Origin of the sequence: Extensimonas soli, assembly GCF_029211265.1 — a bacterium.
GTDB lineage: Bacteria > Pseudomonadota > Gammaproteobacteria > Burkholderiales > Burkholderiaceae_C > Extensimonas > Extensimonas soli.
In genome coordinates this window covers 57,672-140,759 of sequence record NZ_JARGEL010000021.1, presented here as the reverse complement: position 1 = coordinate 140,759, position 83,088 = coordinate 57,672, and the positions used below count along the sequence as shown (strand labels likewise).

The window sequence follows — 83,088 nt, the reverse complement described above, 5'->3', positions numbered from 1 at the left end:
CAACGAATGCCCCAAGCCTTTCATTTGGACCAAGAGCGCCAAGGACATCCTGCAGAAGGTCATCCGGGCAAACTCGCGGTTAAGTTCTAAACAGAATGAAACACTGCACTAGGTCCTGCTTGAGATCCTGGTAGTCACGCTCGATGCGCCAGCGCATCTTGGTCTCCAAGACCATGCGCTGCAGCGGCATATCCAGGGGCAATGTGCTCAGCCAGTATTTCATCGGCTCCTAGTGCCCCTCGGGCCATTCGATCAGCAGCCACTCCTCTGGGCGTTGCGCCGATGCTCATGGTGGGCCGCACGCACGCGCACACGGGCAAAGCGCGAGCACAGCGTGAAGTTCGTGCCCTCTCGCCATTCGATGGTGTGCCATTCGGTGGCGTGTCCCTGGGCGGGCTCCAACCCCAATGCCACCTCCTTGAGCGACCGGGGCCGCTCGTGGCGGGCATCGCCCAGCCGCAACCGGCTAGTGTAGTGTTTTATGCTTGATGCGACAAATAAAACCGATGGATTTTTGGTCTGGGCAAGGCGCAAACCGCAGCGATACCAAGTGGTATCGCGAGGATTTGCAACGCGGCCCGGGCCGAAAAGACGCGGTTATATGTCGCAGATAGCGTCGAACACTACACTAGGGGCTTTGCCGCGGCCGCTGTAGGCCTGGGGCGGCAGCAGCGCATGTCCCGGCGGCCAGACTGTCACTGCAGCCGTCACGCCCACCACGTAGGGCAGGCCCAGCGCGAGCAAGCCTTCGCGAAACGCCGTCTCTGTGCCGTAGCCTGCGTCGGCCAGCACGCAGTGCCGCGCAGCGCCTTGCGCCATCAGGTTTGTGAACTGTGCGAGTGCGATCTGGCCTTTGGTGGCGAACTGCACAGCGTCAGGGATGCCTGCCGCTTCGCGCCGCAGCGGGTCTTGGGCCCACTCTTTGGGTAGGTACAGCTGCCAGGCCACCGGCAGACTGCCTGTCTGGCAGGCGAGGCTGACGCTGACGGCGACTTGGCAGTTGTCTTGCTTGCCCAGCTGGCCGCAAAGAAGTAAGACTGATTGGCAGTCTGGGTTCAAGCATCAAAAATGGCTTTTGCTTAGAAGCGACAAGCGCAAGAAGCTATAAAAATAAAAGCGCCGGAGCAAAGCCACTGCCCTGCTCCGGCGCCCTCTGGCCTTAGCTGCGCGAAGTTCAGAGCACTTCGAACACACCCGCCGCGCCCATGCCGCCGCCTATGCACATGGTGATGCACACACGCTTGGCGCCGCGGCGCTTGCCTTCGATGAGCGCATGGCCGGTCAGGCGCTGGCCGCTCATGCCGTAGGGGTGGCCGACCGCGATGGCGCCGCCGTTGACGTTGAGGCGCTCGTTCGGAATGCCGAGCTTGTCGCGGCAGTAGAGCACCTGCACGGCAAAGGCTTCGTTGAGCTCCCACAGGTCGATGTCAGCGACCTTGAGGCCCAGCTGCTTGAGCACCTTGGGCACGGCGAACACCGGGCCTATGCCCATCTCGTCGGGCTCGCAACCCGCCACGGCAAATCCGAGGAAGCGGCCGAGCGGCTGCAGGCCCTTTTTGCTCGCGTAGTCCTCGCTCACGACCACGCAGGCGCCCGCGCCGTCGGAAAACTGGCTCGCATTGCCCGCCGCAACCACGCCGCCCGGCAGCGCGGGTTTGATGGTGCTGATGGCCTCTTTGGTCGTGCCTTCGCGCGTGCCTTCGTCGCGGCTCACGGTGACTTCGCGCGTGATGATGCCGCGCACCTTGTCCACCACGCCCGCGGTCACGGTGATGGGTGCGATTTCGGCATCGAACCTGCCTGCGGCCTGCGCGGCGCAGGCTTTTTGCTGGCTCGCGGCGCCGTACTCGTCCATGACGTCGCGGCCGATGCCGTAGCGCTTGGCCACCTGCTCGGCCGTTTGCAGCATGCTCCAGTAAATCTCTGGCTTTTGCTTGGCCAGCGCAGGGTCCGCGATCATGTGCAGGTTCATTTCCTGCTGCACGCAGGAAATGCTCTCCACGCCACCCGCGACGAAGACCTGCGCCTCGCCCGCGATGATGCGCTGCGCGGCCAGCGCGATGGTCTGCAGGCCCGAGGAACAAAAGCGGTTCACGGTCATGCCCGAGACCGACACCGGCAGGCCCGCACGCAGCGCGCACTGGCGCGCGATGTTGTTGCCCGTCGCGCCCTCGGGGTTGGCGCAGCCCATGAGCACGTCCTCGACCTCGGCCGGGTCAATGCCCGCACGCGCAACGGCGTGCTGCACCACGTGGCCGCCCAGCGTGGCGCCGTGCGTCATGTTGAAGGAACCCTTCCAGCTCTTGGCGAGCGGGGTGCGGGCGGTGGATACGATGAGTGCGGAAGTCATGAGGAATCCTTTGCGTCGAAACGGGCTTTTCAGTTGAACGTCTTGCCTTCGTCGGCCAGGCGCGCGAGCAAGGGCGCGGGCTGCCAGAAAGCAGCGTCGTCATTCGGGTTCTGGCGGAAACGCCGCATCGCCTGCACGAGGTTGCACAAACCCACTTCATCGGCGTAGAGCATGGGGCCGCCGCGGTGCAGCGGAAAGCCGTAGCCTGTGAGATAGACCAGGTCGATGTCGCTCGCGCGGCTTGCAATGCCGTCTTCGAGGATGTGCGCGCCTTCATTGACGAGCGCGAACACCAGACGCTGGACGATTTCTTCGTCGGAAATCTTGCGCGGCGCAATGCCCAGGCTCTTGCGGTGCTCTTCGAGCATCTTTTCGACCACCGGGCTGGGGATGGCGTCGCGCTTGCCCGGTTGGTAGTCGTACCAGCCGGCGCCGGTCTTCTGGCCGAAGCGCCCCAGCTCGCACAGCAGGTCCGCCGTCTTGCTGTATTTCATGCCCGGTTTTTCGACGTAGCGGCGCTTGCGGATCGCCCAGCTGATGTCGTTGCCCGCAAGGTCGTTCATGCGAAACGGCCCCATGGCAAAGCCGAATTTTTCGATGGCCCTGTCCACCTGCGCGGGCGTGCAGCCCTCGTCGAGCAAAAAGCCCGCCTGGCGCCCGTATTGCTCGACCATGCGGTTGCCAATGAAGCCGTCGCACACGCCGGCGACCACCGCGGTCTTCTTGATCTTCTTGGCCACGGCCATGACAGTGGCAAGCACGTCCTTGGCGGTCTTTTCACCGCGCACGACTTCGAGCAGCTTCATGACGTTCGCAGGGCTGAAAAAGTGCATGCCCAGCACATCCTGCGGGCGCTTCGTCACCGCGGCGATCTTGTTGACGTCGAGCGTGGAGGTGTTGCTGGCCAGAATGGCACCGGGCTTCATGACGGCGTCGAGCTGCTTGAACACAACCTCCTTGACGCCCATTTCTTCGAACACGGCCTCGATCACGAGGTCGGCCTGGGCGATGTCGGCGTAGGCGAGCGTGGTGCTCAGAAGCCCCATGCGCTGCTCGTATTTGTCCTGCGTGAGCTTGCCCTTCTTGACCTGGGCCTCGTAATTTTTGCGGATCGTGGCGACGCCGCGGTCGAGCGCCTCCTGCTTCATCTCGAGCAGCTTCACGGGAATGCCCGCGTTGAGGAAGTTCATCGTGATGCCGCCGCCCATGGTGCCGGCACCGATCACGGCCACCATGGCGATGGTGCGCTTGGGTGTGTCGGCGGGCACGTCCGGGATCTTGGACGCGGCGCGCTCGGCCAGGAACAGGTGGCGCAGCGCGCGCGACTCGGGCGTGAGCATGAGCTGTGCGAACAGCTCACCCTCGCGCCGCAGGCCGTCGTCGAACTTGCCTTTCGTGGCCGCTTCGACGGCATCCACGCACTTGAGCGGCGCGGGAAGGTTCTTGGCCATGCCGCGCACCATGTTGCGCGCAAAGCCAAAGTAGCCGTCGCCCTGCGGGTGCTTGCACGGCAGGCTGCGCACGAGCGGCAGCGGTGCGCCCCCTTGGTGCTTGGCCGCGACTTCGCGCGCGAAGGCCATGGCCTCGGTCAGCAGCGCCTCTGGCGAAGTGGCGAGCTTGTCGAACAGTTTCTGGCCGGGCAGCGCGGCGAGCATCTCGCTCTTCACGGCCTCGCCACTCACGATCATGTTGAGTGCCATCTCCACGCCTAGCACGCGCGGCAGGCGCTGCGTGCCGCCCGCACCCGGCAGCAGGCCGAGCTTGACCTCGGGCAGCGCCACGCTGCAACCCGGCGCCACCACGCGGTAGTGGCAGCCCAGCGCCAGTTCGAGCCCGCCCCCCATGCACACCGAATGGACAGCCGCCACGACAGGCTTGCGCACCTGTTCGAGGATGGCGACCACCGAAGGCAGGTGCGGCTGCTGCATGGCCTGCGGCGCACCGAATTCCTTGATGTCGGCGCCCCCCGAAAAGGCCGCGCCCGCGCCGGTGAGCACGATGACCTGCACTGCGGCATCGTCTTCAGCGCGGTTGAGGCCATCGACGATGGCCTTGCGGGTCGATATGCCCAGCCCGTTGACGGGCGGGTTGTTCAGCGTGATCACGGCAACGTCGCCGTGGACTTGGTATTCAGCGGTCATGCTGCGCTTCCTTCGTGAGTAAAAAAGAACGGTCGTGCGTTTTTATTGTAGGGACTTCGTGTGACCCTGTGCTGGCCATGTCAGCAAAGCACTGTCGCGGCAGGGACAAAGCCGACGCCTGCACCCCCGCGGGCCGCAGGATGGCAGCGTCACACTTCCAGCCATGGATTTCAGGGTTACGGCGGCATACGCGGTACCACTGGGGCAATATTTGCGACAGATGGCGATCCATACGACAATGCCCCATCGAAACCAACCAGCGAGGCTCCCATGTCTGAACGCATCAATGCTCGTCTGTCCCTGCCTTTGGCTGAGTTCGTGGGTCGCATGGTCGGCGAAACCGGCCTGTACGAAACCCCCAGCGAATACGTCCGCGACCTGATCCGCCGCGACATGGAGCGGCGCGAAAGCCAGTTCGTGCAAGACGCCATCCTCACCGGCTACCGCGACCTGGCCGCAGGCCGCGTGTTCGAATCGAACGGCGACTTCAAGACCGACATGGCGCTGCTCGATCAGAAGGAGGCCGGCGGTTGGCAATGACGGAGCCTGCTGCTCGCTTCTTCCTGACGCGCCGGGCTGCCCTCGACCTGCGTTCGATCCATGCACGCTCGCGTCGCGCATGGGGCGACGATGTCGCTGATCGATACGTTGCCGATCTATATACGGCGATGAAGAACGCAGCAGCAAACCCGGAAGCGGGCCGCTTGCGCCAGTATCGTTCGGCACCTTTCCTGATGGTTCCAGCTCAGCGCCATTTCGTCATCTACGACATCATCCCGCAAGGCATTGCAGTGCTGACCCTACAGCACCAAGTGCGCGACATCGAGACCCTGATCGCAGAGCTGACACCTGCGGGCCTCGCCGAAGTCGCAAGCTTGAAGCGCAAGTCCTGACAGGCTGCAGCTGGTTGTGCTGCTTTGGCCTCGCACACCCGCTGCAGTACCACTCGTCGAGAAAGACGGAAGCACACAGGCGTCCGTCCGCCACCACTGTTCAACCGTTCCCCCTAGCAGCCTGTCGGACTTTGGACGTCGAAAGCGAGAATGTGCCCCAGCGAGGCCAGTTTTTGCCGGATTCGCCGCCCCATAGCGGGACTATGGGGCAAGAAGACGGTAAAAAATGGGCCGCTGCGGCGCATTCGCAGCCGACGATTCCAAAGTCCGACAGGCTGCTAGTGTAGTGTTCGACGCTATCTGCGACATAAAACCGCGTCTTTTCGGCCCGGGCCGCGTTGCAAATCCTCGCGATACCACCCGGTATCGCTGCGGTTTGCGCCTTGCCCAGACCAAAAATCCATCGGTTTTATTTGTCGCATCAAGTATCAAACACTACACTAGACCGCACCAGGCAGCTTGTAATCCCTGAGCTGCTCGCGCAGCTTGGTCTTGAGCATCTTGCCCGTCGCGCCCAGCGGGATCGCATCGACGAACACCACGTCGTCGGGGATCTGCCATTTCGCGATCTTGCCTTCATAAAAGGCCAGCAACTCCTCGCGCGTGACTTCGGCGCCAGGGCGCTTGACCACGACCACGATGGGGCGCTCGTCCCACTTGGGGTGCGGCATGCCCACGCAGGCCGCCATGGCGACGGAGGGATGCGCCATGGCGATGTTTTCGATGTCGATCGAGCTGATCCACTCGCCGCCCGACTTGATCAAGTCCTTGCTGCGGTCGGTGATCTGCATGAAGCCGTCGGGGTCTATGGTGGCCACGTCACCCGTGGGGAACCAGCCGTGCCCTTCGGCGTCAAGCACCAGCGGTGATTTTTCGCCCTTGAAGTAGCTGTCAACGATCCAGGGGCCGCGGATGAGCAGGTCGCCGTAGGTCTTGCCGTCCCAGGGCTGATCCTGGCCTGCGCTGTCGATGATGCGCAAGTCCACGCCGAAAATCGGGCGGCCCTGCTTTTGCAGCAGCTTCATCTGCTCTGCGCGCGACAGACCCAGGTGCTTGCTTTTCAGCGTGGAGAGCGTGCCGAGCGGGCTCGTTTCGGTCATGCCCCAGGCGTGCAGCACCGTCACGCCGAATTCGTCACGGTAGGCGTCGATCAGGGCCGGCGGACAGGCCGAGCCACCGATCACCGTGCGCCGCAGGCTGCTGAACTTGAGGCTGCCGGCGCGCACATGATTGAGCAGCATTTGCCAGATGGTGGGCACGCCCGCGGCGAAGGTCACGCCCTCGGCCTCCATCAGTTCGTACAGCGACTTGCCGTCTAGCGCGGGCCCGGGCAAAACGAGCTTGCAGCCCGTGAGCGGCGCCGAATACGGCAGCCCCCAGGCGTTCACGTGGAACATGGGCACCACGGGCATGGTGGTGTCTCGTGCGGACAGCCCCATCACGTCGGGCAGCGCCGCGCCGTAGGCATGCAGCACGTTCGAGCGGTGGCTGTAGAGCACGCCCTTGGGGTGCCCCGTGGTGCCGCTGGTGTAGCACAGGCCCGAGGCGGTGTTTTCGTCGAACTCGGGCCAGGTGTAGGTGCTGCTCGCGCCGCCGATCCAGGACTCGTAGCTCACGAGGCCGGGGATGCCGGTGTCGGCCGGCAGCTTGTCGGCGTCGCACAGGGCGACCCATTTCTTCACCGTTGGGCACTGCGCGTGCACGGCCTGCACCAGCGGCAAAAAGGTAGTGTCAAAGCACAACACCTGGTCTTCGGCATGGTTCACGATCCAGGCCACCTGCTCGGGGTGCAGGCGCGGGTTGATGGTGTGCAGCACGCGGCCCGAGCCGCTCACGCCGAAATACATCTCCATGTGGCGGTAGCCATTCCAGGCCAGGCTGGCCACGCGGTCGCCAAACTGCAAACCCTCGCGCTCGAGCGTGTTCGCGAGCTGCCGCGCACGCGCCGCAAGCTCGCGGTAGGTGTAGCGGTGGATGTCGCCCTCGACCCGGCGCGACACGACCTCGGTGTCGCCATGGTAGCGCTCGGCGAACTGGATCAACGAAGAAATCAGCAACGGTTGTTTTTGCATGAGCCCCAGCATCTGGATTCCTCTTTGGTTGGGCGGTTGGTGAAAAAACGAAGGCGCGGATGTTAGCGCGTGCGGCAGCGGGACGAGGGCGATATGAAAGCTCTTAACCGTGAGACGCACGCAGCGATTCGATAGGATGCTGCATGATCTGTAGCGTGGCGTGCTGGATGCCGAAGCGGCTGCGCAGGTCTGCGGCGGCCTGGTGCAGTGCAGCATCGCCGAGCGGCCCGCCGGGCGCGATCAAATGCGCCGAGAGCGCGATCTGCGTGGTGCCCATGGCCCAGATGTGCAGGTCGTCCACGCGCTCCACGCCGGGCAGCTGCTCGAGGTAAGCGCGCACGGCGAGTGGGTCCACGCGCTCGGGTACGCCGTCGAACAGCAGGCGCGTGGATTCGCGCAGCAGCCCCCAGCTGCCGAGCACGATCACGACGGCCACCGTGAGGCTCATCACCGGGTCCAACCAGCCCCAGCCGCGCCACAGGTACAGCGCGCCCGCAATCACCACGCCCAGCGACACCAGCGCGTCGGCCGCCATGTGCAAAAAGGCGCCGCGCACGTTCAGGTCGCCGTGCTGGCCGCGCAAAAACAGCAGCGCCGTGGCACTGTTGACCACGATGCCCGCAGCGGCCACGCCCACCACCGTCCAGCCCTGCACGGCCTGCGGCTGCGCGAGGCGCTGCACGGCCTCCCAGGCCAGCCAGCCCATGGCCGCAAACAGCAGCACCGCGTTGGCAAAAGCCGCGAGGATGGAGGCGCGCTGCCAGCCATAGGTGTGGCGTGCGTCGGGTTTGAGGCGCAGTGCCCAGGCACCTGCCCAGGCGAGCGCCAAACCTGCCACGTCGCTCAGGTTGTGCGCCGCGTCGGCAAGCAAGGCGAGCGAGCCGGCCCACCAGCCGCTTGCCGCTTCGAGCACGACGAAGCCAAGGTTGAGCGCGATGCCGAGCGCGAACGCGTGGCCGAAGTCCTGCGGGGCCTGGCCGTGGTGGTGCTCGGGGTGAAAGTGTGCATGGTGCCCGTGGTGCGCATGCGGGCCGCAGGCAGGGGGACTGGCGTCGGCGGGTTCGTGATCGGTATGGCAGGCATGCCCTTGCTCGGCCCCGCCCTGCCCTACAGCCGGTGTTGGTGCGGGCGGCGCCGCGTCCGGTGCCGGCCCATGCGCTTCGGGCACCCCGCCCTGGCCCTGCCCCTTGGCCTGGCTCATTTGCGCAGCAGCACCTTGAGCACGTTTTGCAGGCGGCGCGCCTGCGCGGCGTCGTAGGGCGCAGCGAGCAGCTTGGCCATGTCCTGCGCCCATGTCTGCGCCGGCGCGGGATCGTGGCGGCGCGTGAGCAGTTGCAGCTGCAGCAGCCGGCGCGCGCTCAACTGCTCTGCGGGCGTGGGCACTTCGGCGGCGATCTCCAGGCGCAGCAGCGTTTGCTCAGCGTCTGCCGCAGACGCCGTGGGCGCCGCAGACAGGGCCTGCACCCAGGCATTGCGCTGCGCCGCGCTTACGCGCGCGCCCAGCTCCTGCGCAGCGGGCACGAGCGCAGGGTCGCGCTTTTCCCAGGCTGTGAGCAGGTGCGTGAGCACTTCGCCGTGCGCCTGCGCCGCGAGCTTTTTGAGCGCCAGCTGGGCGCGCTCCAGGGCTTCGCGCTGCGCGCGGAAGGCCGCGTCGCCCAGGCGCGGGGCGCGCTCTGCGCGTTCTTCGCGCCCTTCATACCCAGCTCGTCCCTCGTACCCGCCTCGCCCTGCGCGCTCGCCCGCTCGGCCGGCATCACGCCCGAACGCAGCGCGCCCGCCTTCGTGGCGCACATCGCGTCGGCCTGCGGGCCGCGCGCCGTGCGGGTGGGTGGCGGGCAGATTCTTCTGCACGCCGGGGCGGTCGTCGCCGCGCACGGCGATCACGGGGCGCGGTGCGGGCTTTGCGGGCGTCGTTGCGGGAGCCGCGTGTTGGGGCTCGGTGCCTTCGGCCGCGGCTTCAGCAGCTGCGGCGGGCGTCGCTTCTGCGACCGATTTCGCTTCGCCTTCAGGAGCTGCTTGTGCAGATTCAGCGGGCGCCAAGGGCTGATTTGGTTCGGATTCTGCAGCGCCCGGTGTGGGCTGCGCTGCTGCAGCGGGCGCGGCGGGGGCAGCGCCAGGTTCGGGCGCGGCGGGCGCGTGCAACGCGGCGTCGAGCGCGGCCATGGCGGCGCGGATTTGCTGCGCATCGGCGCTCGCGCTTGCCGCTTCGAGGGCGCGCGCGGCGTCGATCACGGCGCGGTCGCGCGCAGAGAGCGCGGCCTCAGCCTTGCTGCGCTCGGCCGACTTGCGCTGAAAGGCCTCGTCGAGCGGCTGGCGAAACGACTCCCAGAGCTTTTGCTCGAGCTTGCGCTCGAGCGGCACTGCCTGCGCCTCAGCCTGCCAGCGCTGCTGCAAGGCCTTTACGGCGTCTATGCGCAAGCTCGGCGCGGCGGCCAGGGCCTGCGCCTCTTCGATCAGCGCGTGGCGGCGGGCGAGGCTTTCTTTTTGTGCGGCTTCGAGCGGTGCGCTGGCTTCGGCCAGGGCCTGCTTCCACAGCGGTTGCAACTCGGCAAAAACCTTTTCGGCCAGGTGCCCGGCGTCGCGCCAGCGTTCGGCAAACTGGTGCAGCGCGCGCTGCAGCCCCTTCCAGTCGCCCGCGGCTGCAAGGGCTTGCGCCTGCGTCTGCGCCCAGGTTTTGAGCTCCTCGATCAGCGCCTCGCGCTGGGCGCGGTGCTGCGCGGCTTCGGCGCGCACTTTGTCTAGCCATTCCTCGACGACTTTGTGCGCGGCATTGCAGGCCTCGTCGAAGCGCTTCCACAGCGCATGGTTGGGCGCGCCGCCCTGGTCGGCCTGCTTCCATTGCTCGCGCAGCTGGCGCAAGGTTTCCTGCATCTTGCGCCCGCCGAGCGCCTGGCCCTCGGGGCGCTGCAGCAGAGCCTCGGCCTTGGCGACGAGTTCTTCGCGCAGCTGGTCGGCGCTCCAGCGCTGCCAGCCTTCGAGCTCACCCGCGGCCACCAGCGCCTGGTGCACCTGCTGCTCCAGGGCCGCGCCGATGTGTTTGCCGTGCTCCTTGAGCGTGGCACGCAGCGCGGCGGCGGCGGCGGAGGTGGCCTTGCCCTGGCCTTCGGCGGTGGCCTGTTCGAGCGCAGCGAGGGCGCTGCGCACGGCCTGCTCGGCTTTTTCGCGCAATTCGGGCGCGATCTGCGCAGTCTGGGGCTTGGCGGCGCGCTCGGGCCGCGCGGCGGCCTCGCTCGGCAGGCCGCGTGCGGCGCGCAGTTCTTCGGCCCACACGGGCACGGGCGGCAGCGGCGCCTGCGCATCTTCGGCTGCGGCCACGGCCTGCGCGAGCGCAGCCTGGAAGGCATCCCACACCGCGAGCAGCTGCGTGCGCGAGGTTTCGAGCAGCGGCGGAAAGCGCGCTTCCACGCTCGCCCAGCTCGCGTCGCCCGTGAGCTCCTCGGCCTGCGCCTGCCAGCGTGCGACGTCGGCGCGCAGCTGCTCGAGCGCGGCCTGCGCATCGCGCCAGGGCTTGGTCGAGAGCACTTCGATGCGCTGCGCGAGCAGCACCGCGGCCTCGCGCTGCACCTGCACGCGGTGCTGCAGGTCTTCGATCACCTTGACGCGCTCGGCCAGCTGCGCCTTGAGCGTGGCAAGCGGCTCGCGCGACAGCGGCGCGCCCGCCTTGGCAGCGTCGCGCTGCCAGGCCAGGGCGTCGGCGATGTTGAGCTTGGGTGCGGCCAGCAGCGCCTGGGCTTTTTCGGCCCATTCGGCGGCAATGGCCTCCTGCGCCTTGGCACGGCGGATTTCATCGAGCCGCTCGCGCACCGCACGCGCCGCCCCTTTGTCGCGCGCGCTGAGCTCTTTGAACACTTCCTGCAGCTGCTCGGGCGTGGGCTGGGTGGCCAGCCACTCGCGGATGCGCGCAGCGCGTTCGCCGGATGTGGCGGCCGAGAAGGCTCCGCCGGTCAGTGCATCGAGCGGATGCGGCTCATGGGTCTTGGCCGGGGCCGGGGTCACTTCGGGTGCGTCGGACATTTTGCTGCGGGAAAAAAGAGAAAACATGAATCCAATCGATCGGGAAAACACCGAAGGCCCAGCGCAGCCGGCAAATGCCGGCAAGGGCGATAAATCGCCGACAGCCCTTCGGGTCTGGCAAAGGCGCTATTTTGACCGGCTTCGCGCCTTCGCCCCACAGATTTATACGTTGATGGCCGTGGCCGAGCCGGCCTGCTTGCGCAGTTCGAACTTCTGGATCTTGCCCGTGCTGGTCTTGGGCAACTCGCCAAACACCACGGCGCGCGGCACTTTGAAGCCTGCGAGATGTGCGCGGCAATGGGCGATGATGTCCTGCGCCGTGACCTGCGCGCCGGGCTTGAGCTCGATGAAGGCACAGGGCGTCTCGCCCCATTTCGGGTCGGGTCTGGCGACCACGGCGGCGGCGAGCACGGCAGGGTGGCGGTAGAGCACGTCTTCGACTTCGATCGAGGAAATGTTCTCGCCGCCCGAGATGATGATGTCCTTGCTGCGGTCCTTGATCTTGATGTAGCCGTCCGGGTATTGCACGCCGAGGTCACCACTATGGAACCAGCCGCCGCGGAAAGCCTCTGCCGTGGCCTCGGGGTTCTTGAGGTAGCCCTTCATCGCGATGTTGCCGCGGAACATGATCTCGCCCATGGTTTCGCCGTCCTGCGGCACGGGCTGCATGGTTTCGGGGTCGAGCACGCGCACGTCGCGCTCGAGGTGGTAGCGCACGCCCTGGCGCGCATTCAGGCGCGCGCGCTCGCCGATGTCGAGCTGGCTCCAGGCATCTTGCTTGGCGCACACGGTGGCCGGGCCATAGACCTCGGTCAGGCCATACACATGCGTGAGGTCGAAGCCCAGGGTTTCCATGCCTTCGATCATCGAGGCCGGCGGCGCGGCGCCTGCCACCATAGCCTTGATGCCTTGGGGCACGCCCTCTTTGAGCGCGGCCGGCGCATTCACGAGCAGGCTGTGCACGATGGGTGCGCCGCAGTAGTGCGTCACGCCGTGCTGGCGCATGGCGTCGAAAATGGCCTGCGCCTCGACGCGGCGCAGGCACACGTTCACGCCTGCGCGCGCCGCCACCGTCCACGGGAAACACCAGCCGTTGCAGTGGAACATGGGCAGCGTCCACAGATACACCGCGTGCTTGGGCATGTCCCATTCGAGCACGTTGGAGACGGCGTTGAGCGCCGCGCCGCGGTGGTGATAGACCACGCCCTTGGGGTTGCCCGTGGTGCCGCTGGTGTAGTTGAGGGCGATCGCGTCCCACTCGTCGGCGGGCAGCTCCCAGGCGAACTGCGGGTCGCCCTCGGCGAGCAAGTCCTCGTAGCTCAGGCTGCCCAGGCGCTGCGCCGCGGGGCCATAGACGGCGTCTTCCACGTCGATCAGCAGCAGCGGCTGCGGGTTCTGGCGCAGGGCCAGGGCCTTGGCCATGACGGGGGCGAATTCCGGGTCGACGATGACCGCGCGCGCCTCGCCGTGGTCGAGCATGAAGGCGATGGCTTCAGGGTCGAGCCGGGTGTTGAGCGCATTGAGCACCGCGCCGGCCATGGGCACGCCGAAGTGCGCCTCGACCATGGGCGGCGTGTTGGGCAGCATCACGGCCACGGTGTCGTTCTTGCCTATGCCGCGCTGACGCAGGGCGCTGGCCAGGCGCCGGCAGCGCGCGTAGGTGTCGCGCCAGTTCTGGCGCAGGTCGCCGTGCACGATGGCCAGGCGCTCGGGGTACACCTCGGCCGTGCGCTCGATGAAGGACAGGGGCGAAAGCGGTGCGTGGTTGGCTGGGTTGCGTTCGAGGTGCTGGTCGAAGATGCTGCTCATGAAGGGCTCCTTGCGTTTTTCGGACAAACACCCGATTACATCAAAAGCGGCGGACGCGGGGCTGATCCATGTAAAGAGCCGGCGAGACAGTGCCGGGGCGGTGCTCGCGTCCTCGCGTCCTCGCGTGGGCGCCACCATCGAACCTTGGGCGACAATCGCGCCGTGTCCATCCCCCAGTCTTTCATCGAAGAACTGCTCGCGCGCGTCGATGTGGTCGACGTCGTGGGCCGCTACGTGCCGCTCAAGAAAAGCGGCGCCAATTTCATGGGTCTGTGCCCGTTTCACGCGGAAAAATCGCCCTCGTTCAGCGTGAGCCCGTCCAAGCAGTTCTTCCACTGCTTCGGCTGCGGCAAGAGCGGCGACGCGATCGGCTTTTTGATGGAGCACGCGGGGCTGGACTTTGTCGAGGCCGTGCACGAGCTGGCGCAGCAAGTCGGCCTGCAGGTGCCCGAGGAACACGCCTCGGCGCAGGACAAGGCACGCGCCGCGGCCCAGCGGCAACAGCGCGCCACCCTGACCGAAGTGCTCGCGCGTGTCGCCGCCGCCTATGGCGACGAGCTGCGCAAGTCGCCACGCGCCATCGCCTACCTCAAAAAGCGCGGCGTTTCGGGCGTCGTGGCCAAGCGCTACGGCCTGGGGTACGCGCCCGAAGGCTGGCACAAGCTCGCGGGCGTCTTTGCCCATTACGACGACCCGCTGCTCGAAGAGGCGGGCCTGGTCATCGTGCAGCCCGAAGACCACAAGCGCTACGACCGCTTTCGCGACCGCGTGATGTTCCCGATCCGCAACGTCAAGGGCGAGTGCATAGGCTTTGGCGGGCGCGTGCTCGGCGACGAAAAGCCCAAATACCTCAACTCGCCCGAAACGCCGGTGTTTCACAAGGGGCGCGAGCTGTACGGCCTGTTCGAGGCGCGCAGCGCGATCCGCGAGCATGGCTACGCGCTCGTGACCGAGGGCTACATGGACGTGGTGGCGCTCGCGCAGCTCGGCTTTCCGAACGCGGTGGCCACGCTGGGCACCGCCTGCACGCCCGAGCATGTGCAAAAGCTGCTGCGCTTTACCGACGCCGTGGTGTTCAGCTTCGACGGCGATGCCGCGGGCCGGCGTGCCGCGCGCAAGGCGCTCGACGCCGCCCTGCCCCACGCGCAGGACACGCGCAGCTTCAAGTTTTTGTTCCTGCCGCCCGAGCACGACCCCGACAGCTTCATCCGCGCCTGGGGCCGCGATGCGTTTGCGCGCCACATCGGCGACGCGGTGCCGCTGAGCCGTTTTTTGCTCGACGCCGCAAGCGAAGGCTGCGACCTGGGCACGCCCGAAGGCCGCGCGCAGATGACGCACCACGCCCGGCCTCTGTGGAGCGCTTTGCCCGAAGGGCTGCTCAAACGCCAGCTGCTCGGCGAAATCGCGGGCCTCGCGCAAATCGACACTGCAGAGCTCAGTGAATTTTGGGCCCAGGCCCAGCCCCCTGCGCCCGGCGCGGGCGCCCAGCCGCCAGGCGCGGCACAGCGCGGCGGGCCGCGCACCAGCCGCAGCGGCGGCCTGCACCCCGCTCAGCGCGGCGGGGGCGCGGGTACTGCCCCCAGCCCTTACGCCGCGACGGCGTGGCGCGCCCGCCTGCCGCGCTCCGCACCCACGAGCCGCGCCGACCACGCCGTGCGGCTGCTGCTGTCGCACATGGCCTTCCTCGAAGAGCTTGCGCCCGAAGACCATGCCGCCCTCTGCGCCCTGCCGCCGCCGCACGGCCCCTTGTTCGTCTGGCTCGAAGAGCAGCTGCACGAGCACGGTGCGCAGACCTGGGCGCTGCTGCGCGAGCGCCTGCGCGGCCACGCCTGCGCACCGCTGGCCGAAAAGCTCATGACCGGCTCGCACGCCCAGACCGAAGGCGACCTGCACGAGCTGCGTGCCGAACTGCGCGACCTGCTCAACCGCGTGCTGATCGAACAGATCAAGGCCGAAGAGAGCGCCCTCATCGCCACGGCCAGCCAGGACCCGGCAGCGCTGCAGCGCTACCGCGAGCTGCAGGCCCGGCGCAAGGCGCTCGAGACGGCGCACAGCTTGCGCATCCCTTCGTGAAAAGTGCCGCGGCTGCCAGCCTGACAGGATGCCAGCGCCTAAAATGCCCGTTTGCCTTGTTGCTGGCACCCTGACCGTCGCTTTTTATGAACCCGTTTGCCAAAGAAACCCTGCCGATCAGCCTCGAAGAAGAAATGCGGCGCAGCTACCTCGACTACGCGATGAGCGTGATCGTGGGGCGCGCCCTGCCGGATGCGCGCGACGGCCTCAAGCCCGTGCACCGGCGCGTGCTCTTCGCCATGCACGAGCTCAGCAACGACTGGAACCGGCCTTACAAAAAATCGGCGCGCATCGTCGGCGACGTGATCGGTAAATACCACCCGCACGGCGACTCTGCGGTGTACGACACCATCGTGCGCATGGCGCAGGACTTTTCACTGCGCCACATGCTCGTCGATGGCCAGGGCAACTTCGGCTCGGTCGATGGCGACAACGCGGCCGCGATGCGTTACACCGAAATCCGCCTGGCAAAAATCGCACACGAAATGCTCGCCGACATCGACAAGGAAACGGTGGATTTCGGCCCCAACTACGACGGCAGCGAAAAAGAACCGCTGGTGCTGCCGAGCAAGCTGCCCAATCTGCTCGTCAACGGCTCGGCCGGCATTGCCGTGGGCATGGCAACCAACATCCCGCCGCACAACCTGAATGAAGTGGTCGATGCCTGTCTGCACCTGCTGCAGCACCCCGAGGCCACGATCGACGAGCTGATGGAGATCATCCCCGCGCCGGACTTCCCCACCGCGGGCATCATCTACGGCATCAACGGCGTCAAAGAGGGCTACCGCACCGGGCGCGGCAGAGTGGTGATGCGCGCCAAGTGCCACTTCGAGGACATAGACCGCGGCCAGCGCCAGGCCATCGTGGTCGATGAGCTGCCCTACCAGGTCAACAAAAAGACGCTGCAAGAGCGCATGGCCGAGCTCGTGCACGAGAAAAAGCTCGAGGGCATCAGCCACATCCAGGACGAATCCGACAAATCCGGCATGCGCCTGGTGATCGAGCTCAAGCGCGGCGAAGTGCCCGAGGTGGTGCTCAACAACCTCTACAAGCAGACGCAGCTGCAGGACACCTTCGGCATCAACATGGTGGCGCTGGTCGACGGCCAGCCGCGGTTGTGCAACCTCAAGGACCTGGTGCAGGTCTTTTTGCAGCACCGCCGCGAAGTGGTCACGCGCCGCACGGTGTTCGAGCTGCGCAAGGCGCGCGAGCGCGGCCACGTGCTCGAAGGGCTGGCCGTGGCGCTCGCAAACATCGACGAGTTCATCCGCATCATCCGCGAGTCGCCCACGCCGCCCGTGGCCAAGAGCGAACTCATGGCGCGCAGCTGGGACAGCCAGCTCGTGCGCCAGATGCTCACGCGCGCCCGCGAAGACGGCAGCGTGGTGAACGCCGACGACTACCGCCCCGAAGGGCTGGAGCGCGCCTTCGGCATGCAGGCCGACGGCCTGTACCGCCTGTCGGAGACGCAGGCGCAGGAAATCCTGCAAATGCGCCTGCAGCGCCTCACGGGCCTCGAGCAAGACAAGATCGTGGCCGAATACAAGGAAGTGATGGCGGCGATCGAAGACCTGCTCGACATCCTCGCCCGGCCCGAGCGCGTCTCGGCCATCATGGCCGAAGAACTCACGGCGCTCAAGCAGGAGTTCGGCCAGACCAAGCTCGGCGCGCGCCGCAGCGTGATCGAATACAGCGCGCAAGACCTCTCGACCGAAGACCTGATCACGCCCACCGACATGGTGGTCACGCTGAGCCATGCGGGCTACATCAAGGCGCAGCCGCTGTCGGAATACCGCGCACAAAAACGCGGCGGGCGCGGCAAGCTGGCCACGGCGACCAAAGAGGACGACTGGATAGACCAGCTCTTCATCGCCAACACGCACGACTACATCCTGTGCTTTTCCAACCGCGGGCGGCTGTATTGGCTCAAGGTGTGGGAAGCGCCCACAGGCTCGCGCGGCTCGCGCGGGCGGCCCATCGTGAACATGTTTCCGCTCGCCGAGGGCGAGAAAATCACCGTCGTGTTGCCGCTCACGGGCGAGGCGCGCAGCTTCCCCGAAGACCGCTATGTGTTCATGGCCACGAGCATGGGGACCGTGAAGAAAACCGCGCTGCCTGAATTCAGCAACCCGCGCAAGGCCGGCATCATCGCCGTTGATCTGGACGAGGGCGACTATCTGATCGGCGCGGCGCTCACCGACGGCAAGCACGACGTGATGCTGTTTTCCGACGGCGGCAAGGCCGTGCGCTTCGACGAAAACGACGTGCGCCCCATGGGCCGCAACGCGCGCGGCGTGCGCGGCATGCAGCTCGAGGAAGGCCAGCGCGTGATCGCCATGCTCGTGGCCGAGGACGAAACGCAAAGCGTGCTCACCGCCACCGAAAACGGCTACGGCAAGCGCACGCCGATCACCGAATACACGCGCCACGGCCGCGGCACCAAGGGCATGATCGCGATCCAGCAAAGCGAGCGCAACGGCAAGGTCGTGGCCGCGACGCTGGTGCACCCCGACGACGAGATCATGCTCATCACCGACACCGGCGTGCTCGTGCGCACGCGCGTCGCCGAAATCCGCGAACTCGGCCGCGCCACGCAGGGCGTGACGCTGATCGCGCTCGACGAAGGCGCCCAGCTCATAGGCCTGCAGCGCATCGTCGAAAACGACGCACAGGCCGGTGGCGGCGATGCCGCAGACGCCGACGATGCAGACGTGGGCGAGGATTCCGTTTGAGGCCTATGCTATTGAATGATGAGCTGCTTGCGCTTGATACATCTGCGCTAATGCCCTGTTTTTCTTATAAACCATGAAGCGCCCTTACAACTTTTCCGCCGGCCCCGCAACCATGCCCGTCGAGGTGCTCGAGCAGGCCGCGGCCGAGATGCTCGATTGGCACGGCTGCGGCATGGGCGTGATGGAGATGAGCCACCGCGGCAAGGAGTTCATCTCTATCTACGAGCAGGCCGAGGCCGATCTGCGCGCCCTGCTCGCCGTGCCCGCGCACTTTCGCATCCTGTTCATGCAGGGCGGCGGACTCGGGCAGAACGCCATCGTGCCGCTGAACCTCTCGCGCGCCGGCGTGGTGGACTTCGTCGTCACGGGCAGCTGGAGCCAGAAGTCCGAGCGCGAGGCGCACAAGTACGCGAGCGAAGTGAACATCGTCGCCTCGGGCGCAGACAGCGGCTTCACCACCGTGCCGCCACCCGCGAGCTGGGAGCTGAGCCGCGGCGCGAGCTACGTGCACCTGTGCAGCAACGAGACCATCCACGGCGTGGAGTTTCACACCTTGCCCGATTTGCGCCAGCTCGGCAGCGAGGCGCCGCTGGTGATCGACTTTTCCTCGCACGTGGCCTCGCGCAGCGTCGATTGGTCGCGCGTCGGGCTCGCCTTTGCGGGCGCGCAGAAAAACCTCGGCCCCGCGGGCTTGACCATCGTGGTGGTGCGCGAAGACCTGCTGGGCCATGCGCTGCCCGTGTGCCCGAGCGCCTTCGACTTGCGCAACGTGGCCGAGCACCAGTCGATGTTCAACACCCCGCCGACCTGGGGCATTTACGTCGCGGGGCTGGTGTTCCAGTGGATTTCGCGCCAGCGCGAAGGCGCGCTCAGTGGCGTGGCTGCGCTCGAGCAGCGCAACATCGCCAAGGCCGCGCTGCTCTACGACGCCATCGACCGCTCGCAGCTGTACTACAACAAAGTCGCGCCGCACTGCCGCTCGCGCATGAACATCCCCTTCTTCCTGCGCGAAGAAAGCCGCAACGAGGCCTTTTTGGCCGGCGCGCGCGCCCACGGTCTGCTGCAGCTCAAAGGCCACAAATCGGTGGGCGGCATGCGCGCGAGCCTCTACAACGCCATGCCACTCGAAGGCGTGCAGGCGCTGGTGGGCTACATGCAAGAATTCGAACGCACACAAGCCTGAACGCCTGAACCTGAAGCCCGCGCAGAGAGCGCCTGAGCCTGCCGGCACGCCCTTTTCCATTCCATGACCGAACCCCAAGCTTCCCCTGAACTCGCGCCGCTGCGCGCGCAGATCGACGCCATAGACCAGGAACTGCTCTCCTTGCTGAACCGCCGCGCGCTCGTGGCCGAGCAGGTCGGTGAAGTCAAAAAACGCGAAGGCACGCCGTTTTTCCGCCCCGACCGCGTGGCGCAGGTCATCGAGAAGATGCAAAACGCCAACCCCGGTCCGCTCAAAGGGCCGCACGTGGCGGCTATCTGGCGCGAGATCATGTCCGCCTGCCTCGCGCTCGAAGCGCCGCAGCGCGTGGCCGTGCTCGGCCCCGAAGGCACCTTCTGCGAACAGGCCGCGATCGAATTCTTCGGCGGCGCGGCCGACCTGATGTATTGCGCCACCTTCGACGAAGTGTTCCACGCCACGGCCGCGGGCAGCGCGCAATTCGGCGTCGTGGGTGTGGAAAACTCCACCGAAGGCGTGGTCGCGCGCTCGCTCGACCTGTTCTTGCACTCGCCCACGCACATCGTCGGCGAGGTCAGCCTGCTGGTGCGGCACAACCTCATGCGCACGCTCAATTCGCTCGACGGCATCGAAGCCGTGCTCGCGCACCCGCAGGCGCTCGCGCAGTGCCACGCCTGGCTCGCCAAGCACCTGCCGCACGCCGAACGCCGCCCTGTGGCAAGCAACGCCGAGGGCGCGCGCCTGGCCAGCACCAACCCGGCCTGGGCCGCGCTCTCGAGCGAGCGCGCGGCTGCGCAGTTTGGCCTGCACATCGTCGCGCACGCGATCCAGGACGACGCCTACAACCGCACGCGCTTTGCCGTGATCTGCCTGCCGCACACGCTCGCAACCCCGGTGCCTTCGGGCAAGGACTGCACCAGCCTGGTCGTCTCGGTGCCCAACCGTCCGGGCGCAGTGCACGACCTGCTCGTGCCGCTCAAGACGCACGGTGTCTCGATGACGCGCTTCGAATCGCGCCCCGCGCGCACAGGGCATTGGGAGTATTACTTCTACATCGACCTCGACGGCCATCCGTCGCAGCCGCATGTGGCGCGCGCACTCGAAGAACTGCGCGGGCTCTGCGCGTTCTACAAGATGCTCGGCGCTTACCCCGTGGCCGCGTGAGGAGCAGCGATGTTTGAGCAACTAGGCCTGATCGGCTGCGGCCTCATGGGCGGATCGTTAGCGCTGGCCCTCAAGCAGGCGGGCCTCGTGCGGCGCGTGGTCGGCTACAGCAAATCACCCTCGACCACCGAGCGCGCGCGCGAGCTCGGCGTGATCGACGTCGCGGCGCCCTCGGCGCTGCTCGCCGCTGCCGGCGCCGACCTGGTGCTGCTGGCCGTGCCCGTGGCCGCGACCGAAGCCACCCTCAAGTCCATCAAGCACCTGGTCACACGCGACATGCTGGTCATGGACGTGGGCTCGACCAAGAACGACGTGGTGCAGGCCGCGCGCACTGCGCTGGGCAGCCAGATCGGCTCCTTTGTGCCCGCACACCCGGTCACGGGGCGCGAGGTCGCCGGCGTGGAGTTTGCCGACGCGCAGCTCTACCGCGGCTGCCAGGTCGTGCTCACGCCCACCGAGCGCACCCTGGGCGCACAACTGCGCAAAGCAGAGCAGCTTTGGCAGGCGCTGGGCTGCAAAGTCCGGCAAATGTCGCCCGAGACGCACGACCAGGCCTTCGCCGCCGTGAGCCACCTGCCGCATTTGCTCGCGTTTGCGTTCATGCAAAGCATTTGCGGACAGGCCGAGGGCGACACCTTTCTTGCGCTCGCAGGGCCGGGGTTTCGCGACTTCACGCGCATCGCTGCGGGCGAGCCGAAGATGTGGCGCGACATTCTGCTCGCCAATCGAGAGCATGTGCTGGAGCAGTCGCAGCATTTTCAACAGGCGCTGCACACCTTCGAGCAGGCCATGCGCACAGGCGACGCGCAGGCCCTCGAAGACATGCTCACGCTCGCGAGCGGCGCGCGCGCGCACTGGCGCATGGGCGCCGACCGCACGCTGGGCACCACCACCCCTTTGCTTTGACACTCAGGTTTGACACCGCGCCGATGTACGCCACCGCCTTCCTCGATCTGCCGCCGCTCGCCACCGCAGGCGGCACCGTGCAACTGCCGGGCTCCAAGAGCATCTCCAACCGCGTGCTGCTGCTTGCCGCACTGAGCGAGGGCACGACCACCATTGACGACCTGCTCGACTCGGACGACACGCGCGTCATGCTGGCTTCGCTGCGCGACATCGGCTGCACGGTCGAGCCGGGTGAGCAGGCGCACAGCGTGCGCATCACCGGGCTGGGCGCACGTGCGCCGCGTTCGCCGGCGCGGCTTTTTCTGGGCAACGCGGGCACGGCCATGCGCCCGCTCACGGCGGCGCTGGCGCTGCTCGGCGGCCAATTCGAGCTCTACGGCGTGGCGCGCATGCACGAGCGCCCCATCGGCGACCTGGTCGATGCGCTGCGCCAGCTCGGCTGCCGCATCACCTGTCTCGGCAACGAGGGCTACCCGCCGCTGCGCATCGAGCACGCGGATGGCCTGCCCGCGCTCGCGCTGCAGGCGCCGATCCGCGTGCGCGGCGATGTCTCCAGCCAGTTCCTCACGGCCCTGCTCATGGCGCTGCCGCTCGTTGCCACGCAGCAGGACGTGCACGTCGAGGTGCTGGGCGAGCTGATTTCCAAACCCTACATTGCGATCACGCTGCAGCTGCTCGCGCGCTTCGGCATCGAGGTGGCGCATGAAAACTGGCAGCGCTTCACCATCCCCGCCGGCAACCGCTACCGCTCGCCGGGCAAGATCCACGTCGAGGCCGACGCCTCGTCTGCCAGCTATTTCATAGCACTTGGCGCAATCGCAGCAAGCGCTGAGGGGCAAAACGGCATCAAAATCCTGGGGCTGGGCCTGAATTCGATCCAAGGTGACATCCGTTTTGTCGAGGCCGCGCGCGCCATGGGTGCGCAGGTCACGGGCGGGCCCAACTGGCTGCAGGTGCAGCGCGGCCGCTGGCCCTTGCAGGCGCTGGACCTGGACTGCAACCACATCCCTGACGCGGCCATGACGCTCGCCGTGATGGCGCTCTACGCCGAGGGCACGACCACCTTGCGCAACATCGCGAGCTGGCGCGTCAAAGAAACCGACCGCCTCGCGGCGATGGCCACCGAGCTGCGCAAGCTCGGCGCGCAGGTCGAAGAAGGCGCCGACTTCCTGCGCATCACCCCGCCCGCCCGCGCGGCCGACTGGCGTGCCGCAAGCATCCACACCTACGACGACCACCGCGTGGCCATGTGCTTTGCCCTCGCGGCCTTCAACCCGGCGCGCCTGCCCGTGCGCATCGAAGACCCCAAGTGCGTGGCCAAGACCTTTCCTGATTATTTCGAGGCGCTGTTCTCCGTCGTGCAGACCGCGCCCCAGCACATCCCCGTACTCTGCATCGACGGCCCCACGGCCTCGGGCAAGGGCACGGTGGCGGCGCTGCTCGCGCAGCGCCTGGGCTACCACTTTCTCGACTCGGGCGCGATGTACCGCATTGCGGCACTCGCGGCGCTGCGCGCCGGCCTCACCATCGCCGAGGTGCACGAAGCGCGCATCGCCGAGCTTGCGCGCCAGTTGCCCGTGCGCTTCGAAGGCGCCCGCGTGCTGCTGGGCGCCGACGACGTGAGCGACGCCATCCGCACCGAAGACGCCGGCATGAATGCCTCGCGCGTCTCGGCCCTGCCCGCGGTGCGCCAGGCGCTGGTGGCGCTGCAACACGGCTTCAGACGCCTGCCGGGCCTCGTGGCAGACGGGCGCGACATGGGCACCGTGATCTTCCCCGACGCGCCGCTCAAGGTCTTTTTGACCGCAAGCGCTCAGCAACGCGCCGAAAGGCGCTATAACCAATTGATTTCTAAAGGCTTTTGTGCTAACATCGCCGACCTTCGCGCCGACCTCGAGGCGCGCGACGCACGCGACAGCACGCGCAGCGTTGCGCCCATGCAGCCGGCGCAGGATGCCCTGCTGCTGGACAACTCCCACTTGACGATAGAGCAAACCGTCGAACAGGTGTTGGCCTGGTGGCAGGAGCGTCAGCCCTTCGCGCCCCGCGCGCCGGGCTGATTTCGTACCACGCCGCCGCGCCAGCTGCGGTGTGGGCCCATTGTTTCTCAACCCGCGGCCATGCCGCACAACGACCGCAAGCAGCCCTAAAAACGGCAGCAATGGTGCTGACGGAAACCTGTTTGCGGCAAGGAAACCCATGTCTGAATCTTTTGCCGCCCTGTTCGAAGAATCCCTGCAGCGTACCGAAATGCGACCGGGCGAAGTCATCCCCGCCGAAGTCGTGCGCGTGGAACACAACTTCGTGGTCGTCAACGCCGGCCTGAAGTCCGAAGCCTACATTCCCATTGAAGAGTTCAAGAACGATCAGGGCGAAATCGATGTCGAACCCGGGCAATTCGTGCCCGTGGCCATCAGCTCCATCGAAAACGGCTACGGCGACACCATCCTCTCGCGCGACACCGCCAAGCGCCTGGCCTCGTGGATGAGCCTCGAAAAAGCCCTGGAATCTGGCGAATTCGTCTCCGGCACCACCTCCGGCAAGGTCAAGGGCGGCCTCACCGTCATGGTCAACGGCATCCGCGCCTTCCTGCCCGGCTCGCTGATCGACACGCGCCCCGTCAAAGACCTCACTCCGTACGAAAACAAGACCATGGAGTTCAAGGTCATCAAGCTCGACCGCAAGCGCAACAACGTGGTGCTGAGCCGCCGCGCCGTGGTCGAAGCCTCCATGGGCGAAGAGCGCGCCAAGCTGATGGAAACGCTCAAGGAAGGCGCCATCGTGCACGGCGTGGTCAAGAACATCACCGAATACGGCGCCTTCGTCGATCTGGGCGGCATCGACGGCCTGCTGCACATCACCGACATGGCGTGGCGCCGCGTGCGCCACCCGAGCGAAGTGGTGCAGCCGGGTCAGGAAATCACCGCCAAGGTGCTCAAGTTCGACACCGAGAAAAACCGCGTCAGCCTGGGCCTCAAGCAAATGGGCGACGACCCGTGGATGGGTGTATCGCGCCGCTACCCGGCCGGCACGCGCCTGTTCGGCAAGGTCACCAACATCGCCGACTACGGCGCCTTCGTCGAGCTCGAACCCGGCATCGAAGGCCTGGTGCACGTCTCTGAAATGGACTGGACCAACAAGAACATCGCACCGTCCAAGATCGTCTCCCTGGGCGACGAGGTGGAAGTCATGGTGCTCGAGATCGACGAGGACAAGCGCCGCATCAGCCTGGGCATGAAGCAGTGCCGTGCCAACCCCTGGCAGGAATTCGCGCAGAACACCAAGCGCGGCGACCGCGTCAAGGGCCCGATCAAGTCCATTACCGACTTCGGCGTGTTCGTCGGCCTGGCCGCGGGCATCGACGGCCTGGTGCACCTGTCCGACCTGTCCTGGAACGAGCCCGGCGAAGCCGCCGTGCGCAACTACAAGAAGGGCCAGGAAGTCGAAGCCGTCGTGCTGGCCGTCGATGTGGAGCGCGAGCGCATCAGCCTGGGCATCAAGCAGCTCGACCAGGACCCGTTCACCACCTTCGTGACCGTCAACGACAAGGGCCAGACCGTGTCCGGCAAGGTCAAGTCGGTCGACGCCAAGGGCGCCGAAATCGATCTGGGGCAGGACATCGTCGGCTACCTGCGTGCTTCCGAAATCTCGCGCGACCGCGTCGATGACGCACGCAACGTGCTCAAGGAAGGCGACGAAGTCACGGCCATCATCACCAACATCGACCGCAAGACCCGCAACATCCAGCTGTCGATCCGGCAAAAAGACGCGGCCGACCAGCAGGAAGCCATGCACAGCCTGTCGCAGCAATCGGCACGCGAAAGCGCCGGCACGACCAGCCTGGGCGCCCTGCTGCGCGCCAAGCTCGATACCGCCGAGAAGTAAGCCGTAGGTGGCATGCGGGCGATTTCGCCTGCATGCCCTTTTTCACCGAACGGGCGCCGAGTGCGCCCGTTCGTTTCTTTTCCATCCTCACCCACAAAGCCCCGCCATGACCCGATCAGACCTCGTCGAAGCCCTGGCCGAGCGCTTCGAACAATTGACGCAGCGTGACGCCGAACAGGCCGTGAAGACCATTCTCGACGCCCTCGGTGAAGCGATGGTGCGTGGGCAGCGCGTCGAAATCCGCGGCTTTGGCAGCTTTTTTGTGAACCACCTGCCGGCGCGCACGGGGCGCAACCCGCGCAGCGGCGCTGCCGTGGCCATTCCCGAGCGCCGCGTGCCGCGCTTCAAGTCCGGTAAGGCCTTGCGCGAGGCCGTGGACCAGCGACCGGCTGCCGCGCAGCACGGCGAGGCGGCGCCAATAAGCTCCTAAAAAAGTAGCCCGTCGCGCTGACGTGATGCGATGGGGCGCCGCACATTCCCTGCATTCACGTGCTGCGTGACTGCACACCGCCTTCTACAATCGCTGCTCCATCGGAGAGGCCCATGAAATACGTTCTGTGGCTGCTCAAGGCAGCCATATTTTTCACCTTGTTCGCGTTCGCGCTGAACAACCAGCAAGATGCCACTGTGCATTTCTTCTTCGGCATGGAGTGGCGCGCTCCGCTGGTGCTGGTGGTGCTGGCGGCGTTCGCCCTGGGGCTTCTGGCTGGCATGCTCGTGATGGTGCCGCGCTGGTGGAAGCACCGCAACGCGGCACGCCGTGCCGAAAAGCAGAGGGTGGAGAGCCAACCCGCCCCCGAAGCTGCTACCGCTGCCGCACCAAGCGTCCCGGCCGTTCCCTCTTCTGCGGCAGAAATGCCACCTTTCCATGGAATTTGACCTCAGCTGGCTGCTGCTGGGTCTGCCGCTGGCCTTCATGCTGGGCTGGGTGGCCTCGCGCATAGACCTGCGGCAGTTGCGCACCGAAAACCGCAGTGCCCCCAAGGCGTACTTCAAAGGGCTCAACTTTCTGCTCAACGAGCAGCAGGACCAGGCCATCGATGCCTTCATCGAAGCCGTACAGAACGACCCCGACACTTCCGAACTGCACTTTGCCCTGGGCAACCTGTTTCGCCGCCGCGGCGAGTACGACCGCGCTGTGCGCGTGCACGAGCACCTCATCGCGCGCGGCGATCTGAGCCAAGGCGACCGCGAACGCGCGCAGTACGCGCTGGCGCTGGACTTCCTCAAGGCCGGGCTGCTCGACCGCGCCGAAGCCGCCCTGCTGCCGCTCGAGGGCACGCCCTTCGAGGAGCAGGCACGCCTGGCCCTGCTCGCGCTCTACGAACGCTCACGCGACTGGCCGCAGGCCGCCACGATCGCGCACAAGCTGCATGCAGCCGGGCACGGCGACTTCAGCGCGCGGCTTGCGCATTACCTGTGCGAACAGGCACAGACGCGCCACGCCGCGGGTGACACCGCGGCCGCGCTGGCGCTGCTCGAGCAGGCCGTGGCCACCGCGCCCGATGCACCGCGCCCGCGCCTGGAGCTCGCCCGCCTGCAACAAGCGCAAGGACGCAGCGCCGCGGCGCTCACCAGCTTGCAAACCCTCGCCGAACGCGCGCCGGCCGCGCTGCCCTTGGCAGCCTCCTTGCTGGCCGAGGCGGCGCAAGCCGCGGGCCAGGCGCCGCAGGCGCTCGCCCTGCTGCACACCCACTATGTCGCAGCGCCTGCGCTGGACCTGCTGCAGACCATCGTCACGCTCGAGGCGGCGCAATCCGGCAACCCACAGGCGACGCAGCAGTGGTGGATCAAACACCTCGACAAGGAGCTGTCCCTCGTCGCCGCAGCGCAATGGCTGGCCAAGGAAAAGTTCGAGCACGAGGAATTTCACCCGCAGGTGCAGCGCGCGCTCGACCACGCAACCAAGCCGCTGCTGCGCTACCGCTGCGCCGCCTGCGGCTTCGAAGCGCGCCAGCATTTCTGGCACTGCCCGGGCTGCCAGTCCTGGGACAGCTACCCGCCGCGGCGCGTCGAGGAACTGTGAATCCTGCCAACGAAGTGACGCGAGGAAAGCACCCATCATGTTGCAGCGCATCCTGTCCACGTGCATTCTGTTGTATGCCCTGCTGAGCCTTGGCGCGACTGCGGCATTTGCCGCCGACGCGGGCCCTGTGGAGCTCAACCGTGCCAGCGTGGCCGAACTCGACGGCCTCAAGGGCATAGGCCCGGCATTGTCGCGGCGCATCCTCGAGGCGCGCGACCAGGCGCCATTTCAAGACTGGAGCGACTTTCTCAGCCGCGTTTCCGGCGTGGGTCCGCGCTCGGCAGCACGGCTCTCGGCGGAGGGCCTGACGGTCAATGGCCAGCCTTTCGATGCCGCGCAAGGAAAGCCCACGCGCAGCAAAAAGCGGGCGACCGAAGAGCCGCCGGCTCAGTGAGCAAAATCAGCTTTGCGGCCGGATGTGCTGCGTGGCCTCGTCCTCCACGCGCTGCCAGATTTCCACGGCGATCGGGTTGTTGCTCTCTTCGAGGATGTGGCCGACGAGGCCGATGGCGCGCGCAAACACGCCGATGCCGCGCACGATTTTCCACGGCAGGCCCAGCTCGCAGCAGATCGCACCGATGGCACCCGTTGCGTTCACGGGCAGCGATTTGCCCGCGGCACGCTCGGCTTCGGCGCAGATCAATTGCTCGAGGCGGATGTAGTCACCCGAAAAGCCGTTGTCCTTGGCGATCTGGAACAGGCGCGGCGCGCGCGGATCGACGGGTTTGTGCAGCGGGTGGCCCAGGCCCGGAATGATCTGCCCGCGCGCCCGGTAGGCGGCCACGGTGTCGACGGCGATGCGTTCGAGGTCTGCGCCCTGGGTGCCGGGCGGCAGCGCTTCATAAAGCATCTTGGCCGTGCCTTCGGTGCTGCCCACGAACACGCTGCCCAGGCCGCACAGGCCGGCGGCCACGGCGGCCTGCAGGGCTTCGGGCGCACCGGCATAGGTCAGGCGCGCCGCCAATGCGCTCGGCGTGATGCCGTGCTCGACCAGCGTGACCGCGACGGCGTTGAACACGTTGGACTCCTGCGGCGTGGGCATGCGGCCGAGGATCTGCAAAAAGGCCATGTCGCCCAGGTGAATGCGCCCCAGCAATTCGTCGGGCAGGCTTTTGCCACGCACTTCGATACGGTCGGGCGTGCTCCAGGCGATATCGGAGCGGATGGGTTTGCTTTTGCGGGCCATGGGGAAACTCCTGGTTCGGGCTATGTGAATGAAAAATCCCGTGGGGAATATGGTCTTCGGACTGGCGTGGGCCGGCTTTCAGCCAAGCAATCCAGCATCGCGCAGCACGCCGCGGGCGCGCTGGTAAACGGGCAAGTCCACCATCTGGCCATCCACGGCCACGGCCGCGCCGCCGGCCGCATCGAAAGCCGCACACACGCGCTGCGCCCAGGCGACGCGTTCGGCGCTCGGGGCGAACACGGCGCGCACGGTGGCGATCTGCTGCGGGTGGATGCACAGCTTGGCGCCAAAACCCTGACGGCGCGAGCGCTCGGCGTCTTTTTGCAGGCGCGGCAGGTCGTGGATCGCGGTGCTCACGCCATCTATGGGCGCGACCAGGCCGGCCAGCCGCGAAGCGAGCACGAGCTGCGCGCGAAACGGCAGCAGTTCGATTTCTTCGCCCTCGGGCGCGCAGTCTATGCCCAGATCGAGCGCCAGATCGACGCTGCCGAAAGCCAGCCGCACCACGCCGGGCACGCGCGCGACCTGCGCCGTCTCGTGCACGCCGCGTGCCGACTCGATGATGGGGATGACGTCCTTGAACGTGGTTTCGACCACCGCGCAGACCTCGTCTATGCCCTCGGCCTTGGGCAGCATGATGCTGTCCACGCCAGGGTGGCGACACAGTTCGAGGTCGTCCTCGAACCAGGGCGTGCCCGCGGCGTTGATGCGCACGAGCAAAACCGCCCCGGAGCCAGCGCCTTGCGCGGGCGCCGGGGCTGCGGCTTGGTCGAGCACCTGGGCCAGCGCCTCGCGGGCGCGCGGCTTGGCTTCGGGGGCGACGGCGTCTTCAAGGTCGACGATCACCACATCGGCACCGCTCGCACGCGCCTTGGCGATGCGCTCGGGCCGGTCTGCGGGCACGAACAGGTAGGTGCGCGGCAGCGCCGGCGGCAATGCGGGGGCGGCGCTGCTCATGCTGCGGGGGTCAGCCAGCGGCCGATGTGCGGTGCGTCTGCAATGGCCCAGATGCGCGCGATCAGCGCCTGCATCTCCTGCACGCTCGCGGCTTTGCCGTAAGCGGCCAGGCGCTGGGCCTTGTCTTCGAGTTCGGGGCGCGTGAGCGTGTTGCCCGGGTCGCCCTTGGGTTCATCGACGCGCGCGCTCAGCGTGCGGCCGTCGCGCGTTTGGACCAGCACCTTGCCGATCCAGCGCTGCGGGTAGGCGCCGTCGACCTCGGGGTCGAGCTCCATGCGTACACGGTCGCGGAACGCAGCCACGCGCGGCGCCAGAAAGTGCTGCTCGAACTCGTTGAGGCCGGCATAGCCGTATTCGGCCACCAGCCCGAGCACGGTGCCCATGGAAAACTTGCCCTGGTGCACCGTGCTGGGTACCGTGACGCGGCCGAGCACGTCGATCGCGCCCTGGTGCACGAGCGTGGTCACGCTCGCGATGTCGTCGGCCTGCAGGCCGTGCGTTTGCATCAGACTGAGCAAGGCGTCGGCACTCGGGTGCGTGTGGCGGCACGAGGCGTGGAACTTGAACGAGGTTTCTGCCGTGGCCCAGCGCGTGCCCAGCCGGTCGGTGAGGCGCGCGGGATCGGCGTCGCTCGACGTGCCGGCGGCCATGCCTTGCGGGCCTTCGAGGATTTGCCGTGCGCCCGTCAGGCCCGCGCGTGCCAGGTAGGCCGAAGCGAGGCCGCACGAGGCTGCATGCGCCGTGTGCAACTGCTTGGAATCGGCCGCGTCGCGCAAAAACTCCCACAGGCCCGCGGCCTGCGTGCCCGCGCTGCCGAAGGCGTGCAGCATGGTCGCGGCGTCGAGCCCGAGCAGGCGCCCGGCAGCGGCGGCCGCGGCGAGCGTGCCCGCCGTGGCCGTGGTGTGGAAGATGCGGTAGTGCGAGCGCCCGAGGAATTCGCCCACGCGGATGCCGACTTCGTAGCCCGCCACCACGGCGGTGAGGAATGCGCGCCCGCTCGCGCCCAGCTCCTGCGCCACGGCGAGCGCCGCCGGAAACACCACGGCCGCGGGGTGGAACACCGAGCCGTTGTGCACGTCGTCCTGCTCGGCGTAGTGCGAGGCCGCGGCGTTGACCATGGCGGCGAAATGCGGCGAGGTCATGCGGCGCGAGATCAGCACCTCGGCGCTGCCATCGGCGGGCCCCATGGCGCGGGCATAGCTTTCGATGGCCTCGACGGGACGCGCGCCCTTGCCCGCGAGGGCCGAGGCGAACCAGTCGAGGAACAGGTCTTCGGTGCGGCGCAGCACCGCAGCGGGAATGGCGTCGAACTGCAGGCCCGCGGCGAAGGCGGCCAGCGTGGCGCTCGGGGTGGCGTTTTCAGTCATGGAATCTGTCGTTCTACACAATGGCTTGCGCTCTTAGATGGCCTTGGCGGCGCGCAGACGCGCGACATCGGCATCGGCAAAGCCGAGTTCGCCAAGGATGGCCGCGGTGTGCGCGCCCAGCGCCGGCACCGGCCCCATGGGCGGCGGCTCGCTGCCCTGCAGGTGGTGCGGCGGATAGAGCGCGGGCAGCGGACCGGCGGGCGAATCGATCTGTGTCCAGCGCCCGCGCGCAGCGAGCTGCGGGTGCTGCCAGAGGTCGGCGATTTCGTTGAGCTGGCCGTTGGCGATCTGCGCGGCGTCGAGGCGCTCGACGAGCTGCGCCGCCGTGAGCGTGGCGCAGACCTGCTCTATCACCACGCGCAGCTGCTCGCGCTCGGCCAGGCGCTTGGCGTTGCCGAGGTAGGGCTGCACCAGGTTGGGGCGCAGCAGGACTTTTTCACAGAAGGTAGTCCACTCGCGGTCATGCTGCACGGCGAGCACGACCTGCTTGCCGTCGCCGCAGGTAAAAGGGCCATAAGGGTAGATGGAGGCGTGCGCGGCGCCGGCACGCACCGGCGGCGGCTGGCCGTCTATGGTGTAGTACAGCGGATAACCCATCCACTCGGCCATGGCTTCGAGCATGGAGATTTCGATCTGCCGCCCCTGGCCCGTGCGCCCGCGCTCGAGCAGGGCCGCGAGGATGCTGCTGTAGGCGTACATGCCGGCGGCGATGTCGGCAATCGACAGGCCCGCCTTGCTCGGGTGTTCGGGCGTGCCGGTGATGGAGACGAAGCCCGATTCGCTTTGGATCAGCAGGTCGTAGGCCTTTTTTTCGGTGTAGGGGCCGCCGTCGCCATAGCCCGAAATGCCGCACACGACGATGCGCGGGTTCACCGCGGCAAGCCGGGCGTGATCGAGCCCCATGCGCGCAGCCGCGCCCGGCGCGAGGTTTTGCACCAGCACGTCGGCACGCTCCAGCAGCTTTTGCAGGATGGCGCGGCCCTCGGGGTGCTTGAGGTCCAGCGTCAGGCTCTCTTTGGAGCGGTTGCACCAGACGAAGTGCGAGGCCAGGCCGTGCGTGCGGCTGTCGTAGGCGCGCGCAAAGTCGCCCTCGCCGGGGCGTTCGACCTTGATCACGCGCGCGCCGAGGTCGGCGAGCTGGCGTGTGCAAAACGGTGCGGCAATTGCGTGCTCGAGCGTGACGACGAGCATTCCTTCCAAAGGACGCATGAGGACTCCCCTCAGAAAGAACGCGGCAGCCCGAGCACGTGTTCGGCCACGTAGCTCAGCACCAGGTTGGTGGAGATCGGCGCGACCTGGTACAGGCGCGTTTCGCGGAACTTGCGCTCCACGTCGTATTCGCAGGCAAAGCCGAAGCCGCCGTGCGTCTGGATCGCGGTGTTCGCAGCCTCCCAAGAGGCCTTGGCGGCAAGGTATTTGGCCATGTTGGCTTCGGCGCCGCAGGACTGGTGCGCGTCGAACAGCTCGCAGGCACGCCAGCGCATGAGGTCGGCGGCTTCGGTTTCGATGTGCGCCTCGGCAATCGGGAATTGCACGCCCTGGTTCTGGCCTATGGGGCGATCGAACACGCGGCGCTCGCGCGCATAGCGGGCGCTGCGCTCGACGAACCAGCGCGCGTCGCCTATGCACTCGGCGGCGATCAGCGTGCGCTCGGCGTTCAGGCCGTCGAGGATGTATTTGAAGCCCTGCCCTTCCTGGCCGATGAGGTTTTCTTCGGGGATTTCGAGGTTGTCGAAAAAGAGCTCGTTGGTCTCGTGGTTGACCATGTTGCGGATCGGCTTCACGGTGAGGCCCTTGCCGATCGCCTCGTGCAAATCGACGATGAAGATCGACATGCCCTCGGACTTGCGCTTGACGTCCTTGAGCGGCGTGGTGCGCGCAAGCAGAATCATCAGGTCAGAGTGCTGAATGCGCGAGATCCACACCTTCTGGCCATTGACCACGTAGCGGTCGCCCTGCTTGGTCGCCGTGGTCTTGATTTTGGTGGTGTCGGTGCCGGTGGTCGGCTCGGTCACGCCCATGGATTGCAGGCGCAGCGCGCCGCTTGCGATCTTGGGCAGGTAGCGGCGCTTTTGCTCGGGCGAGCCGTGGCGCAGCAAGGTGCCCATGTTGTACATCTGGCCGTGGCAGGCGCCAGCGTTGCCGCCGCAGCGGTTGACTTCCTCCATGACCACCGAGGCCTCTGCCAGCCCGAGCCCCGCGCCGCCGTATTCCTGTGGAATCATCACGGCAAGCCAGCCGGCCTGCGTGAGCGCATCGACGAATTCCTCGGGGTAGCCGCGGGCCTCGTCGATTTTGCGAAAGTATTCGTCAGGAAAGCGCTTGAAAAGATCGCGCAGCGCGGCGCGCAACTCGGGGTAGCGTTCGGTGGTGGTCATCTTGGGGAAGCAAAAATAGACGAAGGACGGGGAGTGTGTGATGGGGGCCAGAAGTTTGCTAGATTTTGAACAAAAAAACCTTCCAGCGCCCGCCCATCAAGCGCAAGCAGCTATCTAAAAAATAGCTACTGAGATCAACGGAACTTGCTGAAGTCGGGCTTGCGTTTTTCGAGGAAGGCGCTCGCGCCTTCTTGCTGCTCGCCGGTGCTGAAGTAGTTCGGGGCGACTTCCTTGATCAGCTCGTTCATGTCGCGCTTCAGGATGGGCTCCATGTGGTGGTAGAACGAGCGCTTGACGATTTTGAGGCAGGTGGGCGAAAGCGAGAGGTATTCCTCGCAGACCTTCTGCACTTCTTCGTCGAGCTTGGCCATGGGTACCACGGCGTTCGCCAGACCCCAATCGTAAGCCTGCTGCGCGGTGTAGCGGCGGCACAGCATCCACAGCTCGCGCGCGCGTTTGTGGCCGAGCACATTGGCCGCGTGCGACACGATGTAGCCGCCGGCAGGCGAGCCCACGCGCGGTCCGTTCTGGCCGAAGATGGCGTGCTCGGCCGCAATCGTGTAATCGCAGAAATAGGCAATGTGGTGCCCGGCGCCGATCGCATAGCCATTGACACGCGCAATCACGGGCTTGGGGCACTCGGCGATCTGACGGTTGAAATTGAAGTCCAGGTCCTGCAGGCCGCTTTTGCCACCCGTGCCCTTTTCCCAGTTCACGTCACCGCCCACGCAGAATGCACGCTCGCCAGTGCCTGTGAGCACGATCACGCCCACCTTGGGATCGGCCGCGGCCTGGGCCAGCAGGCTTTCCATTTCCTTGATGTTGTCTCCCGTGAACGCATTGAGCGTCTTGGGGCGGTTGATGGTGATCGTGGCGACGTAATTTTTGACGTCGTACATGATTTCTTTGTCGCTCATGGTGCTTCCTTGATAGTGAGGTTGGCTAGGGTAAAAAAGGAGAAAAAAATTCCGGCGGATCGCGCACGGCGCGCATCACTGCGTCTGCGCGGCGCGCCGGCGCGCGAATTCGAAGAACCAGTCAAGGCTCGCGGAATTGGCGAGCGCGTCGCGGTTCACGACTTTTTCGAGCGGGTGCCCAAGCAGCAGCTTTTTGATCGGCAGTTCGAGCTTTTTGCCCGTGAGCGTGCGCGGCACCTCGGGAACGACAAACACCTCGTCGGGCACATGGCGCGGCGAAACGGAGGTGCGGATGGCATTTTTGATGCGGTCGATCAGTCCCTGGTCCAGCGTGGCTCCCGGGCGCAGCACGACGAACATCGGCATGTAGCTCTCGCGCCCCAGGTATTCGAGGTCCACGACCAGGCTGTCGAGCACTTCGGGCAGCGCCTCGACCACGCTGTAGATGTCGCTCGTGCCCATGCGCACGCCGTGGCGGTTGATGGTGGTGTCGCTGCGGCCGTAAATGATGGCGCCGCCGCGCGGCGTGATGCGGATCCAGTCGCCATGGCGCCACACGCCAGGGAACATGTCGAAATAGCTGTCGAGGTAGCGCTTGTGGCCAGGGTCGTTCCAGAAATACAGCGGCATCGAAGGCATGGGCGCGGTGCAGACCAGCTCGCCCACCTCGTCGAGCACGGGCTGGCCCTGCTCGTTGAAAGCCTCCACGCGCGCCCCCAGGCAGCGACCCTGCATCTCGCCGATATACACGGGCAGTGTAGGCACGCCACCGACGAAGGCGCCGGCAAAGTCGGTGCCACCCGAGATCGGGTTGATCCAGACTTCGCGCCCCAAACGATCGGCAAGCCAGTGGTAGCTTTCGGGTGCGAGCGGCGAGCCGGTCGAGCCCACGCCACGCAAGGAGCGTAGATCGGCGATGTTTTGCGGCTCCACACCCTGCTTTTGGCAGGCGGCAAAAAACGCCGCGCTCGCGCCGAGAAAGTGCAGGCCCACGTCGCCGGCAAAGCGCCACAGGGTCCCATAGTCGGGCCAGGCGGGGTTGCCGTCGTACACGCAGGCCGTTGCACCCACGAGCAAGCCGCCGATCTGGCAGTTCCACATGACCCAGCCTGTGGTCGAAAACCAGTGGAAGTTGTCCTCGGGCCCGAGGTCGTTGTGCAGGCGCATGAGCTTGACCTGTTCGAGCACGATGCCGCCGTGGCCGTGCACGATGGGTTTGGGCAGGCCCGTGGTGCCCGAGGAATAGACGATCCACAGCGGATGCTCGAAGGGCAGCGAGGCGATCTGCAACTCGGCCGGCTTGGCCAGGGTTTCGCTCCAAAGTACGGCGTTGCGCAAGCCGTCAGGGCGCGCGTTCGCGTCCAGGTAAGGCAGGAAGATGCAGCGCTGCACGCTCGGCAGGCCCTCGAGCAGCATGGCCACGGTGTCGCTGCGCTCGTACCTGCGCCCACCCCATTGGTAGCCATCGACGGCAATCAACACTTTGGGCTCGATCTGGCGGAAGCGGTCGAGCACCGTGGGCGCGCCCATGTCGGGCGAGCACACCGACCAGATCGCACCGACCGACACCACGGCCAGAAAGGCCACCATGGTCTGCGGAATGTTGGGCAGGTAGGCGGCCACGCGGTCGCCGGGCTGTACGCCCGCTTCACGCAGCCACTGCGCAAGCGCCGCGACTTGCTCTTGCAGCGTGCGCCAGGACATTTCGGAGCGCTCGCCCGCCTCGTTGCGAAACACGATCGCCGGCCGCGCATCGGTGGCGTGGCGGAATACCTGGCGCGCGTAATTGGTGCGCGCGCCGACGAACCACTGCGCGCCGGGCATCTTGCGCTCGGTCAGCACCTGACCGTTCCAGTTCTCGAGCGGCAGATCGAAATACTCGACGATCGCGCTCCAGAAGCCCTCAAGGTCATCGACCGACCACTGCCACAGAGCGGCGTAGTCGGCAAAGCGCAAGCCTTTTTCGCGCTCCAGCCATTGCTGAAAGCGCGTGAGCTCGGCCTTGGCCACGCGCTCAGGCGAGGGTGTCCACAGAATCTCTGGCGTTTCGCTGCTCATCGTGTCATTGCTCCGTTTTTTGTGTCGCACTCCGCAGCCGCACCACGCCGGCCGCGGCCAGGCGCTCGATCTCGGGTTGTGCATAACCCAATTCGCTGAGCACGGCCACGGTGTGCTGGCCCAACGCGGGCGGCGGCGCCATGGTGCCCAGTTTGCGCATGCCCGCTGTGGGCTGCGCCGGGAAAGGGATCAGGGGGTAACCCGGCATTAGCGGATGCTGCACAAAACGCCCTGCGAGCACCGGGTCGGCCATGGCTTGCGTGACGGTATTCACCGGGCCGCAGGGAATGTCGGCAGCGTCGAAGGCGGCCACCCACTCGTGCGCCGGGCGGGTGCGGAAGATCGCTTCGAGTTCGGCGAGCATCTCTTTGCGGTGGCGGATGCGCTCGGTATTGTTGTGATAGCGCTCGTCGCTGAGCCACTCGGGCTTTTCGAGCACTGCGCAGAAACGCTGGAAGGCTCCTTGGTTGACCACCGAGACGCTGAACCAGGCGCCGTCGGCTGCGCAAAAATGCCGGCTCGGCACGGCGATCGGCAGGTTCACCGAGCGTACGGGCTCACGCTGCGTCACGGCGAGCTCGCCGAACTTGTTGGCCATGATGTTGAGCATGGTGTCGGCCAGCGAGAGCTCCACGCGCTGGCCTTCACCAGTCTTTTGCCAGTGCATCACGGCCGTGAGCACGCCAAGCGCGCCGCACATGCCCGAGACCACGTCGATCACGGGCAAGCCTATGCGTATGGGCGGATCACCCTCCTCCCCGCTCGCGTAAAAGGCGCCGGCCATGCCCTGCACCACGCTGTCCACGGAGGGGCGCAGCCGATAGTCGGTCTGCTCGCCAAAGGCGCTCACCATGTAGTAGATGATGCCTGGATGGATGGCGCGCACGTCCTCATAGGTCAGCCCCTGCTTTTCAGCGAAGTCGGGGCGGAAGTTGTGCACCAGCACGTGCGCCTGGCGGATCAGGCGGTGCAACACCTCGCGCCCCTCGGGCTTGCGCAGGTCGAGCGCGATGGATTCCTTGCCGCGGTTGCAGTTGACGAAGGTGACGCTGTCCTCGCCATAAAAAGGCGGGCCGAAATGCCGCCCCTCTTCGCCGGCCAATGCCTCGACCTTGATGACGCGCGCGCCGAGGTCCGCCAGCACCATCGCAGCGTAGGGGCCGGCGATCAGGCGCGAAAGATCCAGGACGGTGATGCCGTGCAAAACACCTTGCATGTGCTGGCCCGCCTTATTTTTTGTTGCGATCGAAAAAGGCGGCGATGCCCGCACGGTGTTCGGGCGTATCTTCGAGCACGGCCATGTGCGACGACACCATGTCGAGGTGCGTGGCCAGCGCCATGGTCTGGCTCTGGTAGACGGCGCGACGGAAAAAGCGCACGGCCTGCTGCGACTTGGAGGCGATGGTGCGCGCAAGCTCGTAAGTGGCGGGCAGCAGCTGCACATCGGGCACGGCGCGGTTCACCATGCCGATGCGCTCGGCCTCTTCGGCGCCCACCACGCGCCCGGTCCAGAACAGCTCGAGCGCGCGCGCCGTGCCTATGAGGCGCGGCAAAAACCACGCGCCGGCGTCGCCCGCCATGAGGCCGATGTTGATGTAGCTCTCGGCCAGCGTGGCCGAGCTCGCCATGATGCGGATGTCGCACATCAGTGCCATGTCGCAGCCTGCGCCACGCGCCGCGCCGTTGATCGCGGCGATCACAGGCTTTTCCATGCGCTCGAGCGTCAGCGCGATGCGGTGCACATGGCGGTAGAGAAAATCCTTGCGCGCCATGCTGTCCATGCCGCTGAACTTGGCCATCTCGGCAAAATCACCACCCGCGCAAAATGCGCGCCCTGCGCCCGTGACGACAATGACCTTGACGCGCTCGTCGGCCTCCGCCGACTCGAGTGCCGCACGCCAGGCATCGACCATGTCCATGTCGAAGGCGTTGAGCTGGTCGGGTCGGTTGAGTGTGAGCGTGCCTATGCCGTCGGCATCGGTGCTGAACAGAATCGGGGCTTGGGCGGACATGATGGGCTTTCGGTGGCGCGTGCAGAGTGAAAAACGAAACGACCAAGACACCCGGCTGGCATGCACTGCATGGAATGTGCCTTTGCGCAGACCGGGAGCCGCTATGTTAGCAGAACAGTTGTTAGTTAGGCTCCCGCCTTCCTTCGCCAAAAAGCGAAGGAAGGATGAGGCAAACCACTGGCTGAGAGGCTGAGAGTTTTCGGCAGCGGCCGAAAAACTCTCAGCTGCTCAGCTTTCCGATGCGTATAGGTGCCGGTATTGGTCGCGCAGCGGGTGCTTTTGCACCTTGCCGGTCGATGTCATGGGCAGCGCATCGACGATGCGGATCGCCTTGGGCACCTCGAATGCGCCCAGGTGCTCCTTGCAGTGCGCGATCAGCGTGGCTTCATCGATCTGCGCGCCGGGCTTGAGCGTGACAAAAGCCGTCACGGCCTCGATCCAGCGCTGGTGCGGCAGGCCCACGGCAGCGGCATTGGCCACGGCGGGGTGGCGCAGCAGCACGGCCTCGACCTTGACCGAGGGCACGTTTTCGCCGCCGGTCTTGATCATGTCCTTTTTGCGGTCGCGGAACATCATCTGCCCGTCGATCCACATACCCAGGTCGCCCGTGTGGTGCCAGCCGAAGGCGCGCGCCTCGGCCGTGGCTTCGGGGTTTTTGTAGTAGCCCTCCATGACGTTCGGGCCGCGGTGCACGATCTCGCCGACCTCGTTGGGGCCGAGGATGGTGCCTTGGTCGTCCATCACGGCGGTGTCGTTGATCAGCGCGCTCACACCCCAATAGGAGCCGAAGCGCCGCAGCTGCTCTTCGGGGCGGAATGACAAGGTCAGCGGATACATCTCGGTCTGGCCCGTGCCGAGCGCGTAGTTCGGGCAGATTTCTGCTATCAAGCGCCGCAGCAGCGTCTCGGGCATGGGCGCCATCGCATAGACGCACATGCGCAGACTGGAAAGATCCCGCCCCGGCCGCGAGGGATGGTCGAGGATCGCCTGGTGCATCAGCGGCAGACCGACCAAAAAAGTCACGCGCTCATTCTCTATCGCATCGAGCACGGCACCGGGATCGAAGGCGCGCATCACGATCACTGTGCCCCCCGCAGCCAGCACGCCGCACATCAGCGTGTGCTGCGCGCAGTGGAACAGCGGCAGCACGGCGATGTTCACGGCATCGCGCCACAGGCCGAATTCGATCGCGTTGTTCATCGCCGCCATGACGACCGACAGATGGCTTTGCATCACCCCTTTGGGGCGACCCGTGGTGCCGCTCGTGTACATGATCTGCGCGACATCGCGGTCGTGAATCTCCACTTCTGTTTCGATAGCTGATTGCGCAGCAATGGTGGGCGCAAAGGCCGAAAATGATCCTGAACCTTCGCCTTCCAGTATCCAGCCGCGGCCGGGCTGCGCCTCGAGCGCGGCACGCACTTCAGGGCGCGCGAACAGGGCCGCATCGACGAGCGCGAAGCGCGCCTCGGAGTGCTCGATGACGTAGTTCACATCGTCCAGGCCCAGGCCGGTGTTGATCGGCACCCAGATCAGACCCGCGCGGTGGATGCCGAACATGGCCACGAGGAATTCGAGCGAGTTGTTGCACAGTGTGGCCACACGATCGCCGCGCGTGAGACCCGCGGCCAGCAACGCGTTGGCACAGCGCGTGACCTGTTCGTTGAACTCGCCGTAGCTCATACGCTGCTTGCCGAGCACGAACATGGTTTTGTGCGGATCGCGTGCCGCCGAGCGGCGCAGAAAATCGCCTATCGCCACGCGCGCAATCGCGCCCGGCGGCAGCACGCCTTGCGTGACGGGCGTGCAAGGGGAGGTGGAAGCGGCCATGGTTTTGTCTCCTTGGTATAGATTGAGGTTGGGGATGACTGCTTCCTGCTTACTCTTGCTCCCACTTCCAGTCTTTGTACATCTCGCGCAGCTTGGTCTTGAGGAATTTGCCCGTCGAAGTGCGCGGGATTTCTTTGACGAATTCGAAGGCGTCCGGCAACTGCCATTTGGCATAGGTCTTGGCCAGGTGTTCGCGCAGTTCGTCCGCCGACGCGCTATGGCCGGGGCGCAGCACCACCACGGCGAGCGGGCGCTCGGCCCAGCGGGGATGCGGCACGGCGATCACGGCGGCCTCGAGCACGGCGGGGTGCCCCATGAGGTTGTTTTCGAGATCGACCGAACTGATCCACTCGCCACCGGACTTGATCAGGTCTTTGGTGCGGTCGGTGAGTTGCAAAAAGCCCTCGGGGTCTATGGTGCCCACGTCGCCGGTGCGCAGCCAGCCGTCGGTGGTGAAGTTGGCTTCGCTCACGGGCATTTCGTGGTAGCTGCCCGTGATCCAGGGGCCGCGCACCTGGATTTCGCCGACCGACTTGCCGTCCCACGGCACCTCGCCCTCGTCGCCGACGAGGCGGATGTCCACGAGCGGCGCCGCCATGCCCTGCTTGATGCGGTAAGCGTATTGCTGGTCCTTGGGCAGCGCCTGCATCCACGGTTTGAGCGCCGAAACGGTGCCCAGCGGCGAGGTTTCGGTCATGCCCCAGGCCGTGCCGACCACCAGGCCAAACTCATCAAACCCGCGGAACAAGGTTTCGGGCGCCGCCGAGCCGCCCACGAGCATGCGCATGCCCGGCACCAGGTCGTATTTGCCGGGGTTGGTGCGCAAGGTCTGCAGCAGGGAGAGCCAGATCGTGGGCACACCGCCCGTCACCGTGACGCGCTCGCGCTGGTACAGGTCGAGCAGCGATTCCGAATCGAGATGCGGCCCCGGGAACACCTGTTTCGCGCCCATGAACGTGGCAATGAAGGGCAGGCCCCAGGCGTTGGCGTGGAACATGGGCACCACTGGCACCACCACATCGCCGCCCGAGATGCTGATCCCTCCCGGCAAGGCCGCGACGAGGGAGTGCAACACCGTGGAGCGGTGCGAATACACGACGCCCTTGGGGTTGCCCGTGGTGCCCGAGGTGTAGCACATGCCGCAGGGAGCGTTTTCATCGAGTTCGACGTAATGGAAGTCACCCGTAGCCGCGCCGATGAACTTTTCATAGTCTTCGTAGGGCGCGGGTACGGGCTGGCCCGTAAGCGGCACGACGATGATGCGCTCGAAATTCACGTCCTTGGCAAACTGGGCGAGCAGCGGCAGCAGCACGTCATCGACGAGCAGAAAACGATCCTTCGCGTGGTTCACGATGAAGGCGATGTCGTGCGGGAACAGGCGCAGGTTCAGGTTGTGCATCACCGCACCCGCGGCCGGAATGCCGAAGTAGCACTCGAGGTGCGCATAGTGGTTCCACATCAGCGTGGCCACGCGATCGCCAGGCTGGATGCCCGCCTTGACCAGCACCTCGGCGAGCGCCTTGGCGCGACGGTGGAAGTCTGCGTAAGTGTGGCGATGCAGCGACTTGTCCGGCAGGCGCGAAACGATCTCTGTTTTGCCATGGTAGGTGCCCGCGCGCTCCAGAAAATGGTTGAGCGAAATGGGCACTTGCATCATCGTCGAGGGGATGCTGGACTTTTGCATTTTGTCTCCTTTGTCTATGGATCAATAAGGCCGCAGTAGCGGCGGGGGGCAGCAAGGATTGGTAGAACGCCGGCAGGAAAGCAGGCAATTTTTGTTTGCGCGCTACGCCGCAGCAGCTTGCTCCAAACCAAGCCTCATCTTCGGAAAAAGCATAACAAACATACGTTCGGCCAGCGCGTGAATTCCCAGCCTTCCGCCGGGCCTATACCACTGCGCCGACCAGTTGAGCGCACCCAGCAAAGTCTGGCGCACCAGCGCGACGTCCGGGTCCACGAGGCCGAGTTGCGCAGCCTCGTTCAGGGATTCGGTCCACAAAGCCTCATACGCGTCGCGCAAGGCCAGGATGCGCTGTTGCGCTTCAGGGGAGAGGCTGCGCCATTCATAAAGCAGCACCGTCATGGCGTCGAGCCGCGGCCCGAGCAGCGCGGCCAGATGCTGTTGCACCATGGCGAGCAGGCGCTCCGGCAGGCGTTTTTCCGTCGCCTGCGCCTGGCGCACGGCCTGCGTGATGTCGCGCAAGCCTTCTTCCATGATCATCACGAGCAGGTCTTCTTTGGACGCGAAGTGATAAAACAAAGAGCCCGAAGTCATGCCCAGTTCCTGGGCAATTTCACGCACCGACGTGCGTTCGAAGCCCTGCCGTCGGAACAGGCTCGCGGCCGCGGCAAGAATCTCCTCTTTGCGCGATGGCACAGCTTGCTGAGTGTCTGCAGCGGTCTTTTTCATGGTGTAAACTTTAGCATAACTAACAAGCGTTTGATTGATCTTGTTTTGACCGTTTCCCTGTCCAACGACCCTTCAACCCTCAACTGGACTGCCATGCTCGCTCGCACCATTTTTCAGGAAGAACATGGACTTTTCCGCGACCAGGTTCGCCGCTTTCTCGAGGAAGAAGTCATCCCCCACCATGCCGCCTGGGAAGAACAAGGCATCGTGCCGCGCGAAGTCTGGCGCGAGGCCGGAGCCGCAGGCTTGCTATGCCCGGCGATCCCCGAGCAGTACGGTGGTGGCGGTGGCACGCGCTTGCACAGCACCGTGCTGATCGAGGAGGTCGCGCGCGCTGGCGCCAGCGGCCTGGGCTTTGGCCTGCATTCCGACATCGTCGCGCCCTACATCCTGGCTTATGGCACCGAAGAACAGAAAAAAACCTGGCTGCCCAAAATGGCCGCAGGCGAAGCCATAGGCGCCATCGCCATGACCGAACCCGGCGCCGGCAGCGACCTGCAGAGTGTGCGCACACAGGCGCTGCGCGAAGGTGACGAACTCGTCATCAACGGCCAGAAAACCTTCATCACCAACGGCCAGAACGCCGACGTGGTGATCGTGGTCACCAAGACCGACCCCAACAAGGGCGCCAAGGGCACGACGCTGGTGCTCGTCGAGACGAACCGCCCCGGCTTTCAGCGCGGACGCAACCTCGAAAAAATCGGCATGAAGGCGCAGGACACGTCGGAGCTGTTTTTCGATAACGTGCGTGTGCCCGTGAGCAACATCCTCGGCGGCGAAGGCAAGGGCTTTTTCCTGCTCATGCAGGAGCTTGCCTGGGAGCGCATGCAGATCGCGATTGCCGCAGTCGCGGGCGCCGAGGCCGCGCTCGACTGGACGCTTGCCTACACCAAAGAGCGCAAGGTGTTCGGCCAGCCCGTGATCGACTTCCAGCACAACCGCTTCAAGCTCGCCGAGATCAAGACCGAGGTGCAGGTGGCGCGCGTGTTCGTCGATAAATTGCTCGAATTGCTGCTGCAAGGCCAGCTCGACGCCGCCACCGCGGCCATGGCCAAATACTGGACCACCGACCTGCACTGCAAGATCGTCGATCAATGCCTGCAGATGTTTGGCGGCTTCGGCTACATGTGGGAATACCCCATTGCCCGCGCCTTTGCCGATACGCGCGTCACGCGCATCTACGGCGGCACGAACGAAATCATGAAAGAAATCATCGGCCGCACGCTTTGATGCGACCCCCGAAATCCACTCTCGAGGAAAGCCTCACCATGACCGAAGCCTTCATCTACGACGCCGTGCGCACGCCGCGCGGCAAGGGCCGCAGCTCCGGCGCCCTGCACGGCACGACGCCGATCCAGCTCGCGATCACGGCGCTGCAGGCGCTGCGCGACCGCAACCAGCTCGACACCGCCCTGGTCGATGACGTGATTCTTGGCTGCGTCGAACCCGCGGCCGAACAGGGCGCGAACATCGCGCGCGTGGCCGCGATCACGGCGGGCTACGACCAGAGCGTGGCCGGCGTGCAGGTGAACCGTTTTTGCGCTTCCGGGCTCGAAGCCTGCAACATGGCTGCGGCCAAAGTCATGTCCGGCCAGTCACCGCTGGCCATTGGCGGCGGCGTCGAAAGCATGAGCCGCGTACCCATGGGCACGAGCGGCGGCGCCTGGGCCGTCGATCCGGCCGTCGCCATCCCGACCTACTTCGTGCCGCAAGGAATTTCGGCCGACCTCATCGCAAGCCTGTATGGCTACAGCCGCGAGGATCTCGACCGCTACGCCGTCGAGAGCCAGCGCCGCGCCGCGCAGGCCTGGGCAGAAAAGCGCTTTGCCAAGTCCATCGTGCCCGTCAAGGACGTCAACGGCTGCACCGTGCTCGACCACGACGAGCACATGCGCCCGGAAACCACGCTCGAGTCGCTCGCCAAACTCGAGCCTTCATTCAAGGTGCAGGGCGAGCAATATGGCTTCGACGGCGTCGCCATCCAGCGCTACCCCACGCTGGAGCGCATCACCCACGTGCACCACGCGGGCAATTCGTCCGGCATCGTCGATGGCGCCTCGGCCGTGCTGATCGGCAACGCCGAGGTCGGTCAGCGCATGGGCCTCAAGCCGCGTGCACGCATCCGCGCCTTCGCCTCTGTCGGCAGCGAGCCCACCATCATGTTGACGGGGCCATCGTATTCGGCCGAAAAAGCGCTCAAGCTCGCGGGCATGAAGGCCTCGGACATCGACCTGTACGAGCTCAACGAGGCCTTTGCCGCGGTGGTGCTGCGCTTCATGGACGTGATGGACGTGCCGCACGACAAGATGAACGTCAATGGCGGCGCCATCGCCATGGGGCACCCGCTGGGCGCGACGGGCGGAATGATCCTGGGCACCGTGCTCGACGAGCTCGAGCGCCGCAACCTTGCTACCGGCCTGGTCACGCTGTGCGTGGGCGCCGGCATGGGCACCGCCACCATCATCGAGCGCGTCTGACCCGGCTGCACTCCGGAGCACGCAGGTTTCACTCCATTTCACCAGGATTTTCACCATGACGATCGACTACAAGGTGGATGCCGACGGCATCGCCACCATCACCTGGGCCATGCAGGACGTGCCGATGAACGTCCTCAACGAACAATCCATCCCCGCGTTCAGCGACGCCGTGCGCAAGGCCGTGGCAGACGCTGCCGTCAAGGGCGTGATCATCGCCTCGGCCAAGCCCGACTTCATCGCCGGTGCCGACCTGAACATGATGCTCGCGATCACCGACGTGCAAGGCCTGATGGACTTCGTCGCGCGCCTGCACACTTTGCTGCGCGGCATCGAAAAAAGCGGCAAGCCCTTCGTCGCTGCGCTCAACGGCACCACGCTGGGCGGCGGCTACGAAGTTGCGCTGGCATGTCACCGCCGCATTGCGGCCGACAACCCCAAGGCCCAGATCGGCCTGCCCGAAGTCTCCATCGGCCTGCTGCCGGGTGGCGGCGGCACGCAGCGCCTGCCGCGCCTGATCGGCTTGCGCAGTGCCCTGCCCTTGCTGCTCGAAGGCAAAAAGCTGGCTCCCCAAAAGGCCCTCGAAGCCGGACTCGTCGATGAGGTCGTACCCGCCGAGCAATTGCTCGCGCGCGCCAAAGAGTGGCTGCTCACCGAAGGCCCGAAGAACGCCGTGCAGCCCTGGGATCGCAAAGGCTTCAAGCTGCCCGGTGGCGCGGTGCAAAGCCCCGTGGGCTACGAGATCTTCACGGTCGGCAACGCCATGCTGCACGCCAAAACATTTGGCAACTACCCGGCGCCCGAAGCCATCCTGAGCAGCGTCTACAACGGTTGCCAGGTGGACATAGACACGGGCTGCAAGGTCGAAGGGCGCGAGTTCGTCAAGCTCGCGACGGGCAAGGTGTCGAAGAACATGATCCGCTCGCTGTTCTTCGGCATCGGCGACGCGAACAAGCTCGCCTCGCGCCCCAAGGGGGTACCCAAGGCCAGCTACCGCAAGGTCGGCGTCCTGGGCGCGGGCATGATGGGCGCGGGCATTGCCTATGTGTGTGCCGAAGCGGGCATGCAGGTGGTGCTGCTCGACACCAGCCTCGACGCTGCGAACAAAGGCAAAGGCTATAGCGAAGCGCTGTGGAACAAGCGCGTGGCCGCCAAGCGCATGGGCGAGGCCGAGCGCGACGCCAAGCTTGCGCTGATCCAGCCCACGACCGATTTCGCTGCGCTCGCCGGTTGCGACATCGTAATCGAGGCCGTGTTCGAAGACCGCGCCATCAAGGCCGAGGTCACGCGCAAGGCCGAAGCCCAGCTCGCGCCGACGGCCATCTTTGCGTCCAACACCAGCACGCTGCCCATCACGGGCCTGGCCGAAGCCTCAGCGCGCCCGGCGAACTTCATCGGTCTGCACTTCTTCTCGCCTGTGGACAAGATGCCGCTGGTCGAGATCATCCGCGGCAAGGCGACGAGCGATGAGTGCCTCGCACGCGCCATGGACTTCGTCAAGGCGATCCGCAAGACGCCCATCGTCGTCAACGACAGCCGCGGCTTCTACACCAGCCGCGTGTTCTCGACCTACGTCGGCGAGGGCTTGGCGCTGCTGGCCGAGGGCGTGGCGCCGGCCCTGATCGAAAACGCCGGCCGCATGTGCGGCATGCCCGTGGGGCCGCTCGCACTGGCCGACGAAGTGTCGCTCGAACTCATGGCACGCATCCGCAAACAAACCGCGGCCGACCTCGGCCCAGCCTACCAGCGCAGCGCCATCGACGAGGTCTGCGAGCGCATGGTGGACAAACTCGGGCGCCTGGGCAAAAAAACCGGCCAGGGCTTTTACGACTACCCGCAAGGCGCGCCCAAACACCTGTGGACTGGCCTCGCGCAGGAGTTCCCACAAGCCGCAACGCAGCCCAGCGTGGCGGACGTCAAGCAACGCCTGATGTTCATCCAGTCGGTCGAAACCGCGCGCTGCCTCGAAGAAAAGGTGCTGCTCGCGCCCATCGACGCCGATGTGGGCGCCATTTTGGGCTGGGGCTTTCCGCCCTACCTCGGCGGCCCGATTGGCCAGATCCACACCGTGGGCGTGGCCGAGTTCGTCCAGACCTGCGATGCGCTGGCGCAGCGCGTCGGCCCGCGTTTCGCCCCGCCCCAGTTGCTGCGCGACATGGCCCAGCGCGGTGCCGCCTTCTACACCCGTTGAGCGAGGGAAAGCCCCCATGCCCGTCATCCAAAGCCAAGTCGATCCGCAATCGCAGAGCTTTCAGCGCGAGCGCGAGCAGATGCTCGCGCTGATCCACCACTTCCGCGACTATGAAGACCGCGTGCGCAACACCTCCAACAGCCAGGAGGCCAAGTTTCGCGCGCGCAAGCAGCTACTGCCGCGCGAGCGCATCGCGCTGCTGCTCGATCGCGGCTCCGAATGGCTGGAGTTTTCCACGCTCGCGGGCCTGCGCATGCACGACGACGATGGCGACAAGAACGTGCTCGGTGGCGGCATCATCACCGGCATCGGCCGGGTGTCGGGCGTGCGCTGCGTGGTGATCGCGTCCGACAGTGCCATCAAGGGCGGCACCATCACACCCATGGGCATGCGCAAGGGCTTGCGTGCAGAAGCCATCGCGATGGAAAACAAGCTGCCCGTCATCCGTCTCGTCGAATCGGGCGGCGCCAACCTCATGCACGTGGGCGAGGTCTTCATCGAGGGCGGGCGCGGCTTTGCCAACCAGGCACGCCTGTCGGCCGCAGGCATTCCGCAGATCTGCGTGATGCACGGGCACTCGACGGCCGGCGGCGCCTACCTGCCCGGCATGTCCGACTACGTGATCATGGTGCGCGGACGCGCCAAGGCCTTTTTGGCCGGCCCGCCACTGCTCAAGGCCGCGACGGGCGAAATCGCCACCGACGAGGAACTGGGCGGGGCCGAAATGCACTGCACTACCTCGGGCGTGGCCGAATACCTGGCCGAGGACGACGCCGACGGCATCCGCATTGCGCGCGACATCATGGCGCGCCTGCCCTGGAACGACAAGCTGCCACTGCGCGCCCCTAAAAGCTGGAAAGAGCCGCGCTACGCCATCGACGAAATCGTGGGCACGGTGCCCGTCGATTTTCGCCACCCCTACGACGTGCGCGAGGTGCTCGCGCGCATCATCGACGATTCCGACTTCCTCGAGTTCAAGGCCTTGTACGGCAGCGCCACGGTGTGTGGCATGGGCTCGATCGAAGGGCAGCCCTGCGGCTTCCTCGGCAACAACGGCCCCATCGATCCGCAAGGCGCGACCAAAGCCGCGCAATTCATCCAGCTGTGCTGCCAATCGGGCACGCCGCTCGTCTTTTTGCAGAACACCACGGGCTTTCTCGTGGGCAAGGACGTCGAACAGGCAGGCATCATCAAGCACGGCGCGAAGATGATCCAGGCCGTCACCAACGCCACTGTGCCGCGCATCACGCTGATGATCGGCGCCTCCTTCGGCGCCGGCAACTATGGCATGTGCGGTCGCGCCTACGACCCGCGCTTCGTCTTTGCCTGGCCCAATGCGCGCGTGGCCGTGATGGGAGGCGAGCAAGCCGCAACCGTGATGCGCATCGTCACCGAAGAAAAATTTGCCCGCATGGGCAAGACGCCACCCGCCGATGCCATGCAGGCCATGCGCGAGGAAATCCTGCAGCGCTTCGACATGGAGTCGCACGCCTTCTTTGCCACGGCGCGCCTGTGGGACGACGGCATCATCGACCCGCGCGACACGCGCCGCGTGCTGGCCATGGCCCTGGCCGTGTGCCGCGAGGCCGAAGCCCGTCAACTGAACCCCAACACCTTCGGTGTGGCCCGGATGTGAGAAAGCCCATGCGTTTTAGCAAAATCCTGATCGCCAACCGTGGCGAAATCGCCTGCCGCGTGATCCGCACGGCCCAAGCCCTTGGCTACCGCACCGTGGCCGTCTATAGCGAGGCCGACGCCCAGGCCCTGCACGTCGCCCTGGCCGACGAAGCCGTGTGCATAGGCCCGCCGCCCGTGCGCGAGAGCTACCTGAACATACAGGCGCTGCTGCGCGCCGCGGCCAGCACGGGCGCCGACGCCGTGCACCCGGGCTATGGCTTTTTGTCCGAAAACGAAGCCTTTGCGCAAGCCTGCCAGGACGCCGGGCTGGTCTTCATCGGGCCGGACCCCGAAGCCATCCTGCACATGGGTAACAAGGCCGGCGCCAAGCGCCTGATGCTCGCTGCGAGCGTGCCCTGCGTGCCCGGCTACCAGGGTGCCGACCAGTCCGACGCCACGCTGATCGCGCAGGCACGTGAAATCGGTTTCCCCATCATGGTCAAGGCCGCAGCGGGCGGCGGCGGGCGAGGCATGCGCCTCGTCGCCAGGCCCGAAGACCTGCCCAACGCGCTCACGAGCGCACGCTCCGAAGCCCAAAACGCTTTTGGCAGCGACGAGCTGATCCTCGAGCGCGCCGTGATCGAGCCGCGCCACGTCGAAATCCAGGTGTTCGGCGACCGGCACGGCAACATCATCCACCTCGGTGAGCGCGATTGTTCGATCCAGCGCCGCCACCAGAAAGTGTTCGAAGAAGCGCCCTCGCCCGCCGTCTCGCCCGAGCTGCGTGCGCGCATGGGCGCCGCCGCCGTGGCCGCAGCGCGCGCCGTGAACTACGTGGGTGCGGGCACGGTGGAGTTTTTGCTCGACCGCGACGGCAATTTTTACTTCCTCGAAATGAACACGCGCCTGCAAGTGGAGCACCCGGTGACCGAGTGCGTCACGGGGCTGGACCTCGTCGCCTGGCAGATCGCCGTGGCACGCGGCGAGGCACTGCCGCTGACGCAGGAACAGGTGCAGCTCGCGGGCCACGCGATCGAAGTGCGCCTGTACGCCGAAGACCCCTACGCCGACTTTTTGCCGCAAAGCGGCGACGTGCTCGTGTGGCAGCCGCCCAGCGGGCCCGGCGTGCGCGTGGACCATGGCCTGATCGAAGGCCAGGCCGTGAGCCCGCACTACGACCCGATGATCGCCAAGATCATCACCTACGGCGCCACGCGCGAAGATGCGCGCCGGCGCCTGATCGGCGCGCTGCAACACACGCAGCTGCTGGGGATCGCGAACAACCGCTCGTTTCTCGAAGCTGTGGCCGAGCATCCGGTGTTTGCCGCGGGCAATGCCACCACGGCCTTCATCGCACAGAACTTCGACGCTGCGCAATGGGTACGCCCGCAGCCCGACTCGCTCGCACTCGCACTCGCGGCCGTGCTCTGGTTCGAGGCCAAAACGCCTGCAGGCGCGCGCCCCTGGCGCACCACGGGGCCGGCGCGCTGGCCCATAACGCTGGGCGAAAACGAGCGCCGCCACCTCATTTTCGTCACTGCACTGGACAAGCACGACTACCGCATCGAGGTGGGCGCGCAAGTGCACCAGATCCGCGTGCTCGAGCGCAGCGGTGCCCGGCTCAGTCTGCTCGCCGACGGCGTGCGCCAGCACGCCCTCGCGGCGTTCCACGACGGCTCCTTGTATCTGGAATTCAAGACGCTCAGCGCCTGCTTCGAAGACCTGACCTATGCGCCGCCCGCGGGCGCCGAAGGCAGCGCCGAGGCGCGCATCGTCGCGCCCATGAATGGCAAGGTGCTGAGCGTTTTCGTGCAACCCGGCGACCGCGTCGAAAAAGGCCAGCGCGTGGCCGTGCTCGAAGCCATGAAGATGGAGCACCAGCTGCTCGCGCGCCGCGACGGCGTGGTCGATCAGGTGCTCGTGCGCCCAGGCGACCAGGTGCCGGCGAAAGCCGTGCTCGTGTCGCTGGTCGAAGAAGAAGGCGCTTGATCGGTCAGCCACGCTTTCACCACCCTCACCATCCAAGCCAAGATCCAAGGAGACGCCCATGTCCAGCACCGCCCAGGGGGCTTCCAGCCCTTTTTACACGGCCGAGCACGCTGCCTTTCGCGACGTGATGCGCCGCTTCGTCGCAAAAGAAATCACGCCTTTCGTCGATGAATGGGACGACGCCGGCAGCTTTCCGCGCGAGCTCTACCGCAAGGCCGCCGAAGTCGGTCTGCTGGGCCTGGGCTTTCCCGAAGCCTACGGCGGCAACGATGGCGACCTGTTCATGACCATCATCGCCTCGCAGGAGCTCGCGCGCTGCGGCGCGGGTGGTGTGCTCGCGAGCCTGCTGTCGCACACCATAGGCTGCCCACCCATCGTCAACGTGGGCAGCGAAGCGCTCAAACAGCGCGTGCTGCCACCCGTGTTGCGCGGCGAAAAAATCAGCGCGTTGGGCATCACCGAGCCCTCGGGCGGCTCGGACGTGGCCAACCTCAAGACCACGGCGCGGCGCGAGGGCGACCACTACATCGTCAACGGCTCCAAGACCTTCATCACTTCGGGCATACGCGCCGACTTCTACACCGTGGCCGTGCGCACCGGCGGCCCCGGGCCCGGCGGCGTATCGCTGCTGTTGATCGAAAAAGGCACGCCCGGCTTCACGCAGACGCCGCTGCGCAAAATGGGCTGGCTGTGCTCCGACACCGCAACGCTGTATTTCGACAACTGCCGCGTGCCCGTGGAAAACCTCGTCGGCCAGGAGAACCAGGGCTTCAAGGCCATCATGAAGAACTTCAACCGCGAGCGCATCTTCCTCGCCGCGGGCGCCAATGGTTTTGCGCGCGTGTGCCTCGACGAGGCGCTCGCCTGGGCCAAGCAGCGCGAGATGTTCGGCGGCAAGCTCATCGACATGCAGGTCACGCGCCACAAGCTCGCCGACATGGCCATGCGCATCGAGGCCACGCAGGCCATGCTCGAGCTGCTGGCCTGGCGCGTCGAGCAGGGCGAGCAGCCCGTGGGCGAAATCTGCCTGCTCAAGAACCAGGCCACGCAGACCATGGCTTTTTGCGCCAACGAGGCCGTGCAGATCCACGGCGGCGCGGGCTTCATCCGCGGCGTCACTGTCGAGCGCATCTACCGCGAGGTCAAGGTCAACGCGATCGGCGGCGGCGCCGAGGAAGTCATGCGCGACCTGGCCTCGCGCCAGCTCGGGTTTTATGCATGAAATCAGCCTCTAGAGCTCGTCTATCCTGCGTTGGCAGCTATATCTAAGGTAGTAACCCGTGGTTCCCGAGACACCCTCCGCCCCGGCCACTGCTGCCGCAGCTGGCGCAACCAAGCAAGACTTGCACCGCGCCCTGCGCGAGGCATTGCAGACGGCGCCGCCCACAGGCAGCTCTGACGGCGCCGGCGGCTTTCCGCGCGCCTGGTGGGCGCATCTGGGCCGCTGCGGCATGCTGGGGCTGGGGTTTTCGCTGGACGGGCGCCCAAGTGCAGCCGACGCGGTGCAGGTCAGCGCGCTCGCGGGGCAGATCACGCACGCCACCGGCAGCCTGGGGCTGGGCATGGCCTGGATGATGCAGCAGATGCTCGGGCGCTACGTGCTCGGCCCGCTCGTGCAGCAGGGTGCCGCGGGCGCATTGGACGCATCACACGCATTGCTCACCAAGCTGCTAGCGTCAATGGCGGCGGGCGAATGCCTGCTCGCTCTGGCCATCTCCGAGCCCGGCGTGGGTGCGCAGCCCAAGCACCTGCGCACGCGCGCCGTGCAGCCATCGGGCGCAGCGGGTGACGGCGACTGGGTGCTCGACGGGCACAAAGCCTTCGTCAGCAACGGCCCTGCGGCCGACGCGATCATCGTGCTTGCCGTGAGTGCCGTGCACGAGGGCCGCAAGCGCTTCGACGCCTTTTTGCTCGACGCCCAGACCCCCGGCCTCACGCGCGAGGCGAACGCGCGCGTGCAAGGGCTGGCACCGCCGGGAGCCTGTCGGACTTTGGGCGTCGAAAGCGAGAAGGCGCCCCAGCGAGCCCAGTTTTTGCCGGATTCGCCGCCCCATAGTGGTGCTATGGGGCAAGAAGACGGTAAAAAATGGGCCGCTGCGGCGCATTCGCAGCCGACGATTCCAAAGTCCGACAGGCTCCTAGGACATTGCGACCTGCGGCTTGAATCTTGCCGCGTGCCCGCAAGCCGGCGCATCGGCCCGCCCGGACGGGCGTTCGAAACCATCGCGCGGCCCGTGCGCGCCGTCGAAGATGCGCTGCTGCTCGGCCCGCTGCTCGGCGCCATGCAGTGCGAGCTCGAAGCGCTCGCGCATGCCCTCGGCACGTCGGCCGTGGCTGCGGGCACTGCCGACACAGCTGCCAGCGACGCCGTGCGCGAACTCGGTGCGCTGCAGCTCGAATGGCAAGCGCTGCACGCCGTGCGCGACGCCGTCGCCCGCCAGCTCGAAGTGCACGGCTGCGACGACGCCCTGGCCTTTGCCACCGTAGGCGCGCGCCGCCTGCTCGAACGCTGGCAGACAGCGTATGAAAACGCCTGGGAAGCGGCGTCACAAGCCTTGGCCATCGCAGCGCTACCCTCTCTCACCCGTGATCTGCGTCTGGTGCTGGGCATCGCGCGCGGCGTCGCGCACTCTCGTCAACTCCAAACGGGGCAACAATTGCTCCAGTCACTCCACCCATGAAAACAGAGCATTCCGACCATTTTGCTTCCATAGACCGCGTCGCCCAGAGCTTCGCTGCCGTCGATTACATTGCGAGCCCCGCGATCGCCACCTCGGTCTATCTGGGCTTTCATCTCGAAAAGCCCATCCTCATCGAAGGCCCCGCCGGCGTGGGCAAGACCGAGCTCGCCAAGAGCATGGCCGAGATCCTAGCCGTGCCCCTGATCCGCATGCAGTGCTACGAAGGTCTGGACGAATCCAAGGCGCTGTACGAATGGAAATACGGCAAACAGCTGCTCTACATCCAGCTGCTCAAGGACAAGCTCGGCGAGATGATGCAGGGCGCCCAGGGCCTGGCCGAGTCCATGGACCGGCTGCATGCGCACGATGACCTGTTTTTCAGCGAGCACTTCCTGGAGCCGCGCCCGCTGTACCAGGCGCTGCACCAAGAGAAAGGCTGCGTGCTGCTGATCGACGAAATCGACAAGTCCGACCCCGAATTCGAGGCCTTTTTGCTCGAAGTGCTGTCGGATTTCCAGGTTTCGGTGCCCGAACTCGGCACGATCAAGGCCAAGGTCAAACCCATCGTGTTCCTGACCAGCAACAACACGCGCGAAATGAGCGACGCGCTCAAGCGCCGCTGCCTGCACCTGCACATCACCTTCCCCGAGCCGGCGCTGGAGCGCCGCATCCTCGAGCGGCGCGTGCCGGGCCTGTCCGACACGCTCAACCGCGAACTGGTCGCCTTCATCCAGGCGGTGCGCCAGCTCGACCTCAAAAAACTCCCCTCGGTCAGTGAAACCATAGACTGGGCCAAGACGCTGCTGCTGCTCAACGCCGAGCACCTGAGCCTGGACCTGGTGCGCGACACGCTCAACGTGTTCCTCAAGTTCGAGCAGGACATCGCCACGGCGAACGAGCAGATGGGGAATCTGTTGCAACAAGCCCGCAAGGACGCAGAGGTGTCCCATGCAAGCCACGCTTGAAGACTTTTTCAAGGCGTTGCGCGGCAGCGACCTCGAAGTGCACCTGAACGCGCAGGTCGATGCGGCGCGCGCCGTCGAGCTCGTCGGCTGGAGCGACCGCACGCTGCTGAAAAACGCGCTCGGCACCACGCTCGCCAAGACCACGGCAGACCGCGTACTGTTCGACGAGGCCTTCGACCGCTTCTTTCGCTTCGATGCGTTCCAAAAACCTGCAGCAGCAAAGGCCGGCACCTCGGGCGCGAGCCCCGGCGCCGCGCCAAATGCCGACCAGACCGCGACTGATCAGCCCAAAGACGAGCAGCCCCAAATGGGCTCGGGCGGCCCCGGTGGCTGCCAGGGCAGCGGCGGGCAGGCGCTGTCGCAGCTGCTGCTGTCGGGCGATTCGGCGGCGCTCGCCAAACGCATGCAGGAAGCCGCGCGCGAAGTCGGCCTGACCGACATCTGGTTCTTCACGCAAAAGGGCTACTACACGCAAAAAATCCAGCAGGCCATGGGGCTGGAGCTGCTCGACCGCGAAATCGCCGACGCCAAGCGCCAGACCATGGCGCCCGAGCGCGCCAAAGAGCTCGAGCTCGCGCGCAAGCGCCTGTTCAACGAGGTGCGCAACTTCGTCGAGCGCAAGCTCGCGCTCTACGGCACCGCGCCCACGCGCCAGCTGCACGACGATTTTCTGCAGACGCAAAAGCTCTCGAACATCGAAAAACGCGACTTCGAGCGCATGCACATCATCGTGCGCAAAATGGCCAAGCGCCTGGCCGAACGCCACGCACGGCGCAAAAAGCAGCGCGTGCGCGGCCAGCTCGACTTCCGCAAGACGCTGCGCAAGAACGCGGCCTACGGCGGCATCCTGTTCGAGACCTTCTGGCGCACCAAGGTGGTCGACAGACCGCGCGTGATCGCCATCTGCGACGTGAGCGGCTCGGTGCGCCAGTACGCGCGCTTTTTGCTGCTGTTTTTATACAGTCTGGACGAGCAACTGAGCGGCGTGCGCAGCTATGCGTTCACCAACCATCTGGTCGATGTCAGCGACACCTTCACGCAGCTGCCGGTCGAACAGGCCGTGGACAAGGTCATCCAGGCCGTAGGCGGCGCGGGCAGCGACTACGGCCAGACCCTGCTCGACATCGAAGAGCAGCTGCTCGACCAGATCGACCGCCGCACGACCATCCTGTTCCTCGGCGACGCGCGCAACAACCGCGGCGAGGCGCACACCGAAGTCATGCGCCTGCTCTACGAGCGCGCGCGCCGCGTGATCTGGCTCAACCCCGAGCCCACCTCGTTCTGGGGCCTGGGCGATTCGGAGATGAAGCGCTACGCGGCCTATTGCCACATCGCGCGCGAGTGCAACTCGCTCGTGCAGCTCGAAAGCGTGCTCGACGCGCTGCTGCGCACGTACTCAGCCAGCGCCTGAGCCCCCACGCCATATTGCTTTCACCAAAGGAGAATCTCTTGAGTACCCCCGCCTCTGCGCAAGACCGCATCACCGCCTGGAAACAAAAGTGGAACGAGAGCCCGTTCCTCAAAGCCCAGGGTCTCGAAGTCGAAGAAACCGGCGTGGGCCGCGTCACCGTGCGCCTGCCCCAGGTGCAGCCGTCCCAGCTCGGCGGCGGCGGCACCGACAACGAGCTCAACAGCGGTGTGCTCAATGGCGGCGTCGTCTCCTACATGTTCGACGGCGCGCTCGGCTGGGCCATCATGTCGGCGCTCATGGACCTGCCCGAAGCCAAGGAAATCAACCCCTCCGACCTGCGCCAGTTCACCATCAACCTCGACATCACCTTCCTCGACGCCGCCATGGGCTCGCGCTTCGAGGCGCATGGCCGCATCGTGCGCGTGAGCAAGTCCACCGCCTTTGCCGAGGGCGACTTCGTCGATGCCAACGGCAAGGTCTGCGCCACCGCCAAAGGCATCTGGCGCATCTTCTGGCCACGCAACAAGATTGCCGCGGCCAGCTGATGCTTGACGGCTGATGGCCACCAGCCCACCACCTCACCCAACCCACCGGAGACAAGCATGACCAAGACCACCCTGCGCATAGGCAGTGCCTCGGGCTTCTGGGGCGACACCGAGTTTTCCGCAGCCCAGCTCATCGAGCACGGCAACATCGACGTGCTGGTATTCGACTACCTTGCCGAAATCACCATGTCGCTGCTCAGCCGCGTCAAGGCCAAAGACCCGGCGCAGGGCTACGCGCCCGACTTCATCAGCACCATGCGCCCGCTGATGAAAGAGATCAAGGCACGCGGCATCAAGGTGGTCGCGAATGCCGGCGGCGTCAACCCTTCCGCCTGCCGCGCGGCGCTGGTCGCGGCGGCGCAGGCCGAAGGCGTGGACTTGAAAATCGCCGCCGTGCTCGGTGATGACCTCATGCCGCAGGTCGAGGCGCTGCGCGCCGCGCAGACCAAAGAGATGTTTGCCGGCACGCCCTTCCCGCAAAAGGTCATGAGCGCAAACGCCTACCTCGGCGCCTTCCCGATCGCTGCGGCGCTCTCCGCGGGCGCCGACATCGTGGTCACGGGCCGCTGCGTCGATAGCGCCGTCACGCTCGGGCCGCTGATCCACGCCTTCGGCTGGAGCGCCACCGACTACGACCGCCTCGCGCAAGGCAGCCTCGCAGGCCACCTGATCGAGTGCGGCACGCAGACCACGGGCGGCAACTACACCGATTGGGAGTCCGTGCCCGGCTGGGACGACATGGGCTTTCCGATCGCCGAGTGCCGCGCCGACGGCAGCTTCATCATCACCAAACCCGAAGGCACGGGCGGGCTCGTGTGCCCGTCCACGGTGGGCGAGCAAATGCTCTACGAAATCGGCGACCCGCGCGCCTACATCCTGCCCGACGTGGTGTGCGACTTCACGGGCGTCACGCTCACGCAGCTCGGCCCCGACCAGGTCGAAGTCAAGGGCGCGCGCGGCCGCGCCCCCACCGACCAGGCCAAGGTCAGCGTCACCTACGCCGACGGCTTTCGCGCCATGAGCCTGTTCATGATCGGCGGCATAGACGCGGGCCCCAAGGCGCACCGCGTGGGCGCCGCCATGCTCGCGCGCCTGCGCCGCTATTTCGCACAGCGCGGCTGGCCCGACTTCTCCGAAACCAGCGTCGAAGCCATAGGCGCCGAAGACACCTACGGCCCGCACGCGCGCTCGAGCTCGCGCGAAGTCATGCTCAAGGTGGGCGTGCGCCACCCCATGAAGGACGCGCTGGAGCTGTTTTCGCGCGAAGTCGCGCCGCTCGCGCTGATGTCGGCCCCGGCGATCACGGGCTTCACCGGCGGGCGCCCCAAGGTGCAACCCGTCGTGCGCCTGTTCTCGTGCCTGGTGCCCAAGGCGCAGATCGTGACCAGCATAGACATGGGCGAGCAGACCGTGCCCGCACCGCAATGGAGCGGCCAGCCCTTCAACCCCGCGAGCCTGCCCGCCGTCACGGGCCCGTTGCCCGCCGCCAGTGCCTTTGCGCGCGGCGTGCGCACCGTGCCGCTGGTCAGGCTCGCCTGGGGGCGTAGCGGCGACAAGGGCGACGCGGCCAACATCGGGATCATCGCGCGCCGCCCCGAATTTCTGCCCTTCATCCGCGCCGCGCTGACCGAGCAGGCCGTGGCCGGCTATTTTGCACACCTCGTCAAAGGCAAGGTCGAACGCTTCGACCTGCCGGGTACGCACGCGCTGAACTTCCTCCTGCAAGAGGCCCTTGGCGGCGGCGGCATCGCCTCGATCCGCATGGACCCGCAAGCCAAAGCCTACGCGCAGATGCTGCTCGACTTCCCCGTACCCATCCCCGCTGAGATGGCCATCTGATGGCCACGCCCTTCCCTTCCATCCCCACCCCACAAACCCAAGGAGATAGACCATGAACGCCACCACCACCCGCGGCACTGCCATGGAGGCCCTGCAAGCGCGCATCCGCGACATCCAAGAAGCCACGCGCGGCGTGACGGCGCAATACGACCGCGCCTACATCCTGCAGTGCATCAAGGAAGACCGCTTCCCCGACGAACTCTGGGCCAAGCTCGGTGAATTCGGCCTGCTGGGCCTCTCTATCCCCGAGGAATACGGCGGCTCGGGCGGGGGCGTGCTCGAAATCACCGCGCTCAACGAAGCCCTGGCCCTCGCCGGCGTACCCACGCTGTTCCTCGTCGTCACGGGGCTGGGCCGCGTGCCCATCGTGCGCAACGGCACGCCCGAGCAGATCAAGAAATACGTCACCCCGACCTGCACCGGCGAAAAGAAGATGTGCTTCGCCATCACCGAGCCCAACGCCGGCACCAACAGCTTCGCGATGACCACGCTCGCCACGCCGAATGGCAAGGGCGGCTGGACGCTCAATGGCCAAAAGGTGTTCATCTCCGGCGCACGTGACGCCGACTACATGCTCGTCGTGGCGCGCACCACCCGCGCGGCCGAGGTCAAGAACCGCACCGAAGGCATGTCGCTGTTCGTGCTCGACATGAAGACGCCTGGCATCAAGCTGCAGCAGCTCAACATCCAGGTGGAAACGGCCGAGCGCCAGTACATGGTGTTCTTCGACAACGTCGAACTGCCCTCCGACGCGCTGATCGGCGAGGCTGGCAAGGGCGCCAAGGCAATGTTCGAAGGCTTGAATTCTGAACGCCTGCTCGCCGCCGGCGCCGCGCTGGGCCTGGGCGACTATGCGCTTGCCAAGGCCGTGGCCTACTCCAAGGACCGCAAGCCCTTCGGCAAGCCGATAGGCTCGTACCAGGCGCTGCAACACCGCATGGCTATGGCCAAGGCGCAGATCGAGGCCGCACGCCTCATGACCTACTCGGCCGCAGAGCGCTTCGACGCCGGCGAAGACGCCGGCGCGCACGCCAACATGGCCAAGCTGCTGGGCTCCGAAGCCGCCGTCGCCGCCGTCGAAGCTGCGCTGCAAACGCACGGCGGCTACGGGTTCGACCGCGACTACGACGTGGTCACGCTCTGGCCCATGCTGCGCCTGCTCAAGATCGCGCCGATCAACAACGAAATGCTGCTCAACTACATCGGCGAGCACGTGCTGGGCTTGCCCAAGTCGTATTGATCGATGGGCGCTGGGCTGGTTCGCGCTGGCCCATGCGCCAATCTTTGCAGGCAATAGCCCGTTCGCCCCTGGCTAGCCGCATCCCTCATCAAAAAATCGTAACAAACGCACAGCACGATGGACACGGTCAGTTATCCGTTCCACCACCATGCTCTGAAACCCGTAGGACTTTGGCGTCGTTGGCGACAAGTCCCACGGACACGCAGGCATGGCTTCCACCGATTGATCCATCATGCTATTCAATAACCGCCCTCTCCTCGCCGTCGCGCTCGCGCTCGGCATGCACACCCTTGCGGCCCCCGCCGCTGACTTGATTGCCATCGGCCAATTGCCAGGAACCTTGTCGGATGCTTCCGGCCGCAGTGCCTTACTCGAAAACGGCGTGCGCGGCGACCTGCTTGGCGGCATCGGGTCGGGCCTCGCCTGGGCCGGCGGCAACACCTTTCTGGCACTGCCAGACCGCGGCCCGAATGCCGTCAGCTGGAATGCCGGCGTGGACAACACGACAAGCTATGTGCCGCGCTTTCACACCTTGCATCTAGACTTGATTCCCGCCCCGGACGCAAGCACCGGTCTGCCGTACACACTCAAACCTACGCTGATCGGTACCACCCTGCTGTTCAGCCATGTGCCATTGCAGTATGGCGGTGTAGTGGCTGGCTACGGCGCGGTGCCCGCAGAGAACACCGTGGCTCGCCACTATTTCTCTGGTCGCTCCGACAACTTCGATCCGGCCAGCTCTTCGGCCGATATGCGCGACGCACGCCTTGACCCGGAGGGCATCCGCGTCTCGCGCAATGGGCGCCGCGCGTATATATCGGACGAATATGGCCCCTATTTGTACGTGTTCGACCGCGCCACCGGCGCCCGCGTACGTGCGATCCGGTTACCCGAACGCTTGGCCGTCGCGCACAAAGCCCCGACCGGAGACGCGGAAATCAAGGGCAATACAAGCGGCCGTGTCGCAAACAAAGGGATGGAAGGGCTCGCGATCTCTCCCGATGGAAAGACCTTGTTCGGATTTATCCAAAGTCCGTTGATCGAGGACGGCGGCGATGGTGGACGCTCCAACCGCATCATCAAGGTCGACCTCGAAACCGGTGCCGTGCAGCAATTCGCCTATGACAACTATCTAACCGACAAGGCCAAGGCTTACAACAGCAGCGAGCTGCTCGCCCTCAATAGCCATGAACTCCTGGTCCTCGAACGCGACGGCAAGGGCCTGGGCGACGACAGCAAGGCCAGCGTCAAGCGGATTTACAAAATCGACCTCGCCAATGCGCAAGACGTGTCGAACCTTACCGGCGAAGCCGCGTTGCTGCCGCTGGCACCGAGCAAAACCTTGTTTCTCGATATCGTCGCCAAACTGACTGCTGCGGGCATCCCCGTGGATCAAATTCCGGCCAAACTCGAAGGCATGGCCTTTGGCGACGATGTGGTGGTTGGCGGCGTGCTCAAGCATACGTTGTACGTAGCCAATGACAATGACTTTCTGGCTATGTCGCCAGCAGGAAAGAGCAATCCGAACCAGTGGTTCGTATTCACCTTTACCGACGCCGATCTGGGTGGCTCGAAGTTCGAGAACCAACGTTTCGAAGACAGTCGCAGTTCACACCACAATGGCGACCAACGCCACAACAACCCCCAAGAGGATTGAGCCGTCGTGACGAAGGGCTGTTTCAGCCTGTGTGGAGCTCCCTCATGACCGCGTCACACCCAAGTCACAAATGCCACCCATGATGGCCGCGCATGACGTGTATAGATTTGGTGTATTTCGACGCAGGCGGTGGCCATCGCGCTTCGGCGAACGCGCTTGAAGCAGTGATTCGCGAACAAGGCAGACCGTGGCAGGTGCGGCTCGTGAACCTGTTCGAAGTGCTCGACCCGCAGGGGAGCTTTCGCAGGTTCACGGGCATGCGCCCTGAAGACCTCTACAACCGGCGCCTGGAGCGCGGCTGGACGCTCAGCTTTCGCCAGGAACTCAAGCTGCTGCAGGCCGTCATCCGTCTGGCGCATCCGCGGCTCGTGCGCAGTCTGCAGCAGCACTGGCTGCGCACCGAGCCCGACATGGTCGTTTCGGTGGTGCCCAACTTCAACCGCGCGCTCTACGCCAGCCTGACCTCGGCGCTGCCCGGCGTGCCCTACGCCACCATCCTCACCGACCTGGCCGACTACCCGCCGCATTTCTGGATCGAGCGCGGGCAGGCGCAGCACTTCATCTGCGGCACACCGAAAGCCGTCGCACAAGCGTACGCCCAGGGCTACGGCCCAGAGCAAGTGCATGCGACTTCAGGGATGATCCTGCGGCCGGATTTTTACCGTCCGCTGAACATAGATCGTGTCAGCGAACGTCGCAAGCACGGGCTGGACCCCGACCTGCCCACGGGTCTGGTGCTTTTCGGCGGCAGCGGCTCGGCGGCCATGCTGGGCATCGCCGAGCGGCTCAAGGACACGCAGCTGATTCTGGTGTGCGGGCACAACGAGGCGCTGGCCAACAAGCTGCGCGCCTTGCCCGCGGCCGCGCCGCGGCTGGTGCTGGGTTTTACGCGCGAAATCCCGTACTACATGGAACTGGCCGATTTTTTCATCGGCAAACCGGGGCCGGGCAGCCTCAGCGAAGCGGTGCAGAAAAACCTGCCCGTGATCGTGGAGCGCAACGCCTGGACCATGCCGCAGGAGCGTTACAACACCGTCTGGGTGCAAGAGCAGCAGATCGGCATCGTGCTGCGCAGCTTCCGCTCCATCCGCCGCGCTGTGGCCGAGATGGTGCCGCAGCTCGACGCCTACCGTGCGCGCGTGCGTCCGCTGGAAAACCGTGCGGTGTTCGAAATCCCTGACATCCTTGCCGGCATCCTGGCGCAGGCGCAAGGGCCAGAGCAGGATGGAGCCAGCGCCGCAGCCAAAAAAATCCTATTTTGATAGCTGCAAGCGCTGGATCTATCTGCGCTAGAGGCCGTTTTAGCTTACAAAAAGGCTAGCGGCGGATCAGGTGGTCGAACGCGCTCAGCGCGGCCTTGGCGCCCTCGCCTGCGGCGATGATGATCTGCTTGTAAGGCACGGTAGTGCAGTCTCCCGCGGCGAACACGCCGGGCAGGCTGGTGTGGTTTTTCGCATCGACCACGATTTCGCCGAACCGCGACAGCTCCAGCGTACCCTTGAGCCAGTCGGTGTTGGGCAGCAGGCCGATTTGCACGAAGATGCCTTCGAGCGCGAGCGATTTTTGCGCGCCGCTGACCCGATCCTGGTATTGCAGCCCTGTGACCTTGTGGCCATCGCCCGTGACTTCGGTGGTTTGCGCGTTCACGATGATTTCCACGTTGGGCAGGCTGCGCAGCTTGCGCTGCAGCACCGCGTCGGCCTTGAGCTCGGACGCAAATTCGAGCAGCGTGACCTGCGCGACCACACCCGCGAGGTCGATCGCGGCCTCCACGCCCGAGTTGCCGCCGCCGATCACGGCCACGCGCTTGGCCTTGAACAGCGGGCCGTCGCAGTGCGGGCAGTAGGTGACGCCCTTGGTGCGGTACTGCTCCTCGCCCGGCACGTTCATGTTGCGCCAGCGTGCGCCCGTGGCCAGGATCACGGCCTTGGCGCGCAGGCTCGCGCCGTTTTCCATGCGCACTTCAATCAGGCCGCCCGGCGTGCTCGCCGGCACCAGCGCCTGGGCGCGCTGCAGGTTCATGATGTCCACCTCGTACTCGCGCACGTGGTGCTCAAGCGCGGCGGCAAACTGCGGGCCTTCGGTCTTGGGGATGGAGATGTAGTTTTCGATGTCCAGCGTATCGAGCACCTGGCCGCCGAAGCGCTCGGCCGCGACGCCCGTGCGTATGCCCTTGCGCGCCGCGTACACGGCGGCCGCAGCGCCCGCGGGCCCGCCGCCGACGATGAGCACGTCGAACGGCTCCTTGGCGTTGAGCTTGGCCGCCTCGCGCGCGGCCGCGCCCTGGTCGAGCTTGGCGACGATTTCGGCAAGCTCCATGCGCCCCTGGCCGAACAGCTTGCCGTTCAAAAACACCGTGGGCACGCCCATGATCTCGCGCGCCTCGATTTCATTTTGGAACAGCGCGCCGTCGATGGCCGTGTGGCGGATGCGTGGGTTGAGCACGCTCATGAGGTTGAGCGCCTGCACCACGTCGGGGCAGTTGTGGCAGGTGACGGAGTAGTAGGTCTCAAACTCGTAGTCGCCCTCGAGCTGGCGGATCTGCTCGAGCAAGTCTGCGTCGGCCTTCGGAGGGTAGCCGCCCGTGTGCAGCAGCGCCAGCACGAGCGAAGTGAATTCATGCCCCAGCGGCACGCCGGCAAAGCGCGGGCCCGTGCTGGCGCCGGGCTGGGTGATAAGGAATGAGGGCTTGCGCACCGGCAGGTCGTTTTTCTCGACCACGGTGATCTTGTCGGACAGCGCGCGGATGTCTTGCAGCAGCTCGCGCAGCTCTTGCGACGCGGGCCGCTCGTCGAGCGTGGCCACGAGCTCCACGGGGCGTGTGATGCGCTCCAGATAAGCCTTGAGTTGCGTCTTGAGGTTGTCGTCGAGCATGAGGGACTCCTGGGGTGTCTTTGAAATGAAAAAAACCGGGCACCCAGCAACGTGCCAGGAACCCGGTGTGCGTCGGGCTGATCAGGGCTTGCGTGCTATCGGTTCACTCGCTGAAGCAGCCTGCGCCAAGATCAGATCTTGCCGACCAGGTCGAGCGAAGGCTTGAGCGTGGCCGCGCCTTCGGTCCACTTGGCGGGGCAGACTTCACCGGGATGCGACGCCACGTACTGCGCAGCCTTGACCTTGCGCAGCAGCTCTTCGGCGTTGCGGCCAATGCCTTCGGCGGTGATTTCCATCGCCTGGATCACGCCTTGCGGATCGACGATGAAGGTGCCGCGGTCTGCGAGGCCCTGACCGGGACGCAGCACGTCGAAATTGCTGCTGATTTCCCAGGTCGGGTCGCCCACCATGGTGTATTGAATTTTGCGGATGGTGTCCGAAGCGTCGTGCCAGGCCTTGTGCACGAAGTGCGTGTCGGTGGACACGGAATAGATCTCGACGCCCATTTTCTGGAACTCGGCGTAGTGGTCGGCCATGTCACCCAGCTCGGTCGGGCACACGAAGGTGAAGTCCGCCGGGTAAAAGAAGAACACCGACCACTTGCCTTTGACATCGGCATCAGAGATTTCGATGAACTTGCCACCTTTGTAGGCCATGGCTTTGAAAGGCTTGATTTGCGTGTTGAGTACGGACATTGCTGTTTCCTTGGGTTGAGTTGCTGAACACGGATACAAGTCTAGGCGCAAACCCGTCAGCAAGCCAATTGATTGCTTGCATGCAATCGATTGGGCTTTCCTATGCCGAGTCTGCGACCAAACGTGCGCATGCTACGCCAGACAGCGACCACGCATGTGACAGCCGCGGCAGCAGCGGCGCGGCTGCCATATAAGGATAGAGAGGCCGGAATCAATCGGTTTCGAGCACCAGAAAGTCCTGGCTGATGCGCGCGCCGAGCTCGTTCACGCGGTCGAGGAACTGCGTCAGAAAGGCGTGCAGGCCCGTGGCCAGGATTTCGTCGATGCGCCCGTAGCGCAGGTCGGACAGCAGACGCCCGGCGCGGCGCTGGGTTTCGGCCGACTGCGCGTTGGCGACCACGGCCAGGTTGTCCACCACCTCGCGCATGCTTGCGTGCAATGAACGCGGCATGTCGCGGCGCAAGATGAGCAGGTCGGCCACGCGCCCCGGCGTGATCACGTCGCGGTACACCTTGCGGTACACCTCGAAGGCCGAGACGCTGCGCAGCACGGCGCTCCAGTGGTAGAAGTCGCTTTCGAGGTTGCGCTCGCTCGCGCGCCCGAAAAAATCTTTGGATGCGGCGTGAAACTTCACGTCGAGCAGGCGCGCCGTGTTGTCGCTGCGCTCCAGAAAGGTGCCCAGGCGCAGAAAGTGAAAAGCCTCGTCCTGCAGCATGGTGCCCAGCGTGACGCCGCGCGAGAGGTGCGAGCGGTACTTGACCCACTCGAAGAACTGCCCGGGGTCGCGCTCGAGTTCGCCGTCTTCGAGGTGGCGCCGCAGCTCCAGCCAGGTCTGATTTTGCGTCTCCCAGATTTCGGTGGTGAGCGCGCCGCGCACCGCGCGTGCGTTTTCGCGCGCAGCGCGCAGGCACGAGAAGATCGACGAAGGGTTGTCGCCATCGCGCACCATGAATTCCAGCACCCGGGCGGGCGTGATTTCACCGTGCTTTTTCGTGTACGCCGGCATCAGCTCGCTGATCGACAGCAACCCCTGCCAGCCCGCCTGCGCCTCGGCAGCGGACTGCGGCAGCAGCGAAGTTTCGTAGCTCACGCTGAGCATGCGGGCGGTGTTCTCTGCCCGCTCTGTATAGCGGGACATCCAGAAAAGGTGATCGGCAGTGCGGCTCAGCATAGGGCCTCCTGTGCGAGGGCGGGCAGAGAACCCCGCACGCGCTGCGCGCGCCGGCGGTATTCTGGTGCAAGCCCGCCAGCGGCGGTCTTGTCTGCCCGCTCCGTGCAGCGGGACAGCCTGAAAAGATGGTCTGCAGTACGGCTCAGCATGGTGCGCCCTCCCCTTCTTCTCCGAGCACCCAGGTGTCCTTGGTGCCACCGCCTTGCGATGAATTGACGACGAGCGAGCCCTCCTTGAGCGCGACGCGCGTGAGGCCGCCGGCCACCATCTGTACCTCGCGGCCGCTGAGCACGAAAGGGCGCAGGTCGATGTGGCGTGGGGCGATGCCGCTGTCAACGTAGGTCGGGCAGCTCGAGAGGCTCAGCGTGGGCTGGGCGATGTAGCGCGCCGGGTCGGCTTCGAGCGCGCGGCGGAAGTCCTCGATCTCGGCCTTGGTGGCGGTGGGGCCGATCAGCATGCCGTAGCCGCCCGCGCCGTGCACCTCTTTCACCACGAGCTCGGGCAGGTGCGCGAGCACGTAGCGCAGGTCTTCGGGGTTGCGGCAGATCCAGGTTGGCACGTTGTTCAAAATGGGCTCTTCCCCGAGGTAAAAGCGCACCATTTCGGGCACGTAAGGGTACACCGACTTGTCGTCGGCAACACCCGTGCCCACGGCATTGCAGATGCTCACGTGGCCAGCCTGGTAGGCTTCCATGAGGCCCGCGCAGCCGAGGATGGAGTCACTACGGAACACGCGCGAGTCGAGAAAATCGTCATCGACGCGCCGGTAGATCACGTGCACGCGCTGCAGGCCGCGCGTGGTGCGCATGTAAACGAAACTATCCTTGACCACCAGGTCTTGTCCCTCGACCAGCTCGACCCCCATCTGCTGCGCCAGGAAGGCGTGCTCGAAGTAGGCGCTGTTGTGCATGCCCGGCGTCAGCACCACGACGGTGGGCTCGGCCGAGGTCGTAGGCGCGCACGCACGCAGGGTTTCGAGCAGCAAATCGGGGTAGTGCGCCACCGGGGCGACCGCGTGCGCGTTGAACAGGCCTGGAAACAGCCGCATCATCATCTTGCGGTTTTCGAGCATGTAGGACACGCCCGAAGGCACGCGCAGGTTGTCTTCGAGCACGTAATACTCGCCCTCGCCCTGCGCATTGGCCGCACGCACGATGTCTATGCCGGCGATGTGCGCGTACACGTCGCGCGGCACCTGCACGCCGATCATCTCGCGCCGGAACTGCACGTTGTTCAGCACCAGGTCGGCGGGCACCACGCCGGCACGCAGGATTTCCTGCGCGTGATAGACGTCGTGGATGAAGCGGTTGAGCGCCGTCACGCGCTGCACCAGGCCGCGCTGCATGCGCGCCCACTCCTGCGCCGGGATGACGCGCGGAATCAGGTCAAAAGGGATCAGGCGCTCGTTGCCCGCGCCGTCTTCGTCCTTGGCACCATAGACCGCAAAGGTGATGCCCACGCGGCGAAAGATCACCTCGGCCTCGGCACGGCGCGCCTGCATGAGCTCCGTGGGCTGGCGCACCAGCCACTGGGCATAGCGCCGGTAATGGGCGCGCACCTCGCTGCCCTCGTAGGGCAGGGATGCGTACATCTCGTCGAAAGGTTGCATGCAAAAAGCCTCCTGTATCCCTGCCAAAGCAATTAGCGCGCCATGACGGCTGCAGAACCGCCAGTGCCATCGGTCGCGCCATCGTGCGTCCTACTCGGCAGCGGCACGTGCGCCCAGTAGCGCGGCCGCTGCCCGCGCTCGCAGCGCACCTCATCGGGTGCAGCCGACGTCCATATGGCAGCGCCGCAGCGCGTCGATTCGACCACGCGGATGTGACGCTCGCCGTAGCGCGCGAGCACTTCAGGTGCCGGGTGTCCGTAGCGGTTGCGATAGCCAGCCTGCACCATCACGGTGCGCGGATGGGCGGCATCGAGAAACTCCGCGCCCGAAGAACTTTTGCTACCGTGGTGCGCGGCCAGCAGCCAGTCGGCAGCCAGCGGCGCGCCGCGCGCGAGCAACGCCTGTTCCTGCACAAGCTCTATGTCACCCACGAGCAAGGCCGCAGCAGATGCGCCACTTGCGCCAGGTGCGCCGTCACCTCCCGCGGCGGCGCTGATGCGCAGCACGCAACTGGTGCCGTTGCTGTGTTTGGCGCGCTCCTGGGCTACCGCCTCCTGCGCCTGCGGATGCAGCACCTCGAACGCCACGCCGTCCCACACCCAGCGCTGGCCCGCGAGGCAGGGCGTGGCGGGGCGCTGGGCAAGCAAGGCGGACTCCTCCATGATCGAGCCCACGAGCTGCGCCTGCGGCTGCTGTACGAGCACGGCGGCCGCACCGCCGATGTGGTCGGCATCGCGGTGGCTCAGCATGAGCATGTCCAGCCGTTCGCCGAGCGCGCGCAGCAGCGGCACGAGCACGCGCTGGCCCGCGTCGCTCGCCACGCCCGCGCGGCCGTAGCGCGGCCCGGCGTCGTAGAGCAGGCTGTGCGTGGCCGTGCGCACCAGCACCGCGCTGCCCTGCCCTACGTCGGCCGCGAGCAATTCGAACTGCCCCGGCGCGGGCCGCGCAGGCTGCCAGCACAGCACCGGCAGCAGCAAGGGCAAAGCCAGCGCACGCACGGCCCAAGGCCAGCGCGTGGCGAGCAAAGCGCCCGCGCCCACCGCGGCCACGCCCGCCCACAGCGGCGCCTGCGGCAAAAACCAGACGGCCTGCGGCCAGGCCGCCAACCACTGCAGCAACGCCAGCAAAGGCTGCAGCGTCCAGGCCGCGAGCTGCCACAGCGGCGCACAGAACACCCCGGCAAGCGCGAGCGGCGTCACGAGCAGCGTGACCCACGGAATCGCCAGCAGGTTCGCAAGCAACCCCACGAGCGCAATCTGTCCGAACAGCACCAGCGACAGCGGCGTGAGCGCGAGCGTGACCACCCATTGCTCGCGCAACAAAGCATAAAAATGGCCTCTCACGCCCTTCGCACCTGCGTCAGCAGCTCCTACATCCGAAGCAAACAGCACCCCCACGGCAATGAAGCTGAGCCAGAAGCCCGCCTGCAGCAAAGCCCAGGGATCGACCAGCACCACCGCTGCGCACGCAAGCAGCCACACCTGCGGCCAGGGCCAGCGCAGGCCCGCCAGGCGCAGTAGCGCGAGTGTGGCGAGCATGGTCACGGTGCGCTGCGCGGGCACGCCCCAGCCGCTGAACAGCGCATACGCCGCCGCGAGCAGCACGCCCGCGACGAGCGCCGCAGACTGCGCCGGCACCGCCAGGCACAGCCGCGCCGAGCGCCCCCAGGCCCAGCGCACGAGGCGCGCCGCAAGCCACGCAAACATGGTGATGTGCAGGCCCGAGATGCTCATGAGGTGCGCCACACCCGTGGCGCGGAAAATATCCCAGTCGGCGCGCTCTATGGCGCGCTGGTCGCCCGTCACGAGCGCGGCGAGCACGCCCGCAGTGCGCGCGGCCAGCGGACTCTCCTGCGCAGCACCTGCGTCCGCGGGCAGCAGGCGCGCAAAAATTGCGTCGCGCACGGCCTGCCGCGCCTGCTCGACGGGGTATTGCCAGGTGCGCGCGAGCCGTTGCGGCGGCACATCGCGCCGCCCCGTGCGCACGTAGCCCGTGGCCTGCACGCCCTGCTCCCAAAACCAGAGTTCGGAGTCGAAGCCGTAAGGGTTGCGCGCGCCGTGCGGGGCCTTGAGGCGCACCGTCATGGTCCAGCGCTCGCCCGCGGCGATCGATGGCGTGGCGCGCGCGCTCAGGTCGGCGTCTTCCCCCTGGCTGCCTTCGGGCGACTCGAACAGGCTCGCGCCCCACCAGCTCAGCTCGAGCAAGGGCGGCAGCGCGACGGCCCTGCCCGCGAGTTCGGCAGACTCGACCGCAAAGCGCAAACGCAGCCCCACGTCACTGACCTGCGGCATGGCCGCGACCACGCCCGTGACGCGCAGGTCGCGCCCTTCGAGCGCGGGCGACAAGGCATCGTCCTGGTAGGCCGCGGCGCGCAAACCCACGCCGGCAAACGCCGCAAGCGCGCCCAGCACCAGCGCAAGCCACCACGCGCCGCGCCGCAACCAGCGCAGCGCGCGCGCCGAGCGCGCACGCCAGGAGCGGCGCACGAGCCACGCGCCCAGCACGCCACACGCCAGCGCCAAAAGCAGCAGCCCCGCATACGCGCGCCGCTCCCACAATGCCGACTGCTGCAGTTGCAACGCACTGCCCGCGAGCACGCCAAGCAGCAGCGCCGGCAGGCGCCAGAAGGCGCGCTCGGAATCTTCCGCGAGGAACGAATCTACGGCAGGGGCCGGCATGCGCGCATCCTACCCGGGCACCCAAAGCGGGATGGCTCGCCCGCGCCACGACAGTGCCGGCGCTGTGCAACACTTACGCCCCGCACATCCATACCCCCATCTGGACTTACGCAAACTAGGAGCCTGTCGGACTTTGGAATCGTCGGCTGCGAATGCGCCGCAGCGGCCCATTTTTTACCGTCTTCTTGCCCCATAGCACCACTATGGGGCTGCGAATCCGGCAAAAACTGGCCTCGCTGGGGCACCTTCTCGCTATCGACGCCCAAAGTCCGACAGGCTCCTAGGATGCTGCGAGCTGTTTTGCCATGGGGCGAGCGCCTTGCCTCACCCCGATTTGCGTAAGTCGTGCCCAGCTCACATTCACGAACGAGGACCCCCGATGAACGTGTACGAACCACTGCAAAAACTCGGCATCACCCTGCCCCCCGTCGCCGTGCCCGCGGCCGCCTACGTGCCCTATGTGCAAAGCGGCAAGCTGGTGTTTTTGAGCGGCCACATCGCGCGCAAGGACGGCAAAGTCTGGGTCGGCCAGCTTGGGCGCAACCTAGGCACCGAAGAGGGCAAGGCCGCGGCGCGCGCCGTGGCCATAGACCTGCTGGGCACGCTGCAGGCGGCGGCCGGCGGCGACCTGAACCGCGTGCAGCGCATCGTCAAGGTGATGAGCCTGGTCAACTCCAGCCCCGACTTCACCGAGCAGCACCTCGTGACCAACGGCGCGAGCGAATTGCTGGCCGAAGTGTTTGGCGACAAGGGGGCGCACGCACGCAGCGCCTTCGGCGTCGCGCAAATTCCCATGGGCGCGTGCGTGGAGATCGAACTGATCGCCGAACTCGCCTGAGAGGCTGAGCCCGCAGAGCCCTGCAGGCCGCAAGGGGCCTGCTAGCAGCCGCTACGCTTTTTGCTTGACGTAGCGCCCCGGCGCGGGCTCCAAGGGCTTGAACTTGCCCTTGCCATATGTCTTGGGCGCGGCAACCTGCTTGCCCGCGTGGCCTGCGAGCCACTGAGCCCAGTCGGGCCACCAGCTGCCCGGATGCTCGGTGGCGCCCGCGAGCCACTCTTCGAGCGTGGGCGGGAATTGCGCGTCCTCCCGCAGCCAGTGGCTGCGCTTTTGCTTGGCCGGCGGGTTGATCACGCCCGCGATGTGGCCCGATGCGCCCATGACGAAGCGCTTGGGCCCGGGCAGCACCTGCGTGCTGGCATAGGCCGCGTGGATGGGCACGATGTGGTCCTCGCGCGAGCCGTAGATGTAAACAGGCAATTGCAGTTGGTTCAGGTCGATCTTCTCGCCGCATACGGTGAGCTTGTTCGGCTGGACGAGATTGTTTTCGAGGTAGAAGTTGCGCAAGTACCAGGCGTAGAACGGCCCCGGCAGGTTGGTGCTGTCGCTGTTCCAATACAGCAGGTCGAAGGGCGGCGGGGTTTCGCCCTTGAGGTAGTTGCCCACGACGTAGTTCCACACCAGGTCGTTGGGGCGCAGAAAGCTGAAGGTCGAGGCCAGCTCCATGCCCGGCAGGATGCCGCCCTGCCCGAACTGCAGCTCGCGCATGCGCACAAAGGCTTCGTCGATGAACACGTCGAGGATGCCCGTGTCGCTGAAGTCCAGCAGCGTGGTCAAAAAAGTGGCGCTGACCACGGGCTCGTCGCCGCGCGCCGCGAGCACCGCGAGTGCGTTGCTGAGGATGGTGCCGCCCACGCAAAAGCCCAGCGCATTGATCTGCGCCGCGCCCGTGATGTTGCGCACGACCTCGATCGCGGCCATGGCGCCGTCTTCGACGTAGTTGTCCCAGGTCTTGTGCGCCAGGCTCGCATCCGGGTTGCGCCAGCTCAGCATGAAGGTACGGTGCCCTTGGTCAACGGCGTAGCGCACCAGCGAATTGTCGGGCTGCAGGTCGAGGATGTAGAACTTGTTGATGCACGGCGGCACGAGCAACAACGGACGCTCGTAGACCTTGGCCGTGCTCGGCTTGTATTCGATGAGCTGGAACAGCTCGTTTTCGAACACCACGGCGCCTTCGGTCGTCCCCACGTTGCGGCCGACCTCGAACTGGCTCTCGTCGGTCATGGACACGTGCCCCTGGCCGATGTCGTGCAGCAGGTTTTGCAAGCCTTTGGCGATGCTCTCGCCCTTGCTTGCCAGGGCTTTTTTCTGCGCCTCGGCGTTGAAGGCGAGAAAGTTGCTGGGCGCCATCGCGGCCAGCCATTGGTCTATGGCAAAGCGGATGCGCGCGCGCGTTTTCGCGTCAGCCTCTACCGCTTCGGCCAAACCCATGAACGTGCGTGCGTTGAGCAGATACACCGCCGCGGTGTAGGCCGCCATCGGGTTCTCGGCCCAGCCCGCACCGCTGAAGCGCTTGTCTTGCAGGCTCGGGATGCTGCCCTGCAGGCTCTGCGTCCAGAGCGCGCGCGCCTCGTCGAGGTACTGCTGCTGCAGCGCCTGCAGCTTTTCGGGTGCAAAGCGCAATGGCGCCGCACCGGATGCCCCCGCAGGCGGCTTCAGTTGCTCGAAAGCCTGCAGTGCCTGCGTCCAGGCCTGGCCCAGAAATGCTGGCTGCGACAGGGCCCCGGTGGCCCAGAAAGACGAGGGGGAATTCATCAGAGAGCTTCCTTGGTTTTCGTTGGAGAGAAAAACTTGCTGAAACCTTGCTAAGCATTCTGCCTGCGGCCCATGACCGGCACACGCACTCATCGTGCCACGCCCGCATCCTCGCGCCAGATGCACGCGGCAAAGCGGCCGCTGCCGCCTGCAACGCGCTGGTCGCGGCGGTAGGAAAAAAAGCGCGCGGACTGCGTTACCGTGCACCAGGCGGGGCTGCCGTCGTTGCCATAGACCTGCGTGATGCCCAGCGCGCGCAGCCGATGGCGCGCCAGGCCCGCGAGGTCGGCCAGAAAATGCCCCGGCCCGGCGGGCGCAAAAAAACGCTCTGCCGCCGCATCGGCCACGCAAAAAGCCGCGCGCACTTCGGCGCCGACCTCGAAAGCCTGCGGCCCTATGCACGGCCCGAGCCAGGCGAGCGTACTCGCGGCCACGCTTTCCGGTGCTTCACTTTGGATAGCTGCTTGCGCTTGCTGTGATTGGGTTAAAGCACAAAAACGTTCGAAAATCCGCTCCAGCACCCCGACCCCGCCCTGCCCTGCGAGCCCGCGCCAGCCCGCATGCGCCGCCGCGACCACCGTGCCCGAGCGGTGCGCCAGCAGCACCGGCAGGCAGTCCGCGACCATGATGGTGCAGGCGAGCGCGGACTGCGTGCTGACGCAGGCGTCAGCCTCGGCGCCGTCGGGCGTGGCGGCATCGAGCTGCAGCACGCCCGTGCCGTGCACCTGGCGCAAAAACACGGCGCGCGTGCCCGGCGTGATGCTTTGCAGCGCAGCCTGCAGGCGCGCGCGGTTGGCCTGCACCGCGGCGGGGCGGTCGCCCACGTGGTCGCCGAGGTTCAGGCTGTCGTAGGGCGCCGCGCTCACGCCACCCGTGCGCGTGGTGCACAGCGCGTGCACGCCGGGTGGCGCCGGCCAATCGGGAATGAGCCAGTCCGCGGGCGGCGCGGCGCTGGATGAGACGGACGCTGCAGCGGGCGAAGCAAAAGGCGTGGACGTGGGCGTGGACATTGCCATGGCCGGCAGCATAACCGCGCACCGCCAGCCTGCACCAGCAACTGCGCAGGCAGCTTCGCCATGGCACACTGCAGCTTGTGTCGCCGTCGCCCGCGCCGCACACACAACACCCAAAATCTCCACCCCGCTGCCTGCCGAGTTTTTGCATGACGCACTACGTTTTCCCTCCCCCCGCCATCGCCAGCGTGCCCGTCGTAGGCCGCGCCGAGCGCTTTCCCGTGCACCGCATCTATTGCGTGGGCCGCAACTACGCCGAGCACGCCAAGGAAATGGGCTTCACAGGGCGCGAGCCACCGTTTTTCTTCCTCAAACCCGCCGACGCCGTGCTGGCTGTGCCGGCGGACGAAACCGGCGCGCTGCCCTACCCCAGCCTCACGGCCAACCTGCACCACGAGGTCGAGCTCGTCGTCGCCTTGGGTCGTGGCGGCAGCAACATCCGCGCGGCCGATGCACTGCAGCATGTGTTCGGCTACGCCGTGGGCCTGGACATGACGCGGCGCGACCAGCAAAACGAGATGAAAAAACAGGGCCGCCCCTGGTCCATAGGCAAGGCCTTCGAGCACAGCGCACCGATCGCGCCTATCACCCCCGCCGAGCAGGTGAGCGATCTCGCGCAGGCCGCGATCTGGCTGCAGGTCAACGGCGCACAGCGCCAGCGCAGCCAGATCAGCCAAATGATCTGGAACATCGCCGAAACCATAGAACACCTCTCGGCCGCCTGGACGCTGCAGCCCGGCGACCTGATCTACACCGGCACACCCGAAGGCGTGGGCGCGGTGCTGCGCGGCGACGTGATCGAATGCGCCGTCGATGGCCTCACGCCCTTGCGCGTGCATGTCGTCTGATTGAATGCTATTCCTTCAATAGCTACAAGCGCACACCAGACAAGCACAAGACGCATTTTTCATCCAAAATTCCTGCATGACCTTCCGCAGCCCCATCAAGTATTGCCGTGCCTGCGGCGCCGCCGTGGCCTATCGCCTGCCGGACGACGGCGACACGCGCGAACGCGCCGTGTGCACCGTCTGCGGCACCATCCACTACGAAAACCCGCTCAACGTCGTGGGCACTGTGCCCGTGCTTGCCGACGGCCGCGTGCTGCTGTGCAAGCGCAACATCGAGCCGCGCTGGGGCAAGTGGACGCTGCCCGCAGGCTTCATGGAGCTCGACGAAACCACCGCCGAAGGGGCCGCGCGCGAAACCGAGGAAGAGGCCGGTGCACACATCGCCATGGGGCCGCTGTTCAGCCTGCTCAGCGTGCCGCGCGTGGGCCAGGTGCACTTGTTTTACCTCGCCACGCTGCTCAGCGAGCAGTTCAACCCCGGCCACGAAACCCTGGAGGCGCGCCTGTTCAGCGAAGACGAGGTGCCCTGGGACGAAATCGCCTTTCGCACCGTGAATGAGACGCTGCGCTGCTACTTTGCCGACCGCAAGCGCGGCAGCTTTGAGCTGCACTGCATAGACATCGAGTAGCGCGCGCCGCGTCGTATCCGCTCCAGCGCACGCTTTGCTTTTTGCGCGGGCACGCCCGCAGGCTGGCAAGCCTCTTGCATGGGTCGTTTCAATAAGTAACGACGCCTGCCTCGCAGCAGGCCAACCCAGCGCAGAAAGGAAAGCAGACCCATGACCCACGGCAACAGCGACGGTGCGGACGACCCCAGCGGCAGCAGCCTCAACACCGACACCTTCATCCCCTTCATGCGCGACGTGGTGCGCTGCGAGGGCGCGCTGCGCGAGCTCAATCTGATGTGGCGGCTCATCGAGGCTTCCGCCAAGATGAACTGTCCCGAGGAAGCGCACAGCATCCTGCCCATGATGGCGGCCACGCGCGCGGGCTTTCAGCGCCTCGAGGGCGACCTGGTGCATTCGCTGGTGCAGGAGTCCCTCGGCGAAGTCATGGCCGAGATCGGCACGCATGCGCACCACGTGATCGACATCGTGGTGCGCAACCTCTACGAGCGCACGGCCGACGTGGGCTTTCTGGCCACCGACCAGGACTTGTGCCGCTTCGTCGCGGGCACCACCACCGACCCCGGCCCCGTGCTGCAGCGCCTGCGCGAGTACCGCAACAAATACACGGTCTATGACGAAATCATGCTGCTCGACCGCGAGGGCGCCGTGCTCGCGCAGATCGACGAAGACGCACCCGTCGAAGGCAGCCACGACCCGCTGATCGCGCAGACGCTCGCCGCCACGGGCCACGTCGAGACCTTTCGCGCCACGCCCTTGCGCCCCGGCAAGGAACATGCGCTGATCTACTCGCAGCGCATGCTCGATCCGCGCACCGGCCAGCCGGCCGGCGTGCTGTGCCTGAGCTTTGCCTTTCACAGCGAAATGGAGGGCATCTTCCATGCGCGCCAGGGCAAAAACCAGCGCAACATCGCGCTGCTGCTCGACGCCGACAACCGCGTGATCGCGAGCAGCGACGCGCTGTGGATTCCCGTGGGCGCGCAGGTGCCCGTGAACCTCGGCGGTGCGCCGCAGTTGCTGGTGCACGGCGGGCGCACCTATCTGGTGCGCACGGTGGCGTCGCAAGGCTACCAGGGCTACCCCGGCCCGCCGGGCTGGAAGGGGCAGGTCATGGTGCCCGTGGAGCTGGCGTTTTCGGCCAAGCTGCAGCGCACCATAGACGCGCTCGACCCGGCGATCGCGCAGGGGCTGCTCGCACACGCCAAGACCTTCTGCCCGCCGCTGTATGAAATCGTCACCGCGGCCGACACCATACGCCGCGTGGTCTGGAACGGCCAGGTCATGACCGCGGGCAAGCAAGGGGCGGCGCAAAAGCTCAAGGCCGTGCTCGAGCAGATCGGCGAGACCGGCGCGCGCACCAACGAGGTGTTCACGCAGTCGATCCGCGACCTCTACGACACCGTGCTGAGCTCGCGCATGCGCGACAGCATGTTCCTCACGCAGCTGCTCGTCGATCTGCTCGACCGCAACCTCTACGAGCGCGCCAACGACTGTCGCTGGTGGGCGCTCACACCCGAGCTGCGCGCCCTGCTCGCCGACGCCGCGCAGGGCCGCCTGCAGGTAGAAGACGTAACCACGGCCTGCCGCATCCTCGAGCACATCAACAGCCTCTACACGGTCTATACGCGCCTCGTGGTCTATGACCGCACGGGCCGTATCGTCGCCGCGAGCCGCCCCACGTGCAAGGACGGCAGCTCGGTGCTCGGCACGCGCATAGACCCGGCCACGCTCGCCGCGGTGCTCACGCTGCCCGACACGCAGTCCTACCACGTCTCGCCCTGGCAGGCCTCGGCGCTCGACGAGGGGCGCCTGACCTACGTCTATCACGCCGCGATCCGCGCGCCCGGCACTGCCGGCGAAGTCGTGGGCGGCATAGGCATCGTGTTCAACTCCAGCGTGGAGTTCGACGCCATGCTGCGCGGCGCCACGGCAAGCAAACCGAACACGCACACCGTGTTCGTGCACCGCTCGGGCCAAGTGATTGCGAGCACCGACCCCGCGCGCCCGCCCGGTCACACCATGGCGCTGCCGCCGGACCTGCTCGCGCTGCCCAACGGCCACAGCACCTCGCGCGCCATGGTGCACGACGGGCATTACTGCATCGTCGGCTGCTCGGCCTCGCACGGCTACCGCGAGTTCAAGGTCAGCGACGGCTACCGCGACGACGTGCTCGCGCTCTCGTTCGAGTCGCTGGGCGCGGTGCAGACCGGGGCCCTGGACGCCGTGCAGCGCCGCCGCGCCGTGCTCGCCGCCGACGTGGGCCAGACCGAGGTGCAGGAGATGGCGACCTTCTTCATCGACGCCGCACTGTTCGCCTTCAAGGCCGAGGAAGTGCTCGAAGCCCTGCCCGCGAACGCCATCGCGGCCGTCTCTGCCGGGCGCATGCCCTACTGCCTGGGCACGCTCGCGCGCAAGGCGCACGGCAGCGTCACCGGCTACGTCTGGGTGTTCGACCTGGGCCAGTTGCTGCGCGGCACGCCATCCGAGATCACGCCCGACAGCCAGGTCATCGTGCTGCAGCACGAAGGCCGGCGCATCGGCCTGCTGGTCAACGAACTGCACGGCGTCACGGCCTTTGCGCGCACGCGCATCTTCGACGCACCGAACGTGCTGGGCAACCAGGCGCAGCTCGTCACCGCACTGGTCCAGCCCGACCCGGCCCCGGGCGAGCCGCCGCTGCTGGTGCAGTGCCTGGACGCGGGTCGGCTCATGCAGGCGCTGCGCAGCAGCACGCTGTCCGCGGTGCAGGACATAGCGGCTGCACCACTGCCTGCACTCGGAAGTGCAGCGCCTGATGTGCAAGCTGCAGCCACACTGCGCGCGGCTTGAGGTTCAAACCACCACGTCCGCCGCCGATTGCTCGCGCCGCCAGTCGAAAGGGTCCTGCTGCAGCACCATGTCTATGTCCAGGCCCACGATCGCCCCCACGTCGCCCGGAAAGCTGTCCGCCATTTGCTTTTCGTCCAGCTTCGCCAGGTGCGCGCGCATGCGCCAGGAGGCAAGGTGGACGATGGCCGCGAGCGGCTCGCAGGCGTTTTCCGCCAGCGGATCGCTCTGGTAGCGCAGCGCTTCGACCACCCGGGCGGGCAAGTGCCAGCGCTCGGCCAGGCGCGTGCTCACCTCCTCGTAGCCGTAACCCAGGATTTGCTGCTCGACCAGGCTGCGTCGCGCATCGAGTGGCGGCACCAGGGCATCGATGGCGGCCATTTCTGCGGGAATGCACAGATGCAAAAGCAGCTCGCCCAGCCCGTGCAGCAGGCCCACGGTGTAGGCGGCGACCGGGTCTTGCAGCAGCACGCCCGCCAGCGCACGCGCCAGGCGCGCCGTCTGCTGGCTGTAGTGCGCGAACTGCGCCAGGCTGACGCCGTGCATGGCCTGCGCTGCGGTGCCCAGCGGGGCTGCGGCCACGAGCGTGCGCAGCTGCTGCGTACTCGCCAGCGCCAGAGCCTCAGGGATGCCGGCCACCTGCCGCGCCATCTGGAATGCCGGGCCATTGGCCAGCGCCAGCACACGCGCGGCCAGCACCGGGTCTTGCCCGAAGTGCTGGTTCAGCCGGCGCAGTTGCGGTGGTGCGTGCGCGAGCTCGGCCAGCAGCAGCGCCACGCTGCGCGGCAACGCGGGCAGCTTGCCGCTGTGGGCCAGCAGTGCCTCGAGCTCGGGCAAGGCGTCGTCAGACATGGTGGTGTGGCAGCGGAGCCCGCTCGCGCCCCGGCTCAACGCCCCTTGCCCTGCTGCAGCTTGGCAAAGGCTGCGGCCATGGCCGAGGGCGCTGCCGGTTCGGCATTGCGCGGCGTGTAGCGGCCGGGGCTGCCGGAATGTGGGCCGTTCTGGCCGTTCTGACTGTTTTTGCCATGCGCGGCACCTGACGCATGCGACTCGGCACCACGCCGCGCGCCCGGCTGCGCCGGTGCTGCGTCCAGCTTCATCGTCAGGCTGATGCGCTTGCGCGGCACATCGACTTCGAGCACGCGCACCTTCACGATGTCGCCGGTCTTGACCACCTCGCGCGCGTCGTGCACGAACTTGTGCGCAAGCTGGCTTACGTGCACCAGTCCGTCCTGGTGCACGCCCAGATCGACGAAGGCGCCGAACTGCGCCACGTTGCTGACCGTGCCTTCGAGCACCATGCCTTCGCGCAGGTCGGTGATGTCCTGCACGCCTTCGTGCAGGCGCGCCACCTTGAAGTCCGGACGCGGGTCGCGGCCGGGTTTTTCGAGCTCGCCGAGGATGTCGCGCACCGTGATGACGCCAAAGCGCTCGTTCGCGAACAGCTCGGGGCGCAGGCTTTGCAGCAGCTCGGCGCGCCCCATCAACTCCGCCACGGGTATGCCGACACGCGCGATGATCTGCTCGACCACGGCGTAGGTTTCGGGGTGCACGCCGGTCATGTCGAGCGGGTTGTCGCCGCCGCGAATGCGCAGGAAGCCCGCGCTTTGCTCGAAGGTTTTGGGGCCCAGGCCCGCGACTTCGAGCAGCTGCCGGCGGCTGCGGAACGCACCCTGCGCCTCGCGCCAGTGCACCACGGCGCGCGCCACGCCGGGCGAGAGCCCCGAGACGCGCGCGAGCAGCGGCACGCTCGCCGTGTTCAAGTCCACGCCCACGGCGTTCACGCAGTCCTCGACCACCGCGTCCAGCGTGCGCGCAAGCGCGCTCTGGTTCACGTCGTGCTGGTACTGGCCCACGCCTATGCTCTTGGGGTCTATCTTCACGAGTTCGGCGAGCGGGTCTTGCAGGCGCCGCGCGATGCTCACGGCGCCGCGCAGGCTCACGTCCACGTCGGGCATTTCCTGCGCGGCGTACTCGCTGGCCGAATAGACCGATGCACCGGCCTCGCTCACAACTATTTTTTGTATAGCTGCCTGTCCAGTTCCTTCCTTGGCTTTGGCTTGTTTTTGCACCAAAGCGATGAGCTCGGCCGCGAGCTTGTCGGTTTCGCGGCTCGCGGTGCCGTTGCCGATCGCGATGAGCTGCACGCCGTGGCGCTCGCACAGCTGCGCGAGCGTGAACAGCGCCCCATCCCAGTCGCGCCGCGGCTCGTGCGGGTACACCGTGGCGGTGGCGACGAGCTTGCCCGTGGCATCGACCACGGCGACTTTGACGCCCGTGCGTATGCCCGGATCGAGCCCCATGACCACGCGGGGGCCCGCGGGCGCGGCGAGCAGCAGGTCGCGCAGGTTGTCGGCAAACACCTTGATCGCTACCTGCTCGGCCTCTTCACGCAAGCGCGTGAACAGGTCGCGCTCCAGCGCCAGGCTGAGCTTGACGCGCCAGGTCCAGGCCACGCACTTGCGCAGCAGGTCGTCCGCGGCGCGGCCGCTGTGGCTCCAGCCCAGGTGCAGCGCAATGCGCCCTTCGGCCAGGCTGGCCTGGCCGGGCACGGGCTCTGCGGGTTGCAGCAGCTTCACGTCCAGAACCTCGAGCGCGCGCCCGCGGAACACGGCCAACGCGCGGTGCGAGGGCACGCGGCGGATCGGCTCGGCATAGTCGAAATAGTCGCGGAACTTGGCGATTTCGGGGTCGTTTTCGTTCTTGCCCTCGATCTTGCGGCTCGCGAGCACGCCCTCGTCCCAGAGCCAGGCGCGCAAGGCCTGCACGAGCGCCGCGTCTTCGGCCCAGCGTTCGCTCAGGATGTCGCGCACGCCGTCGAGCACCGCCGCCACGGTGGAAAAATCCGGCCCCGGTTTGCCATCCTCGAGCACCTCGGGCGCGCGCAAAAAGGCCTGCGCGGCCTCGGCCGGGTCGCGCGTGGGGTCGGCCCAGAGCAGGTCTGCCAGCGGCTCGAGCCCGCATTCGCGCGCGATCTGCCCCTTGGTGCGGCGCTTTTGCTTGAACGGCAGGTACAGGTCTTCGAGCTCCTGCTTGGTCGGCGCAGCGGCGATCGCGGCGCGCAGCGCGTCGGTCAGCTTGCCCTGCGCGTCTATGCTCTTGAGTACGGCCGCGCGCCGCTCGGCCAGCTCGCGCAGGTACGCCAGGCGCGCTTCGAGTTCGCGCAGCTGCACGTCGTCGAGCCCGTTCGTGGCCTCTTTGCGGTAGCGCGCGATGAAGGGCACCGTGGCCCCGCCGTCGAGCAAAGCGACGGCGGCGCGCACCTGCGCCTCGGAAATGCGGATTTCTGCGGCAAGCTGCCGGACGATGGATTCCATGGTTCTATAGCGAAAACAGGCACGGGAAAGCCTGCGAGTGTGCCATACGCCGGCAGCACGAGAGCGCTCAAAATGCTCTTAAAAGCATATCTTCAGGCGCTTGTATCTTCTTGGCTAAAGCGGTTTTTTGCGCACCATTTGCTCATGCGGCGCGCACGCGCAGCGTGCTCGTCACGCCCGCGAGCGCCGCAAAGCCCGCGGCCACCCACAGTGCCGCGATGGGCGCACGCGCGAGCTGCGCGGGCCACAGCGAAAACAAGGCCGCGAGCACCACCGCGCCCAGCGTCTGCCCCGTGAGCCGCGCCGTGCCCAGCATGCCGCTGGCCGCGCCGCTGCGCTGCAAGGGCGCCGAGGTCACGATGGTGTGGTTGTTGGGCGACTGGAACAGCGCAAAACCCGCGCCGCACAGCGCCAGGCGCCAGACCATGTCGACATTCGTCGGCTGCGCCGGCAGCAGCGCAAGCAACAGCAGCCCGCAGGCAAACACCGCCATGCCAATGCCGCCCAGCAACCCACCCGGGTAGCGCCCGATCAGCCGCCCGGCCAGCGGCGCCACCGCCACGATGGCCAAGGGCCAGGCAGAGATCAGCAAACCCGCCTGCAAATGCGTGCGCCCGAAGGTGTCGAGCAGCAGAAAAGGCAGCGCCACATACGCCAGCGTCTGCGCGCAGAACGCCCCTACGGACGAAGCCATGGAAAGCGCAAACACCCGGATGCGCAGCAAGTCGATCGGAAACAGGGGCGCCGCAAGGTGGCGCTGGCGCCGCACATAGAACCAGCCCACCAGCACCCCCGCGCCCAGCAGCGCCCAGCCCAGCCCGGCATCCGTGCCTGCCGTCTGCTCTCTGCGCACCCCCAGTTGATCGACGCCGATGAACACCAGGCTGAACATCAACACGTTGAGCAGCACGTCGAGCCAGCCCAGGCGCTCTGCACCCGTGTGTGGGTGGGCATTGAACGGCAGTGCGCGCCGCCCCAGCCACAGCACGAAGGCCCCGAGCGGCAGGTTGAGCGCAAACAGCCAGGGCCACGAGGCCACCGACAAGATCGCCGCCGCCACCGCCGGCCCGGCCACGGAAGACACCGCCACCACCATCGAATTGATGGCCATGCCCCGCCCCAGCAGCGCGCGCGGGTAAATCAGCCGGACCAGCGCCGAATTGACGCTCATGATGCCGGCAGCCCCCAGACCCTGCACCGCGCGCGCCAGGATCAGCGCCCAGAGCGAATGCGCGAGCATCGCACCCAGTGAGGCCAACGTGAACAAGATCACCCCGCCCAGGTACACGCGCCGGTAGCCCAGCCGCTCGCCCAGCGCCGCGAGTGGCAGCAGCATCACCAGCGTCGCCATCTGGTAGGCGTTGAGCACCCAGATCGCTTGCGCCGCGTCAGCCTGCAATTGCTGCGCGATGCCGGGCAGCGCCAGATTGACGATGCTCGCGTCGAGCACCGCCGCGGCGATGCCACAGACCACCACCAGCATGGCAAGGCTGCTCGCGCGCTCGGGATCGGGCGCGCCGGGTGTTGCAGACAGGCTCTTGGGCAGGCTCTCGGGCGGCAAGGAGTGGTCAGCCTTTGCAGGAGCGGACATTGCGGCAGCAGGCGCTGCGGCCGGGTTGGCTTGCATGACGGTATGGAGAGAAGAAAAACGCATAGCCGTCGATTGTCGCCAGCTCCTGCCAACGGCGTGCGGCGCTGCGCGAGAAACCCGGCGGCCCCGCTGTGCGGCTTGCGCACCTTGACATGCGCTGCGCGCCGCTGCCCCTGACAAGCCGCGAACATTGACCCTGTCTATTGGCCCTTTCTATTGGCCCTGCCGATGCGCAACAGCGCAAAATCCACGCTGTTGCATAGACCCCCCCTGTTGTGG

Annotated in this window: 60 protein-coding genes and 1 pseudogene; 32 read left to right on the top strand and 29 right to left on the bottom strand. The window is 66.3% G+C overall.

Annotated elements, in window-relative coordinates; genetic code table 11:
• Positions 1–79: 79 nt before the first annotated feature.
• The 3 genes and pseudogenes from PYV55_RS16330 to PYV55_RS09970 form a co-directional block, all read right to left on the bottom strand.
• Positions 80–1,026, bottom strand: a pseudogene (locus PYV55_RS16330) (IS701 family transposase); the annotation flags it as partial.
• 148 nt (positions 1,027–1,174) lie between these two features.
• On the bottom strand, positions 1,175–2,350 hold the full coding sequence (locus PYV55_RS09975; RefSeq protein ID WP_275850602.1) for an acetyl-CoA C-acyltransferase: 1,176 nt from the start codon (positions 2,348–2,350) through the stop codon (positions 1,175–1,177).
• A 29-nt stretch (positions 2,351–2,379) separates the two neighbouring features.
• Positions 2,380–4,491, bottom strand: coding sequence for a 3-hydroxyacyl-CoA dehydrogenase NAD-binding domain-containing protein (locus PYV55_RS09970; protein WP_275850600.1), 2,112 nt, complete (start codon positions 4,489–4,491; stop codon positions 2,380–2,382).
• A 270-nt stretch (positions 4,492–4,761) separates the two neighbouring features.
• On the opposite strand from PYV55_RS09970, the gene PYV55_RS09965 reads away from it, so the two are divergent.
• The 3 genes from PYV55_RS09965 to PYV55_RS09955 all read left to right on the top strand — a co-directional run bounded on the left by PYV55_RS09965 (position 4,762) and on the right by PYV55_RS09955 (position 5,671).
• Positions 4,762–5,031 (top strand): ribbon-helix-helix domain-containing protein, encoded by a 270-nt coding sequence (locus tag PYV55_RS09965; protein ID WP_275850598.1) that lies wholly within the window; start codon positions 4,762–4,764, stop codon positions 5,029–5,031.
• Entirely contained in the window at positions 5,028–5,384 is a 357-nt protein-coding gene (locus tag PYV55_RS09960; RefSeq protein WP_275850595.1) for a type II toxin-antitoxin system RelE/ParE family toxin, read from the top strand. The genes PYV55_RS09965 and PYV55_RS09960 overlap by 4 nt, the downstream gene beginning before the upstream one ends.
• Positions 5,385–5,515: 131 nt before the next feature.
• Positions 5,516–5,671, top strand: a complete 156-nt coding sequence (locus tag PYV55_RS09955) for a hypothetical protein (protein ID WP_275850592.1) — start codon at positions 5,516–5,518, stop codon at positions 5,669–5,671.
• A 153-nt stretch (positions 5,672–5,824) separates the two neighbouring features.
• Here PYV55_RS09955 and PYV55_RS09950 read toward each other — a convergent pair whose 3' ends face one another.
• The 4 genes from PYV55_RS09950 to PYV55_RS09935 all read right to left on the bottom strand — a co-directional run bounded on the left by PYV55_RS09950 (position 5,825) and on the right by PYV55_RS09935 (position 13,279).
• Complete coding sequence (locus tag PYV55_RS09950) at positions 5,825–7,468, bottom strand: 3-(methylthio)propionyl-CoA ligase (protein ID WP_275850590.1); 1,644 nt, start codon at positions 7,466–7,468, stop codon at positions 5,825–5,827.
• Between the two features lie 91 nt (positions 7,469–7,559).
• Positions 7,560–8,657: a cation diffusion facilitator family transporter gene (locus PYV55_RS09945; RefSeq protein ID WP_275850586.1), complete on the bottom strand. Its 1,098-nt coding sequence runs from the start codon at positions 8,655–8,657 to the stop codon at positions 7,560–7,562.
• The gene (locus tag PYV55_RS09940; protein WP_275850567.1) at positions 8,654–11,497 is read right to left on the bottom strand and encodes a DUF349 domain-containing protein; all 2,844 of its coding nucleotides are present in this window, start codon (positions 11,495–11,497) and stop codon (positions 8,654–8,656) included. Before PYV55_RS09940 ends, PYV55_RS09945 begins: the two co-directional genes overlap by 4 nt.
• 135 nt (positions 11,498–11,632) lie before the next feature.
• Positions 11,633–13,279 carry an acyl-CoA synthetase gene (locus PYV55_RS09935; protein WP_275850557.1) on the bottom strand — a complete coding sequence of 549 codons (1,647 nt, stop codon included), beginning with the start codon at positions 13,277–13,279 and terminating at the stop codon, positions 11,633–11,635.
• Between the two features lie 162 nt (positions 13,280–13,441).
• Between PYV55_RS09935 and dnaG the strand changes: the two genes are divergently transcribed.
• The 11 genes from dnaG to PYV55_RS09880 all read left to right on the top strand — a co-directional run bounded on the left by dnaG (position 13,442) and on the right by PYV55_RS09880 (position 27,639).
• On the top strand, positions 13,442–15,352 hold the full coding sequence (dnaG, locus tag PYV55_RS09930) for a DNA primase (RefSeq protein WP_275850556.1): 1,911 nt from the start codon (positions 13,442–13,444) through the stop codon (positions 15,350–15,352).
• A gap of 86 nt (positions 15,353–15,438) precedes the next feature.
• Positions 15,439–18,084, top strand: coding sequence for a DNA gyrase subunit A (gene gyrA, locus PYV55_RS09925; RefSeq protein WP_275850555.1), 2,646 nt, complete (start codon positions 15,439–15,441; stop codon positions 18,082–18,084).
• A gap of 73 nt (positions 18,085–18,157) precedes the next feature.
• Positions 18,158–19,267, top strand: a complete 1,110-nt coding sequence (gene serC, locus PYV55_RS09920) for a 3-phosphoserine/phosphohydroxythreonine transaminase (RefSeq protein ID WP_275850554.1) — start codon at positions 18,158–18,160, stop codon at positions 19,265–19,267.
• A gap of 63 nt (positions 19,268–19,330) precedes the next feature.
• The gene (gene pheA, locus PYV55_RS09915; RefSeq protein WP_275850553.1) at positions 19,331–20,428 is read left to right on the top strand and encodes a prephenate dehydratase; all 1,098 of its coding nucleotides are present in this window, start codon (positions 19,331–19,333) and stop codon (positions 20,426–20,428) included.
• Positions 20,429–20,437: 9 nt separating this feature from the next.
• Positions 20,438–21,334: a prephenate dehydrogenase gene (locus PYV55_RS09910; RefSeq protein ID WP_275850552.1), complete on the top strand. Its 897-nt coding sequence runs from the start codon at positions 20,438–20,440 to the stop codon at positions 21,332–21,334.
• A 23-nt stretch (positions 21,335–21,357) separates the two neighbouring features.
• Positions 21,358–23,394 carry a bifunctional 3-phosphoshikimate 1-carboxyvinyltransferase/cytidylate kinase gene (locus PYV55_RS09905; protein WP_275850551.1) on the top strand — a complete coding sequence of 679 codons (2,037 nt, stop codon included), beginning with the start codon at positions 21,358–21,360 and terminating at the stop codon, positions 23,392–23,394.
• Between the two features lie 118 nt (positions 23,395–23,512).
• A complete protein-coding gene (gene rpsA / locus PYV55_RS09900) occupies positions 23,513–25,219 on the top strand; it encodes a 30S ribosomal protein S1 (RefSeq protein ID WP_275850612.1) in 1,707 nt (568 codons plus the stop codon).
• 106 nt (positions 25,220–25,325) lie between these two features.
• Positions 25,326–25,649 carry an integration host factor subunit beta gene (locus tag PYV55_RS09895; protein ID WP_275850550.1) on the top strand — a complete coding sequence of 108 codons (324 nt, stop codon included), beginning with the start codon at positions 25,326–25,328 and terminating at the stop codon, positions 25,647–25,649.
• A gap of 113 nt (positions 25,650–25,762) precedes the next feature.
• Entirely contained in the window at positions 25,763–26,098 is a 336-nt protein-coding gene (locus tag PYV55_RS09890) for a LapA family protein (RefSeq protein WP_275850549.1), read from the top strand.
• Complete coding sequence (gene lapB / locus PYV55_RS09885) at positions 26,088–27,245, top strand: lipopolysaccharide assembly protein LapB (RefSeq protein WP_275850548.1); 1,158 nt, start codon at positions 26,088–26,090, stop codon at positions 27,243–27,245. The genes PYV55_RS09890 and lapB overlap by 11 nt, the downstream gene beginning before the upstream one ends.
• Positions 27,246–27,282: 37 nt before the next feature.
• A complete protein-coding gene (locus PYV55_RS09880) occupies positions 27,283–27,639 on the top strand; it encodes a ComEA family DNA-binding protein (protein ID WP_275850547.1) in 357 nt (118 codons plus the stop codon).
• 6 nt (positions 27,640–27,645) lie between these two features.
• Here the strand turns inward: PYV55_RS09880 and PYV55_RS09875 are convergent, their stop codons facing one another.
• From PYV55_RS09875 to PYV55_RS09820, 12 genes are all read right to left on the bottom strand, one after another.
• Positions 27,646–28,431 carry a citryl-CoA lyase gene (locus PYV55_RS09875; RefSeq protein ID WP_275850546.1) on the bottom strand — a complete coding sequence of 262 codons (786 nt, stop codon included), beginning with the start codon at positions 28,429–28,431 and terminating at the stop codon, positions 27,646–27,648.
• A gap of 78 nt (positions 28,432–28,509) precedes the next feature.
• Positions 28,510–29,388: an HpcH/HpaI aldolase/citrate lyase family protein gene (locus PYV55_RS09870; protein WP_275850545.1), complete on the bottom strand. Its 879-nt coding sequence runs from the start codon at positions 29,386–29,388 to the stop codon at positions 28,510–28,512.
• The gene (locus tag PYV55_RS09865) at positions 29,385–30,755 is read right to left on the bottom strand and encodes an MmgE/PrpD family protein (RefSeq protein WP_275850544.1); all 1,371 of its coding nucleotides are present in this window, start codon (positions 30,753–30,755) and stop codon (positions 29,385–29,387) included. The genes PYV55_RS09870 and PYV55_RS09865 overlap by 4 nt, the downstream gene beginning before the upstream one ends.
• A 33-nt stretch (positions 30,756–30,788) precedes the next feature.
• Positions 30,789–31,964, bottom strand: a complete 1,176-nt coding sequence (locus PYV55_RS09860; RefSeq protein WP_275850543.1) for a CaiB/BaiF CoA transferase family protein — start codon at positions 31,962–31,964, stop codon at positions 30,789–30,791.
• An 11-nt stretch (positions 31,965–31,975) separates the two neighbouring features.
• The gene (locus tag PYV55_RS09855) at positions 31,976–33,133 is read right to left on the bottom strand and encodes an acyl-CoA dehydrogenase family protein (RefSeq protein ID WP_275850542.1); all 1,158 of its coding nucleotides are present in this window, start codon (positions 33,131–33,133) and stop codon (positions 31,976–31,978) included.
• A 134-nt stretch (positions 33,134–33,267) separates the two neighbouring features.
• On the bottom strand, positions 33,268–34,050 hold the full coding sequence (locus PYV55_RS09850; protein WP_275850541.1) for an enoyl-CoA hydratase-related protein: 783 nt from the start codon (positions 34,048–34,050) through the stop codon (positions 33,268–33,270).
• A 75-nt stretch (positions 34,051–34,125) separates the two neighbouring features.
• On the bottom strand, positions 34,126–36,108 hold the full coding sequence (locus PYV55_RS09845; RefSeq protein ID WP_275850540.1) for an acetoacetate--CoA ligase: 1,983 nt from the start codon (positions 36,106–36,108) through the stop codon (positions 34,126–34,128).
• A 4-nt stretch (positions 36,109–36,112) separates the two neighbouring features.
• Positions 36,113–37,324: a CaiB/BaiF CoA transferase family protein gene (locus PYV55_RS09840; protein ID WP_275850539.1), complete on the bottom strand. Its 1,212-nt coding sequence runs from the start codon at positions 37,322–37,324 to the stop codon at positions 36,113–36,115.
• Between the two features lie 13 nt (positions 37,325–37,337).
• Complete coding sequence (locus tag PYV55_RS09835; RefSeq protein WP_275850538.1) at positions 37,338–38,120, bottom strand: enoyl-CoA hydratase/isomerase family protein; 783 nt, start codon at positions 38,118–38,120, stop codon at positions 37,338–37,340.
• Positions 38,121–38,348: 228 nt separating this feature from the next.
• Positions 38,349–39,950 carry an AMP-binding protein gene (locus PYV55_RS09830; protein WP_275850537.1) on the bottom strand — a complete coding sequence of 534 codons (1,602 nt, stop codon included), beginning with the start codon at positions 39,948–39,950 and terminating at the stop codon, positions 38,349–38,351.
• 49 nt (positions 39,951–39,999) lie between these two features.
• The gene (locus PYV55_RS09825) at positions 40,000–41,634 is read right to left on the bottom strand and encodes a long-chain fatty acid--CoA ligase (protein WP_275850536.1); all 1,635 of its coding nucleotides are present in this window, start codon (positions 41,632–41,634) and stop codon (positions 40,000–40,002) included.
• Positions 41,635–41,736: 102 nt separating this feature from the next.
• Positions 41,737–42,360, bottom strand: coding sequence for a TetR/AcrR family transcriptional regulator (locus tag PYV55_RS09820; RefSeq protein ID WP_275850535.1), 624 nt, complete (start codon positions 42,358–42,360; stop codon positions 41,737–41,739).
• Positions 42,361–42,453: 93 nt separating this feature from the next.
• On the opposite strand from PYV55_RS09820, the gene PYV55_RS09815 reads away from it, so the two are divergent.
• The 14 genes from PYV55_RS09815 (at position 42,454) to PYV55_RS09750 (ending at position 62,231) form a co-directional block, all read left to right on the top strand.
• Positions 42,454–43,590 (top strand): acyl-CoA dehydrogenase family protein, encoded by a 1,137-nt coding sequence (locus PYV55_RS09815; protein WP_275850534.1) that lies wholly within the window; start codon positions 42,454–42,456, stop codon positions 43,588–43,590.
• Between the two features lie 38 nt (positions 43,591–43,628).
• Positions 43,629–44,837 (top strand): acetyl-CoA C-acetyltransferase, encoded by a 1,209-nt coding sequence (locus tag PYV55_RS09810; RefSeq protein ID WP_114483076.1) that lies wholly within the window; start codon positions 43,629–43,631, stop codon positions 44,835–44,837.
• 55 nt (positions 44,838–44,892) lie between these two features.
• Positions 44,893–47,025 carry a 3-hydroxyacyl-CoA dehydrogenase NAD-binding domain-containing protein gene (locus PYV55_RS09805; RefSeq protein ID WP_275850533.1) on the top strand — a complete coding sequence of 711 codons (2,133 nt, stop codon included), beginning with the start codon at positions 44,893–44,895 and terminating at the stop codon, positions 47,023–47,025.
• A gap of 16 nt (positions 47,026–47,041) precedes the next feature.
• Complete coding sequence (locus tag PYV55_RS09800; RefSeq protein ID WP_114483074.1) at positions 47,042–48,661, top strand: acyl-CoA carboxylase subunit beta; 1,620 nt, start codon at positions 47,042–47,044, stop codon at positions 48,659–48,661.
• Positions 48,662–48,669: 8 nt separating this feature from the next.
• Positions 48,670–50,631 (top strand): acetyl/propionyl/methylcrotonyl-CoA carboxylase subunit alpha, encoded by a 1,962-nt coding sequence (locus PYV55_RS09795; RefSeq protein WP_275850532.1) that lies wholly within the window; start codon positions 48,670–48,672, stop codon positions 50,629–50,631.
• A gap of 58 nt (positions 50,632–50,689) precedes the next feature.
• Entirely contained in the window at positions 50,690–51,853 is a 1,164-nt protein-coding gene (locus PYV55_RS09790) for an acyl-CoA dehydrogenase family protein (protein WP_114483072.1), read from the top strand.
• A gap of 58 nt (positions 51,854–51,911) precedes the next feature.
• A complete protein-coding gene (locus PYV55_RS09785; RefSeq protein WP_275850530.1) occupies positions 51,912–53,312 on the top strand; it encodes an acyl-CoA dehydrogenase family protein in 1,401 nt (466 codons plus the stop codon).
• On the top strand, positions 53,309–54,277 hold the full coding sequence (locus PYV55_RS09780; protein WP_275850529.1) for an AAA family ATPase: 969 nt from the start codon (positions 53,309–53,311) through the stop codon (positions 54,275–54,277). The genes PYV55_RS09785 and PYV55_RS09780 overlap by 4 nt, the downstream gene beginning before the upstream one ends.
• Complete coding sequence (locus tag PYV55_RS09775; protein WP_275850528.1) at positions 54,261–55,688, top strand: VWA domain-containing protein; 1,428 nt, start codon at positions 54,261–54,263, stop codon at positions 55,686–55,688. Before PYV55_RS09780 ends, PYV55_RS09775 begins: the two co-directional genes overlap by 17 nt.
• Positions 55,689–55,726: 38 nt before the next feature.
• Positions 55,727–56,233, top strand: coding sequence for a PaaI family thioesterase (locus PYV55_RS09770; RefSeq protein WP_275850527.1), 507 nt, complete (start codon positions 55,727–55,729; stop codon positions 56,231–56,233).
• A 57-nt stretch (positions 56,234–56,290) separates the two neighbouring features.
• Positions 56,291–58,072: an acyclic terpene utilization AtuA family protein gene (locus PYV55_RS09765; protein WP_275850525.1), complete on the top strand. Its 1,782-nt coding sequence runs from the start codon at positions 56,291–56,293 to the stop codon at positions 58,070–58,072.
• 52 nt (positions 58,073–58,124) lie between these two features.
• Positions 58,125–59,312, top strand: a complete 1,188-nt coding sequence (locus PYV55_RS09760; RefSeq protein ID WP_275850524.1) for an acyl-CoA dehydrogenase family protein — start codon at positions 58,125–58,127, stop codon at positions 59,310–59,312.
• A 232-nt stretch (positions 59,313–59,544) separates the two neighbouring features.
• Complete coding sequence (locus PYV55_RS09755; protein ID WP_275850523.1) at positions 59,545–60,969, top strand: esterase-like activity of phytase family protein; 1,425 nt, start codon at positions 59,545–59,547, stop codon at positions 60,967–60,969.
• Between the two features lie 92 nt (positions 60,970–61,061).
• A complete protein-coding gene (locus PYV55_RS09750) occupies positions 61,062–62,231 on the top strand; it encodes a glycosyltransferase family protein (RefSeq protein ID WP_275850521.1) in 1,170 nt (389 codons plus the stop codon).
• A 55-nt stretch (positions 62,232–62,286) separates the two neighbouring features.
• Here the strand turns inward: PYV55_RS09750 and ahpF are convergent, their stop codons facing one another.
• The 5 genes from ahpF to PYV55_RS09720 form a co-directional block, all read right to left on the bottom strand.
• Complete coding sequence (ahpF, locus tag PYV55_RS09745) at positions 62,287–63,843, bottom strand: alkyl hydroperoxide reductase subunit F (protein WP_275850520.1); 1,557 nt, start codon at positions 63,841–63,843, stop codon at positions 62,287–62,289.
• A gap of 131 nt (positions 63,844–63,974) precedes the next feature.
• On the bottom strand, positions 63,975–64,538 hold the full coding sequence (gene ahpC, locus PYV55_RS09740; protein ID WP_275850519.1) for an alkyl hydroperoxide reductase subunit C: 564 nt from the start codon (positions 64,536–64,538) through the stop codon (positions 63,975–63,977).
• A gap of 211 nt (positions 64,539–64,749) precedes the next feature.
• The gene (locus tag PYV55_RS09735; protein ID WP_275850518.1) at positions 64,750–65,709 is read right to left on the bottom strand and encodes an alpha-E domain-containing protein; all 960 of its coding nucleotides are present in this window, start codon (positions 65,707–65,709) and stop codon (positions 64,750–64,752) included.
• A gap of 142 nt (positions 65,710–65,851) precedes the next feature.
• The gene (locus tag PYV55_RS09725) at positions 65,852–67,318 is read right to left on the bottom strand and encodes a circularly permuted type 2 ATP-grasp protein (RefSeq protein ID WP_275850516.1); all 1,467 of its coding nucleotides are present in this window, start codon (positions 67,316–67,318) and stop codon (positions 65,852–65,854) included.
• 32 nt (positions 67,319–67,350) lie between these two features.
• Complete coding sequence (locus PYV55_RS09720) at positions 67,351–69,996, bottom strand: DNA internalization-related competence protein ComEC/Rec2 (RefSeq protein WP_275850515.1); 2,646 nt, start codon at positions 69,994–69,996, stop codon at positions 67,351–67,353.
• Between the two features lie 379 nt (positions 69,997–70,375).
• Between PYV55_RS09720 and PYV55_RS09715 the strand changes: the two genes are divergently transcribed.
• Entirely contained in the window at positions 70,376–70,834 is a 459-nt protein-coding gene (locus tag PYV55_RS09715; RefSeq protein WP_275850514.1) for a RidA family protein, read from the top strand.
• A gap of 51 nt (positions 70,835–70,885) precedes the next feature.
• Here PYV55_RS09715 and PYV55_RS09710 read toward each other — a convergent pair whose 3' ends face one another.
• Both PYV55_RS09710 and pgeF read right to left on the bottom strand, forming a co-directional pair.
• Positions 70,886–72,589 carry a PHA/PHB synthase family protein gene (locus PYV55_RS09710; protein ID WP_275850513.1) on the bottom strand — a complete coding sequence of 568 codons (1,704 nt, stop codon included), beginning with the start codon at positions 72,587–72,589 and terminating at the stop codon, positions 70,886–70,888.
• 89 nt (positions 72,590–72,678) lie between these two features.
• A complete protein-coding gene (pgeF, locus tag PYV55_RS09705; protein WP_275850512.1) occupies positions 72,679–73,605 on the bottom strand; it encodes a peptidoglycan editing factor PgeF in 927 nt (308 codons plus the stop codon).
• 146 nt (positions 73,606–73,751) lie between these two features.
• Between pgeF and PYV55_RS09700 the strand changes: the two genes are divergently transcribed.
• The 3 genes from PYV55_RS09700 to PYV55_RS09690 all read left to right on the top strand — a co-directional run bounded on the left by PYV55_RS09700 (position 73,752) and on the right by PYV55_RS09690 (position 77,904).
• Complete coding sequence (locus PYV55_RS09700) at positions 73,752–74,450, top strand: fumarylacetoacetate hydrolase family protein (RefSeq protein WP_275850510.1); 699 nt, start codon at positions 73,752–73,754, stop codon at positions 74,448–74,450.
• Between the two features lie 76 nt (positions 74,451–74,526).
• Positions 74,527–75,078, top strand: a complete 552-nt coding sequence (locus PYV55_RS09695) for an NUDIX hydrolase (protein ID WP_275850508.1) — start codon at positions 74,527–74,529, stop codon at positions 75,076–75,078.
• A 225-nt stretch (positions 75,079–75,303) separates the two neighbouring features.
• Complete coding sequence (locus PYV55_RS09690; protein WP_472924678.1) at positions 75,304–77,904, top strand: chemotaxis protein CheW; 2,601 nt, start codon at positions 75,304–75,306, stop codon at positions 77,902–77,904.
• Positions 77,905–77,907: 3 nt separating this feature from the next.
• Here the strand turns inward: PYV55_RS09690 and PYV55_RS09685 are convergent, their stop codons facing one another.
• The 3 genes from PYV55_RS09685 to PYV55_RS09675 all read right to left on the bottom strand — a co-directional run bounded on the left by PYV55_RS09685 (position 77,908) and on the right by PYV55_RS09675 (position 82,809).
• A complete protein-coding gene (locus PYV55_RS09685; RefSeq protein ID WP_275850505.1) occupies positions 77,908–78,753 on the bottom strand; it encodes an HDOD domain-containing protein in 846 nt (281 codons plus the stop codon).
• Between the two features lie 35 nt (positions 78,754–78,788).
• On the bottom strand, positions 78,789–81,218 hold the full coding sequence (locus PYV55_RS09680; protein ID WP_275850504.1) for a Tex family protein: 2,430 nt from the start codon (positions 81,216–81,218) through the stop codon (positions 78,789–78,791).
• Positions 81,219–81,360: 142 nt separating this feature from the next.
• Positions 81,361–82,809 carry an MFS transporter gene (locus tag PYV55_RS09675; protein ID WP_407066787.1) on the bottom strand — a complete coding sequence of 483 codons (1,449 nt, stop codon included), beginning with the start codon at positions 82,807–82,809 and terminating at the stop codon, positions 81,361–81,363.
• Positions 82,810–83,088: the final 279 nt, after the last annotated feature.

What these genes read in the sequence shown, in the direction of transcription:
- PYV55_RS09895 (WP_275850550.1), top strand. Translation starts at nt 25,326, where the DNA reads ATGACCCGATCAGACCTCGTCGAAGCCCTGGCCGAGCGCTTCGAACAA.
- PYV55_RS09970 (WP_275850600.1), bottom strand. Translation starts at nt 4,491, where the DNA reads ATGACCGCTGAATACCAAGTCCACGGCGACGTTGCCGTGATCACGCTG.
- PYV55_RS09810 (WP_114483076.1), top strand. Translation starts at nt 43,629, where the DNA reads ATGACCGAAGCCTTCATCTACGACGCCGTGCGCACGCCGCGCGGCAAG.
- pgeF (WP_275850512.1), bottom strand. Translation starts at nt 73,605, where the DNA reads ATGGCAATGTCCACGCCCACGTCCACGCCTTTTGCTTCGCCCGCTGCA.
- PYV55_RS09675 (WP_407066787.1), bottom strand. Translation starts at nt 82,809, where the DNA reads ATGTCCGCTCCTGCAAAGGCTGACCACTCCTTGCCGCCCGAGAGCCTG.
- PYV55_RS09910 (WP_275850552.1), top strand. Translation starts at nt 20,438, where the DNA reads ATGTTTGAGCAACTAGGCCTGATCGGCTGCGGCCTCATGGGCGGATCG.
- PYV55_RS09690 (WP_472924678.1), top strand. Translation starts at nt 75,304, where the DNA reads ATGCGCGACGTGGTGCGCTGCGAGGGCGCGCTGCGCGAGCTCAATCTG.
- gyrA (WP_275850555.1), top strand. Translation starts at nt 15,439, where the DNA reads ATGAACCCGTTTGCCAAAGAAACCCTGCCGATCAGCCTCGAAGAAGAA.
- PYV55_RS09755 (WP_275850523.1), top strand. Translation starts at nt 59,545, where the DNA reads ATGCTATTCAATAACCGCCCTCTCCTCGCCGTCGCGCTCGCGCTCGGC.
- PYV55_RS09815 (WP_275850534.1), top strand. Translation starts at nt 42,454, where the DNA reads ATGCTCGCTCGCACCATTTTTCAGGAAGAACATGGACTTTTCCGCGAC.
- PYV55_RS09725 (WP_275850516.1), bottom strand. Translation starts at nt 67,318, where the DNA reads ATGCAACCTTTCGACGAGATGTACGCATCCCTGCCCTACGAGGGCAGC.
- PYV55_RS09695 (WP_275850508.1), top strand. Translation starts at nt 74,527, where the DNA reads ATGACCTTCCGCAGCCCCATCAAGTATTGCCGTGCCTGCGGCGCCGCC.
- PYV55_RS09775 (WP_275850528.1), top strand. Translation starts at nt 54,261, where the DNA reads ATGCAAGCCACGCTTGAAGACTTTTTCAAGGCGTTGCGCGGCAGCGAC.
- PYV55_RS09800 (WP_114483074.1), top strand. Translation starts at nt 47,042, where the DNA reads ATGCCCGTCATCCAAAGCCAAGTCGATCCGCAATCGCAGAGCTTTCAG.
- PYV55_RS09835 (WP_275850538.1), bottom strand. Translation starts at nt 38,120, where the DNA reads ATGTCCGCCCAAGCCCCGATTCTGTTCAGCACCGATGCCGACGGCATA.
- PYV55_RS09975 (WP_275850602.1), bottom strand. Translation starts at nt 2,350, where the DNA reads ATGACTTCCGCACTCATCGTATCCACCGCCCGCACCCCGCTCGCCAAG.
- PYV55_RS09735 (WP_275850518.1), bottom strand. Translation starts at nt 65,709, where the DNA reads ATGCTGAGCCGCACTGCCGATCACCTTTTCTGGATGTCCCGCTATACA.
- PYV55_RS09845 (WP_275850540.1), bottom strand. Translation starts at nt 36,108, where the DNA reads ATGAGCAGCGAAACGCCAGAGATTCTGTGGACACCCTCGCCTGAGCGC.
- PYV55_RS09720 (WP_275850515.1), bottom strand. Translation starts at nt 69,996, where the DNA reads ATGCCGGCCCCTGCCGTAGATTCGTTCCTCGCGGAAGATTCCGAGCGC.
- PYV55_RS09935 (WP_275850557.1), bottom strand. Translation starts at nt 13,279, where the DNA reads ATGAGCAGCATCTTCGACCAGCACCTCGAACGCAACCCAGCCAACCAC.
- PYV55_RS09765 (WP_275850525.1), top strand. Translation starts at nt 56,291, where the DNA reads ATGACCAAGACCACCCTGCGCATAGGCAGTGCCTCGGGCTTCTGGGGC.
- PYV55_RS09945 (WP_275850586.1), bottom strand. Translation starts at nt 8,657, where the DNA reads ATGAGCCAGGCCAAGGGGCAGGGCCAGGGCGGGGTGCCCGAAGCGCAT.
- PYV55_RS09685 (WP_275850505.1), bottom strand. Translation starts at nt 78,753, where the DNA reads ATGTCTGACGACGCCTTGCCCGAGCTCGAGGCACTGCTGGCCCACAGC.
- PYV55_RS09965 (WP_275850598.1), top strand. Translation starts at nt 4,762, where the DNA reads ATGTCTGAACGCATCAATGCTCGTCTGTCCCTGCCTTTGGCTGAGTTC.
- PYV55_RS09850 (WP_275850541.1), bottom strand. Translation starts at nt 34,050, where the DNA reads ATGAGCGACAAAGAAATCATGTACGACGTCAAAAATTACGTCGCCACG.
- PYV55_RS09870 (WP_275850545.1), bottom strand. Translation starts at nt 29,388, where the DNA reads ATGAGCAGCGCCGCCCCCGCATTGCCGCCGGCGCTGCCGCGCACCTAC.
- PYV55_RS09780 (WP_275850529.1), top strand. Translation starts at nt 53,309, where the DNA reads ATGAAAACAGAGCATTCCGACCATTTTGCTTCCATAGACCGCGTCGCC.
- PYV55_RS09805 (WP_275850533.1), top strand. Translation starts at nt 44,893, where the DNA reads ATGACGATCGACTACAAGGTGGATGCCGACGGCATCGCCACCATCACC.
- PYV55_RS09950 (WP_275850590.1), bottom strand. Translation starts at nt 7,468, where the DNA reads ATGCTGGGGCTCATGCAAAAACAACCGTTGCTGATTTCTTCGTTGATC.
- PYV55_RS09880 (WP_275850547.1), top strand. Translation starts at nt 27,283, where the DNA reads ATGTTGCAGCGCATCCTGTCCACGTGCATTCTGTTGTATGCCCTGCTG.
- lapB (WP_275850548.1), top strand. Translation starts at nt 26,088, where the DNA reads ATGGAATTTGACCTCAGCTGGCTGCTGCTGGGTCTGCCGCTGGCCTTC.
- PYV55_RS09840 (WP_275850539.1), bottom strand. Translation starts at nt 37,324, where the DNA reads ATGCAAGGTGTTTTGCACGGCATCACCGTCCTGGATCTTTCGCGCCTG.
- PYV55_RS09750 (WP_275850521.1), top strand. Translation starts at nt 61,062, where the DNA reads ATGACGTGTATAGATTTGGTGTATTTCGACGCAGGCGGTGGCCATCGC.
- PYV55_RS09790 (WP_114483072.1), top strand. Translation starts at nt 50,690, where the DNA reads ATGTCCAGCACCGCCCAGGGGGCTTCCAGCCCTTTTTACACGGCCGAG.
- ahpC (WP_275850519.1), bottom strand. Translation starts at nt 64,538, where the DNA reads ATGTCCGTACTCAACACGCAAATCAAGCCTTTCAAAGCCATGGCCTAC.
- PYV55_RS09890 (WP_275850549.1), top strand. Translation starts at nt 25,763, where the DNA reads ATGAAATACGTTCTGTGGCTGCTCAAGGCAGCCATATTTTTCACCTTG.
- PYV55_RS09855 (WP_275850542.1), bottom strand. Translation starts at nt 33,133, where the DNA reads ATGACCACCACCGAACGCTACCCCGAGTTGCGCGCCGCGCTGCGCGAT.
- PYV55_RS09860 (WP_275850543.1), bottom strand. Translation starts at nt 31,964, where the DNA reads ATGCGTCCTTTGGAAGGAATGCTCGTCGTCACGCTCGAGCACGCAATT.
- PYV55_RS09940 (WP_275850567.1), bottom strand. Translation starts at nt 11,497, where the DNA reads ATGTTTTCTCTTTTTTCCCGCAGCAAAATGTCCGACGCACCCGAAGTG.
- ahpF (WP_275850520.1), bottom strand. Translation starts at nt 63,843, where the DNA reads ATGCTCGACGACAACCTCAAGACGCAACTCAAGGCTTATCTGGAGCGC.
- PYV55_RS09700 (WP_275850510.1), top strand. Translation starts at nt 73,752, where the DNA reads ATGACGCACTACGTTTTCCCTCCCCCCGCCATCGCCAGCGTGCCCGTC.
- PYV55_RS09865 (WP_275850544.1), bottom strand. Translation starts at nt 30,755, where the DNA reads ATGACTGAAAACGCCACCCCGAGCGCCACGCTGGCCGCCTTCGCCGCG.
- PYV55_RS09680 (WP_275850504.1), bottom strand. Translation starts at nt 81,218, where the DNA reads ATGGAATCCATCGTCCGGCAGCTTGCCGCAGAAATCCGCATTTCCGAG.
- PYV55_RS09795 (WP_275850532.1), top strand. Translation starts at nt 48,670, where the DNA reads ATGCGTTTTAGCAAAATCCTGATCGCCAACCGTGGCGAAATCGCCTGC.
- PYV55_RS09830 (WP_275850537.1), bottom strand. Translation starts at nt 39,950, where the DNA reads ATGGCCGCTTCCACCTCCCCTTGCACGCCCGTCACGCAAGGCGTGCTG.
- PYV55_RS09905 (WP_275850551.1), top strand. Translation starts at nt 21,358, where the DNA reads ATGTACGCCACCGCCTTCCTCGATCTGCCGCCGCTCGCCACCGCAGGC.
- PYV55_RS09710 (WP_275850513.1), bottom strand. Translation starts at nt 72,589, where the DNA reads ATGAATTCCCCCTCGTCTTTCTGGGCCACCGGGGCCCTGTCGCAGCCA.
- PYV55_RS09825 (WP_275850536.1), bottom strand. Translation starts at nt 41,634, where the DNA reads ATGCAAAAGTCCAGCATCCCCTCGACGATGATGCAAGTGCCCATTTCG.
- PYV55_RS09960 (WP_275850595.1), top strand. Translation starts at nt 5,028, where the DNA reads ATGACGGAGCCTGCTGCTCGCTTCTTCCTGACGCGCCGGGCTGCCCTC.
- pheA (WP_275850553.1), top strand. Translation starts at nt 19,331, where the DNA reads ATGACCGAACCCCAAGCTTCCCCTGAACTCGCGCCGCTGCGCGCGCAG.
- PYV55_RS09875 (WP_275850546.1), bottom strand. Translation starts at nt 28,431, where the DNA reads ATGGCCCGCAAAAGCAAACCCATCCGCTCCGATATCGCCTGGAGCACG.
- PYV55_RS09820 (WP_275850535.1), bottom strand. Translation starts at nt 42,360, where the DNA reads ATGAAAAAGACCGCTGCAGACACTCAGCAAGCTGTGCCATCGCGCAAA.
- PYV55_RS09760 (WP_275850524.1), top strand. Translation starts at nt 58,125, where the DNA reads ATGAACGCCACCACCACCCGCGGCACTGCCATGGAGGCCCTGCAAGCG.
- serC (WP_275850554.1), top strand. Translation starts at nt 18,158, where the DNA reads ATGAAGCGCCCTTACAACTTTTCCGCCGGCCCCGCAACCATGCCCGTC.
- PYV55_RS09715 (WP_275850514.1), top strand. Translation starts at nt 70,376, where the DNA reads ATGAACGTGTACGAACCACTGCAAAAACTCGGCATCACCCTGCCCCCC.